Source organism: Duganella margarita (genome assembly GCF_009857535.1).
GTDB lineage: Bacteria > Pseudomonadota > Gammaproteobacteria > Burkholderiales > Burkholderiaceae_D > Rugamonas > Rugamonas margarita.
Genome location: NZ_WWCS01000018.1, coordinates 1 through 112595, shown reverse-complemented (window position 1 = coordinate 112595; position 112595 = coordinate 1). Strand labels below are relative to the sequence as shown.

Annotated in this window: 109 protein-coding genes and 14 tRNA genes (1 of these 123 running past the window's edge); 48 read left to right on the top strand and 75 right to left on the bottom strand. The window is 62.9% G+C overall.

The window, feature by feature from the left end; genetic code table 11:
* Positions 1 to 52 carry the beginning of a hypothetical protein gene (locus GTP55_RS23205; RefSeq protein ID WP_161047179.1) on the bottom strand. 299 nt of this gene lie to the left of the window's left edge, so only the first 52 of its 351 coding nucleotides appear in the window; it begins with the start codon at positions 50 to 52; its stop codon lies beyond the left edge, outside the window.
* Positions 53 to 233: 181 nt separating this feature from the next.
* Between GTP55_RS23205 and GTP55_RS23200 the strand changes: the two genes are divergently transcribed.
* Positions 234 to 581, top strand: a complete 348-nt coding sequence (locus tag GTP55_RS23200; protein ID WP_161047178.1) for a DUF5335 domain-containing protein — start codon at positions 234 to 236, stop codon at positions 579 to 581.
* Positions 582 to 606: 25 nt separating this feature from the next.
* On the opposite strand, the gene GTP55_RS23195 is transcribed toward GTP55_RS23200, so the two are convergent.
* Positions 607 to 3597 carry a sensor histidine kinase gene (locus tag GTP55_RS23195; RefSeq protein ID WP_161047177.1) on the bottom strand — a complete coding sequence of 997 codons (2991 nt, stop codon included), beginning with the start codon at positions 3595 to 3597 and terminating at the stop codon, positions 607 to 609.
* A gap of 205 nt (positions 3598 to 3802) precedes the next feature.
* On the opposite strand from GTP55_RS23195, the gene GTP55_RS23190 reads away from it, so the two are divergent.
* The 9 genes from GTP55_RS23190 to GTP55_RS23150 all read left to right on the top strand — a co-directional run bounded on the left by GTP55_RS23190 (position 3803) and on the right by GTP55_RS23150 (position 10714).
* Positions 3803 to 4783 carry an alpha/beta fold hydrolase gene (locus GTP55_RS23190; protein WP_161047176.1) on the top strand — a complete coding sequence of 327 codons (981 nt, stop codon included), beginning with the start codon at positions 3803 to 3805 and terminating at the stop codon, positions 4781 to 4783.
* 33 nt (positions 4784 to 4816) lie between these two features.
* Complete coding sequence (locus GTP55_RS23185) at positions 4817 to 5296, top strand: nuclear transport factor 2 family protein (RefSeq protein ID WP_161047175.1); 480 nt, start codon at positions 4817 to 4819, stop codon at positions 5294 to 5296.
* A gap of 109 nt (positions 5297 to 5405) precedes the next feature.
* Positions 5406 to 6056, top strand: coding sequence for a response regulator (locus GTP55_RS23180; protein ID WP_229258126.1), 651 nt, complete (start codon positions 5406 to 5408; stop codon positions 6054 to 6056).
* Positions 6057 to 6218: 162 nt separating this feature from the next.
* On the top strand, positions 6219 to 7109 hold the full coding sequence (locus GTP55_RS23175; RefSeq protein ID WP_308494746.1) for a LysR family transcriptional regulator: 891 nt from the start codon (positions 6219 to 6221) through the stop codon (positions 7107 to 7109).
* Positions 7110 to 7131: 22 nt separating this feature from the next.
* A complete protein-coding gene (locus tag GTP55_RS23170; protein ID WP_161047173.1) occupies positions 7132 to 7839 on the top strand; it encodes an alpha/beta fold hydrolase in 708 nt (235 codons plus the stop codon).
* A 1-nt stretch (position 7840) separates the two neighbouring features.
* Entirely contained in the window at positions 7841 to 8728 is an 888-nt protein-coding gene (locus GTP55_RS23165; protein ID WP_161047172.1) for an alpha/beta fold hydrolase, read from the top strand.
* 12 nt (positions 8729 to 8740) lie between these two features.
* On the top strand, positions 8741 to 9421 hold the full coding sequence (locus GTP55_RS23160) for an isochorismatase family protein (protein WP_161047171.1): 681 nt from the start codon (positions 8741 to 8743) through the stop codon (positions 9419 to 9421).
* A 19-nt stretch (positions 9422 to 9440) separates the two neighbouring features.
* Positions 9441 to 10058, top strand: a complete 618-nt coding sequence (locus GTP55_RS23155; RefSeq protein WP_161047170.1) for a pyridoxamine 5'-phosphate oxidase family protein — start codon at positions 9441 to 9443, stop codon at positions 10056 to 10058.
* A 47-nt stretch (positions 10059 to 10105) separates the two neighbouring features.
* Positions 10106 to 10714 (top strand): response regulator transcription factor, encoded by a 609-nt coding sequence (locus GTP55_RS23150; RefSeq protein ID WP_161047169.1) that lies wholly within the window; start codon positions 10106 to 10108, stop codon positions 10712 to 10714.
* Between the two features lie 73 nt (positions 10715 to 10787).
* Here GTP55_RS23150 and GTP55_RS23145 read toward each other — a convergent pair whose 3' ends face one another.
* From GTP55_RS23145 to GTP55_RS23005, 29 genes are all read right to left on the bottom strand, one after another.
* Positions 10788 to 11702 (bottom strand): CE1 family esterase, encoded by a 915-nt coding sequence (locus GTP55_RS23145; RefSeq protein WP_161047168.1) that lies wholly within the window; start codon positions 11700 to 11702, stop codon positions 10788 to 10790.
* A gap of 207 nt (positions 11703 to 11909) precedes the next feature.
* Positions 11910 to 11985: transfer RNA gene (locus tag GTP55_RS23140), tRNA-Gly, on the bottom strand.
* 9 nt (positions 11986 to 11994) lie between these two features.
* Positions 11995 to 12068 (bottom strand) — tRNA-Cys (locus GTP55_RS23135).
* A gap of 57 nt (positions 12069 to 12125) precedes the next feature.
* Positions 12126 to 12201: transfer RNA gene (locus tag GTP55_RS23130), tRNA-Gly, on the bottom strand.
* 46 nt (positions 12202 to 12247) lie between these two features.
* Positions 12248 to 12323, bottom strand: a tRNA-Gly gene (locus GTP55_RS23125).
* A 70-nt stretch (positions 12324 to 12393) separates the two neighbouring features.
* Positions 12394 to 12469 (bottom strand) — tRNA-Gly (locus GTP55_RS23120).
* A gap of 98 nt (positions 12470 to 12567) precedes the next feature.
* The gene (pgsA, locus tag GTP55_RS23115; RefSeq protein ID WP_161047167.1) at positions 12568 to 13149 is read right to left on the bottom strand and encodes a CDP-diacylglycerol--glycerol-3-phosphate 3-phosphatidyltransferase; all 582 of its coding nucleotides are present in this window, start codon (positions 13147 to 13149) and stop codon (positions 12568 to 12570) included.
* 98 nt (positions 13150 to 13247) lie between these two features.
* Positions 13248 to 15110 carry an excinuclease ABC subunit UvrC gene (gene uvrC / locus GTP55_RS23110; RefSeq protein WP_161047166.1) on the bottom strand — a complete coding sequence of 621 codons (1863 nt, stop codon included), beginning with the start codon at positions 15108 to 15110 and terminating at the stop codon, positions 13248 to 13250.
* A gap of 99 nt (positions 15111 to 15209) precedes the next feature.
* The gene (gene acpS, locus GTP55_RS23105) at positions 15210 to 15605 is read right to left on the bottom strand and encodes a holo-ACP synthase (RefSeq protein ID WP_161047165.1); all 396 of its coding nucleotides are present in this window, start codon (positions 15603 to 15605) and stop codon (positions 15210 to 15212) included.
* Positions 15602 to 16363: a pyridoxine 5'-phosphate synthase gene (gene pdxJ, locus GTP55_RS23100; RefSeq protein WP_161047164.1), complete on the bottom strand. Its 762-nt coding sequence runs from the start codon at positions 16361 to 16363 to the stop codon at positions 15602 to 15604. Before pdxJ ends, acpS begins: the two co-directional genes overlap by 4 nt.
* A 23-nt stretch (positions 16364 to 16386) precedes the next feature.
* Positions 16387 to 17232, bottom strand: a complete 846-nt coding sequence (gene recO / locus GTP55_RS23095; protein WP_161047163.1) for a DNA repair protein RecO — start codon at positions 17230 to 17232, stop codon at positions 16387 to 16389.
* Between the two features lie 12 nt (positions 17233 to 17244).
* A complete protein-coding gene (gene era / locus GTP55_RS23090) occupies positions 17245 to 18150 on the bottom strand; it encodes a GTPase Era (protein WP_110848724.1) in 906 nt (301 codons plus the stop codon).
* 12 nt (positions 18151 to 18162) lie between these two features.
* Positions 18163 to 18957 carry a ribonuclease III gene (gene rnc, locus GTP55_RS23085; protein WP_161047162.1) on the bottom strand — a complete coding sequence of 265 codons (795 nt, stop codon included), beginning with the start codon at positions 18955 to 18957 and terminating at the stop codon, positions 18163 to 18165.
* 15 nt (positions 18958 to 18972) lie between these two features.
* Positions 18973 to 19347, bottom strand: a complete 375-nt coding sequence (locus GTP55_RS23080) for a DUF4845 domain-containing protein (protein ID WP_161047161.1) — start codon at positions 19345 to 19347, stop codon at positions 18973 to 18975.
* Positions 19348 to 19358: 11 nt separating this feature from the next.
* Positions 19359 to 20276 (bottom strand): signal peptidase I, encoded by a 918-nt coding sequence (lepB, locus tag GTP55_RS23075; RefSeq protein ID WP_161047160.1) that lies wholly within the window; start codon positions 20274 to 20276, stop codon positions 19359 to 19361.
* The gene (gene lepA, locus GTP55_RS23070; RefSeq protein ID WP_161047159.1) at positions 20273 to 22066 is read right to left on the bottom strand and encodes a translation elongation factor 4; all 1794 of its coding nucleotides are present in this window, start codon (positions 22064 to 22066) and stop codon (positions 20273 to 20275) included. Before lepA ends, lepB begins: the two co-directional genes overlap by 4 nt.
* Positions 22067 to 22233: 167 nt before the next feature.
* A complete protein-coding gene (locus GTP55_RS23065) occupies positions 22234 to 22482 on the bottom strand; it encodes a glutaredoxin family protein (RefSeq protein ID WP_161047158.1) in 249 nt (82 codons plus the stop codon).
* Between the two features lie 84 nt (positions 22483 to 22566).
* Positions 22567 to 24057, bottom strand: a complete 1491-nt coding sequence (locus GTP55_RS23060; RefSeq protein ID WP_371868418.1) for a Do family serine endopeptidase — start codon at positions 24055 to 24057, stop codon at positions 22567 to 22569.
* 113 nt (positions 24058 to 24170) lie between these two features.
* Positions 24171 to 24452 (bottom strand): sigma-E factor negative regulatory protein, encoded by a 282-nt coding sequence (locus GTP55_RS23055; protein ID WP_161047157.1) that lies wholly within the window; start codon positions 24450 to 24452, stop codon positions 24171 to 24173.
* Between the two features lie 47 nt (positions 24453 to 24499).
* Positions 24500 to 25102: an RNA polymerase sigma factor RpoE gene (gene rpoE / locus GTP55_RS23050; protein ID WP_161047156.1), complete on the bottom strand. Its 603-nt coding sequence runs from the start codon at positions 25100 to 25102 to the stop codon at positions 24500 to 24502.
* Positions 25103 to 25179: 77 nt separating this feature from the next.
* Positions 25180 to 25605 (bottom strand): protein YgfX, encoded by a 426-nt coding sequence (locus tag GTP55_RS23045; RefSeq protein WP_161047155.1) that lies wholly within the window; start codon positions 25603 to 25605, stop codon positions 25180 to 25182.
* Positions 25606 to 25761: 156 nt separating this feature from the next.
* Positions 25762 to 27009: a beta-ketoacyl-ACP synthase II gene (fabF, locus tag GTP55_RS23040; protein WP_161047154.1), complete on the bottom strand. Its 1248-nt coding sequence runs from the start codon at positions 27007 to 27009 to the stop codon at positions 25762 to 25764.
* Between the two features lie 30 nt (positions 27010 to 27039).
* On the bottom strand, positions 27040 to 27279 hold the full coding sequence (gene acpP, locus GTP55_RS23035; protein ID WP_055936274.1) for an acyl carrier protein: 240 nt from the start codon (positions 27277 to 27279) through the stop codon (positions 27040 to 27042).
* A gap of 142 nt (positions 27280 to 27421) precedes the next feature.
* A complete protein-coding gene (gene fabG / locus GTP55_RS23030; RefSeq protein WP_161047153.1) occupies positions 27422 to 28168 on the bottom strand; it encodes a 3-oxoacyl-ACP reductase FabG in 747 nt (248 codons plus the stop codon).
* Positions 28169 to 28216: 48 nt separating this feature from the next.
* Positions 28217 to 29152 carry an ACP S-malonyltransferase gene (gene fabD, locus GTP55_RS23025; RefSeq protein ID WP_161047152.1) on the bottom strand — a complete coding sequence of 312 codons (936 nt, stop codon included), beginning with the start codon at positions 29150 to 29152 and terminating at the stop codon, positions 28217 to 28219.
* A 101-nt stretch (positions 29153 to 29253) separates the two neighbouring features.
* Positions 29254 to 30237: a beta-ketoacyl-ACP synthase III gene (locus GTP55_RS23020; RefSeq protein WP_161047151.1), complete on the bottom strand. Its 984-nt coding sequence runs from the start codon at positions 30235 to 30237 to the stop codon at positions 29254 to 29256.
* A 16-nt stretch (positions 30238 to 30253) separates the two neighbouring features.
* A complete protein-coding gene (gene plsX / locus GTP55_RS23015) occupies positions 30254 to 31315 on the bottom strand; it encodes a phosphate acyltransferase PlsX (protein WP_161047150.1) in 1062 nt (353 codons plus the stop codon).
* 146 nt (positions 31316 to 31461) lie between these two features.
* Positions 31462 to 31644 carry a 50S ribosomal protein L32 gene (gene rpmF, locus GTP55_RS23010; RefSeq protein ID WP_072783806.1) on the bottom strand — a complete coding sequence of 61 codons (183 nt, stop codon included), beginning with the start codon at positions 31642 to 31644 and terminating at the stop codon, positions 31462 to 31464.
* A 141-nt stretch (positions 31645 to 31785) separates the two neighbouring features.
* Positions 31786 to 32283: a YceD family protein gene (locus tag GTP55_RS23005; RefSeq protein WP_161047149.1), complete on the bottom strand. Its 498-nt coding sequence runs from the start codon at positions 32281 to 32283 to the stop codon at positions 31786 to 31788.
* A 125-nt stretch (positions 32284 to 32408) separates the two neighbouring features.
* Between GTP55_RS23005 and GTP55_RS23000 the strand changes: the two genes are divergently transcribed.
* The 3 genes from GTP55_RS23000 to GTP55_RS22990 are packed head-to-tail and all read left to right on the top strand — an operon-like array spanning position 32409 to position 34981.
* Complete coding sequence (locus GTP55_RS23000) at positions 32409 to 32999, top strand: Maf family nucleotide pyrophosphatase (RefSeq protein WP_161047148.1); 591 nt, start codon at positions 32409 to 32411, stop codon at positions 32997 to 32999.
* Between the two features lies 1 nt (position 33000).
* A complete protein-coding gene (locus tag GTP55_RS22995) occupies positions 33001 to 33726 on the top strand; it encodes an SAM-dependent methyltransferase (RefSeq protein WP_161047147.1) in 726 nt (241 codons plus the stop codon).
* Between the two features lies 1 nt (position 33727).
* Positions 33728 to 34981 carry a lipoprotein-releasing ABC transporter permease subunit gene (locus GTP55_RS22990; RefSeq protein ID WP_161047146.1) on the top strand — a complete coding sequence of 418 codons (1254 nt, stop codon included), beginning with the start codon at positions 33728 to 33730 and terminating at the stop codon, positions 34979 to 34981.
* Between the two features lie 3 nt (positions 34982 to 34984).
* Here GTP55_RS22990 and GTP55_RS22985 read toward each other — a convergent pair whose 3' ends face one another.
* Together GTP55_RS22985 and GTP55_RS22980 are read right to left on the bottom strand one after the other, a co-directional pair.
* Positions 34985 to 36250, bottom strand: a complete 1266-nt coding sequence (locus tag GTP55_RS22985) for an EAL and HDOD domain-containing protein (RefSeq protein ID WP_161047145.1) — start codon at positions 36248 to 36250, stop codon at positions 34985 to 34987.
* 45 nt (positions 36251 to 36295) lie between these two features.
* Positions 36296 to 37255 carry a 23S rRNA (adenine(2030)-N(6))-methyltransferase RlmJ gene (locus GTP55_RS22980; RefSeq protein ID WP_110848742.1) on the bottom strand — a complete coding sequence of 320 codons (960 nt, stop codon included), beginning with the start codon at positions 37253 to 37255 and terminating at the stop codon, positions 36296 to 36298.
* Positions 37256 to 37420: 165 nt separating this feature from the next.
* Between GTP55_RS22980 and GTP55_RS22975 the strand changes: the two genes are divergently transcribed.
* Positions 37421 to 37678, top strand: coding sequence for a hypothetical protein (locus GTP55_RS22975; protein ID WP_161047144.1), 258 nt, complete (start codon positions 37421 to 37423; stop codon positions 37676 to 37678).
* Positions 37679 to 37680: 2 nt separating this feature from the next.
* On the top strand, positions 37681 to 37896 hold the full coding sequence (locus GTP55_RS22970; protein WP_229258124.1) for a hypothetical protein: 216 nt from the start codon (positions 37681 to 37683) through the stop codon (positions 37894 to 37896).
* A gap of 43 nt (positions 37897 to 37939) precedes the next feature.
* Here GTP55_RS22970 and rraA read toward each other — a convergent pair whose 3' ends face one another.
* Positions 37940 to 38434, bottom strand: a complete 495-nt coding sequence (gene rraA, locus GTP55_RS22965) for a ribonuclease E activity regulator RraA (RefSeq protein WP_161047142.1) — start codon at positions 38432 to 38434, stop codon at positions 37940 to 37942.
* A 33-nt stretch (positions 38435 to 38467) separates the two neighbouring features.
* A complete protein-coding gene (locus tag GTP55_RS22960; RefSeq protein ID WP_161047141.1) occupies positions 38468 to 39700 on the bottom strand; it encodes an MFS transporter in 1233 nt (410 codons plus the stop codon).
* 90 nt (positions 39701 to 39790) lie between these two features.
* On the opposite strand from GTP55_RS22960, the gene GTP55_RS22955 reads away from it, so the two are divergent.
* On the top strand, positions 39791 to 40576 hold the full coding sequence (locus tag GTP55_RS22955; RefSeq protein ID WP_161047140.1) for a helix-turn-helix transcriptional regulator: 786 nt from the start codon (positions 39791 to 39793) through the stop codon (positions 40574 to 40576).
* Positions 40577 to 40606: 30 nt separating this feature from the next.
* Here the strand turns inward: GTP55_RS22955 and clpB are convergent, their stop codons facing one another.
* From clpB to GTP55_RS22925, 6 genes are all read right to left on the bottom strand, one after another.
* Positions 40607 to 43204, bottom strand: a complete 2598-nt coding sequence (gene clpB / locus GTP55_RS22950) for an ATP-dependent chaperone ClpB (protein ID WP_161047139.1) — start codon at positions 43202 to 43204, stop codon at positions 40607 to 40609.
* Between the two features lie 65 nt (positions 43205 to 43269).
* Positions 43270 to 43728 carry a molybdopterin synthase catalytic subunit MoaE gene (gene moaE / locus GTP55_RS22945; RefSeq protein WP_161047138.1) on the bottom strand — a complete coding sequence of 153 codons (459 nt, stop codon included), beginning with the start codon at positions 43726 to 43728 and terminating at the stop codon, positions 43270 to 43272.
* Positions 43725 to 46241, bottom strand: coding sequence for a DUF349 domain-containing protein (locus GTP55_RS22940; RefSeq protein WP_161047137.1), 2517 nt, complete (start codon positions 46239 to 46241; stop codon positions 43725 to 43727). The genes moaE and GTP55_RS22940 overlap by 4 nt, the downstream gene beginning before the upstream one ends.
* A gap of 78 nt (positions 46242 to 46319) precedes the next feature.
* A complete protein-coding gene (locus GTP55_RS22935) occupies positions 46320 to 46943 on the bottom strand; it encodes a hypothetical protein (protein ID WP_371868416.1) in 624 nt (207 codons plus the stop codon).
* 212 nt (positions 46944 to 47155) lie between these two features.
* A complete protein-coding gene (locus GTP55_RS22930) occupies positions 47156 to 49561 on the bottom strand; it encodes a bifunctional acetate--CoA ligase family protein/GNAT family N-acetyltransferase (protein ID WP_161047135.1) in 2406 nt (801 codons plus the stop codon).
* A gap of 16 nt (positions 49562 to 49577) precedes the next feature.
* The gene (locus GTP55_RS22925) at positions 49578 to 50567 is read right to left on the bottom strand and encodes a DUF2804 domain-containing protein (RefSeq protein WP_161047134.1); all 990 of its coding nucleotides are present in this window, start codon (positions 50565 to 50567) and stop codon (positions 49578 to 49580) included.
* Between the two features lie 165 nt (positions 50568 to 50732).
* Between GTP55_RS22925 and GTP55_RS22920 the strand changes: the two genes are divergently transcribed.
* The 11 genes from GTP55_RS22920 to GTP55_RS22870 all read left to right on the top strand — a co-directional run bounded on the left by GTP55_RS22920 (position 50733) and on the right by GTP55_RS22870 (position 63808).
* Positions 50733 to 53369 (top strand): sensor domain-containing diguanylate cyclase, encoded by a 2637-nt coding sequence (locus tag GTP55_RS22920; protein WP_161047133.1) that lies wholly within the window; start codon positions 50733 to 50735, stop codon positions 53367 to 53369.
* A 77-nt stretch (positions 53370 to 53446) separates the two neighbouring features.
* A complete protein-coding gene (locus GTP55_RS22915) occupies positions 53447 to 54673 on the top strand; it encodes an exonuclease SbcCD subunit D C-terminal domain-containing protein (protein ID WP_161047132.1) in 1227 nt (408 codons plus the stop codon).
* Positions 54670 to 58656 (top strand): AAA family ATPase, encoded by a 3987-nt coding sequence (locus GTP55_RS22910; RefSeq protein WP_161047131.1) that lies wholly within the window; start codon positions 54670 to 54672, stop codon positions 58654 to 58656. The genes GTP55_RS22915 and GTP55_RS22910 overlap by 4 nt, the downstream gene beginning before the upstream one ends.
* Before the next feature lie 8 nt (positions 58657 to 58664).
* The gene (locus tag GTP55_RS22905) at positions 58665 to 59804 is read left to right on the top strand and encodes a serine hydrolase domain-containing protein (RefSeq protein WP_161047130.1); all 1140 of its coding nucleotides are present in this window, start codon (positions 58665 to 58667) and stop codon (positions 59802 to 59804) included.
* 53 nt (positions 59805 to 59857) lie between these two features.
* Entirely contained in the window at positions 59858 to 60370 is a 513-nt protein-coding gene (locus GTP55_RS22900; RefSeq protein ID WP_161047129.1) for a putative metalloprotease CJM1_0395 family protein, read from the top strand.
* A gap of 43 nt (positions 60371 to 60413) precedes the next feature.
* On the top strand, positions 60414 to 60623 hold the full coding sequence (locus tag GTP55_RS22895; RefSeq protein WP_110848759.1) for a hypothetical protein: 210 nt from the start codon (positions 60414 to 60416) through the stop codon (positions 60621 to 60623).
* 78 nt (positions 60624 to 60701) lie between these two features.
* Positions 60702 to 61595 (top strand): hypothetical protein, encoded by an 894-nt coding sequence (locus GTP55_RS22890; RefSeq protein WP_161047128.1) that lies wholly within the window; start codon positions 60702 to 60704, stop codon positions 61593 to 61595.
* An 87-nt stretch (positions 61596 to 61682) separates the two neighbouring features.
* A complete protein-coding gene (locus GTP55_RS22885) occupies positions 61683 to 62852 on the top strand; it encodes a methyltransferase (RefSeq protein WP_161047127.1) in 1170 nt (389 codons plus the stop codon).
* An 87-nt stretch (positions 62853 to 62939) separates the two neighbouring features.
* Positions 62940 to 63329: a hypothetical protein gene (locus tag GTP55_RS22880; protein WP_161047126.1), complete on the top strand. Its 390-nt coding sequence runs from the start codon at positions 62940 to 62942 to the stop codon at positions 63327 to 63329.
* Entirely contained in the window at positions 63326 to 63658 is a 333-nt protein-coding gene (locus GTP55_RS22875; RefSeq protein ID WP_161047125.1) for a hypothetical protein, read from the top strand. The genes GTP55_RS22880 and GTP55_RS22875 overlap by 4 nt, the downstream gene beginning before the upstream one ends.
* Positions 63659 to 63731: 73 nt before the next feature.
* A tRNA-Met gene (locus GTP55_RS22870) sits at positions 63732 to 63808 on the top strand.
* A gap of 51 nt (positions 63809 to 63859) precedes the next feature.
* Here the strand turns inward: GTP55_RS22870 and GTP55_RS22865 are convergent.
* Entirely contained in the window at positions 63860 to 64300 is a 441-nt protein-coding gene (locus GTP55_RS22865; RefSeq protein ID WP_161047124.1) for a cupin domain-containing protein, read from the bottom strand.
* A 222-nt stretch (positions 64301 to 64522) separates the two neighbouring features.
* Here GTP55_RS22865 and GTP55_RS22860 point away from each other — a divergent pair, with 222 nt between their 5' ends.
* The 4 genes from GTP55_RS22860 (at position 64523) to dbpA (ending at position 69219) form a co-directional block, all read left to right on the top strand.
* Complete coding sequence (locus GTP55_RS22860) at positions 64523 to 65647, top strand: sensor histidine kinase (RefSeq protein ID WP_161047123.1); 1125 nt, start codon at positions 64523 to 64525, stop codon at positions 65645 to 65647.
* Between the two features lie 70 nt (positions 65648 to 65717).
* Positions 65718 to 67379: an acid phosphatase gene (locus GTP55_RS22855; protein ID WP_161047122.1), complete on the top strand. Its 1662-nt coding sequence runs from the start codon at positions 65718 to 65720 to the stop codon at positions 67377 to 67379.
* A gap of 87 nt (positions 67380 to 67466) precedes the next feature.
* Complete coding sequence (locus GTP55_RS22850) at positions 67467 to 67691, top strand: hypothetical protein (protein ID WP_161047121.1); 225 nt, start codon at positions 67467 to 67469, stop codon at positions 67689 to 67691.
* 118 nt (positions 67692 to 67809) lie between these two features.
* Positions 67810 to 69219, top strand: coding sequence for an ATP-dependent RNA helicase DbpA (gene dbpA, locus GTP55_RS22845; RefSeq protein WP_161047120.1), 1410 nt, complete (start codon positions 67810 to 67812; stop codon positions 69217 to 69219).
* 6 nt (positions 69220 to 69225) lie between these two features.
* Here the strand turns inward: dbpA and GTP55_RS22840 are convergent, their stop codons facing one another.
* Complete coding sequence (locus GTP55_RS22840) at positions 69226 to 70437, bottom strand: MFS transporter (protein ID WP_161047119.1); 1212 nt, start codon at positions 70435 to 70437, stop codon at positions 69226 to 69228.
* Positions 70438 to 70520: 83 nt separating this feature from the next.
* On the opposite strand from GTP55_RS22840, the gene GTP55_RS22835 reads away from it, so the two are divergent.
* The gene (locus tag GTP55_RS22835) at positions 70521 to 71330 is read left to right on the top strand and encodes an AraC family transcriptional regulator (protein WP_161047118.1); all 810 of its coding nucleotides are present in this window, start codon (positions 70521 to 70523) and stop codon (positions 71328 to 71330) included.
* Here GTP55_RS22835 and GTP55_RS22830 read toward each other — a convergent pair.
* Both GTP55_RS22830 and GTP55_RS22825 read right to left on the bottom strand, forming a co-directional pair.
* Positions 71311 to 72792 carry a sensor histidine kinase gene (locus GTP55_RS22830; protein ID WP_161047117.1) on the bottom strand — a complete coding sequence of 494 codons (1482 nt, stop codon included), beginning with the start codon at positions 72790 to 72792 and terminating at the stop codon, positions 71311 to 71313. The genes GTP55_RS22835 and GTP55_RS22830 overlap by 20 nt on opposite strands.
* Positions 72789 to 73505 (bottom strand): response regulator transcription factor, encoded by a 717-nt coding sequence (locus tag GTP55_RS22825; protein WP_161047116.1) that lies wholly within the window; start codon positions 73503 to 73505, stop codon positions 72789 to 72791. The genes GTP55_RS22830 and GTP55_RS22825 overlap by 4 nt, the downstream gene beginning before the upstream one ends.
* 123 nt (positions 73506 to 73628) lie before the next feature.
* Between GTP55_RS22825 and msrB the strand changes: the two genes are divergently transcribed.
* From msrB to GTP55_RS22805, 4 genes are all read left to right on the top strand, one after another.
* Positions 73629 to 74114, top strand: coding sequence for a peptide-methionine (R)-S-oxide reductase MsrB (gene msrB, locus GTP55_RS22820; protein WP_161047115.1), 486 nt, complete (start codon positions 73629 to 73631; stop codon positions 74112 to 74114).
* A gap of 15 nt (positions 74115 to 74129) precedes the next feature.
* On the top strand, positions 74130 to 76028 hold the full coding sequence (locus tag GTP55_RS22815) for a cytochrome c biogenesis protein DipZ (RefSeq protein ID WP_161047114.1): 1899 nt from the start codon (positions 74130 to 74132) through the stop codon (positions 76026 to 76028).
* Between the two features lie 14 nt (positions 76029 to 76042).
* Positions 76043 to 76744, top strand: a complete 702-nt coding sequence (msrA, locus tag GTP55_RS22810) for a peptide-methionine (S)-S-oxide reductase MsrA (protein WP_161047113.1) — start codon at positions 76043 to 76045, stop codon at positions 76742 to 76744.
* 346 nt (positions 76745 to 77090) lie between these two features.
* Complete coding sequence (locus GTP55_RS22805) at positions 77091 to 77813, top strand: TOTE conflict system archaeo-eukaryotic primase domain-containing protein (RefSeq protein WP_161047112.1); 723 nt, start codon at positions 77091 to 77093, stop codon at positions 77811 to 77813.
* Here the strand turns inward: GTP55_RS22805 and GTP55_RS22800 are convergent.
* The 3 genes from GTP55_RS22800 to earP form a co-directional block, all read right to left on the bottom strand.
* Entirely contained in the window at positions 77810 to 79393 is a 1584-nt protein-coding gene (locus tag GTP55_RS22800) for an amidase (protein WP_161047184.1), read from the bottom strand. The genes GTP55_RS22805 and GTP55_RS22800 overlap by 4 nt on opposite strands.
* Positions 79394 to 79526: 133 nt before the next feature.
* Complete coding sequence (locus tag GTP55_RS22795) at positions 79527 to 80102, bottom strand: elongation factor P (RefSeq protein WP_110848779.1); 576 nt, start codon at positions 80100 to 80102, stop codon at positions 79527 to 79529.
* A 122-nt stretch (positions 80103 to 80224) separates the two neighbouring features.
* Positions 80225 to 81343 (bottom strand): elongation factor P maturation arginine rhamnosyltransferase EarP, encoded by a 1119-nt coding sequence (gene earP / locus GTP55_RS22790; RefSeq protein ID WP_161047111.1) that lies wholly within the window; start codon positions 81341 to 81343, stop codon positions 80225 to 80227.
* Positions 81344 to 81527: 184 nt separating this feature from the next.
* Between earP and GTP55_RS22785 the strand changes: the two genes are divergently transcribed.
* From GTP55_RS22785 to GTP55_RS22775, 3 genes are all read left to right on the top strand, one after another.
* Entirely contained in the window at positions 81528 to 82658 is a 1131-nt protein-coding gene (locus GTP55_RS22785) for a hypothetical protein (RefSeq protein WP_229258123.1), read from the top strand.
* Positions 82659 to 82747: 89 nt separating this feature from the next.
* The gene (locus GTP55_RS22780; RefSeq protein ID WP_161047109.1) at positions 82748 to 83050 is read left to right on the top strand and encodes a hypothetical protein; all 303 of its coding nucleotides are present in this window, start codon (positions 82748 to 82750) and stop codon (positions 83048 to 83050) included.
* Positions 83051 to 83060: 10 nt separating this feature from the next.
* Complete coding sequence (locus tag GTP55_RS22775) at positions 83061 to 85106, top strand: S8 family serine peptidase (protein WP_161047108.1); 2046 nt, start codon at positions 83061 to 83063, stop codon at positions 85104 to 85106.
* A 45-nt stretch (positions 85107 to 85151) separates the two neighbouring features.
* Here the strand turns inward: GTP55_RS22775 and GTP55_RS22770 are convergent.
* The 17 genes from GTP55_RS22770 to apbC form a co-directional block, all read right to left on the bottom strand.
* Positions 85152 to 85227 (bottom strand) — tRNA-Glu (locus tag GTP55_RS22770).
* Positions 85228 to 85264: 37 nt separating this feature from the next.
* Positions 85265 to 85340: transfer RNA gene (locus GTP55_RS22765), tRNA-Glu, on the bottom strand.
* A gap of 102 nt (positions 85341 to 85442) precedes the next feature.
* Positions 85443 to 86159, bottom strand: a complete 717-nt coding sequence (locus GTP55_RS22760) for an MgtC/SapB family protein (RefSeq protein ID WP_161047107.1) — start codon at positions 86157 to 86159, stop codon at positions 85443 to 85445.
* 313 nt (positions 86160 to 86472) lie between these two features.
* The gene (locus GTP55_RS22755) at positions 86473 to 87615 is read right to left on the bottom strand and encodes a RelA/SpoT domain-containing protein (RefSeq protein ID WP_161047106.1); all 1143 of its coding nucleotides are present in this window, start codon (positions 87613 to 87615) and stop codon (positions 86473 to 86475) included.
* 743 nt (positions 87616 to 88358) lie between these two features.
* A complete protein-coding gene (locus tag GTP55_RS30455) occupies positions 88359 to 88637 on the bottom strand; it encodes a YunG family protein (RefSeq protein ID WP_443093223.1) in 279 nt (92 codons plus the stop codon).
* Between the two features lie 120 nt (positions 88638 to 88757).
* Positions 88758 to 89117 carry a hypothetical protein gene (locus GTP55_RS22750; RefSeq protein WP_161047105.1) on the bottom strand — a complete coding sequence of 120 codons (360 nt, stop codon included), beginning with the start codon at positions 89115 to 89117 and terminating at the stop codon, positions 88758 to 88760.
* Between the two features lie 131 nt (positions 89118 to 89248).
* Positions 89249 to 89324 (bottom strand) — tRNA-Glu (locus tag GTP55_RS22745).
* A gap of 35 nt (positions 89325 to 89359) precedes the next feature.
* A tRNA-Ala gene (locus GTP55_RS22740) sits at positions 89360 to 89435 on the bottom strand.
* A gap of 45 nt (positions 89436 to 89480) precedes the next feature.
* Positions 89481 to 89556 (bottom strand) — tRNA-Glu (locus tag GTP55_RS22735).
* 36 nt (positions 89557 to 89592) lie between these two features.
* A tRNA-Ala gene (locus tag GTP55_RS22730) sits at positions 89593 to 89668 on the bottom strand.
* Between the two features lie 40 nt (positions 89669 to 89708).
* Positions 89709 to 89784: transfer RNA gene (locus tag GTP55_RS22725), tRNA-Glu, on the bottom strand.
* 35 nt (positions 89785 to 89819) lie between these two features.
* Positions 89820 to 89895: transfer RNA gene (locus GTP55_RS22720), tRNA-Ala, on the bottom strand.
* Between the two features lie 85 nt (positions 89896 to 89980).
* Positions 89981 to 91402 (bottom strand): glutamate--tRNA ligase, encoded by a 1422-nt coding sequence (gene gltX / locus GTP55_RS22715; protein ID WP_161047104.1) that lies wholly within the window; start codon positions 91400 to 91402, stop codon positions 89981 to 89983.
* A 30-nt stretch (positions 91403 to 91432) separates the two neighbouring features.
* Positions 91433 to 91840 (bottom strand): VOC family protein, encoded by a 408-nt coding sequence (locus GTP55_RS22710; RefSeq protein WP_161047103.1) that lies wholly within the window; start codon positions 91838 to 91840, stop codon positions 91433 to 91435.
* A 126-nt stretch (positions 91841 to 91966) separates the two neighbouring features.
* Entirely contained in the window at positions 91967 to 93082 is a 1116-nt protein-coding gene (locus GTP55_RS22705; protein WP_161047102.1) for an alanine racemase, read from the bottom strand.
* A gap of 58 nt (positions 93083 to 93140) precedes the next feature.
* Positions 93141 to 93752 (bottom strand): TetR/AcrR family transcriptional regulator, encoded by a 612-nt coding sequence (locus GTP55_RS22700; RefSeq protein WP_161047101.1) that lies wholly within the window; start codon positions 93750 to 93752, stop codon positions 93141 to 93143.
* A gap of 138 nt (positions 93753 to 93890) precedes the next feature.
* Positions 93891 to 94979, bottom strand: a complete 1089-nt coding sequence (gene apbC / locus GTP55_RS22695) for an iron-sulfur cluster carrier protein ApbC (RefSeq protein ID WP_161047100.1) — start codon at positions 94977 to 94979, stop codon at positions 93891 to 93893.
* A gap of 100 nt (positions 94980 to 95079) precedes the next feature.
* Here apbC and metG point away from each other — a divergent pair, with 100 nt between their 5' ends.
* The 5 genes from metG to GTP55_RS22670 all read left to right on the top strand — a co-directional run bounded on the left by metG (position 95080) and on the right by GTP55_RS22670 (position 99015).
* Positions 95080 to 97245, top strand: coding sequence for a methionine--tRNA ligase (gene metG, locus GTP55_RS22690; RefSeq protein ID WP_161047099.1), 2166 nt, complete (start codon positions 95080 to 95082; stop codon positions 97243 to 97245).
* Positions 97246 to 97254: 9 nt separating this feature from the next.
* On the top strand, positions 97255 to 97734 hold the full coding sequence (locus tag GTP55_RS22685) for a GNAT family N-acetyltransferase (protein ID WP_161047098.1): 480 nt from the start codon (positions 97255 to 97257) through the stop codon (positions 97732 to 97734).
* Positions 97735 to 97819: 85 nt separating this feature from the next.
* Positions 97820 to 98305 (top strand): hypothetical protein, encoded by a 486-nt coding sequence (locus GTP55_RS22680; RefSeq protein WP_161047097.1) that lies wholly within the window; start codon positions 97820 to 97822, stop codon positions 98303 to 98305.
* Positions 98302 to 98607, top strand: coding sequence for a hypothetical protein (locus GTP55_RS22675; RefSeq protein ID WP_161047096.1), 306 nt, complete (start codon positions 98302 to 98304; stop codon positions 98605 to 98607). Before GTP55_RS22680 ends, GTP55_RS22675 begins: the two co-directional genes overlap by 4 nt.
* A gap of 90 nt (positions 98608 to 98697) precedes the next feature.
* Positions 98698 to 99015, top strand: a complete 318-nt coding sequence (locus GTP55_RS22670) for a hypothetical protein (RefSeq protein ID WP_161047095.1) — start codon at positions 98698 to 98700, stop codon at positions 99013 to 99015.
* 1 nt (position 99016) lies between these two features.
* On the opposite strand, the gene GTP55_RS22665 is transcribed toward GTP55_RS22670, so the two are convergent.
* Together GTP55_RS22665 and GTP55_RS22660 are read right to left on the bottom strand one after the other, a co-directional pair.
* Positions 99017 to 101026 carry a 2Fe-2S iron-sulfur cluster-binding protein gene (locus GTP55_RS22665; RefSeq protein ID WP_161047094.1) on the bottom strand — a complete coding sequence of 670 codons (2010 nt, stop codon included), beginning with the start codon at positions 101024 to 101026 and terminating at the stop codon, positions 99017 to 99019.
* 2 nt (positions 101027 to 101028) lie between these two features.
* Entirely contained in the window at positions 101029 to 101652 is a 624-nt protein-coding gene (locus GTP55_RS22660) for a glutathione S-transferase family protein (RefSeq protein ID WP_161047093.1), read from the bottom strand.
* A gap of 108 nt (positions 101653 to 101760) precedes the next feature.
* On the opposite strand from GTP55_RS22660, the gene GTP55_RS22655 reads away from it, so the two are divergent.
* Positions 101761 to 102666, top strand: coding sequence for a LysR family transcriptional regulator (locus GTP55_RS22655; RefSeq protein WP_161047092.1), 906 nt, complete (start codon positions 101761 to 101763; stop codon positions 102664 to 102666).
* Here the strand turns inward: GTP55_RS22655 and GTP55_RS22650 are convergent.
* Both GTP55_RS22650 and GTP55_RS22645 read right to left on the bottom strand, forming a co-directional pair.
* Positions 102632 to 104305, bottom strand: coding sequence for a hypothetical protein (locus GTP55_RS22650; RefSeq protein WP_202423830.1), 1674 nt, complete (start codon positions 104303 to 104305; stop codon positions 102632 to 102634). The two genes, GTP55_RS22655 and GTP55_RS22650, sit on opposite strands and share 35 nt — an antisense overlap.
* 76 nt (positions 104306 to 104381) lie before the next feature.
* Positions 104382 to 105284, bottom strand: a complete 903-nt coding sequence (locus GTP55_RS22645; protein ID WP_161047091.1) for a DMT family transporter — start codon at positions 105282 to 105284, stop codon at positions 104382 to 104384.
* A 126-nt stretch (positions 105285 to 105410) separates the two neighbouring features.
* Between GTP55_RS22645 and GTP55_RS22640 the strand changes: the two genes are divergently transcribed.
* The 3 genes from GTP55_RS22640 to panC all read left to right on the top strand — a co-directional run bounded on the left by GTP55_RS22640 (position 105411) and on the right by panC (position 107447).
* On the top strand, positions 105411 to 105620 hold the full coding sequence (locus tag GTP55_RS22640; protein ID WP_110848807.1) for a DUF3460 family protein: 210 nt from the start codon (positions 105411 to 105413) through the stop codon (positions 105618 to 105620).
* A gap of 137 nt (positions 105621 to 105757) precedes the next feature.
* Positions 105758 to 106582, top strand: coding sequence for a segregation and condensation protein A (locus GTP55_RS22635; RefSeq protein ID WP_371868419.1), 825 nt, complete (start codon positions 105758 to 105760; stop codon positions 106580 to 106582).
* Positions 106583 to 106607: 25 nt separating this feature from the next.
* On the top strand, positions 106608 to 107447 hold the full coding sequence (gene panC / locus GTP55_RS22630) for a pantoate--beta-alanine ligase (protein ID WP_161047089.1): 840 nt from the start codon (positions 106608 to 106610) through the stop codon (positions 107445 to 107447).
* Here panC and GTP55_RS22625 read toward each other — a convergent pair.
* The 6 genes from GTP55_RS22625 to GTP55_RS22600 form a co-directional block, all read right to left on the bottom strand.
* Positions 107444 to 107857, bottom strand: a complete 414-nt coding sequence (locus GTP55_RS22625; RefSeq protein WP_161047088.1) for a hypothetical protein — start codon at positions 107855 to 107857, stop codon at positions 107444 to 107446. The genes panC and GTP55_RS22625 overlap by 4 nt on opposite strands.
* Positions 107858 to 107923: 66 nt before the next feature.
* On the bottom strand, positions 107924 to 109135 hold the full coding sequence (locus GTP55_RS22620) for an EAL and HDOD domain-containing protein (RefSeq protein ID WP_161047087.1): 1212 nt from the start codon (positions 109133 to 109135) through the stop codon (positions 107924 to 107926).
* A 113-nt stretch (positions 109136 to 109248) separates the two neighbouring features.
* On the bottom strand, positions 109249 to 109638 hold the full coding sequence (gene cheY / locus GTP55_RS22615) for a chemotaxis response regulator CheY (protein WP_008450066.1): 390 nt from the start codon (positions 109636 to 109638) through the stop codon (positions 109249 to 109251).
* A gap of 136 nt (positions 109639 to 109774) precedes the next feature.
* Positions 109775 to 110851: a protein-glutamate methylesterase/protein-glutamine glutaminase gene (locus GTP55_RS22610; RefSeq protein ID WP_161047086.1), complete on the bottom strand. Its 1077-nt coding sequence runs from the start codon at positions 110849 to 110851 to the stop codon at positions 109775 to 109777.
* A 19-nt stretch (positions 110852 to 110870) separates the two neighbouring features.
* Positions 110871 to 111470, bottom strand: a complete 600-nt coding sequence (cheD, locus tag GTP55_RS22605) for a chemoreceptor glutamine deamidase CheD (RefSeq protein ID WP_161047085.1) — start codon at positions 111468 to 111470, stop codon at positions 110871 to 110873.
* A gap of 9 nt (positions 111471 to 111479) precedes the next feature.
* Positions 111480 to 112343, bottom strand: coding sequence for a CheR family methyltransferase (locus GTP55_RS22600; RefSeq protein WP_154357326.1), 864 nt, complete (start codon positions 112341 to 112343; stop codon positions 111480 to 111482).
* Positions 112344 to 112595 lie beyond the last annotated feature (252 nt).

The following is a 112595-nucleotide window of genomic DNA, read 5'->3' as shown; positions in this document are numbered from 1 at the left end:
CGCCCGCCTTGGCGCGGCCGGATGTTGCCGCAGGCGCTGTATCGGAATTCATCACGTCCTCCAGATCGGAACACCCAGCATAATCGCGGCATCGCCGCGCACTCCAGCGCATTCCTAGATCCAGATCAAAGCCAGGGCATTCCGCAGCGCGCCGGCATGTGGCGGGAACTGCGCGCCGCGCGCCCGGTCCAATCCTCCATTCGCCACCGCCAAACCGACACCGGAGAGCCACCATGAGCAAGACCTTCGAACTGGCCAGAGACGCCTGGGGCGCCTATTTCGACACTGTCTCCAGGGGGCTGGCAGGCAAACAGGTCGACATCGAAATCGCCGCGCTCAGCCTGGGCAGCCAGGTGGCCGCCGCATGGCTGCCGGTGTTCGGCGTCACCTACGATCCGAAAAACGACCTGCTGGCCGTCATGGCCGACGGCCTGGACCACATGATCCGGCATCCGCGACAAATCTTCGTCGACAGCGACGGCGCCGAGCTGCACTCCATCCATGCGATCGACGGCGACGGCAACAGCCAGATCATCCGCTTTCGCTCGCCGCTCGGCTTGCCGGGCGCGGCGCCGGCCTGAGCGGCTGGCGTCACCGTCGCTCGCCCTACCGATAGGCCACTCTGGCGCGCAGTGCCACCTCGACCACAGTCCCGGCACCGGGTTTGCTGTCGATCGTCAGTGTGGCGCCGATGCGGGTGGCGCGCTCGCGCATGCCGGTCAGTCCCCAATGGCGCGCCCGCTGCGCGACCGGGAGCACGTGATCGTCAAAGCCCTTGCCCTGGTCGCGCACTTGCAGCGTGACGCCGGCGCTGTCGTGGACCAGCTGGACCCGCACCTGGTCACTGCCGGAATGGCGCACCGCGTTTGCCACCGCCTCGCGGGCGATGGCAAACAGCTCGTCCTTGACCTCGGCCTTCAGGGCGCGCCGCGGCCCCTGCTCGTCCAGCGCGAACGCCACGCCCTGCTGCTGGCAGGCCGCGCCGCAGGCGGCCTCCAGCGCCGGCGCCAGCTCGCCCTGGCAGACGGCGTGGACGCGCAGCTCCAGCAACTGGTCGCGGCCCTCCTCGACCACGGCGTCGGCGGCATCGAGCGCGGCGTCAATATGCTGCCGAACCGCGTCGTTCGGCGGCAGCGCCGCTTTGATACTGTTGAAGCGCAGGATCAGCGACTGCACGCCTTGCAGATAGGTGTCGTGCAGCGTACGGGCGATACGCTCGCGCTCGGCGGCGCGTACGTCGAAGCTGCGCTGCATGCGGCGCAACGCCTGGCGCAGCCGCAAGCGGTGGACGCCCCATGCCAGCAGCGCCACCAGCGCCACGCACAGCAGCTTGAACCACGCCGTTTGCACCAGCGTTGGCGGCACCACCAGCAGCACGCTGGCGCCCTCGGTGTTCCACACGCCGTCTTCGTTGGCGGCCAGCACGCGGAAGCGGTAACTGCCCGGCGCCAGCGTGGTGTAATACGCCGAACGGCGGTTGCCGGCCTCCTGCCATTGGGTGTCCACGCCTTCGAGCAGATAGCGGAACTGCACCCGCTGCGGCAGCGTCAGGCTCAGCGCGGTGTAATCGATGCGCACGCTTTCCGGCGATGGCGGCAGGTACACTTGCGGCTGCGCTGGCCGCAATGGCTGGGCCGCCTTGTCCGACCAGATCCCGGTGATATGCACCGGTGGTGGCGACGGATTGGTCGGGTAGCGCTGCGGGTCGAGCCGGTAAACACCGCTGCTGGTCGCAAACAGCAGTTCACCGGTGCTGAGCCGTGTCAGGCGCGGCGTGGATGACTCGTTGGCCGAGATCCCGCGCACGCCGTCGTTGAAATTGAACTGGACGACGCGCACCGCATAGTCCGGCTCCTGCATCGCCCGATCCATTTCTTTGGCGTCAATCGCCTGCAGGCCTTGCGAAGAATTGATCCATACCCGGCCATCGGGCGCCACCAGCACGCCCTTGACACCGGAAAAGCGCGCCTCGTTGGCGCCCTTCAGCGATCGGAACACCTTGCCGTCAAACCACATCAGACCCGGTAGACCGCCCACCAGCACGCCATTGCGATACGGCGTGATGGCATCGATCTCCCCCAGCTTCAGCCCTTCTTTCGCGCCCAGTTTGGTTACCTTGCTGCCCTCCAGCTTGAACACCACATTGTCAACCGTGGCGAACCAGAGGCGGCCAGCCGTGTCGGCCGCCATGCTCACCACCACCGCTTTGTCCAGCTCAGACAAGCCGCCCAACGCGGCCCAGGCGCCATCCTTGAGCCGGAACACGCCGCTGCCGGCAAACGACACCCACAGGCCGCCGTCGGCATCCATCACCATATCGAGAATGGCTATGAAGCGACGTTTGCCGAGATCGGCTGGTGGTGGAATGTGCACACGCTGCTTGCCGTTGACCTGCCACAGGCCGTCGCGTGCCCCGCTCCATACCTGGCCGCGCGGATCGCGATAAAGCGTCATCACCAGCGTGGCGTCGCCGGCGCCCGGGCCATAATGCAGCGGCGCGGCGCCCAGCGCGGAATAGTAATACTGGTCGATCCAGACATCGCCATGACTGCCGGCCAGCAAGGGGGGGCCAAAGGTCAGCATCGGCGCCAACTGCAGCTCCTGCACGCGGCGGGAACGGAACTGATCCAGGCCTTCGGGGGTCGCAATCCAGATATTGCCTTCATGGTCCTGGTGTAGCGCCGAGACCGACGTACCGGTCAGCCCCTGCTGCGCGGTAAATTCGCGCACAACGGGCTTGCCGCCCTCAAACGTCACCTGACGCACGCCCTCATGCGCCGCAGACCATAGATTGCCCGCATGGTCGAACATGAACTTGATGGTGTCGGCCATCGACATATCCGGCACTGCGGCCTTGAGGTCTGGCGGTGCGTACACCAGCTGCATGCCGTGACCGCCGGGCTGGGATGCCCACACCCGGCCATCCGGTGTTTCCGCCAGCCGGCCGGCAACGTGCTGTTCCGCCACCTTGGCAAACACCCGTGCGCCGGGCGGGCGCGAGAACAGGCCGGCAGGACTCAGCAGCCAGAAAGTGCCACGCCGGTCCTGCATCAAATCGAGGGCCAGGAATTTGGCCGGCAGGCCAAGCGCCGCATTGGCGTCGGTCCAGCGCCTGGCGCCCGGTTCCAACTGGGCGATGCCGCTAGACGTGGCAACCCATAAGCGCCCGTTGGCTTCCTGCACCACTTTGTACACCGCAGCACGCGGCAGGCCGTCTGCCTTGTCGTAGGTTGTCGACACATCACCCTGCAAGAGCGCCAGTCCACCACCGGTAAACGACATCCACAAGCGGCCGTCGGCAAGGCGTCCCATGGCCAGAATCCCGCTGCTGAACAGGCTGCCGGAGCGCGGCTGGTACAGCTCGAATTGGGCGCCGTCAAAACGATAGAGTCCATCCCCGGTGCCGAGCCACAGCCAGCCGTCGTCGGTCTGTTCAATGTCCTGGATGTTGGGCGGCGCGCCATCGCGGGCAGTCCATGCCGTGTGCTGCATGTCGATCAGCCCTGGCGGCCGGCCCGGGACGGGCGCAGCGCCGGCGGGCCGCAGACCACCCAGCGCCAGCCAGGCCGTGACTGCCACTGCCAGGATTGTTTTCATGGTTATCGTCAAGGTGTGTGGGGTGGGAAAGCTCCTTTTCATTATGCCAATCTAATTCCCCGGACGGCGAGGCCTACCCACATTGGGGGAACATCGTTGCGTTAGCTAAAATTTACAATTGCACCGGGAGTCGTTCACGCGCCGCGTTCCAGTTTCTACAATTCAAGAACCTTAAACCCGGTCTTATTTTATCGAGGACGTCACCATGAACCCTTCCCGCACACTTGGCCACAGCCTGGCCGCCTTCAGCTTGGTGGTACTGGCCCACACCGCGCAGGCCGCGACCGCCGCCGCACCAGCAGCCAATGTCGCCAGCACCGCCAGCGTCAGCTACCGCACCGTCAAGGTCGATGGCGTGAATATCTTCTACCGCGAGGCGGGACCGAAGAACGCGCCGACGCTGCTGCTGCTGCACGGCTTCCCGACCTCGTCGCAAATGTTCCGCAACCTGATCCCGATGCTGGCCGACCGCTACCACATCATCGCGCCGGACTATCCAGGCTACGGCCAGTCCGACATGCCGCCGATGGACAAGTTCGAATACAGCTTCGACCACCTGGCCAGCATCATCGACAAGTTCACCACCGCCGTCGGCGTCTCGCGCTACGCGCTGTATGTACAGGACTATGGCGCGCCGATCGGCTACCGCATCGCCGCCGCCCACCCGGAGCGCGTCAGCGCCATCGTGGTCCAGAACGGCAACGCCTATGACGAGGGGCTCGACAACGACTTCTGGGTGCCGGCCAAGAAATACTGGGCCGCTAAAACGGAAGCCAATGGCAAGCCGCTGCGCCAATTGTTCGAAATGCCGGCCACCAAGTGGCAGTACTCGGAAGGCTACCGCGACCAGACCCACATCAGCCCCGACGCCGCGACCATCGACCAGGCCTTGATGGACCGTCCGGGCAACAAGGACATTCAACTGGAAATGTTCTACAGCTACGGCACCAATCCGGGCCACTATCCGGAATGGCAGGCCTACTTCCGCAAGCACCAACCGCCGATGCTGATCGTCTGGGGCAAGAACGACAAGATCTTCCCGGCCGCCGGCGCCCATCCCTACCTGCGCGACCTGCCGAAGGCGGAACTGCACCTGCTCGATACCGGCCATTTCGCGCTGGAAGAAGACAGCGCCGTCATCGCCGGCCTGATGCGCAAATTCCTGGCGCGCACGCTGAAGCCGTGATAGCCCGCACCGTCAACCAGCACAGGAGCAAGCATGACAGCAACCACTGAAACACGGCCGCCGCTGCCGCCGTTTAACCACGCGTCCGCGATCGAGAAAGTACGCCTCGCCGAGGATGGCTGGAATACGCGCAATGCCGAAAAAGTCAGCCTCGCGTACACCCCGGACAGCCGCTGGCGCAACCGCGCCGAGTTCGCCAACGGCCGGCCGGAGATCGTGCAACTGCTGACGCGCAAGTGGGCCAGGGAGCGCGAGTATCGCCTGATCAAGGAATTGTGGGCATTCGGCGAGAAGCGCATCGCGGTGCGCTATGCCTACGAGTGGCACGATGACTCGGGCAACTGGTTTCGCTCGTATGGCAACGAGAACTGGGAGTTCGATGAGCATGGTTTGATGCAGCGGCGCTTTGCCTGCATCAACGATTTGCCGATCACCGACGCCGAGCGAAAATTCCACTGGCCCCTGGGGCGTCGGCCGGATGACCATCCCGGCCTGACTGAACTGGGCCTGTAGGCTGCGCCGGCGCGCGGCGCGGCGATCGCCGTGGGTGGGGTACTCCATCGAGGTATTGAGCTTGTGTTGTGACTGCTGTAGGCTTGCCATTTAGTCACGACAGACCCCGATGTACCCCACCCGCATGAACGCTTACCAGCCGCTACCGATCACTATTCTCACAGTGGATGACCATCCCCTGTTTCAGCAGGGCATCGCCAGCGTCATCGCCAACGAAGCGGACCTGTACCTGGTCGGCCAGGCCGCCAACGGCGCGGAGGGCATCGCGTTGTTCCGCGAAAAACGCCCTGCCGTGACCCTGATCGATCTGCAAATGCCCGACATGAGCGGGATTGACGTCATCGTCGCCATCCGCGCCGAATTCCCCGCCGCCCGCATCGTGGTGCTGACCACGCTGGAAGGCGATGTCAACGCCGCGCGCGCCATCAAGGTCGGCGCGGTCGGCTATCTGTTCAAGAGTTCGGTGCGCAAGACGCTGCTGGAGACCGTGCGCCACGTCCACGCCGGCGGCCAGTGCATTCCACCCTCGCTGGCGCACGCCTTGCTAGCGACCCGCAACGGCAATGCGATCACCGGGCGCGAAGTCGATGTGCTCAAGCTGGTCGCCAACGGCAACTCCAATGTCTCCATCGCCGAGGCCTTGAGCCTCTCGCCCGAAACCGTCAAAGGCTACGTCAGCAGCATCCTGCTAAAGCTGCAGGCGCGCGACCGTGCCCATGCGGTGATGATCGCCCTGCAACGCGGCATCCTCAGTCTCTGATTTCCCCCTCTGTTGCAGCTCCCCCCATTACGGGGGGAAACGCGCCACCATCTTTCCACCGCACTGCGATAAAGCGATAAAAATCGGTCAAACTTGCTTTTATGGATTCGGTATCCCTGCCAATCAATCTACAGAAGCCAAGTTATGGATCAGATACATCTCATGCAAGTCTTTGTTGCGGTGGGCGAGCAAGAAAGCTTTGTCGGCGCTTCGCGGCGGCTGGACTTGTCGCCGGCGTCCGTGACGCGCGCCATCGGCGGGCTGGAGGCGTTGCTGGGCGTCCGCCTGCTGCGCCGTACCACGCGCAATGTCCGGCTCACGGAAGTGGGACGGCGCTACCTGAGCGATAGTCGCGAGATCCTGGCCAGCATTGCCGAAGCCAACGAGGTCGCCGCCGGCGGCAATGCCGCGCCCAAGGGCGAACTCTCGGTCACCGCGCCGGCCGGTTACGGACGCCTGTTCATCATGCCCTGCATCGTCGAGTTCCTGAAACGCTATCCCGAGGTTGAAGTCTCCGGCCACTTCCTGGACCGCGTCGTCAACCTGGTGGACGAAGGCATCGACGTGGCGGTGCGGATCGGCAACCTGCCGGACTCCAGCGCAAAGGGGCTGCGTGTCGGCCAGGTGCGGCGGGTGCTGTGCGCCTCGCCGGAATACCTGGCCCGGCACGGGGTGCCGCAGTGTCCCGCCGACTTGCAGCGGCATACGGTGGTCGCGACCGCAGGCGTGGCGCAGAGCGTGGAGTGGAAGTTCGGCGGCGCCGGCAACCGCACCTCGGTGCGGATCAAACCGCGCCTGACCGTCACCAGCAACGATGAAGCGATCGAGGCGGTGCTGGCCGGACTGGGGATCTGCCGCCTGATGTGCTATACGGTCGGCGCCGCGCTGGCGGAGGGCCGTCTGAAAATCATTCTCGCCGAGCACGAGGAAGCGCCGCTACCCGTCCACATTTTGCACCGGGAAAGCCAGTTCGGATCGCCCAAGGTGCGCCACTTCATCGACTTGCTGGCCGCGTCCCTGCGCACGCACCCGTACATGAATCACGCTGGTTAATACTAACGAAAAAGGAAACGATATGAACACTGGTAGCTTAGCTAAAAAAGTATCGGTAGTGCTGGTGCATGGCGCGTTTGTCGACGGCTCCGGCTGGCAGACGGTGCATGCGATCCTGACGGCCCGCGGGTACGAAGTGCTGGTGGTGCAGAACCCGACGCTCACGCTGGAAGGCGACGTCGCCGCCACCGAACGCGTGATCGCCCAGGCCCGCCATCCGGTGGTACTGGTGGGCCACAGTTATGGTGGCGCGGTCGTCACCGAGGCCGGCGACCATCCCAAGGTCATCGCGGTAGTGTACCTGGCGGCCTTCGTTCCCGACGTCGGGGAGTCGGTGGCCTCGCTCAGCGCGCAGCCGGCGGAACCGGGCGAAGCCACAGCGCCGGTGCTGCCGCCGCAGGATGGCTTCCTGATGGTCGATCCCGAGCGCTTTCCCGACGCGTTCGGCGCGGATGTCGGCCTGGAGCGGACGCGCTTCATGGCGGCGTCGCAAGTGCCGTGGGGACTGGGCGCGGTGACGGCCACGGTGACGCGCGCCGCGTGGAAAAGCAAGCCGGCCCATTACCTGGTTGCGGTGGACGATTTGATGATACCGCCCCGGGCGCAGCGCCACATGGCCAGCCGGGCCGGCGCCCGTACGGCCGAGATTGCAAGCAGCCATGCGGTGATGCTGGCGCGGCCGTACGAGACAGCCACGTTTATCGAAGACGCAGCCCGGCAGGCGGACTGACATGCGCACCGCTTACACCACCCCGCCGGCCACCCGCCATCGCTTGGCCAGCATCGCCGGCCTGAACATCTTTTACCGTGAAGCCGGGCCTGCCGACGCGCCGGTCGTGGTGCTGCTGCATGGCTTCCCCAGCTCGTCGCACATGTTCCGCAACCTGATCCCGGCGCTGGCCGACCGTTACCGGGTGATTGCGCCGGATCTGCCCGGCTTCGGCCTGTCGGACATGCCGTCGCCGGCGGCATTCCCGTATGGCTTTGCGGGCTTCGCGGACATCGTCGATCACCTGCTGGTCCAGCTGGGCGCCGAACGCTACGCGCTCTACGTGATGGATTACGGCGCGCCGGTCGGCTTCCGCCTGGCGCTGCTGCACCCCGAGCGGGTAGCGGCGCTGGTCATCCAGAACGGCAACGCCTACGAGGACGGCATGGGCGACTTCTGGGCCACCACGCGCGCGCTGTGGGCCGATAACAGCGAAGCCAACCGCGACGCCATGCGGCCCTTCCTGCAGCTCGACGCGACCCGTTTCCAATATGTGGCCGGGGTGAAGGACGAGTCCCGGATCGATCCGGCCGCCTGGATCCACGACCAGTTTTTCCTCGATCGTCCCGGCAACGACGCGATTCAGCTCGCCATCATGTACGACTACCGGACCAACGTCGCGCTGTATCCGGCATTCCATGATTATTTCCGCGCCGCGCAGCCGCCGGCGTTGATTCTATGGGGCGCCAACGATCCGATCTTCCTGCCAGAAGGCGCGACCGCCTTCCTGCGCGACCTGCCGCAGGCAGAACTGCATCACCTCGATACCGGCCATTTCGCACTGGAGGACAAGCTGGACGAGATGGTCCCACCGATCCGGGAATTCCTCGGACGCCATTTACTCAAATAAAGGAGAATCACCATGCAAACCACCTCAACCACCAAAGCCAGCGTGCTGCCAACCGGCGGCGGCGCCCGGCTGCTGGACCCGGCCGACACCCTGGTGCTGCTGCTCGATCACCAGTCCGGCCTGTTCCAGACCGTCAAGGATATCGCGGTCGCCGACCTGCGCCGCAACGTGTCGATGATCGCCCGCCTGTGCACCTTGCTGAACATTCCGGTGATCACCACCGCGTCGGAACCGGCCGGCAGCAACGGCCCGCTGATGCCGGAAATCCACGAGCTGGCGCCGCACGCCGTCTACGTGCCGCGCAAAGGCGAAGTGAACGCCTGGGACAATGAAGACTTTGTCGCGCAAGTGCGTGCCACCGGCCGCAAAACGCTGGTGATGGCAGGCGTCTGGACCAGTGTGTGCGTGATGTTCCCGGCGCTGGACGCCGTTGCGGCCGGCTACGATGTGTATGCCGTCATCGACGCCTCCGGCGACCCCAGCGACATGGCGTCCCGCGTCTCGCTGGCGCGCTTCGTGCAGGGCGGCGTCAAGCCGACCTCCACCAACGCGTTGCTATCGGAACTTCACCGTACCTGGGCGCGTCCGGAAGCGGCCGACCTGGCGCAGCTGTATGCGCTGGTCACGCCGAATTATGCGGCCGTGATGGAGAGCTACGCCCGCGCGCAGCAGGCCGCCAGGGACGCACGTTAGAACAGCGAAGGAGCTTGCTATGGCATATGGATTCATGGATATTGCACGCACCCCGAGCGTGCAGGCCGCACAGGCGGAGATGGGTGCAGATCACCTGTGGGCCGATTTCAGCGGACATCGCGACTTCGATCGCTTCAGCGACCAGGAGGCTGAGTTCATTGCCCAGCAAGATACCTTGTACCTGGCGTCGGTGTCGGAAACCGGCTGGCCTTACGTCCAGCATCGCGGCGGGCCGCCGGGTTTTCTGAAAATGCTGGACCACCAGACGCTGGCCTTTGCCGACTATCGCGGCAACCGGCAGTACATCAGCACCGGCAACTTCAAGGCCAGTGACCGCGCCTGCATGATCCTGGTCGACTATCCCCGCCGCGCGCGCCTGAAGATTTACGCGCACGTCGAAACCCTGGCGCTGGATGCCGATCCGCTGCTGACGGAGCGCGTATTGGACAAGGGATACGGGGCGAAGCCGGAACGGATCTTCAAGTTGCGGCTACAGGCGTTCGACTGGAACTGCCCGCAACACATTACCCGGCGCTTCACTGAAGCGCAGATTGCCACCGTGGCGCAACCGTTACGCGAGCGCATCGAGCAGCTGGAGCGTGAGAATGCTGCGCTGCGGGCAAAACTCAACCTTTGAAGGCGAGGAAGATCATGGGGTCAGAGGCAGCGATCAAGGTAATGGTCTTGCATAGAGAGCCATTTGTCGCAGCGGGTCTGGTGGACATGCTGGGCAGGCAGGACGACTTTACATTGGCGCCCTCGCCTGCCCCGGCCGGCCGGCAGGATGGGCTGGCGCCATCCGGGACGGACGTCGTGGTGGCGGATTATGAGGCCGCGCTGGCGTTGCTGGCTATCGCCCAAGGCCAGCGCGGCCGGCACGCCGGCTCGGCCAGGGTGCTCATTCTGAGCGGGCGCGAGACCGAATCGGAAATCCGCCATGCGTTTGCATGCGGCGCGCACGGCTATCACATTCTCGGCGGCACGTCCGACCAGCTGTTCGAAGGCGTCCGCTCAGTACACCGGGGCGTCCGCTATGTCTGCCCGGTCGCCGCGTGCCGCCTGGCCGACAGCATGACCGGGCGCGGCCTGACCGGACGCGAGAGCGATGTGCTGCGGCTGGTCACCGAAGGATGCTGCAACAAAACGGTCGCCCGCCGGCTGGCGATTGCGCCCGACACCGTCAAGACCCACATGAAAGCAATTTTTCAGAAACTGGAAGCGAACAACCGCACCGAGGCGGCCGCTGTCGCGGAACGTCGTGGCCTGTTCAAGCAGCCTGGCGCCAGACTTTAACGCAGCTGAGCGGCGCGCGGTCCTGACGGGAGAGAGCGAAGCCGGGGCGACCAACTGTGCGCCCCATGCCTCTTTAGTCAGCCATCTTCACTAGCCTGCCATCCCCGGCCCGCGCGTAGTTTTTAAAGAAAGCCCACATCACGTCATTGTCGGCGAGCCAGCTGTGTCCTCCTCCCTCGGTAATGTAGGCGGTGACCACGGCATTATCCCGGCAGCCTTCATAGCGTTCCTGATAGAGGGCTGGCGAGATTGTTTTCGTGACCGGGGAAGTCTGGCAGTGATTCAGCATGGCCCATCGGATCTCGGCGGAACGCATCGAGTACTGCCAATATGGCGCGCCGCCGCCTTCCATTGGATTGACGGTATCTTTGTTTCCAGCGAAGGCGATGATCGGCAGGGGTGAGTCTGGCTGGCAGCTCGCGGGGTCGGGACGGGCCGGATCTGACTTGAGCGGTGTTCCAGCGCGCAGACCCACCACCGGCGCGATGGCCGCAAAGCGCGTCGAGGCAACGCAGCCCAGCCAGCTGGTCATGCGTCCGCCGCCGGAGATGCCGGTGGCGTAGACCCGGCTGCGGTCAACGCTGCCTTGCTTGACCAGTGCGTCCAGGATGGACAGCATGTATTTGACGTCATCCCTGTCGCCTGCGCCGGGAGGCTTGCCACTGACTGTCGCGACGCCCGGCACATTCCACGCAAATCCTTTGCCGAGATGAATTGCGCCGGTCGGCGCCGCGATGATAAAGCCATGTTTGTCAGCGGCTGCTTTCAAACCGGAGTTGCTTAATATGGAGAGCCCATCTCCCGAGCTTCCGTGGAGCAGGAATACCAGCGGCGCTTTCACGCCCGGCTTGACCGACGCGGGACTATACAGCGCGACTGGCAACTCGCCGGGCACCTCGAATTGCTGTACCGTCTGTGCCATTGCTTGCGCTGCCAATCCAAGGGATAAGGCTGCGAATGGCGTGGCGAAGCGCTGGTATGCTGTCATGTGCTGTTCTCCGGGTTCAGTGCGCGCAAGCCTAGCATATTGCGGCGCCTAGATGGCGGCCCCGCCGGTCCCGCAGCGTCCCTCCCACTGATTACTTGGTCCAGAGTCTTGCTTGCTTACCAGCCAGCGCAGGCCGAAGCGTCCAATAGCGCGGCATGCGCGTGGAGAATGCAAAAAGGGCAGCCACATGGCTGCCCTTCTTCATTTTGGAGCGGGAGAAGAGTCTCGAACTCTCGACCTCAACCTTGGCAAGGTTGCGCTCTACCAACTGAGCTACTCCCGCATGGAGCTTTGGAGGCGAGGATCGGAGTCGAACCGACCTAGACGGCTTTGCAGGCCGCTGCATAACCGCTTTGCTACCTCGCCAGAGGAAACTTTTTACTGCAAGACCACAGCGGGGTTACGCGCTGCAATCCAGAATTCTGGAGCGGGAGAAGAGTCTCGAACTCTCGACCTCAACCTTGGCAAGGTTGCGCTCTACCAACTGAGCTACTCCCGCATGGAGTGTTGCTATTTTTACTGCGCCAGCCGGTTTCCGGGGAAACTGGAGCGGGAGAAGAGTCTCGAACTCTCGACCTCAACCTTGGCAAGGTTGCGCTCTACCAACTGAGCTACTCCCGCATTTGGAGTCCAGCATCTTAGCAGGTGACTGCTGTTTTTGCTAGTACTACTTGTTTTCGATGACTTCGTTTGGAGCGGGAGAAGAGTCTCGAACTCTCGACCTCAACCTTGGCAAGGTTGCGCTCTACCAACTGAGCTACTCCCGCTTTGCTGCGTTGTCATCAACAACAGGCCAGCATTATAGAGGATCTATGCCGCCTGTCAATGCCCAAATCTTTGCTCAATAAAAATATTGTTTATACGGTTACAGCTGGCCCGACTTTTCCTTGATCAGCGGCCACGCCAGACGCAGGTAGTAGAACATCGACCACACGGTCAGCACCGCCGCCACTTCCAGCAGGCGCGAACCCCAGAACTGGGTGTCGAGCGCGCCCCACAGCACGTCATGGAACAGCAGCAGCGGGATGGCCATCATCTGCGCCGTGGTCTTGATCTTGCCCAGCGAGCTGACCGCCACCGACTTGGAGGCGCCGATCTGCGCCATCCATTCGCGCAGCGCCGAAATGGCAATCTCGCGGCCGATGATGATGAACGACAGCACGGCATTGGCGCGGTCCAGCTGCACCAGCACCAGCAAGGCGCCGGCCACCATCAGCTTGTCGGCCACCGGGTCGAGGAAGGCGCCGAAAGCCGAGGTCTGGTTCCAGCGCCGGGCCAGGAAGCCGTCGAACCAGTCGGTGATGGCGGCCACGATGAACACCAGCGTGGCCGCCAGATTCTGATCTGCTACCGGCAGCATCGTGGTGGGAAGGTAGTAGACGCCCACCACCAGCGGAATCAGCGCAACGCGCAACCAGGTCAACAGGATCGGAATATTGAAGGGCATAAGCTAAAAGTGATGTGCGGCGATGAAATTTTGTAATGCGCCGCTAGTCTACCTTGACCCCGCGCATTAAACCAGCACCGTTGCACGCGCCGCCGCCATCAATGCAGCTGCTTGTAGATTTCCTCGGCCAGCGCGCTGGAAATGCCTTCAACTGTTTTCAGATCTTCCACGCTGGCGTTGACTACGCCGCGCAGGCCGCCGAAGCGCGCCAGCAGGCGCTGACGGCGTTTGGCGCCAATGCCTTCGATTTCCTCCAGGCGCGAGGTCTGCCGCGTTTTGGCGCGCTTGGCGCGCATGCCGGTGATGGCGAAGCGGTGCGCCTCGTCGCGGATCAGCGCCACCAGCATCAGCGCCGCCGATTCCTTGCCCAGCTCCTGCGACGGCCGGCCGTCGACGAACATCAGCGTCTCCAGGCCGACGCGCCGCCCTTCCCCTTTGGCGACGCCGACGATCAGGCTGATGTCCAGCCCCAGTTCGGCGAACACCTGGCGCGCCATTTCGATCTGGCCCTTGCCGCCGTCGATCAGCACCACGTCCGGCATCACGCCGTCGCCGTTGGCCACCTTTTCGTAGCGGCGGAACAGCACCTGGCGCATGGCGGCGTAATCGTCGCCCGGCGTAATGTCGTTGATGTTGTAGCGGCGGTATTCGCCATTTTGCATCTGGTGGTGATGGAACACCACGCATGACGCCTGCGTGGCCTCGCCCTGCGTATGCGAGATGTCGAAGCACTCGATGCGCAGCGCGTCGATGTCTTCCGGCTCCAGCTGCAAGGCCTCGACCAGCGCGCGCGTGCGCGATTGCTGCGAGCCCTGCTCCGACAGCAGCCGCGCCAGCGAGATCTCGGCGCCCTTCTGCGCCAGTTCCAGCCATTTGCGGCGCTGGTCCTGCGGCTGGAAGATCAGGTTGATGCGGTGGCCGCACTGTTCCTGCAAGGCCTGGATCAGCGCCGGGTGGTTGAATTCGATATTCAGGATCAGCGTGCCGGGAATGAACTTGTCGGCATAGTGCTGCGCCAGGAAGGCGGCCAGCACCTCGACTTCGATCGGATCTTCGGCAATCGCCTCGGCGTCGCTGACGTGGGTCGGGAAGTAGGCGCGGTCGCCCAGGTGACGGCCGCCGCGCACCATCGCCAGGTTGACGCAGGCGCGCCCGCCCTGCACCAGCACCGCGATGATGTCGACGTCGGCGTCGCCGGTGGTCTCCATGCTTTGCTGGTGCAGCACGCGCGACAGCGACTGGATCTGGTTGCGCACCGATGCCGCCTGCTCGAATTTGAGGTCGGCCGCGTAGGCGTGCATTTTCTTCTCGAGGTCCTCCAGCACTTCGGACTGGCGGCCGCGCAGGAAGCGCGCGGCGTTGTCGACATCGAGCTTGTAGTCTTCCTTGCTGATCAAATCGACGCACGGCGCGCTGCAGCGGCCGATCTGGTGCAGCAGGCAGGGACGCGTGCGGTTGGCGTAGACGCTTTCCTCGCAGGTGCGGATCTGGAATACCTTCTGCAAAATCTGCATCGATTCCTTGACTGCCCACGAGCTGGGGAAAGGGCCGAAGTACTGGTTCTTCTTGTCGACCGCGCCGCGGTAGTAGACCATGCGCGGCGCATCGCCGCCGGTGATCTTCAGGTACGGGTAGGATTTATCGTCGCGGAACAGGATGTTGAAGCGCGGCGCCAGCGCCTTGATCAGGTTGTTCTCAAGGATCAGCGCTTCCGCCTCGCTGTGGGTGACGGTGGTCTCCAGCCGCGCAATGCGCTCGACCATCATGGCGATGCGCGGGCTGGCCAGGTTCTTCTGGAAGTAGCTCGATACGCGCTTCTTCAGGTCGCGCGCCTTGCCGACGTAGAGCACATTGTCCTCGGCGTCGAAATAGCGGTACACGCCCGGCAGGTTGGGCAGCTTGGCGACCGTGGCCAGCACCTGTTCGCGCGGGTCCGGCGTGATGTTTACTTCGTTAGTCAATTCTCACCTCAAGCCGCTACGCCGTCATTCCCGCGTAGGCGGGAATCCATGCTGAGCAGGCGTTCTATGGGTTCCCGCCTGCGCGGTAACGACGCAACTCTAGTTTGCTTGTTCAACGATGACGAAGGCGACGGCGTAGTCCTCTTCGTCGCTGACGGTCACCTGGGCCGACAGCTTATGCTTGTCCATGAATTCTTTCAGCACGCCGCTGCAGACGATCATCGGCTTGCCGCTCGGATGATTCAGCATCTGCGCGGCCGGCCAGGTCATCGGCATGCGGATGCCCAGGCCGATGGCCTTGGCGAAGGCTTCCTTGGCGGCGAAACGGGTCGCCACGAAGCGGATGCCGCGCACCGGATGCTTGGCCTTGCGCGCCAGGTACTTCTCCATCTCCTGCGGCCCGAGGATCTTTTTCGCAAAGCGGTCGCCGTGGCGTTCCAGCGCCGCTTCAATGCGCGGAATCTTGCAGATGTCGGTGCCGATGCCGTAAATCACAGCGTGCGTCCGATGCGGGTCGAGACCATGATGGCCTTCATTTCGCGCACGGCGTTTTCCCAGCCGACGAACACCGAGTGCGCGACGATGGCGTGGCCGATGTTCAGTTCGGCGATTTCCGGAATCGCGGCAATCGCCTGCACATTGGTGTAGTGCAGGCCGTGGCCGGCGTTGACCTTCAGGCCTTTGCCGACGCCATACAGCACGCCGCGGTGGATGCGTTCCAGTTCGGCCGCCTGCTCGGCGCCTTCGGTGTCGGCATAGCGGCCGGTGTGCAGTTCGATCACCGGGGCGCCGAGAGCGGCGGTGGCGTCCATCTGCGCCTCGTCAGCGTCGATGAACAGGCTGACGCGGATGCCTTCGGCTTGCAGCTGCTTGACCGCGCGCTCGACGGCGTTGAAGTTGCCGGCCACATCGAGGCCGCCTTCGGTGGTGACTTCGGTGCGTTTTTCCGGCACCAGGCAGACGTCGGCCGGCTTGATCCGGCAGGCGAAGTCGATCATCTCCTGCGTGACGGCGGCTTCCAGGTTCATGCGGGTGATCAGCTGTGGCGCCAGCGCGATGACGTCGGCGTCCTTGATGTGGCGGCGGTCTTCGCGCAGGTGCAGCGTGATGCAGTCGGCGCCGGCCTGCTCGGCCAGCAGCGCGGCGCGGATCGGGTCCGGGTATTTGGTGCCGCGCGCGTTGCGCAGGGTCGCCACGTGGTCGATGTTCACGCCAAGGTCGATGATGGTGCCGGACGGTTGCAGGAAGCTCATTGTTTTTTCTCTTATAACTGGATTTATAGCTGACTAAGATCGATCAGGATCTGGCGGGTGTTCAACGGCGCGCCATTCAGGTGGTGCGCCACCAGGAAGCGCATCAGCTGCTTGCTTTGGGCTTGCGTGGCGATGTCTTCGTAATTTTCACATTCCATGTCGAGCAGCGTCTTGCCGGCCACGCGCGGCCACGGGTCGGCGGCGCGTTCGGGACGCGGGCCGCGCTCGGGATCGACCACGTAGGTGACGCCGGCCTGCACCGCGCGGCGCGTTTCCACGCAGCGCGCCAGGTCGGCGGCCACGCCTGTCTCTTTAAGTAAGGCCCGTTCGAATTTTCTCAAGACGATGGACGCCGGCTCGTTGTGCGCCAGCTGGTTGAGCGTGGAGACGTAATGGTCGAACAAGGCCGGATGGGCGTCGTCGCGCGCCAGCAGCTTGACCAGCAGTTCGTTCAGGTAGAAGCCGCACAGCAGCGCGGTTTTCTCCAGCGGCAGCATGCCGCCCACCCATTCGGCGTCGGTTAGCGTGCGCAGTTCGGATTTGCCGACCCAGCTGCTGGACAGCGGCTGGAAGGTTTGCAGCACACCGCGCAGTTGCGAATGCGGCCGCTTGGCGCCCTTGGCGATCAAGGCCACGCGGCCGAAGTCCCGCGTGAACAGGTCGATAATCAGGCTGGTTTCTTTGTAGGGATAGCTGTGCAGGACGAAGGCCGGCTGGCCGGCGACCTTGGTGCCGATGGTGCGCTCGCGCGACAGCGCGCGCGGTCGCCTGGCCGGCGCCGGCGTGACGACCGGTGCGGCAGGCACGTCCGCCTCCGCCGTCACCGCCGCTGGCGGTGCGTCCAAGGTGGCGTCTGGCGTGGTGGACATGCTGGCGATGGGTTACTCGTAGCCGTAAGCGCGCAGGCCCGCTTCGTTATCAGCCCAGCCGGATTTGACCTTGACCCAGATTTCCAGGTACACCGGACCGCCGAACAGCTTTTCCATGTCGAGACGCGCCTGCGTCGACACTTCCTTCAGGCGCGCGCCCTTGTTACCGATGATCATGGACTTGTGGGTGTCGCGTTCCACCAGGATGGCGGCAAACACGCGGCGCAAGTCGCCCTCCTGCTCGAATTGTTCGATCAGCACGGTGCTGGTGTACGGCAGTTCGTCGCCGACAAAGCGGAACAGCTTCTCGCGCACGATTTCCGACGCCATGAACTTCTCGCTGCGGTCGGTGATGTCGTCCGGGCCGAAGATCGCTTCGTTTTCCGGCAGCAGGCGTTTCAGTTCTTTTTCCAGGCCGTCCAGCTGGAAGCGCAACTTGGCCGATACCGGCACGATGGCGGCGAAGTTGAACTTGGCGGCAACCTGCTGCGCAAACGGCATCAGCGCGGCCTTGTCCTTCACGCGGTCGGCCTTGTTGATCACCAGGACCACCGGCACTTCGGTCGGCAGCAGGTCCAGCACTTGCTGGTCGGCCGGGCCGAAGGTGCCCGCTTCGATAACGAACAGGATCAGGTCCGACGAAATCAGCGTGTTGGTGACGGTCTTGTTCAGCGTCTTGTTCAGCGCATTGGCGTGACGGGTCTGGAAGCCCGGCGTATCGACGTAGATGAACTGCGCGTCGTCATAGGTCTGGATGCCGGTGATGCGGTGGCGCGTGGTCTGCGCCTTGCGCGAGGTGATGCTGACCTTGGCGCCAATCAGCGTATTCATCAGCGTGGACTTGCCGACGTTGGGGCGGCCCACAATGGCGATATAGCCGCAACGGTAGTTGCTGGCGGAGGTCGTTTCGGTTGTCATGGTAATTCTCTTTTATTTGTTGGCGGCCTTGGCAGTCGGCGACGGTGCGTCGCTGCTCTGCACGGTGGCAATGCCGGCCAGCTTCAGCTGGGCGGCGCGCGGCTTGGACTTGCGGGCGGCGGCCGGCGCTTTCTGCACCGCCACCTCGGCGGCGGCCAGGGCCAGCTTGGCGGCCGCCTGCTCGCCGGCGCGGCGGCTGCCGCCACGACCGTAAACCTGGATGCCGAGCTTGGGCACCAGGCATTCAATCTCGAACTCCTGGCTGTGCGCGGCGCCATGGGTGGCGATCACGTTGTACAGCGGCAGCGAGATTTTCTTCGCCTGCAGGAATTCCTGCAGCAGCGTCTTGGCGTCCTTGCCCAGCGTTTGCGGATCGACCGAATCGAGGATCGGGATGTAGAACGAGCGGATCGCGGTGCGCGCCGGCTCGAAGCCGCCATCGAGGAAAATGGCGCCGAGCAGCGCTTCCAGCGTATCGGCCAGGATCGAAGGCCGGCGGAAGCCGCCCGATTTCAATTCGCCCTCGCCCAGGCGCAGGAACTGCGACAGTTCCAGCTTCTGGGCGATTTCAAACAGCGACTGCTGCTTGACCAGGTTGGCGCGCAGGCGCGACAGGTCGCCCTCGTCGATGTCCAGATACCGGTCGTACAGGATGGACGCCACCACGCAGTTGAGGATGGAGTCGCCCAGGAATTCCAGCCGCTCATTATGCACACTGCTGTGGCTACGGTGCGTCAAGGCCTGCTGCAAAAGACCAGCATCCTGGAACGTGTAGCCTAAACGAGTTTGCAATAACTGGAGATTCATTATGTGATCGGTTCTTTATTCGGTTTTCGCGGGGGTGGCGCCACTTTTGGCGGTGGTGCCTTCATACTCAAGCAGCAAGCTGGCCGGTCCGACCAGCGGGATTTTCTTCTCGTAGGCGAAACTGATATCGGTCTCGCCGTTGTTTTTTTCAATAATCAGGTCACGGCTACTGATCGAACTGATATAGCCGGCGGTGGCGCTGGCGTCAAACGACTTCTGGATCTCGATCACGCCGCCGCCGGTGGCCTTGGCGGTGACGATGGCGTTCTTGATCGCGCGGTATTCCATGTAGGTCGGCACGATCTTCAGGCCCAGCATCAGGACGAAGCCCAGCGCCGCCAGCACCACGATCAAGCCTACCAGCGAAATCCCCTGCTGTCGTTTGTGCATCTTAGTCCTTTTTAATGGATGCTACCGATACGGCGCAGATTACCCAGGTTCATCCAGACAAAGAATGCCTTACCGACAATATTCTTGTCCGGTACGAAGCCCCAGTAGCGGCTGTCCGCGCTGTTGTCGCGGTTGTCGCCCATCATGAAGTAGTTGCCCGCTGGAACTGTGCAGGTAAAGCCTTCATAACGGTAGGTGCAGGCATCATTATGCGGGAACGGCAGCACATTATCGCGATTGTAGGTCGGCGCGGCGGCGTTGTTCAGGATACGATGGCTGACGCCGCTCAGGTTTTCCTCGAACTGCTTGTTATACACAAGCTTTTCGTCTTCCAGGTAATCGTCCAGCGCGGTGTACTTCACTTCCACGCCATTGACGGTTAAGCGCTTGTTTTCATACGTGATTTTATCACCCGGCACGCCGATCACGCGTTTGATGTAATCCTGGCTCATGTCCATCGGATATTTGAACACCATCACGTCGCCGCGCTGCGGGTCGTTGATCTGAACGATCTTCTTGTTGAGCACCGGCAGACGAATGCCGTAGGTGAACTTGTTCACCAGGATCAGATCGCCCACCAGCAGGGTCGGCACCATCGACGACGATGGAATCTTGAACGGCTCATACAGGAACGACCGCAGGCAGAACACCAGCGCGATCACCGGGAAGAAGCTGCCCGAGTATTCGATCCAGGTCGGCTGGCGGAGAATGCTGGCTTCCATCTCGGCGCGCTTGCCCTGGTTGTCCAGCTTGATACCATCGGCAGTGGCCTTGGCGTTGCGGGCATCGTACTCGGCCAGCGCGCGGTCGGCGGCGGCACGGCGCTGCTTGGCCAGGTAGAACACGTCCAGACACCAGATCACGCCGGTGATGACCATCAGCACGAACAGGATTAATGCAAAGTTCCCTAAAATGACTTGCAGGCTCATTTCTCGTCCACTTGTAAGATTGCCAGGAATGCTTCTTGTGGAATCTCCACCGAGCCCACTTGCTTCATGCGTTTTTTACCGGCCTTCTGCTTCTCCAGCAGTTTCTTCTTGCGGCTGACGTCGCCGCCATAGCACTTGGCCAGCACGTTCTTGCGCAATGCCTTGACGTTTTCACGCGAGATGACGTTGACGCCGATGGCGGCCTGAATCGCCACGTCGAACATCTGGCGCGGGATCAGTTCGCGCATTTTCGCCGCGACCTGGCGGCCACGGTAAGCCGAATTCGAGCGGTGCACGATGATCGCCAGCGCATCGACCTTCTCGCCGTTGATCAGCATGTCGACCTTGACCACGTCGGCCGGGCGGTATTCCTTGAACTCGTAGTCCATCGACGCATAGCCGCGCGAGGTCGACTTCAGCTTGTCGAAGAAGTCCAGCACGATCTCGCCCATCGGCATTTCGTAGACCAGCTTGACCTGGCGGCCGTGGTAGCTCATGTCCATCTGCACGCCACGCTTGCCGATACACAGCGTAATCACCGAGCCGACGTACTCTTGCGGCATGTACAGGTTGACGGTCACGATCGGTTCGCGGATCTCGTTGATCTTGGTGGTGTCCGGCATGCGCGACGGATTGTCGACCTTGATGACGGAACCATCGCGCAGCTCAACCTCGTAGACCACGGTGGGCGCGGTGGTGATCAGGTCCATGTCGAACTCGCGTTCGAGACGTTCCTGCACGATCTCCATGTGCAGCAGGCCGAGGAAGCCGCAGCGGAAGCCGAAGCCCAGCGCCTGCGACACTTCCGGCTCGTACATCAGCGCGGCGTCGTTCAGCTTGAGTTTTTCCAGCGAGTCGCGCAGTGCGTCGTACTGGTTGGCTTCGACCGGGAACAGCCCGGCGAACACCTGTGGCTGCACTTCCTTGAAGCCTGGCAGCGGCGCGGCGGCGCCGTTCACCGCGTGGGTGATGGTGTCGCCCACCTTGGCGGCCTTCAATTCCTTGATGCCGGCGATGACGAAGCCGACCTGGCCGGCCGACAGCTGCGGCAGCGAGAACGAGCGCGGCGAGAACACGCCGACGTCTTCCACCAGTTGCAGCGAGTCGGTCGCCATCAGCTTGATTTTTTCTTTCGGTTTCAGCGTGCCGTTGACCACGCGCACCAGCATCACCACGCCCACATAGGCGTCGTACCAGGAGTCGACGATCAGCGCCTGCAGCGGCGCGGCCGGGTCGCCCTTCGGCGGCGGCACTTTGGCAATGATCGATTCCAGCACGTCTTCCACGCCCAGACCGGTCTTGGCCGAGCACTGGACGGCGTCGCCGGCTTCGATGCCGATCACGTCTTCGATTTCCTGGATGGCGTTCGGCGGATCGGCGTTCGGCAAGTCGATCTTGTTAAGCACCGGCACCACTTCCACGCCCAGGTCGAGCGCGGTGTAGCAGTTGGCCACGGTCTGGGCTTCCACGCCTTGCGAGGCGTCGACCACCAGCAGCGCGCCTTCGCACGCCGACAGCGACCGCGACACTTCGTACGAGAAGTCGACGTGGCCGGGCGTATCGATCAGGTTCAGGTTGTAGATGATGCCGTCACGGGCCTTGTATTGCAGGGCGGCGGTTTGCGCCTTGATGGTAATGCCGCGCTCGCGTTCCAGATCCATCGAATCGAGCACTTGCGCCTCCATCTCGCGGTCGGACAGGCCGCCGCACAGCTGAATAATGCGGTCAGCCAGCGTCGATTTGCCGTGGTCGATGTGGGCGATGATGGAGAAGTTGCGTATGTTGTTCATTAACAAATATTCAAAAACGGGTTTGACACGACGAGCCCACAATACAAAAAAGCGCTCCGAACGGGGCGAAGCCCTGGCGAGCGCCTTGTGGAAATATACTTTACCCCGGCATTTTACCGGATTTCAGAGTGGAAAGCCCGATTTATGCCATGGGGCATGCACTTGGCTTAGGTTTTTAGCACTTTCTGGACCTGGGCCTCGTCCAGGAAGTAGTGGCACAGCTCTGGCTGGGACAGATCGGCGAACAGCACGGGCACCAGTTCGTCGTATTTGGCCAGCAAGGACGGATCATCGGACTGGTCGATGTCGATGACGTCGACGGTAAAGGTCTGGCCCGGCGGCTGGAGACGCATCAGCGCGTCCAGCATGTCCTGGCATAAATGGCAATAACTGCGCGAATACAGGGTAAATTTCATGATCCCCGTCGTTCCCGCGCAGGCGGGAACCCATACTGAGCGTGTTCAGCATGGATTCCCGCCTGCGCGGGAACGACGCCGTAGTTACTTCGCGCTTGGGCGCAGCGAGATGAAGCGGGTCGAATCGTCGCGGCGCACCAGCACCACCGACGCCTTCTTCGGATCCAGCTTGGCCACCATCTCGTTGAACTGCCTGGCGCTCTTGATTTCGGTGTTATTCAGCTGCAGCAGCACATCGCCCTCTTCCAGCTGGGCGCTGGCCGCCACGCCTTCCACTGAATCGACCAGCACGCCGCCGTCCACGCCCAGCTCTTTCTTCTGGTCGGCGTTCAGGTCGATCACCTTCAGGCCCAGCGCGTTGGCCTTGGCCACTTCCGGCGCCGGCTTGGCGCCCTTGCCCTTGGCCGTTTTGGCGCCCTTGTCGGCGTCCAGCTCAGCCACCGTCACCGGCAGCGTCAGTTCGGCGCCCTTGCGCCACACGGTCACCGATCCCTTGGTGTTGAGCGGACTGTCGCCCACCAGGCGCGGCAGGTCCGACGACTTGTTCACCATCGTGCCGTTGAATTTCAGGATGATATCGCCCGCCTTGACGCCAGCCTTGTCGGCGGGACCGCCCGGCTCCACCAGCGCCACCTCGGCGCCCTGCGCGTTCTTGAGGCCCAGCGACTCCGCCACTTCCTTGCTGACTTCACCGATCTGCACGCCGATGCGGCCGCGCGTGACCTTGCCGTTTTTCTTCAGCTGCTCGGAGACGCGGATCGCTTCATTGATCGGCACCGCGAACGAAATACCGTTATACCCTCCGGACAGGGTGGCGATCTGCGAGTTAATGCCGATTACCTCGCCGCGCATATTGATCAGCGGACCACCCGAATTGCCCGGATTGACCGCCACATCGCTCTGGATCAGCGCCAGGTACTCGCCGGTGTCGCGCGACTTGGCCGAGATGATGCCGGCGGTCACGGTATTTTCCAGGTTGAACGGCGAGCCAATCGCGATCACCCACTCGCCGGCGCGGATCTTGTTGGAGTCGCCCATGCGCAGGAACGGCAGCTTGTCGCCCTCGATTTTCAATACCGCGACGTCGGTGCTGGCGTCGGCGCCCAGCACCTTGGCCTTGAACTCGCGCTTGTCGGTCAGCGTGACGAACACTTCGTCGGCGCCATCGACCACGTGGGCATTGGTCATCACATAGCCGTCGGCCGACAGGATGAAGCCGGAACCGACGCCGCGCTGGACCGGCTCGTCGGACGGCGCCTGGCGGCGCGGCGAGCGGCCGTTGGGCACCGCGCCCGGCGGAATCGCGCCGCCAAAGAAACGGCGCAGCAACTCCTGCATCTCGTCGTCGCCGAGGCCGGCGGCGCCCTTGCCCTGTTTCAGACGTTCGGTGGTACGGATATTCACCACGGCCGGGCCGACGCTGTCGACCAGATCGGCAAAGTCCGGCAGGCCGATGACGGCGCCAGTGACCGGCGTGGCCGCCGTGGCGGGCGACAGGCCCAGGGACATCCACAAGCTTGCGCCAAGCACCAGCGCGGACAGCGTTTTACCACCAGCAGAGAAGTTATTTTTCATGGAGTATCGGTCTCTTCTTCAAAAGTCAGTATGCAAGCGCGACATGAGGCTAGCACATGGTAAGCGAAAACGCGCGCTACCGTATGCGCCAGCAGATTATACGGGGATGCAGCTTAAGGCAAAATGATGGCGGCGGGCAGATCTTCAAGAGCGGCCGGCGCAGTCTGATACGGCGCCTCGGCCGCCAGCCGCGCCGCCAGGCGGGCGCTGAAGCCGTCGCTGAGCTCGGCGCCGGGTGTGCTGCGCAGCACATCGCCGGTCAGGTGATAGGCGCGCCAGGCGGCCTGCCCGGCGCTGGTGTCGAGCGCGGCCAGGGCCAGCTCGCGTTCGCTGTCCGGCAGGGCGCCGTCAGCCAGTGCCGAGATATGTTCACGCAGTTTTTTGTCGGTGTCCATAGCTATCCCGCCATCTTAAGTTGCCGAATAACATCATCATTCCCGCCTTACCAGCGCTTGTCAACTGGCAGGTCCAGCAGGGGCCGCAATTTTTCGGCGATGACTTCGCGGGCGCGGAAGATGCGGCTGCGCACGGTGCCGATGGGACAGGCCATGATGTCGGAAATTTCCTCATAGCTCAGCCCTTCGATCTCGCGCAGGGCGATCGCGGTACGCAAGTCCACCGGCAAGGCGTCCATGGCCGCGTTGACGGTCTGGGCGATCTGTTTGCTGGCCAGCATGGACTCTGGCGTATTGATGTCGCGCAAATGCTCGCCATCGTTAAATCCTTCGGCTTGTTCATGATCGGCGTCGGCAGACGTGAGCGTGCGCCGCCCCTGCGTCGCCAGGTGGTTCTTGGCGGTATTGATGCCGATGCGGTACAGCCAGGTGTAGAAAGCCGAATCGCCGCGGAAATGCCGCAACGCCCGGTACGCCTTGATAAAGGTTTCCTGCACCACGTCCTCTGCCTCGGCCGGGTCGTGCACGATACGCGACAGCAAGCGCATCAGCCGGCGTTGGTATTTCGCCACCAGCATGTCAAACGCCTGCTTGTCGCCATCGCGGACCCGCTCGACCAGCAACTGGTCACACTCGCGTTCTGTCGTCACTCCTGCATTCCTCGATGGCCTGCAGCGCAGCCGATTCGTATAGTCATATGCTATAGAGTTAGCCCGCTGCAAGAAGTTCACACTGCCGGCGTGTTTATTTCGGTGCGCGCCGCCGCGCGGCAGGCCAGTGACAGCGCGCGCCACTCGGCCGGCGCCACGCTGTCCGGCAGCACCGCCAGCACCTGCACCTTGCCGTCCGCATCGACCAGACGCAGCAACAGCAAGCGCGGCCATAACGTCGAGCCGCCCAGCAGGCGCAGCGCGCTGCCGTTGTGCTGGTATACCGCCAGCCGCACCTGGCCGACACCGGATATATCAAGCTGGCGTGCAATAGCCGGCGGGCGGCCGCCCAGCCAGGCCATGATGCCGACCAACAGGCACAACAGCTGCGCCACCACGCCGGGGCAGGCGGCGGCGGACGCCATCACGCAACAGCACAGGCCGGCATGCGCAATGCGCAAGCCACGCGAGGGGCGAACGATGACGGACACCGCGACCGACATGACGGCAGCACCATAAACACATGAATAAAAATTGGGGGGATACTGCGTGGAAGCGCCGGCCGCAAGGCCGGGCAATTCAGGCGCCGGCGAGTGCCGGCGCCGAATTCTCGCTCACCCTGATTGGACAGGACGAGACGAGAATTGGTTCAAACTTTTTTACACTTTACCGAAGACCAGCGAGCCGTTGGTGCCGCCGAAGCCGAACGAGTTTTTGACTGCATACTCGATCTGCATGTCGCGCGCCGTGTTGGCAACGAAGTCCAGGTCGCATGCCGGATCCTGGTTGAAGATGTTGATGGTCGGCGGCGACACCTGATGGTGTACTGCCAGCACCGTAAACACCGACTCCAGACCGCCCGCGCCGCCCAGCAAGTGGCCGGTCATCGACTTGGTCGAATTGACCACCAGCTTTTTGGCGTGGTCGCCGAAAGTGCGCTTGATGCCCTGCACTTCCGCCACGTCGCCTTGCGGCGTCGAGGTACCGTGCGCATTCACATACTGCACCTGGTCCGGATTGATGCCGGCGTCGCGCAGCGCGGCTTGCGCCGACTTGCTGCCACCGCTGCCATCTTCCAGAGGCGAGGTCATGTGATACGCATCGGCGCTCATGCCAAAGCCGAGCACTTCCGCATAGATCTTGGCGCCGCGCGCCTTGGCGTGTTCATACTCTTCGAGCACCATCACGCCCGCACCTTCGCCCAGCACGAAACCGTCGCGGTCCGCATCCCATGGACGGGAAGCGGTGGCCGGATCGTCGTTGCGGGACGACAGCGCCTTGGCCGAGGCGAAACCGCCCAGGCCCAGCGGCGACACGGTCGATTCAGCACCTCCGGCCACCATGACGTCGGCATCGCCGTACTCAATCATGCGCGCAGCGGCGCCGATGCAATGCAGGCCGGTGGTGCAAGCCGTCACGATCGACAGGTTAGGACCACGCATGCCGTACTTGATCGACAGGTTGCCCGAGATCATATTAATGATCGAGGCCGGCACAAAGAACGGCGAGATACGGCGCGGACCGCGCTTGTCGTAATCTTCCTTTTGTTCTTCGATCATCGGCAGACCGCCGATACCGGAACCGACGATCACGCCGATACGGTCGGCGTTTTCTTCGGTGACAACCACGCCCGAGTCTTGCACAGCCTGGATGCCGGCCGCCATGCCGTAATGGATGAAGGTATCCATGTGGCGGGCTTCTTTCGCGGAGATATAGTCCTCGATGTTGAAGCCTTTGACTTCACCGGCAAAGCGGGTGCTGAAAGCTGTTGCGTCAAACTTGGTGATGGTGGCAATACCGGATTTGCCCTCGACCGCTGCGGCCCACGTATCGGCAATGTTATTGCCAATCGGGGTCACGGCGCCCAGGCCGGTAATGACAACACGACGGTTTTTAGAACCTCTCAAGCGATTCTCCTAAAGTCGATCGGGCAGAAATTACGCCTTGACGTGCGCGGTAGCGTAGTCGATCGCTTGCTGCACGGTGGTGATTTTTTCTGCTTGTTCGTCAGGGATTTCCATTTCGAACTCGTCTTCCAGGGCCATCACCAGTTCCACGGTGTCCAGCGAGTCAGCGCCCAGATCGTCAACGAACGACGATTCGGTTTTGATGTCTGCTTCGGCGACGCCCAGTTGTTCAGCGACGATTTTCTTAACGCGTTGTTCGATATCCGACATGTTATGGCTCCATTTGTTTGTTACGGAAAGCGCGCATTTTATCAGGTTTGCGCACTGAAAAACTAATTTCGATGAGTGCTGCTAAATATACCGAAATTACTACTAAAAGATTTGAATGGGCTTTGATTTACGCCCATTCTCATCAGTTTACATACATACCGCCATTCACATGCAGGGTGGTGCCGGTAATATAAGCGGCTTGCGGCGACGCCAGGAAGGCGACGGCTGCGGCGATATCCTCCGGCTTGCCGAGGCGCGCCAGCGGAATCTGGGTCAGCAAGGCGGCGTGCTGCTCATCGCCCAGCGCCTTGGTCATGTCGGTATCGATGAAGCCCGGCGCCACACTGTTGACCGTGATGTTGCGGCTGCCGATTTCACGCGCCAGCGCGCGCGTCATGCCTTCCACGCCGGCCTTGGCGGCGGCGTAGTTGATCTGGCCCGGATTGCCGGTCGACGCCACCACCGAGGTGATGTTGATGATGCGGCCGTTCTTGGCCTTCATCATGCCGCGCAGCACGCCGCGCGACAGGCGGCCGACCGAAGTCAGGTTGGTGGCGATGACGCTATCCCACTCTTCATCCTTCATGCGCATGGCCAGCTGGTCCTGGGTGATGCCGGCGTTGTTGACCAGGATGCCGACTGCGCCAAAAGTCTTGCTGATGTCGTCCAGGATGGCCGAGCACGCTTCGGCGTTGGTGACGTTCAGCACCATGCCCTTGCCGGCTTCCGCGCCGATCTCGGCCAGGTAAGCGGAAATCGCTTCGGCGCCGGCTTCGGTGGTGGCGGTGCCGATCACTTTCGCGCCCTGGCGCGCCAGCTCCTGGGCAATCGCCTTGCCGATGCCACGCGATGCGCCCGTTACCAGGGCGACTTGATTTGCTAAAGTCATGGAAGTCCTTCTACAGTAAATACGGAGTGTGCCTGAAACCGCAAACGATTATTTGAGTTCGCTCAACACGCGGTCCAGCGTGGCCTGATCATAAATCGCGTCGCCCACCAGATTGGCGTCGATGCGCTTGGTCAGCCCCATCAGCACTTTGCCCGGGCCGCACTCGACCACCTTGGTGATGCCGTCGGCGGCGATCTTCTGCACGGTTTCCACCCAGCGCACCGGCGCGGCGGCCTGGCGCACCAGCGCGTCCTTGATCGCGGCCGGATCGTTCAGCACGGCCACGTCGACGTTGTTGATCAGCTCGATCTGCGGCGCGGCGAAGGTGATGTTGGCCAGGTAGTCGCGCAGGCGGTCCGACGCCGGCTTCAGCAGCGACGAGTGGAACGGCGCCGACACCGGCAGCTTCATGGCGCGCTTGGCGCCCTTGCCCTTGGCGATCTCGCAGGCGCGCTCGACGGCGGCGGTATCGCCGGCGATGACGACTTGCGCCGGCGCGTTGAAATTGACGGCCTCGACCACGCCACCGGCAGCGGCGGCTTCGGCGCAGGCGGCGCGGACGTCGTCATCCGACAGGCCCAGCACCACGGCCATGGTGCCCTGGCCGACCGGCACCGCTTCCTGCATGGCTTGCGCGCGGAAGCGCACCAGCGGCACCGCGTCCTTGAACGAAATCACGCCGGCAGCCACCAGCGCCGAGTATTCGCCCAGGCTGTGGCCGGCAACCACCGACGGCACGGCGCCGCCAGCGGCGATCCAGGCGCGGTAAGTGGCGACCGCGGCGGTCAGCATCACCGGCTGGGTGTTGGTGGTCAGGTCCAGTTCTTCTTTCGGGCCTTCGGCGATCAGCTTGCCGAGATCGAAGCCGAGCGCTTCCGACGCTTCGGCGACGGTTTGGGCAACCACCGGATTACCGGCAAAGCCGTCCAGCATCGCAATCGCTTGCGAACCCTGGCCTGGGAATACAAAAGCAAATTTAGTCATGACTTCCATCCATCTCTTTTATTATTGGCAGCAAAGCTATCATCGAAACATGACAGCGCCGCTACAGTTGAGTCCGTTAGAACTCTAATTCTAATTCAGGGTCAAAAACGAACCAGAACGGCGCCCCAGGTAAAGCCGCCACCGACGCCTTCCAGCATCAGGTTCTGGCCACGCTGGACGCGACCATCGCGCACCGCAGCGTCGAGCGCCAGCGGAATCGAAGCCGCCGAAGTATTGCCATGCTGATCCACCGTGACCACCATTTTGTCCATTGGCAGGCCCAGCTTTTTGGCGGTGCTGCTCATGATGCGCAGGTTGGCCTGGTGCGGGATCAGCCAGTCGATTTCTGCCGCTTGCATGTTGGCTTTTTCCAGCGCCTCGTCGGCCACCTTGGCCAGTACCGAGACCGCCAGCTTGAATACTGCCGGGCCATCCATGTACAGGTAGGCTTCGCCGGCGGTGGCGCCGCCGAAACTATGCGGCATGCACAGGATGTCGGCATGGCTGCCGTCCGCATGCAGCGCGGTCGACAGGATGCCCGGCTCGTCCGATGCGCTCAGCACAACGGCGCCGGCGCCGTCACCGAACAGCACGCAGGTGGTGCGGTCATTGAAATCGAGAATGCGGGAGAACACTTCCGAACCGATCACCAGCACGTTCTTGTGCACGCCGGCGCGGATGAACGCATCGGCGGTCGACAGCGCGTAGACGAAGCCGCTGCAGACAGCCTGCACGTCGACGGCGGCGCCGTGGTTGGTGATGCCCAGTTTCTGCTGCACGATGCAGGCGGTGCTGGGGAAGCTGCCGAAGAAATCCGGCGTCGAGCTGGCAACGATGATCAGGTCGATATCGTTGGGCTGCAAGCCAGCCATGTCCAGCGCGTTGGTGGCGGCCTTGACTGCCAGGTCGGACGATTTCTCATCCGCTGCGGCAAAGTGACGCGCCGCGATGCCGCTGCGGCTGACGATCCATTCGTTCGAGGTTTCGATGCCGTTGGCAGCGAGTTGATCAGCCAATTCCTGGTTGGTCACCCGTTTGGCCGGCAGGTAGCTGCCGGTGCCGAGAATTTTGCTATACAAAGTCATGCCGTTTTACCGTCCACTAAATGGTTGAGCTTGGTACTTCCGGTGTTTCGGTGTTACGCGGCATCAGCTCGGCGATCAGGGTCGAAATGTGCGGCAACACGTCATTTTTTGCAGCATCATACGCCCGCTTGATCGCCCACTCAAAGGAATATGCATCAGCGCCGCCATGGCTTTTGAAGACCAGGCCGCGCAGGCCCAGCAGGCTGGCGCCGTTGTAACGCGACGGCGACAGGCGTTTTTTAATATTGTTCAGCGCGCCGCGGCCGATCAGGGCGCTCAGCATGGTCAGCGGGTTGCGGGTGAATTCCGATTTGACGGTATCGGCAAAGAAGCGGGCCACGCCCTCGACGGCCTTCAGCGTGACGTTGCCAGTGAAGCCGTCGCACACCACCAGGTCGGTCGTGCCTTTGAAGATATCGTTGCCTTCAACGTTGCCGTGGAAGTTCAGCGCGCCACGCTCATGGTCGGCTTGCAGCAGCTTGCTGGTGGCCTTGACCACGTCGTTGCCCTTGATGTCTTCGGTGCCGACGTTGAGCAGGCCGATGGTCGGGCGGGCGATGTTTTCCATCGACGACACCAGCACCGACCCCATGATGGCGAACTGGTGCAGGTGATGCGGTTCGCAATCGACGTTGGCGCCCAGGTCCAGCATATAGGTCGGGCCGCCTTTTTGATTGGGCATGATGCTGCAGATGGCCGGGCGGTCGACGCCGCTCATGGTCTTGAGCACGTAGCGCGCGACCGCCATCAGCGCGCCGGTATTGCCGGCCGAGACGGAAGCCTGGGCTTTACCGTCTTTCACTTGCTCGATGGCGACGCGCATCGACGAATCCTTCTTGCGGCGCAGGGCCACTTCGAGCGGATCGTCCATGGTAACTTGTTCGGAGGCGTGTACCACGCTCAGACGCGGGTGGGCGTCGGCATGGTGCTTCTTCAGTTCGGCGCGGATGACGTCTTCGAGACCGACAAGGATCAGCTCGGCATCAGGCTCACGTTTAACGAAGGAAACAGCTGCGGGGATAGTGACTGAGGGGCCGTGATCGCCACCCATGCAGTCGATAGAAATTTTGATTGTCATTGTTATGGCAAGCAGCGGGACCGCGACTTCCGGACTCCGCGTTGGAACATGACGGTGTGCAAAACCAAATTGCAGCCGATTAAAAAAGAAAAAGCGATGCTACGCAAGTCAGCACCGCCTATTTCCAGGTCCAGCAAAAGCGTCGATTACTCGTCGTTTTTGGTTTTCAGGACTTTACGACCACGGTAGAAGCCGTTAGGGCTGATGTGGTGACGCAGGTGGGTTTCACCGGTGGTTGGCTCGATTGCCAGTTGTGGAGCAACCAGGAAATCGTGCGAACGGTGCATACCGCGCTTCGATGGGGATTTTTTGTTCTGTTGAACTGCCATGTTAATGACTCCTAATACATAAGTTCTAAAATTCTAACACAATCGATCAGCATACGACATGCGAATCGAGCCCTACTACATTGCACTGCTAACTTGCCAAGACTCGATTTGCACGCGTTCTGACACGTCTGGTACCACTACTTATTCGGGTTTGAGGCTCTTCAGAGCATCGAAGGGCGAGATCTTCTCGCTTTTCGCTTTGTCCAACAAGCTGGAATCCGGGCAGACATCGTGACGTGGCGATTGCGGCAAGGCCAGCAACGCTTCGTCTTCCACCAGGTACATCAGCTCCATGTTGCGACTTCCAACGATGACGTCGATCGATTCGTCGTCTATCGTCGCTTCAATTTCATCCGCCTGCTCATCGTCCTTACCCAGCATCAGCACGGTCGACGAATCGAGATGGTGAGCGTAAGGCTGCAGGCAGCGCTGGCAAATCAGTTGCACGATGCCGTTGACCGACAGCGTCATCTGCGGGAAGCCCAGTTTATGGGTGCTGCCGACTGCCTTCCAGGCGATCTCGCCGGACGCATCCGCACACTCCTTGGCCAGACGGGTCATTTCCGCAACGGGGGTCACGCCATCCCTGCTGCTGTTGGTCCGACAGAATTCAAAGGTGTCGATCACAAGAGCATTCATTACAGAGGTTCCCCGGAAAACCTGCGATAATAGCAGGGTTTTCGACATTAAGTCAAAGCCTTAGCGAATTTTGCGGCATTTTTGTCGCTTCCTTCGCCGGCGACAGAGCATATAACATTCCCCTCATGACATCAAGTTTACTCGTACTGGCTTCCAGTTCCGCCTACCGCAAAGAATTATTATCGCGCCTGCAACTGCCGTTCGAAGTGGCCGTGCCCAACATCGACGAATCCCCGCAGCCGGGCGAGACGCCGAGCGCCACCGCGCTGCGGCTGGCGCTGGAGAAAGCCGCCGCCGTCGCCGCCAAGATGCCGGGCGCCATCGTCATCGGCTCCGACCAGGTCGCCACGCTGGACGACGAACAGATCGGCAAGCCGGGCAACCACGCCAACGCGCTGGCGCAACTGCAGAAAATGCGCGGCCGCGAAGTCATCTTCCATACCGCGCTGTGCGTGTGGGACGGCCGCGACGGCAGCCACCAGCTGCAAGACATCCAGACCGTGGTCCAGTTCCGCGACCTGCCGGATGCCGAGCTGGACGCCTACCTGCGCATCGAGCAGCCCTACGACTGCGCCGGCAGCGCCAAGAACGAGGCGCTGGGCATCACCATCCTCGAACGCATCGACAGCAACGACCCGACCGCCCTCACCGGCTTGCCATTAATCGCGCTGACAGGCATGCTGCGCAATATTGGCATCTCCTTCTTCCAACCATAATATGACCGGCACCCTCTTTTTAATCCCGAATACCCTGGGCGAGACCGAAGCGCTCGCCAACGTGCTGCCTGAGCAGGTACAGCGCATCACCTCGCAGCTCGACTACTTCGTGGCGGAAAACGCCAAGACCGCGCGCGCCTTCCTGAAGCTGGTCGGCGCCCGGCACCCGCTGTGCAAGCCGATGCAGGAAATCACAATCGCCGAACTCAACGTCAACACCCCGGCCGCCGCGCTGGCCGACCTGCTGGCGCCGCTGCTGGCGGGCCAGGATGGCGGCCTGGTGTCGGAAGCCGGCGTGCCGGCGGTGGCCGATCCCGGCGCCGACCTGGTGCGCCTGGCGCATCAGCACAAGATTCCGGTGCGGCCGCTGGTCGGGCCGTCGTCGCTGCTGCTGGCCGTCATGGCGAGCGGCCTGAACGGCCAGAGCTTCGCCTTCAACGGCTACCTGCCGACCGACGCCGCCCAGCGCGACAAGCGCATCAAGGAACTGGAACTGCGCTCGCGCAAGGAAAAGCAAACCCAGCTCTTCATCGAAACGCCGTACCGCAACGCCGCCATGCTGGAAGCGCTGGTGGCCGCCTGCGCGCCGGGCACGCTGGTGTGCGTGGCGACCGATCTGAGCCTGCCATCCGAAACCATCCGCACCATGACGGCGGCGCAGTGGAAAACCGCGCCGGCGCCGGACTTCCACAAGAAGCCGACCGTGTTCCTGCTGCTGGGGCAATAAGATGACGACGCCTTATGAATGGCTGATCGGCCTACGCTACATCCGTGCCGGCCGCCGCAGTGGCCGCAACAGCTACATCTCCTTCATGTCGCTGGTATCGATTGCCGGCGTCGGCCTCGGCGTGGCGGCGCTGATCGTCGTGCTGTCGGTGATGAACGGCTTCCAGCGCGACGTCGGCGCGCGCATGATCTCGATCCTGTCGCACATCGAAGTGTTTGACGCGCGCGGCATCCTGACGGACTGGCAAGCCACCGCGCGCGACGCCGAACGCAATCCGGCGGTCAAGGGCGCCGCCCCCTTCGTCGAACTGCCGGGCATGCTGCTGCAGGAAGACAGCATGAAGCCGGCGCTGCTGCGCGGCATCCTGCCGGAACAGGAAGCCAAGGTCGCCGATTTCATGCAAGGCAAGAACGCCGCCGCGCTGGACATGCTGCAACCGGGCGCCAAGCAGATCGTTCTTGGATCGGAACTGGCCAAGGCGCTGCACGTCAAGGCCGGCGACCACGTGGTGCTGGCGATGCCGTCGCAGCAGTCCACCGTCAACAACCTGATGCCGCAGACCTACCGCTTCACGGTGGCTGGCACGTTTGAGGTCGGACACTTTGAATTCGACTCCGGCATGGCCCTCATCCACATGCAGGATGCGGAAGCTATCCTGCACCTGACCGCGCCGATGGGCCTGCGCCTGCGCATCGCCGACGCCAACCAGGCGCCGCAGATCGCGCACGAACTCAAGAACAGCCTCAACGGCAACTACCTGGTGCGTGACTGGACCCAGCGCAATTCAACGTGGTTCGCCGCCGTGCAGAGCCAGAAGCACATGATGTTCATCATCCTGACGCTGATCGTGGCCGTGGCCGCGTTCAACGTGGTGGCGATGCTGGTGATGTCGGTGACCGACAAGCGCGCCGACATCGCCATCCTGCGCACGCTGGGTGCGCGGCCGGCGTCGATCATGAAGATCTTCATGGTGCAGGGCTTGCTGTCGGGCCTGATGGGCGTGGCAGCCGGCGCCACGCTGGGGATATTGATCGCCTGGAACCTGCCGCAAATCGCCAGCGGCATCGAGCACCTGCTGGGCATCCAGCTGCTCGACAAGAACATCTACTTCATCACCTCGGTGCCGTCGCAGCTGTTGTGGAGCGACGTGAGCGGCGTGGTAGGCGTGGCGGTGGTGCTGTCCTTCCTGTCCACGCTGTATCCAAGCTGGTGGGCCACGCGCGCCAATCCGGCCGAGGCGCTGCGCTACGAGTGAGTTCTAAATGCCGCGGGTGTATTCGGTGACCCACTCGATGGCGGCCAGCTGAATGGCGTAGAGGTCGGACGGCCGCAGGCTGAGCTGATGCAGCATCTGCGCCAGCACACGGCCGTCACGGCCGCTTTCCAGGTGTTCGATCAGGCTCAGCATGTTGCCGTAGTCGCCGGCGCGGTGCAGCAAGGCGCCGCGCACGTCGTCCAGCACGTTGACGCTTTCCAGCACGTCGCGCATCTGGATCGAGAACAAGGTGTCCATCAGCGACATCACGCCCACTGTGAAGCCGATGTCGGCACTGACCCGCTGCCCCGGCTGCCGATGCTCCACCATCAATTCCATGGTCTTGCCGCGCGTGGTGGCCAGTTGCAGCAGCGGCGAGGTGAATTCCTGCGTGCCGCCATTCTTTACGTACAGCAGGATCTGCAACCAGCGCCGCAGCTGGCGCCGCCCCAGCACCATCAGCGCATGGCTGACCGAGTTAATGCGCTGCCGCGCGCCGACCGCCGGCGTGTTCACCAGCCGCAGCAGGTTCAGCGTGATCAGCGCGTCATGCTTGACGCTGCGTTCGATCTCGGCGCTGCTGGCGTCATTGTCCAGCAGTTCCAGCAGGTGCAGCACGCTCATCTGCGACGGCGAGATCTTCTTGCCGCTCAAAATCACCGGCCGCGCAAAGTAATAGCCCTGGAAGTATTCGAAGCCGAGGTCCATGCACTGCTGAAACTCTTCGACGGTCTCGACCTTCTCCGCCAGCAGCTTCTGTTTGGGATTTTTCAGCACCCGCGCCAATGCCGGCAAGGTGCCGGGCTGCATGTCCTTGATGTCGACCTTGATCACGTCGCACAGCGGCGTCAGCTTCTGCACGTCTTCCGTCTGGCCGATCACGTCGTCCAGTGCAAACCTGAAGCCGGCTTCTTTCAGCTCGCGCACGCGCGCCAGCACTGCCGGTGTGGCTTTGACGGTTTCCAGGAGTTCGAGAATGACTTTGTCGTTCGGCAGGAAGCGAATGAAATCGCTCATCAGCCCGACCGCGTCCACGTTCACAAACGCCATCTGGTCGCCCACCACCTGCCCCATGCCCAGCTCGGATGCGTGGGCGATGACGGTTGCGGTAGCCTGGATATCGTCGGTGACGTGCGCGCCGTTGTAGGAGCCGGCGTCGCGGAACAGCAGCTCATACGCCACCAGCCGCTGTCCCCGGTTGAGGATGGGCTGGCGCGCGAGGAAGAAATTATCCGCTAATTTCGGTGAGGCCGGCGAAGCTAACATCATGGGGAGCTCCCAGTGTCAATCTGCTTGTCCCCAGCCTATACCTAATTATGTACTCTTTACAATATTTTTCTGACGGATAGGTGGACGGCGTTCGCTAGTGTTGCGCGTACCCGTCGTCTGCGTGCCCGTCTCCAGCGTAAAGCGCGCGCCGGCGTCCTGCCCCAGCGCCTTCACCAGCCACGGCATGACTTCTTTCAGCATCGGTTCCAGCGTGTACGGCGGGTTCAGGATGAACATGCCGCTGCTGTGCAGGCCACCGATCCCGTCCGGCATCGGCGTCTTGATCGTCAACACCACGTTCAGCCATTGCGCAGCCGGCAGCTGCTTCAGCTTGTCGGCGAACTGGCGCGATTCCATGCGTTGCAGCAGCGGATACCAGACCGCATAGGTGCCGGTCGGGAAGCGGCCCAGCGCTTCGGCCAGCACGTCCTTGGTCTTTTTGTAGTCCTGCTTGTCTTCATACGGCGGGTCGATCAGCACCAGCGCGCGGCGCGACGGCGGCGGCAGCAGCGCTTTCAGCGCGGCAAAGCCGTCGCCACGCGTGACCAGCACGCGCTTGCCACGCACGGTCGAGCGAATGCCCTGCTGCGCAGCGTGCTCGTCCAGCTTGCGGAAGTTATCGGCCAGCAGCTTGGAGTCGGCCGGATGCAGCTCGAACAAACGCAGGCGATCCTGCTCGCGCGCCACTTTGTCGGCGACATACGGCGAGCCGGGGTAGTAGCGCATCTTGCCGCTCGGGTTCATGCCGCGCACCAGGTCGACGTATTCCTTGACCGGGGCCGGCATGTCCGTCAGGTTCCACAGCGGGCCGATGCCGGTGTCGTACTCGGCGTTCTTGGACGCGAATGCGCCGTCCAGCTCGTAGACGCCGGCGCCCGAATGGGTGTCGATGTAGCTGTAGGCCACATCTTTCTGATTCAGGTACTGCAGCAACTGGATGGTGATGAAGTGCTTGAGCACGTCGGCGTGGTTACCCGCGTGGAAGGCATGGCGGTAAGAGAACATAAGCTGGTGATCCTGATTGATTCAATCCGACATTATCCCTCAGATCGCGCCGGCAACCAAAAAAAGCCCGCATATCGTTTGCGTCAAAGCGCCGGCATGCGGGCTGAATAAGATGGAACTGTAGCGCCGGCATCCGTTGACGCTACTTATTTCATGGAGGAGATTATGGCTTTCAATAATGTAGGGCCGCTGACCTTCCTGGCCCCCGGCCAATCCGTCACCTGGAGTTATACCTACGGCGGCGACCGCGGCACCCAGTTTGCGTCGGCAGACGTCAAAACCCCCAACCAGGGCGCGGTCCACCTGGCCGACCAGCAGCGCAAGGCCAAGGACAACAACGGCAACGCCACTTACTTCGTCACCATCCACAACCAGGGCGTTGGCGGCTGCTTCCACAACTTGCAAGGCGGGGGGATGTCATGAAGATGACCATCGTAACTGACGTGCACGGCAACGTGCTGGGCGCCGTCCAGGGGCATAACCTGACGGAGAAGAAAGATGGTGTGGAGGCTACGGTGTCGTTTGCGCCGGGCCACGCTACCCATATGATCGAAGTCGATGATGACCTGACCACGGTCGATGATGTCGACGAATTCCAGCAACGCCTGCGCACTCACCTGCAGAAACACCAGCAGCCTTAACCAAGGCCAGGCCGCAGCGACGGTGCCGCTGCGGCTTCTTCCATCAAGCCAGCTTTTGCTGCGCAATCAGCACGCCGTCGGCATCGGCATAAATCCAGTCACCCGGATTGACCGCCACACCGGCGATCTGCACCCGCACATTGCGCTCGCCCACGCCCTTCTTGCTGCTCTTCTGCGGATGCGCCGCCAGCGCGCGCACGCCGATGTCGCAGGCATTGATTTCGTCGGTATCACGGATGCAACCGTCGACGATGATGCCGGACCAGCCGTTGTCCTGCGCCAGCAAGCCCAACTGGCCGCCGACCAGGGCCCGCCGCAGGCTGCCGCCGCCATCCACCACCAGCACATTGCCGTCACCCGGCGTTTCCAGCATGGCGCGCACCATGGCGTTGTCTTCATGCACCTTCAGCGTCACCACGCGGCCGGAGAAGCGCACGCGCTGACCGTAGTGTTTGAACACCGGCGGCAGCACGTTCAGGCGGCCGTCTTCCAGCAGGTTGGCGTGGTCGTCGCACAAATCGGTGGTGGCAAAACTCATGGCGGCTCCTTGCATCGTTAAAATGCCTTGATTCTATGCGGTTTTTGGCGTCGCCACCACGCGGCTGTTGCTGCCCACACCCACCGCCGTCAGGATTACCAGCGCCTGGAAGATGCCGATAAACACGAACACGCCGGCCGGATGGTGTGCATCCATTAGCGCACCGAACAGCAGCGGGCCCAGCGCCAGGCCGCTGTCCAGGCCCGAGTACACCACGCCGAACACGCGACCGGTGGCGTTGGCCGGCGCCGCGCCGCGTATCATCAGGTCGCGCGACGGGCCGGAGATGCCGGTCACCAGGCCGATCGCGCCCATCAGCACCACGGCCATCCACGCCGGCACCACGGCCGCCGCCATGATCAGCGCCAGCAGCGCCGCCGTGCCAAAGGCGATCATGATGATGCGGTCGTGGTTGCGGCTGCCGGCACCAAGAAAGCCGCCATACGCCATGCCGGCCGCCGACGCCAACATGAAGCAGGTGTAGGCCGAGGTGGCCGTGCCCAGCGACATGCCGTACAGGCTGACCAGGCTGGTGGCGGCAAAGGTCTGGATGCCGGCCAGCGCCACGGCGGAAATCAGGAAGAAGGCAAAGCACAGCCACACCACTTTCAGCTTGAGGAAGCCGAAGGCGCTGGCGTCGGCGTTGGCTGGCCCGGCCTTGGCGCCGGCCAGCGGAATCGCGGCCGGTTCGGGACGCAGCGCATGCCGGTTCCAGACCAGCAGCGCCAGCACCAGCAGCGGCAACAGCGAGGCGCTGAGCAGCGCGGTGCGCCAGTCGCTGCGGGCCGCCACAGACGTCAGGAACAGCGGCGACAGCGCCCAGCCGATATTGCCGCTGATGCCATGCACCGAGAAGCCATGCGCCAGTCGCGCCCTGGACACGCGCTGGTTCAGCAAGGTGTAGTCAGCCGGGTGAAACACGCTGTTGCCGCAACCGGCCAGCAAGGCGCCCAGCATCAGTTGCGGATAACTGTGTGCGCTCGACAGCATCACCGCCGACACGCCCAGCAGCGCGATGCCGCTGAACAGCACGGTGCGCGCGCCAAGGCGGTCGACCACGAAGCCGGCCATCGCCTGCCCCACGCCGGACACCACGAAGAATACCGTCATCAGCAGCCCCAGTTCCGAATAGCTGAGACCAAACTCCGGCTTCAGCCATGGTATCAGCGCCGCCAGAATCACGTGATAAAAATGCGAAGTGCCATGCGCCATCCCTACCAGCCCGATCACGCGGGCGTCCTGCCGCAGCAAGGTCTTGTCGTTCATACTGCTTTCCCCTTGGTTGTTTGCCAAAGTGTAAGCAATTTGCGCCAGTCTGATTTAAGATAGAACGACAACATTTATCGCTTTTCTGCCATGCCTATCCCTATCGTCAACCATACCCGCTTCGACTGGCACAGCGACACGCCCAGCGCGGAACGGCCGCTGACGATGTCCGGGCGCGACCTGCAAGCGGCCGCCGTGCTGCTGCCGCACCACCACGCCTGGGGCCAGTTCACCTACGCGCTGCAAGGCGTGATGCGGGTCGAGGCCAACCACAGCAGCTGGATCGTGCCGCAGCAGCGCGCCGTCTGGATTCCGCCCGGCGTGGTGCATGGCGTGACCGTGCTGGAAAATACCCACTTGCGGCCGATGTCCGTGTACGCCGGCCGCGCGCCGTTCGCCGGAAACGAATGCAAGGTGCTGGAGCTGTCCAGCCTGCTGAGGGAACTGCTGACGGCGCTCGAGCAGCACGACCGCAGCGAGCAATCGCCGCGCGAGCATCTGCTGATGGAAATGATTCTGGATGAAATTCCGCGCTGCGCGGTGCAGCCGGTGCGCGTGCCGCTGCCCACCGACAAGCGCCTGAAAACACTGTGCAACGCGCTGATCGCCGATCCCGGTGCGGAACGCACGCTGGCCGACTGGGCCGGCCAGGTCGGCGCCTCGGAGCGCACCCTCGCCCGCCTGTTCGAGCGCGAGCTGGGCATGGGCTTTGCCCAATGGCGCCAGCAGGCACGGCTGGCGCACGCGGCGCCGTTGATTGCCAACGGCAGGCCGCTGTCGCAGGTGGCCGCCGAGCTGGGCTATGCCAGCCAGTCGGCCTTCTCCGCCATGTTCCGCAAAACCTTCGGCTGCTCGCCGTCGGCGTTTTTTAAATAACTGCGGACATGGCGGCCGGCGGAGACAACCTTAGTGGAAGGTCAGCTCGCCATTCGCCACATCCACATGGATGGTGTCGGTCGGCCCGAAGCGCCCTTGCAGGATCAGCTTGGACAGCGGATTTTCGATCTCCTGCTGGATCGCCCGTTTCAGCGGCCGCGCGCCATACACCGGATCGTAGCCCGCCTCGGCAATCTTGTGCAGTGCGGCGTCGGTCACCAGCAAGGTCATCTCCATCTTGGCCAGACGACGCTCCAGGATAGCCAGCTGAATCCGCGCAATCGCGCCGATGTTCTTCTCATCCAGGCCGTGGAACACGACAATCTCATCAATCCGGTTGATGAACTCCGGACGGAAGTGCGAGCGCACCTCGGCCATCACCGCCAGCTTGATCACGCCAGGATCGGAATCCTCCATCGACTGGATCTTATGCGAACCCAGGTTCGAGGTCATGATGATCACCGTGTTCTTGAAGTCCACCGTGCGGCCCTGGCCGTCGGTCATGCGGCCGTCGTCCAGCGCCTGCAGCAGCACGTTGAACACGTCCGGGTGCGCCTTCTCCACCTCATCGAGCAGGATCACGCTGTAGGGCTTGCGGCGCACGGCTTCGGTCAGGTAGCCGCCCTCGTCGTAACCGACATAGCCCGGCGGCGCGCCGATCAGGCGGGCCACCGAATGCTTCTCCATGAACTCGCTCATGTCGATGCGGATCAGCGATTCTTCCGTATCGAACAGGAAGCCGGCCAGCGCCTTGGTCAGCTCGGTCTTGCCGACGCCGGTAGGGCCGAGGAACATGAACGAACCGTACGGACGATTCGGGTCCGACAAGCCGGCGCGCGACCGGCGGATGGCGTCGGCCACGGCATTGATCGCTTCGTCCTGCCCTACCACGCGCTCGTGCAGCTTCTCTTCGATGTGCAGCAGCTTGTCGCGCTCGCCCTGCATCATGCGCGATACCGGAATGCCGGTCGCGCGCGACACCACTTCGGCGATCTCTTCGGCGCCAACTTCGGTACGCAGCAGACGCTGTTTCGGCGGCGTGTTCTTTTCCAGCGACACGCCATTGGCCGAAGCCGCCTCGGCCTGCTTGAGTTCCGCTTCCAGCTGCGGCAGGCGGCCGTATTGCAGCTCCGAGACGCGCTGCCAGTTGCTCTCGCGCGTGGCCTGCTCCATCTGCAGCTTGATGCGTTCGATCTCTTCCTTGATGTGGGTACTGCCCTGCACCACGGCTTTTTCCGCCTTGAGGATTTCCTCGAAGTCGTTCAGCTCGCGCGTCAGGCGCACGATTTCCTCGTCGATCAGTTCCAGCCGCTTGCGCGAACCGTCATCCTTCTCTTTCTTGACGGCTTCCTTCTCGATCTTCAGCTGGATCAGGCGACGTTCCAGCTTGTCCATCACTTCCGGCTTGGAGTCGATCTCGATCTTGATCTTGGCCGCCGCCTCATCGATCAGGTCGATCGCCTTGTCCGGCAGGAAGCGGTCGGTGATGTAGCGGTGCGACAGTTCCGCCGCCGCAATGATGGCGGCGTCGGAAATCGCCACTTTATGGTGCAGCTCGTACTTGTCCTGCAGGCCGCGCAGGATGGCGATGGTGGCCTCGACGGTCGGCTCGTCCACCAGGATTTTCTGGAAGCGGCGCTCCAGCGCGGCATCCTTCTCGATGTACTTGCGGTATTCGTCCAGCGTGGTCGCGCCGACGCAATGCAGCTCGCCGCGCGCCAGCGCCGGCTTCAGCATATTGCCCGCGTCCATCGCACCATCGGCCTTGCCGGCGCCGACCATCGTGTGCATCTCGTCGATGAAGACGATGGTCTGGCCCTCGTCCATGGCCAGTTCCTTGAGCACGGATTTCAGGCGCTCCTCGAACTCGCCGCGATACTTGGCGCCGGCGATCAGGGCGGCCATATCCAGCGCCAGCACGCGCTTGCCCTTGAGCGAATCCGGCACCTCGTTATTGACGATACGCTGCGCCAGGCCTTCGACGATGGCGGTCTTGCCCACGCCCGGCTCGCCGATCAGCACCGGATTGTTCTTGGAGCGGCGTTGCAGCACCTGAATGGCCCGGCGGATTTCGTCGTCGCGGCCGATCACAGGATCGAGCTTGCCCAGGCGGGCGCGTTCGGTGAGGTCGAGGGTGTATTTTTTCAGCGCTTCGCGCTGGCCTTCGGCCTCTTGCGAATCCACTTTGGCGCCGCCGCGCAGGGTGTCGATGGCGGTTTCCAGCGATTTACGGCTCAAGCCGTTTTCGCGCGCCAGCGTGCCGGCGTCGGACTTGTCTTCGGTCAGCGCCAGCAACACCATTTCGCTGGTGATGAACTGGTCGGCGCGCTTCTGCGCCTCCTTGTCGGCGAGATTGAGCACCGCGCCCAGCTCGCGGCTGGCTTGCACATTGCCGCCGATGCCGGAGACTTTCGGCAGGCGCTCCAGCGCAGCCGTCAGCGCCTTGGTCAGGCCGCCGACGTTGACGCCGGCGCGCTGCAACAGCGAACGCGCGCCGCCGTCGTCCTGGTTCAGCAGGGCCGTCAGCAGGTGCAGCGGTTCGATGTACTGGTTGTCATTGCCCACGGCCAGACTCTGCGAGTCCGACAGGGCTTCCTGGAGTTTGGTGGTGAGTTTGTCTTGACGCATGGTGTTGCTCCGATATATTTAACTATCGCTAACATAGGGATCAGCGATAGCTTTTCAAGACGCAGCTACAACCATTTGTTGAGCGCCTGGTCGTCGCTGACGCGGGCATCCACCCAGCGCGCGCCCGCGGGCGTCTGCTCCTTCTTCCAAAACGGCGCTTCCGTCTTCAGATAGTCGATGATGAACTCGCTGGCGGCAAACGCCTCGCCCCGGTGCGCCGAGGTGACGGCCACCAGCACGATCTGGTCCTTCGGCTTGAGCGGGCCCACGCGATGAATCACCAGCGCGCTGAAAATCGGCCAGCGCAGCTTGGCCTTGTCAATAATGTCACTGATCGCCTGCTCGGTCATGCCTGGATAGTGCTCCAGCTCCATCTCCGACACAGTAGCGCCTTCATTCAGATCGCGCACCGTGCCGACGAAGGTAACTACGCCCCCTACTTTGGGATAGCCGGCGCGCAGCTGCGCCACCTCGGCCGATAAATCGAAATCCCCGGTCTGAATGCGGACTTCGTTCAGGCTCATGCGCGCTCCGAGGCGCCGATGCGGCGGAACAACTGCTCGATGCGGCTGGCGGTGCGGGCGTCGGCCAGGGCCGGCATCGCGCACAGTTGCAGATAGGCGGCGGTGGCCGATTGCGGCTTCTGGCCGGATTTCAACGACGATTGCAGCACTTCGACCTGCATCTTCAGCCGCTCGCGGGCAAACTCGGCGCCGCTGTCGACGCCGGCCAAGATTTCCAGCCGCAGCACTTCGTCCAGCAGCTGGGCGCGGTTGCGTTCCAGCTGCGCCGCGTAGTCGCCGCGCTTGCCGTTGAGCGCCTCCAGCGCGGCGTTGAAGCGGCCTTGCAGCGCCCGCTCATAATCATTGCCTAGCGACGGCAGCGCCGCCCATTTGGCTTGCCACTCGGCGGCGTCGATGGCGGCGCCATCCGAGGCGACTTCATTTTCCAGCGCCTGGTTCAGGCGCAGCTTGTCGCGCAACGCATTGGCCTGGGCCGCGCCAGCGCGGCGCTTGATCGCGTCCGCCTGCGCCTGCACCTTGCCGACCGCGTTGTGGTAGCGCTGGTTGATGCGTGCTTCGGACGCGCGCGGCACCACGCCAGCCGCATTCCAGGCGTTGGCGGCGTCCTTCAGCGCCTTGGCGATGGCAGCCAGCTGCGCCTTGTCATCGCCGCTGAAGGTAGCCTCTTCCAGTTCGTGGCAGATGGCTTCGCGGGCGTGCAGATGGGCCTTGCGCTCGTGATCGGCGGCGTGGGCGGTTTCCTTGCGCTTGGCAAAGATGGCGTCGCAAGCGGCGCGGAAACGCTGCCACAGCGCCTGCTCGACCTTGCGTTCCAGCGGCAGCGACTTGGCCTGTTCCTGCCAGCGTTCCTGCAGGCGGCGCAGCTTGTCCAGCGTGTGGCGGTCGGACGGTTCCAGTGCTTCCGCTTCGGTAATCAGTTCCTCGCGCTTGGCGGCTTCCACCTTGCGCTGCTCGGACAGCGGCGCCAGCATTTGCGCCAGCACCTTGTCGAAGGTGTGGTCCAGCTTGCGTTTTTCCTTGCGGTCGATGGTGCCCAGGCGGGTCCACATCTGCCGCAGGCGCTGGCCGGCGGCAGCCACGTTTTTCAGGTCGGCGCCATCGGCAGCCACTGATTCGGCCAGCGCGCGGGTTTCGGCGATCAGCGCTTCGGCCTTGGCGGCGTTGGCGTGACGCTCGTCCGCCAGTTGCTTGAAGTGGGCGGCGGCTGGGGCGTAGGCGCTGGTGCAGGCAGCGTCAAAGCGCTCCCACAGCGATTTCGGCGCATGGCCGGAGACCGCGTCCAGCGCTTTCCAGCGGTCGCGCATGCTGCCGACTTTCCTGGCCAGTTCACTCATCGGCATTTTCTGGCCGGCCAGGTCTTCCACGGCCTTGACCAGTTCTTCGCGGGAAACGTTGCCGCCCCAGCGGGCCCAGTCGCCCAGGCGCTTCAGTTCCGCGCGGACGTGGGTCAGGTGCTCGTTCTGGGCCGGCGTGAGGCGGGCCTTGTGCTCGCGCAGCCACTTGTCGTGCTCGGCGGCGGCGTGCAGCTGGCCTTGCTCCAGGGCGGCTTCCAGCGCCTCCATGGTTTCCAGGAATTTCTTGTCGACTTCCGTCGGCGGCTGCTTGGACTGCTTCGGCGCTTTCGGCGGTTTGGCCGGCTTGGCCGCCTCCGCGTCGGCAGCGGAGGCCGGCTCACCGTTGGCCGCCGCAGGGACCAGGTCACCCGTCGCCAGATCCTCCGCCACGCCAGCTGCCGCGTTGGCGGCGCCCGCCGGGGACGGGGTAGCGCCGGACGTGACGGCCGGCTTCGGGGGCACCGTCAACGCGGCGCGCGTCTGCTCGACGGCTTCAGCGAAGTCACGCAATAGATGGCGCGGCAAGGCGCCGTGTTCCGGCGCCTGCTGGTATTCCGCCTGGTCGGCGGCATGGCGTTCCAGCGCCTGCAGCGCCTCGCCGGCCGGCAGGCCGGCTTGCGGCAACTTGCGCACCGCCGCCAGCGCATCGATGATGCGGCGCTGCAATGCCACCTGCGCCTCGAGCCGCGCCGCCAGCGCCGCGCGGGCGGTCGCGTACGGTTCGGCCAGCGCCGGCACCGCCGCCACCACCTGCCACTGGCGATCCAGCTCCGCCACCTGGTTCGGCGTCAGTTTCTCATCTTGCAACATATGATGGGCCAGATCCAGGCACGCCTGGGCCTTTTGCTGCTCGGCCAGCTGGTAACGGATGGCGTCCAGCCGCCCCTGCATCAGCTTGGCGACGCGGCGGTCGGTATTGCGCACCGCCTGCAATACCTGCTCCAGGGCTGGCTGCGACTGCACATGCTCCGCCGCGCTCAGGCGTACGCTGGCAAACTCGCTCTCCAGGATCAAGGCAACGGCAGCCGCTTCGTTGCCATTCAGCGCGGCGGCGCGCTGCGTTTGCGCGTCCCGACGACCGGCGGTGGCGGCCGCAGCCGCATCCTGCTCGGGCGTGGCCGCAGGTGCTGTGGGAACGGCCGAGGTTTCGGTCGCACGCTTAAAGAGGAAATCGAACATGGTGCCCAGTGGTGATGGCTAAAACCACCATCATAGCAAAGCAGGGGAAATTTGCCCGGCTAGTGCTCTCCCGGGCGGTTATTTCATAATTGCATCGTCGCGCAAGGCTGGCCGCGCCGGCTTTTTCAGCGGTGGCGCCGATACTTCCTCCACGCTGACGATGGGCAGCACTTGCAGGCCAGGAATGGAAATCTGGCCGTCATCTACCGCCCCGCCCGGCAGCGCGCGACGGCGGGCCGACACCTGGGCCGCTTCTGCCGGCGGCAACCCGGAGCGTTTCATCTCATCCAGATGCTTGTCGTGCATCATCAGTTGATTGGCGATCGAGAACCAGGTTTCGCCGGCAATGGCGTTACGCGCCAGGCCGAACAGTTCCTGCTCTTCTTTTTCCAGCCGTTTCAGCAGCGAAGCGCAGAACAGGTCGATACTGTCGCACACTTCGCTGACCTGCTCGTCGCGCACATCGGCCAGCGAACCCAGCTTTTCCTGCAGCAGGCGGATCGAGGTCAGCGCGGCCTGGTTCAGGCGGTTGAGTTCGTCTAATAGCTGATCGGCCCGCTCGGTGGCGTCGCGCAGCGCCGGGATGAGATACATCTCGGTCTTGCGCCAGTGGCACGCCTGATACAGGGTGTTGAGGTTTTCGCAAGCGTATTCCAGCTGCGACAGCGTCATGCGGTTCTGCTGCATGAGCGTGGTGCGCACATACTTTTGAAACGATAGCAGACTCAAACGGACACTGGCTTGCTCGACCGAGAGGGCTACCAAAGTGTATGTGGCGGTTAACATTCTGACTGACTCCCAAGGCTGGATAGCGGAAGTAAAAGTGTAAAGTTTCCCGACAACGGCGCTTTGCGCTAGAACAAACCCGCAGGCGCGTTTGGTAGCACCAATATATCTCAAGCGTGGCGCGAATGCTATCGCAAAGGCAGTTGCAAGCGCACCATTCCGGCTTCCGGATGCGGCAATACCACGCCGCCGAAGTGGCGTATCAGTTTTTGCACGCCGGTATTTTCCGACAAGGCGTCGCCGACGATCTCGCGCGTGCCCCGGGCGCGGAAATAATCCACCAGTTTCTGGAACAAAATGTAGCCCAGCCCCTTCCCTTTCAAATCGGAACGCACAATGATGGCGAACTCGGCCGATTGGTTATCGGGATCCAGCACCGCCCGCACCACGCCCAGCGTTTCCGGCTGGCCTTGGGCGTTGGGCCGGGTGGCGATGAACGCCATGGCGCGGTCGTAATCGATTTGCGTCAGCCGCGCCAGCTGGGCCGGCGGCAGTTCGCGCATGGCGGAGAAAAAGCGCAGCCGCACATCGTCCGGCGCCAGCGCGCTGAAGAACTGCTGGTGCTGCGCGCCATCTTCCGGCTTGATCGGCCGCAGCAGGATCTGGCCGCCGTTCCAGTCCAGCCGCTCTTCCAGCTCCTGCGGATAGGGGCGAATCGCCAGCTCGGCGCGCCTTCCGCGCGCCTTGGCCAGATGCATACGCGCGCCGAGCGCCACTACGCTGCCGCCAATCGCCAGCAGCGGGTTCAGATCCAGCTCGGTCAACTCCGGCAGATCGGCCACCATGTCGGCCACCTGCACCAGCGTGCGGATCAGCGCCTCGGCGTCGGCCGGGGTCTGGCCCTGCGCCAGCAGGCGCGAGACGCGGGTGCGGTCGACCAGGTCGCGCGCCAGCGCCATATTTAATGGCGGCAGCCCGGCCGCGCGATCGGCCGCCACATCGGCCGCGATGCCGCCCTGGCCGAAAAACACCACCGGCCCGAACACCGGATCGTGACTGATCTGGATGCGCGCCGCCGCCAGCGTGGCGCCGGCCAGCGCGGCCTGCTGCGGGGTGGCCAGCGCGATGCCATAGGCCGCCATCAGTGCACGCGCATCGGCGTCGCTCAATTCACTGTGACCCGCGTGCAGCGCCGACTGCACCAGCGCGCGCGCTGCCGCCCGCTGTTTGGCGCCGGTGGTCGGCACGCCGACCGGCACTTCCATCAGCAGTTCCTGGTTGCGCCGGTACTGGGCGATCTGCAGGAAGCCGTTGACGGCCTTCTCCGGCGTGTCGTAGGTGGGCAGGCCGGCGTCGGCGAACACGCGGCGCGCCTGCGCCACCGAACTGCCGCCCAGCCAGCAGGACAGCACATTCTTGCCGGCCGCCTGCATCAGCGGGGCCACCGCACGGGCGATCAGCTCGCTGCCCACCATCGCGGTCGGCGCGTGCAGGAACAGCAGCGCGTCCGCCTGGGATTCGTTCAACAGCGTCTGCACCGCGCCGGTGTAGCGTTCGACCGGCGCATCGGCCAGGAAGTCGACCGGATTGGTTTGCGGCGCGCCGGCCTGCGCCAGCCGCTTCAGCGTCTCCGGCGAAAAGGCCGCCAGTTGCGCGCCGGTGCAGGACAGCGCATCGGCCGCGATCAGACCGAGGCCGCCGCCGTTGGTCAGCACCGCCAGCCGTTCGCCGCGCTGCGGCCGCTGGCGCGCCAGGGTTTCGACGGCGTCGAACAAATCCTCGGTGGAGTACACGCGCAGCATGCCGGCGCGGCGGATCGCCGCATCGAACACCAGGTCCGCGCCCGGCGCCGCATCGCGCCCGACTTTCAGCACGATGACCGGCTTGCCGCGCGCCGCCAGCCGTCCGGCCGACATGAACTTGCGCGCGCTGCTCACATGTTCAATACACAGCAGGATGGCTTCCGTTTCGCCGTCGGCCGCCAGATAATCCAGCAGGTCGCCGAAATCGACGTCGGCGCCATCGCCCATGGCGACAAAGCGCGAGAAGCCGATGCCGCGCTGGCCGGCCCAGTCCAGCACCGCCGTCGCCAGCGCCGCCGATTGCGAGACGAAGCCCAGCTTGCCCTTGCGCGCCGGCATCTGCGTGAAGCTGGCGTCCAGCCCCAGCGCCGGCGATTGCAATCCGGCGCTGCCGGCGCCGAGGATGCGCAGCAAATACGGCCGCGCCGCCTCCAGCATCGGCTGGCGCAGGCCGCGGCCGCCGCTGTGGCCCGGATCGGCCGTCATCACAATCGCCGCCTTGCAGCCGGCCGCGCCCAGGTCGTGGATCAGCCCTGGCACAGTGGCCGGCGGCGTGCAGATGATGGCCAGGTCGGGCGACACCGGCAATGCGCTCACCCGCGCATAACACTGCAAGCCTTGCAGCCGCTGGTACTTTGGATTGACCGGCCACACCGTGCCGCCGCCGCGCGTGAATTCCCCGTCCAGCAGATTGGCCAGCACCCGCGTGCCGATGCGCAGCGGCTTGTCCGACGCGCCTATGACGGCCACGGAACGCGGTTGGAACAGACGGTCGAGATTACGGATGCTCATGGTTGGCTTAGTTGGCTTACCAGCGGGAGGAATGGTCTTCGGTCACGCCCATCAGCTGCGTGACCATGCGTTTCGGCTGATCCGGCGCGGCGCGCACCCAGCCGCTGAAGGTGCCGACCGGCTGCAGATAGCGGCTGGCCGCCACCATCATCTTTTTATTGTCGCGGCGCGCGCCTTCCGGTGTGAAGTACAGGTCCAGCATATCGTCCTCGGTAAAGATGTGCCACTGCGACAGCGCATCCTTTTTATCGTACAGGAAGTGGGCCGGGCCCAGAGCAATCAGGTCGCCGTCGAGCCACAATGCGTTTTCATGGTCGCCGAAATAGCCGGCCTGCAGGTTGAAGCCCAGTTCCAGATTGTGCGCCGAGGCCCAGCGCCAGGCCGTGTTCCGCGCCAGCAGGCCGTTGGAATAATCGAAACTGGCGACGCCGCCGTCGAGCGTGAATTCGTCGCGCCAGGTGCGCACTTCGCCGCGCAGCGGCATCGCCGATGACTTTTGCGTGGCGTGTACCGAACCTTGCGCAATCGGCCCGGTGGCCAGCAGCAGCGGTGACGGCGACGGGCCGAAGCTGGCGTCAATTTCCAGGTAGTCGCTGCGCAGCGTCAGCGCGTAGCTGCCGTCGCCGCTGGTGTCGATCGCGATGTGGGTGCCGCGCCGCGAGAAGCTGCTCGATTCGCCTGCATGGTTGGCCAGCCTGGCCGACACCAGCGGCAAGCCGTCCTGCGACAAGTTGGCCAGCATGTCGCCATCCTTGCGGTCGAAGGTGTAGGCGAAGGCGGTGCTGGTCCAGCCCAGATCGACGACGGCGACCGCGCAGAATACTGCCTCGGTGCACAGCGCCACGTAGTGCCAGCGCTTGTGGTGAAAGCGCCGCCACAGCGGGCTGCGGGAAAACGGCGCGGCCAGCTGGCTCCAGTCGATGGTGCCGACCTGGCCGGCGTAGCGTCCAAACAGTGGCTGGCCGTCGGCGCCGAGCAGGCTGGCGGGGGCGGCGGGCAGCGTCATTCCAATACCTTCATGCGGCTTCCTTGTCATGAACGCTATTCTAATAAAGTTTTCAATATTGCCTGTGAACGGATTCCGGTTTTTTTCACCACTTTCACGCCAAAAGCGATATTTCCGTGCAGAATAACCCGAAAGATTTCCGATAACGATGAGGAACGCTCCCCGATGCGCGATTTCTTCCGCCGTTTATACCGTGCGATACTGCTGCCCGCCTTCGGCCTGGCGCTGCTGATTTTCACCTGGGCCGCCGTCACCTATCAGGTCCGGCAGGAACGGCACACTGCCCATTACGAAGCGGTGCTGCACAGCCAATCGCTGGCGCGCACGCTGGCCGAGCATAGCACTCACCTGCTGCGCCAGGTCGATCACGCTACCCAGCTGTTCAAGCTCAAATACGAGGAAACCGGCGGCGCGCTGCGGCTGGCCGACTTCACCCGCAAGAACGGCCTGCTCGACTCGCTGCTGCCGACCAAGCTCGATCTGCCGCTGGCCATTCTGGACCGGGACGGCCGCATCATCGACAGCATGAACGGCTACTTCGCCCCGGACCTGCGCCGCCAGCCGGTGTTCCGCAACCACGCCGGCAACCCGTCCGACGTGTCGCTGGTGGCCACGCCGGTGGTCGACAGCCGCACCAAGAAATGGCAGATCCAGATCTCGCGTCGCCTGAATCATCCCGACGGCAGCTTCGCCGGCATCATCATGGTGATGATCGATCCCGCCTATTTCGTCGAAGACCACGACCGCCTGAACGTCGATCCCGGCGGCGCGGTGATGCTGATCAGCCGCGAAAACGGCATGTCCGCCGCCCGCATCGACGACCAGGTGATCATCAGCGACAGCATCGACTTCAGCGTGCCGCAGCCCAGCGCCACCCAGCCGGCCGAAGAGTTTCTGCTCAAGCGCCGCTTCGACGCCGTCGACCGCGTGTACAGCTATGCCGAGATGCCGCGCTACCTGCTGACGGCGGTGGTCGGCGATCCGACCGCGTCGGCCATGGCCCGTTTTGAACGCCGCCGCAATATCTATTTCGGCGCCGCCGCCGTGGTGTCGGTTCTGGTCACGTTGTTCGTCTACCTGTTGATGCGCCAGGCGCACCGCCTGCGCCACACCGCGCGCATGGTGATCGAGGCGCAGCTGATGCTGCGCGCCGCCGCCGACGCCAGCCTGGATGCGGTGTACATGTTCAAGGCCTGCCGCATGCGCGGCGCGCGGCGCGAGATTCTCGACTTCACCATCGCCGACCTGAATGAACGCGGCGCGCAGCTGATGGGCTACCGCCGCGCCGACATCAAGGACAAGCGGCTGGTGGAGGTGATGCCGGACCTGCACTCCAAGGGCTTCGTCGAAAAATACCGCCACGTGCTGGAATCGCGCCAGCCGCTGGAGGAGGAGTTCGAGGTCGACTTCCTGCCTAACCGCGCGGTCCACTGGCTGCACCACCAGATCGTGCCGATCACCGACGGCGTGGCCGTCACCGTGCGCGACATCACCTCGCGCAAGGAAACCGAACTGGCCACGCGCCAGCAGCAGGCCGAACTCACCGCCGTCAACGACGCCTCGCCGCTTGGCCTGCTGCGCGCCGACGCCTCCGGCCACTGCACCTACGTCAACCGCACTTTTGAACTGATCACCGGGCTGACGCGCGAGGAGGCGCTGGGCGACGCCTGGATGCGCGCGGTCCACCCGCAGGACCGGGTGGTGCTCAAGACCGCGCTGCAGCACATGGCGCATACCCGCGCGCCCTACCAGGACACGCTGCGCTGCGTGCACCCGGACGGCATGATCGTCTGGGTCTCGTTCAAGATCGCCGCCATGGTGGTGGACGGCAAAGTCTACGGCTACGTCGGCACGGTGGATGACATCACCCACGTGCGCAAGTCGGTGATGGCGCTGCGCGAGAGCGAATCGCGGCTGCGTACCATCGCCGACACGCTGCCGGCGATGGTGGCCTACATCGACGCCGAACAGGTCTACCGCTTCCACAACGTGGCCTACGAGCGGGAATTCAACCGCACCGGCTCCACGGTGCTGGGCCGCAGCATCCGCGAAACGCTGGGCGCGCAGCGCTACGCCTTCCTGGAGCCGTACGTGCTGCGCGCGCTGGCAGGCGAAACCCTGACGTTTGAAGAAGACGACGACAGCGACACCACAGAACGCACCTACGAAGTGGTGTACATCCCGCAGATGGACGAAGACGGCGCCAATGTCATCGGCTTCCACGTCATGCGCCAGGACATCACCGTGCAAAAGCGCGAGAAACAGCGCTTGCTGCGGCTGTCGCAGGTCGATGCGCTGACCGGACTGACCAACCGCGCCGGCTTCCTGCAAAAGCTGCACGACGCAATGGCCGCCTCGCGCACCAACGCCAACCTGATGGCGGTGATGTACATGGACATCGACCGCTTCAAGCCGGTCAACGACACCTTCGGCCACGCCGTCGGCGACGCCCTGCTGAAGGCCTTCTCGGCGCGCCTGACCCACACCATGCGCGCCAGCGACACCATCGCCCGGCTGGGCGGCGACGAGTTCACCATCATCATGGAGCGCATCCACCGCACCGACGACGCGGCGGCGGCCGCCGCCAAGATCGTCACCGCGATGCAGGCCGATTTCGACCTGGGTGGCACGGTGGTGTCGATATCGACCAGCATCGGCCTGACCTACTACCGCGACGAGGATCTCAGCCCCGCCGAACTGCTGAACCGTGCCGACATCCTGCTGTACGAGGCCAAACAGGCCGGCCGCAACACCTTTCGCGCCGGTTTGCCTGCCCACCCTCCAGCCAGTAACGCAGCATAAGCGCGGCATAAATCAAACCGGGCGCCGCCGGCTTGCGCTATATTGAGCGCTTTCCGGCTGCTTCATCCTATTTTTTCATGCGTCTGCTGCACACCTCCGACTGGCATCTCGGCCAATCCCTGCATAATTTCGAGCGTCACTACGAACACCAGCGTTTTCTCGACTGGCTGCTGGACACCATCGTCGCCGAACAGGCCGACGTGCTGCTGATCGCCGGCGATATTTACGATAACGCCAACCCGTCATCCGCCTCGCAAAAGCAGCTGTACCGCTTTTTGCGGGTGGCCAAGGAGCGCGCGCCGCATCTGAACCTGATCATCATCGCCGGCAACCACGATTCGCCGGGCCGGCTGGATGCGCCCGGACCGCTGCTGGAAGCCCACGGCACGCGCGTGATCGGCGCCGTGCAGCGCAATGCCGATGGCGAAATTGACATCGAATCGCTGGTGCTGCCGCTGACGGGCCGCAGCGGTGCAGTCGAGGCCTGGTGCCTGGCCGTGCCGTTCTTGCGTCCCGGCGACGTGCCGCGCGTGGCCACGGACGATGGCGCCGATCCTTACCTGGCCGGTATCGCCACGCTGTATCAGCAGGCGTTTGCCCTGGCGCAGAGCAAGCGCCAGGACGGCCAGGCCATCGTCGCCATGGGCCACTGCCATATGGTGGATGGGCAGATGTCCAACGACTCGGAACGCCGCATCGTCATCGGCGGCACCGAGATGCTGCCGGCCGGGATCTTCGATCCGGCCATCGCCTACGCGGCGCTGGGTCACTTGCACCTGGCGCAGAACGTCGGCAAGCAGGAACATATCCGCTACTCCGGCAGCCCGCTGCCGCTGTCGTTCGCCGAGGTGAATTACGCGCACCAGATTTTGCGCATCGACCTCGATGGCCCGGCGCTGCGCGAGATTGTGCCAGTACCGGTGCCGCGCGCGGTGGAGCTGCTGCGCGTGCCGTCCAAGCCGGCGCCTTTGACGCAGGTGCTGGAGGAACTGGCCGCCCTGTCGCCGCCGGACGCGCCGGTGGAACAGCAACCGTATCTGGAAGTGCGCGTGCTGCTGGAGCAGCCGGAACCCGGCCTGCGCGCGCGCATCGAAGCGGCGCTGGACGGCAAGCCGGTGCGGCTGGCGAAGATTGAAACCTCGACCGCCGCCCGCACCTCCTCCATCGACAAGGAAGTGATGACGCTGGACCAGCTGGAAAAGCTCAAGCCCGACGACATTTTCAGGCAGCTGTACCAGCAGCGCTTCGGCAATGAAGCGCCGGCCGATCAACTGAGCGCCTTTGCGGAGTTGATGCTGCCATGAGGATCCTGAAAATCAGCGGCAAGAACCTGGCCTCGCTGGCCGAGGAATTCAGCGTCAATTTTGAAGCGGAGCCGTTGGCCTCCACCGGCCTGTTCGCCATCAGCGGCCCGACCGGCGCCGGCAAGAGCACCTTGCTGGATGCCCTGTGCCTGGCGCTGTACGACGCCACGCCACGCCTGCTGCGCGTGGCCGGCCGCAATTACCTGGCCGACGTCGGCAACGAGACCGTCTCCACCCAGGACCCGCGCACGCTGCTGCGTCGTGGCACGGCGGAGGGCTATGCGGAAGTGGACTTCGTCGGCAGCGACGGCGCCTCGTACCGCGCGCGCTGGAGCGTGCGCCGGTCCCGCACCAGGGCGGAAGGCGCTTTGCAGCCGACCATGATGTCGCTGAAACTGCTGCCATCGGAGCAGCAGATCGGCGCCACCAAGACCGAGGTCAAGGCGGAAATCGAAAAACGCATCGGCCTGTCGTTTGAGCAGTTCACGCGCGCGGTGCTGCTGGCGCAGAACGAGTTCTCGGCTTTCCTGAAGGCAGAGGACAACGAGCGCGGCGAACTGCTGGAAACCCTGACCGGCAGCACGGTCTATTCGGAAATTTCGATCCGCGCCTTCGAGCGCAACAAGCTGGAACAGGCTGCGCTGCAAAAACTGAATCTGCGCCTGGCCGACCAGAAGCCGCTCAACGCCGAGGAGCGCGCCGAGCTGCTGGCGAAAAGCGCTGACGCCGGCATCGCCCTGCAGGCGCTGGATCAGCAGAAGGCAGAGCTGGAGCAGGAACTGCGCTGGTACCAGCAGGCGGAGCGCCTCGAACAGGAAGAACAAGCCGCTCGCCAGGCCAGCGCCGATGCGCAAGCCTCGGTGGAAGCCGCCGCACCGCGCCGCGCCGCCTTGGTGCGCATCGACGCCGTGCAGTCGGCGCGCCCGCTGGCCGAGGATATTCTACGCATCGACAGCGACATCAAGGCCACGCAGGAATCCATCGTCGCCGGCACGCAAAACGTGCAGCACGCAGCGCTGGCACAGGAACAGGCCAATGCCGCACTGGCGCAAGCCGCCGCCAGCCAGCAGGAAGCGGAAGCCGCGCAGCGTGCCGCCGCACCGCAGCTGGATCAGGCCAAGGCGCTGGATGCCCGTATCGAGGCGATGCTGCCGGCGTGGCGGCAGGCCTCCGCCGCCTGCGAGAAAGCCGACCAATCCGATGCCGCCGCCAAGGCCGCGCTGCAATCGCGTCAGAGCGAGCATGCGCGACTCACGGCGCAGCAGCAGGCCGGCGCCACATGGCTGGAGCAGCACAAACACTGGAAGGCCCTGGCGCAGCAGTGGGAACGCTGGGACGTGCTGTTCGTGCAGGCCGGCCAGGCGGCCGCGCAGGCCGAGCGTCTGCATGCCGGCTTGTCGCGCGTGCAGCGCAACGCGCAGCTTCATCGCGATGAGGAAGCCGCCGCCAGCACCAAGCTGGCCGGCGCCGTCGAGGCGTTGCAAACGCTGGACCTCCAGCGCCAGCAGACCGCGCAGCACCTTGCCTCGTATTCGATCGAGCAGTTGCAGGCTTCGCGCACCAGCTGGGAGCAGTACCGCAGCCGCCTGACCAGCGCGGAAAAAATCTGGCTCGATCTGGAGTCGCGCCAGACCCGCAACGCGCAAATCGAAACGCAATCGGCACAACTGCGCCAAACCATGACAGCGGCCGAGACGCAACTGGCGGCGGCACAGCAGGAAAATATCGCCATTCTGGCGACCTGCGTGCAGGCGGAGCGTTCGCTCAAGCTGGCGGAAGCCGCCACCGCAGCCAGTGTGGAATCGCTGCGCCAGACGCTGGAAGACGACACGCCCTGCCCGGTGTGCGGCGCCATGGATCATCCATATCGCCACAACGACGACAGCCTGCAAACCATGCTGCGCGAATTACAGGGCGATGTGGCGCGCAGCCGTCAACAGCTGGAAGTCAACGTCAATCAACAGGCGGCGCAACGCGCCACCGCACAGGCCAGCGCCGATCATCTGAGCGTGCTGGCGGCTGAGCAGCGTTCGTTGCAGCAGCAGCTGGAGCGCGTGTCTGCCGCGTGGTCGGCGCACGCGCTGGTGGTCGCCAATGCAGTGCCGCCGGAAGCTGAACGCACTCAGTGGTTCATCGACAAGCTGTCCGAGGCGCAGCAGGGACTGGAAGCCGTCGAGCAGCAGGAGCGCGAAGTGCAGGCAGCGCGTGTAGCGCGCGACCAGGCGCAAACGGCTTACGAGCGCTTCGCAGCCGAACATACGCGCCTGCAAACCGTGGCCGCTGCCGCCAAGGCCGCGCTGGCGCAGGCCGATACCGAATACAAGGCACTGGAAGACCAGCGCATCGAGGTGGCGCTGGTGTTGAGCGGCCTGCTGGCCGATCTGGATTCGGCGTTCAGCGGCGGGGACATTCCGAGCGAGGAATGGAAGGAAGACTGGAAGTCCGGCCCGGCGCGGTTCTACGAGGCGCGCCAGGCCGAGAGCAAGCAATGGCTGGCGCAGCGCGCGGCATATGATGAGCGCGCTGGCGGCCTGGCCGCGATTGAGGTCGAGCTGAAAGGCCTGAACGAGGTGCTGGCAAGGGCCGGCCAGGACGCCCTCGCCGCGCGCGCTGCGTTTACCGCTGTGGATGCGGGCGTAAAAGCCAGCCAGGAACAGCGCATGGCCATGTGGGGCGGCAAGGAGATTCGCGACGTCGAAACCGCGCTGCAAGCTGCAGTCGATGCAGCCAAAGCGCGCCATGCGGCCAGCCAGGCCGCCGCTCAACAAGCAACGCAAGCCCGCACGCGCGCCGACGAAGCGTTGGTGCAGGCTGGCAATCGTCTCGCAACGCTGCAAGCATCCGCCGCCACCGCCGCCGCGCGCCTGGAAGACTGGCTGGGCGCATTCCAGCAGCGCCAGCCCGACGCCGGCCTGCACGATCTGACGCAACTGCGCGACCTTCTCGCCCTGTCCGCCGATGACATCAGCATAGAGCGCGAAGCCCTGCAAGCACTAGCCCGCGCGGCCGACCAGGCTACGACGGTGCTGCAAGAACGTCAACGCCAGCGCGAACAGCACCAACTCTCCGCCCCGCCGCCGCGCATTACCGCGCAGCCGCCGGCCGACGCGGACGGAGCCGACAAGGCTAGCGGTGACGCCGGTGCGGGCGTGACCGCCGGTTCAGCCGCAGGCAACGCTAACGCGAAGGCCGCCAACAAATCCGCGCCCGCCACCGCAGACCTGTGGGACGACGCCGCGACACAGGCCCTGGCACCAGCAGACGACGCGGCGCCGGAATCTACGCCAGCCGACGAAGCACCGGCCGAACCACCGGCCATGGTCATCGCTGCCCTGCTCAACGCCCTGCTGGCCGAACGCAAAACCGCCAACGACCACGCCACCGCGCTGCACCTCGCGCTGGCACAGGACGACGACAAACGCCACCGCTCCAGCGCCATGCTGGCCGAAATCGAACATCAGGAATCGATTGCCCAGCGCTGGGCGCGAATGGATGACCTGATCGGCTCCGCCGACGGCAAACGCTTCCGCAACTACGCCCAGCAATTTACGCTCGACGTCCTGCTGGGCTACGCCAATGCGCACCTCAACCACCTGTCGCGCCGCTACCAGCTGGAACGCATCCAGAACAGCGCCGCGCCATCGCTCGCCCTGCTGGTGCGCGACCAGGACATGGGCGGCGAAATGCGCTCCGTGCACTCGCTGTCCGGCGGCGAATCGTTCCTGGTCTCGCTGGCGCTGGCACTGGGACTGGCCTCGCTCTCTTCCAACCGCGTGCGCGTCGAATCACTATTCATCGACGAAGGCTTCGGCAGCCTGGATGCCGACACCCTGCGCGTCGCCATGGATGCGCTGGACGGCCTGCAAGCGATGGGCCGCAAGGTCGGCGTCATCTCCCACGTACAGGAAATGACCGAGCGGATCTCGGCCAGAATCCTGGTCCAGCCATCCGCCGGTGGCCGCAGCACCATCAGCGTTCAATAGGAGCTTGCATGCGCCGCGCCGCTCTCTGCTTGTTGTTTCCCTTGTCGGCAGGCGCAGCCACCTGCGCCGGCCCAACCATCCAAACCGACGGCTGGGAACTCAGCACGCCCGAAGCCAGCGGCTTCAATTCCACCACCCTGTGCCTGACGCTGACCGCCATCGCCCAGGGCAAGGACAACATCCACAGCATCGTCATCGAGCGCCACGGCAAACTGGTGGCGGAGATGTACCGCAGCGGCAAGGACAAATCCATCGCCCGTGGACTCGGCGTGTGGCCGCCGTTCGCGCCGACCGTCAGTTTCGGCCCGGAGACGCTGCACGACAACCGCTCCATCGGCAAAAGCGTCATCAGCCTGCTGATCGGCATCGAAAAACAGCAAGGCAAAATCGCCCGCCTCGCCACGCCGGTGCTGGACTACTACCCGGAATACAACGACCTGCGCTCCCCTGCGCTGGACGCCATCAACCTCGAACACCTGCTGACCATGAGCGGCGGCTGGAAGTGGGATGAAGGCGCGCAGCCCAACAACGAGATGCGCCTGTTCTGGAAAACCGATCCGGTACGCTACGTGCTGGAACGGCCGATCGAAGCGGCGCCGGGCACCAAATGGAATTACAACGGCGGCGGCACCCTGATCCTGGCCGACATCGTCAGCCGCGTCGCCGGCAAGCCGTGGCTGGACGTGGCCAACACTGAATTGTTCGCACCTCTCGGCATCACGCAGTGGCAGTGGGTGACCGATCTGCGAGGCCGCCCGGCGTCGTTCGCCGGCCTGCGCCTGCGTCCGCGCGACATGGCCAAGCTGGGACGCCTGATGTTGAACCATGGCCGCTGGAACGGCCGCCAACTAGTGGCGGAAGACTGGATCGACGCCTCGCTGAAGCCGCGCCTGAGCGTCGGCTTCCGCAGCCCCGGCGACCAGCCGGATGAAATCCACTACGGCTACCAGTGGTGGGCCGGCACGGCGGCGTGGAAGGATCACCGCGTCGCATGGAACGCCGGCTTTGGCAACGGCGGCCAGCGCATCTTCATCGTGCCGGAGCTGGACCTGACGCTGGTGGTCACCGCCGGCGACTACGGCTCCGACGACATGGGCGCCAAGGTCAATCGCCTGCTGCACACCGTGGTGGCCACCGTCACCGAATAGGAAGTAGCGCCGCGCTGTTTTTTTGCTATCATTCAGAGGGAGGTTCTCATCCCATGAATGTCGGCGCCATCCCATCCAGCTATGCCACCGTTCCGGCGACGCGCTTTGCGCCGGCGCCGCCAACGGCCAGCGCTGCGCCGCAGGCCACGCCGTCGGCCACCACCCAGCTGTCGGAAGAAGCGCTGGCCATACTGGACCAGCTCAAATCCCGCGACCTCGAAGTACGCCAGCACGAACAAGCCCACCTGGCCGCTGCCGGCGGACTGGCTACCTCCGGCGCCTCCTACACCTACCAGCGCGGCCCGAACGGCGTCGATTACGCCACCGGCGGCGAAGTCAATATCGACACCTCGCCCGGCGCCACGCCGCAGGAAACCATTGAACGCGCGCGCACCATCCAGGCGGCGGCGCTGGCCCCGGCCGAACCGTCCAGCGCCGATCGCGCGGTCGCCTCCCAGGCGCAGCAGATGGAAAACCAGGCCCGCGCCGAACTGGCGCAGCAAAAAACCCAGAACGCCTACGGCGCCGTGCCGGCCGCCGCGCCCTCGGTGGATATCTATGCGTGAGTGATAAAATCCCGCCTTTGCCTTTTCAAGCAGCGATACAACCATGTTAAAAGCACCACGCACCCTCACCTTCAAATGCGTTAAATGCGCCAAAGCCGTGCAAGTCCGCCTGCAAAAGGTCTCGGCCTGCTCGCACATCCAGCCTTACGTGGGCGTTTGCGCCTGCGGCGAGGTGAAACATCACGCCATCGGCCAGAAAGACGCCGTGCAATCCTACCTGGCCGCGCCAGAGGGTTGGACCCACCACCATTAATTTGCGCGCCGCGCCCTCAAGTAATCGACTACGCTACCGTTAATTATTGTAGAAGTTACATTGAAACCGGAATCCGCCATGTCTACCATCTCCAATCTGGGCGCGCGCCTGCCATCGCTGTTCACCGGCACCCAAGCCGACTCCAAAACGCCGGCCTTGCAGAAAACGCAAGGTGTCTCGGCTGCCAACTCGTCCAGCAAGGCGCTGGACCTGGACAGCCGCGTCGCCTCGCTCGGCAACGCCACGGTGGATTTCGCCCAGAGTTTCGTCAATAGCTTCACGCAAGCGCTGTTTGGCGACGACGCCAAAGGCGCGGTGATCGATTTTGACTCGGCCAGCCTGGAAGCCAGTTCCAGCGTCGCCGTCGGCTACCAGCACACCTCCGGCGCCAAGGGCACCACCGATGCCGCAGCCTTCAGCCTGACCGACAGTTCGCACTTCATCGGCAAAGGCACCATCACCACCGCCGACGGCCGCAAGTTCGATTTTGAAGTGGAAGTCCAGTACAACGCCGAACTGAGTGCGGCAGCCAGCCAATCCAGCAGCGCCGACGACGCCAGCAGCACGCAACCGGCCAAGCAGTCCGGCGACGGCAAGTCGATCAGCGACCTGCCAAGCGTGCAGTTGCCGAACATCGACTTCCCCGGCACGCTGGCGGACCTGTTCCAGCTGATCGGCCGCGACCTGCAAACCGCGCTGTCCACCTCCAACAACAGCAACGACAAATCCGACGGCATCGACCGCAACACCCTGCGTGGCCTGTCGCTGCGCTTGCTCAATCTGGTCGACAGCAAGGACACCAACATCTACGCAGCGCCAACCGCCGCCGACAAAGCCAAGGCCGCTGCCAGCGGCACCGAGACGCCGGCCAGTACAGAAGCCACGACGCCAACGACGGCGGCAAGCACGCCAGCCGCCGATGCTGCAGCCGCTGCCGGCGACGCCACGCCGGCCAACGCCGCATCAACCTGATCCCCACGCGGCTGACCGGTATAATAGCGACACTTTCCGCTACGCCGCCTGGCGTAGAGCGTCCTATATTCTGCCGATTGCCCCCACATGCCTGAACAAATTACCTCCTCCCCGACGCCACCACAGATCCATTGGGAGGAGAACGGCGAGCCACGCTCCGCGCGCTGGCGCTCCGAAGCCGGCATGCCGCCGCCAAAACGCGTGGTCATTGCCGACGACCGCACCAACGCCGACGTGGCCTACCGCCTGGCTTGCGAGGGCACGGCGCTGCTGTGGCGCGGCGACTTCCAGAATGCGCGCCAGCTGCTGCAAGCGCTGGCCCGCCGCGCCGACCACAAAGCCAAGCCGGCCAAGAAGAATAAGCCAGCCAAGATTCCCGCCACGCCGACCGAAGCCTTCCACCTGCATCGCCAGGCGCAGTCGCAACGCGCGCGCACGCTGGCCATGCTGCTGATTCCATTCGAAGACGGCTACACCATCCCGCTGCGCCGCGCGCCGGACGTCAGGCTGGCCTGCAACGAAGCCTACGGCCGCTATGAAGAACCGTTCATCGCCTCGCTGCGCGAACTGCTTGGCCTGATCGGCGCACACGAATGGCGCCGTACCGGCGTTGAGATTCCGGCGCTGGAAGCACGCATTCATCCGCACTATGGCGTGTTCTCGCCGGTGCGTGGCGAATACGTGCAGATGGTGGCAGACGCGCCGCTGCCGGCTGGCGTCAATCTGGCGTTCGACATCGGCGTCGGTACCGGCGTGCTGTCGGCAGTGCTGGCCAAGCGCGGCATAGCGCGCGTGATCGGCACCGACCAGGATCAGCGCGCGCTGAGCTGCGCCCGCGAAAACCTGGCGTTGCTGGGCTTCGACAGCAAAGTCGAATTGCGCGTGGCCGATTTGTTCCCCGAGGGCCGCGCGCCGCTGGTGGTGTGTAATCCGCCGTGGGTGCCGGCCCGTCCGAGTTCGCCGATTGAATACGCGGTCTACGATCCGGACAGCCGCATGCTGCGCGGCTTCCTGGCCGGTCTCTCCGAGCACCTGACGCCGGGTGGCGAAGGTTGGCTGATCCTGTCCGACCTGGCCGAGCACCTCGGCCTGCGTCCGCGCGAACAGCTGCTGGAATGGATCGCCGCCGCCGGCCTGAAAGTCACCGGCCGCCAGGACGTGCGTCCGACCCACCCGCGCGCCAGCGACGACACCGATCCCCTGCACACCGCCCGCGCCGCCGAAGTGACGTCGCTGTGGCGACTGGCAGCGGCTTAAGAGAATATTGATTCATCTCAACGTCATGGCGTGCGGCCTTTGACTCTGCCCAACCGGCAGTGCAAACTTCCAAATGGAGGCCACACCATGCAATCAGCTGAGCTATTAAAAAATGTAGAAGGACTTCTGCAGCTTGATCGCTCAGCGGATATAGCCGCTTGTCTCAATACGATGCGCGAGATCATCCACTCGCTGATCGCACGCATACAACGGGGTGAAGCGAAACAAGCGCTGGATCTCAATTTCCGTATCGATGACGAACTTGCCAAGCTTCGTGAGCTTATCCGCGCCACCTATTTCCAAAGCGTCAATGCCGCTGTAAAAGAAGCCGCTCGCGCAGCCTACGCTGATGTCGTAAGCCTGCAATGGGCCATCGCCGACCACGACATTCTCTTCTCTCTTCGAAAATCCGGCTACGGAGCCAGCAGCGTGGAAGAAGTAGAAAAGGTTTTGGACCGGATTGAATCCGAAGAATGAAACCTGATCGCGTCATCCGGAAGCTCAATCTTGATGAGCCAAGGTTTCAAAATAGTTTTAAGAGACTTAAACCGGACATCAAGAAGGAAGCGCGGCGCGCCCTTGGCGAGATGGTGTTATTGGATCTTGATCACCCACCGGCCAAACTGCATCTTCACACTTTGGCAAACAAACAAGTGCCATCCTTTTTAGATCCATCAAAAAAAGTGAACGTGTACACATTGCACATCACTAGCAATGACAGCTACAAAGCCAGCTTCACCTTCGAGGACGGCTGCGCCTACATGCGTAACTGCGGGCCACACGATGACGTGGATAAGACGCCGTAAAGCTTGCCAAGTCCGCAAACCAAAACCAGCACTTGCGGATTACGGCCGACTTCTATATAATCATGGCCTCAGACGCGGGGTGGAGCAGTCTGGCAGCTCGTCGGGCTCATAACCCGAAGGTCACAGGTTCAAATCCTGTCCCCGCAACCAAATTCAGGCAGAAGCCGTTGACTCTTAATCGATTCAACGGCTTTTTGCTTTCTAGTACGGACTGGATGCAGGCTGGCCGGCCAGGTCGGTCCAGATGTCGTCTGGCAGCGATCGGTCTCGCACGCAGATTCGATCATGCTCCGGGTAGGTAATGTGATCGACCGGCGCGCGGGTGCCGACGACCAGGCAGCGCGTTTCGGCAGAACTCCGATTCTCCAGATAGTGCCCGACCGCGACGCCGGCCCGGAACGTTGCGACACCACCGGCGCGTACCAGTGTCTCGGTCGCGCCCTCCACCACAGTTATTTCGCCGGCCAGCACATAGACCATTTCATCTTCTGCGCTATGCCAATGCTTGATTGACGACCTGCCGCCCGGCTGAAGCACCTCAATGAATGCACCAAACTGGGTAAGCTCCCCCGTCTCACTAATCCAAAGTGTTTGATTCGGTTCTGTCTCGGTGATGAGTTGATCTGGCGTGAAAACTGGCATGGCTGAATCTCCAAGGATAATGCCAATATTCTAAGACAAATGCCTCGCCCTGCAATGCTGTCAATAGTATTACTGATGCGACAGGCCCTCGTTAATCCCGTCCATCATGCAACAAACCTGTGTATCATCACTACCGGACATTTTGCTCGGTGGCCCTTATCCTCGCCCGCTCTGCCATATGCTCTTCAATTTTCAGGCATATATTGCGCGCAAGGATCAGGCATGTTGGCATCAGATCAAAAAATGAATCAGAACGGCCTGTCGGCCACCTCCAAACAAGTATTGGCCATGCGCGACGCCGTGTTCGCGGAATGGGAAAGCCAGGTGCGCCTGCTGATCAAGGGGGCGCAGCATATCCTGCACCCTACGCTGCTCAACACGCTGCCTGTCTTTTATGACAATATTGCCGAGGCGCTGACGCCGAACCATCCGCGCGACGAGGCCACCAGCAACAACGACATCGCCGCCGCCCATGGCGACGAGCGCGCCCGCATGACGTCCTACGAGCCGGAACAGATCGTCCAGGAATACCAGCTGTTCCGCGACGCCTTCTCGCGCGTGGCCGACGAACAGGGTGTGGTGCTGAGCCGCGCCGAATGGAGCATCGTCAACGGTTCGATCGACACCGCAGTGCGCGAGTCGATCCGCAAGTTCACGTCGATGCATGAATCGTTCCGTCACCAGATGGCGGCCGCGCTGTCGCACGATATGCGCAGTCCTTTGTCGGTGGTGATCACCGCCGCCCATCTGCTGACCATTGGCGCGACGCCGGAGCGCACCCCGGCCATCGCCCAGAAGATTCTCGACAACGGCCACCGCCTCGGCACCATGATCGAGGAACTGCTGGACGCGCTGAGCTTCAACCGCGGCGAACGGCTGGCGCTCGACCTGTCGCAGTTCAACGTGCTGGAACTGGCGCGCCAGGTATGCAGCGACGCCAGCATCGGCACGCCAGGCGCCTGCACCGTCGTCGGCAGCGCAGTCACCGGCTACTGGTGCGAAAATTCGCTGCGCCGGGCGCTGGAGAACCTGGTCATCAACGCCATCAAATATGGCGATGGCAAGGGCGTGCAGATCAAGATCGACGAGGCGCACGGGCGCATGTTGATCTCTGTGCACAACAGCGGCAACCCGATCGCTGACGGGCATCGCGGCCAGATCTTCGAATACCTGTGGCGCGACGGCAGCACCAAGAGCAAACCCGGTTGGGGCATCGGCCTGCCGTTCGTCAAGAGCGTGGCCGAGAGCCATGGCGGCAGCGTGGCGGTCGACAGTTCGGCGGCCAGCGGCACCACCTTCCTGATCGATATCCCGGTCGACTGCCGGCCCTTCGTGCCGGAAGCGTGAACCTGGATCCATACCCAAGCGGTCATAAAGCTGTCACAATTATTGTTTTAGCTTAGCCACGGAGGCCCGCGTGAAGGATCAAGCACCAGCAGCAGAACAATTAGAACAAGATGCTCCCGTCAGCCCTTCGCGCCGCCGCATCTTCCAGGCAGCCGGCGCCGCCGGCCTGGCGACCTCCCTGCCGGCGCTGAGCGAAGCCGCGCCGGCCAAAGCCGCCACCAAAGGTTCGCTCGACGACAAGATCAAGTCCAACATCAAGAACGTGGTGGTGATCTATCTGGAGAACCGCAGCTTCAACAACCTGTTCGCCAACTTCCCCGGCACCGCCAATCCACTGTCGGCCGCGCCGGCCGCCGCCTGCCAGCAACGCGACCGCGACGGCTCGGTGCTGCCAACGCTGCCGAAGATCTGGGGCGGCATGGTGCCGAACACGCAGGACATCGGCGGCAAGAAGTACGCCGTCAAGGAAGACGATATCAAGAACCTGCCGAACGGCCCGTTCAAACTGGTGGACAACGAAGGCAAGCCGCTGCCGGAAGCCGTAATCACGCGCGACCTGTGGCACCTGTTCTACCAGAACCAGATGCAGATCAACGGCGGCAAGAACGATGGCTTCGCCGCGTGGGGCAACACCGGCGGTATGGTGATGGGCTACTACGGCGAAACCAGCAAGAACCTCGGCCTGTGGAAGATCGCCGAGCAGTACACGCTGTGCGATAACTTCTTCATGGCGGCCTTCGGCGGCTCTTACCTGAACCACCAGTTCCTGATCGCCGGCCGCGTGCCCGAATACTTCAACGCCAAGGATACCGCGGCCAGGAAGAAGATCGCGGTGCTGGACGACGGCCCAACCGGCGTGCGCCTCTCGACCGCGCCAGACTCGCCCAAGTCGGCGCTGGACGGCCATCCGCACTTCGTCAACAACGGCGCCATCACGCCGGACGGCTACGCGGTCAACACCATGGCCCCGCCCTATCAGCCGAGCTACATCCGCCCGGCGTATGACGGCGATCCGCTGCACGCCGATCCGAAGGACGCCAGCACGCTGCCGCCGCAAACCTACGACACCATCGGCGATCTGCTGTCGCGCAAAAGCGTCAGCTGGGCATGGTACGGCGGCGCGTGGCAGGCGGCACTGGATGCGCGCGGCGGCGGCGAGAAGCCGAACTTCCAGTACCACCACCAGCCGTTCAACTACTTCCAGCAGTTCGCGCCCGGCACCAAGGCGCGCGACGAGCATCTGCGCGACGGCGGCCTGGGTGACAGCCCGATCTCCAACAAATTCATCGCCGACGTGGTGGCCGGCAAACTGCCGGCGGTGGCGTTCTACAAGCCGCAAGGTAACCTGAACCTGCACGCCGGTTATTCGGATGTGGAATCCGGCGACGCCCACATCACCAACGTGGTCGAACACTTGCGCAAGTCGCCACAGTTCAAGAACATGCTGGTGGTGATCACCTTCGACGAAAATGGCGGCTGGTGGGATCACGTCGCGCCGCCAAAGGGCGACCGCTGGGGTCCGGGCTCGCGCATTCCGGCCATCGTCATTTCGCCGTTTGCGAAAAAAGGCCATGTGGACCACAGCTTCTACGACACCACCTCGATCATGCGCTTCATCACCCGCCTGCATGACCTGCCGCTGCTGGAAGGGCTCAAGACGCGCAACGAGGCCTTCGCGGCGCGCCACGCTACGCCGCCGGGCGATCTGACGGGGGCCCTGAGCTTCCGCTAGGATTGCGCTTTGTGTTAAACTGCGCGCAATTGATCCAGTAAGCTACCGGAGCCCGACTACTACAGCCGGGCTTTTGTTTTTTCCCCGATGAGAGATAAAAAAGATAACGCTACGTTCGACCTGCCGGGCTTTGCTCCCGCCGCGCCGCTCGAACCGGAAGCCAAACGCCCGCCGCCGCCGCGCGGCAAGCGTTCCGCGCTCAAACAGGAGCAGCTGGAATTGCTGGAGCCAACCGATAACAGCGGCCTGCCGATCTGGGTCCGCGACGAGAATCTCGACCTTACCGGTTTGCCGGTATGGAAGCGTGACTGATACGGTACAGCGTCGTTACTGTAACGGTACGCCTCACAAACACCTTTCGCACAGTGGGCCAGGCTAGTGTTAGCCTGTTAGACTGTGCCCACATCCTTTTTGAACAGGGTCCGCCACCATGACTTCCACCTCCTTTGCCAGCCTGCCGCTGACTCCCGCCTTCCTGGACAACCTCGACTCGCTCGGCTACAAGGAGATGACCACGATCCAGGCCCAAAGCCTGCCGTCGGTGCTGGAAGGCCGCGACCTGATCGCCCAGGCCAAGACCGGCAGCGGCAAGACCGCCGCCTTCGGCATCGGCATCCTGGCCAAGCTGAATCCGGCGTGGTTTGCGGTGCAGGCGCTGGTGCTGTGCCCTACCCGCGAACTGGCCGACCAAGTGGCGAATGAACTGCGCCGCCTGGCCCGTTCGACCGGCAACGTCAAGGTGCTGGTGCTGACCGGCGGCTCGCCGATGCGTCCGCAAATCGCCTCGCTGGAACACGGCGCCCACATCATCGTCGGCACGCCGGGCCGCGTGCGCGATCACCTGGGCCGCGAGACGGTGGACCTGTCCAAGGTCGGCACGCTGGTGTTGGACGAAGCGGACCGCATGACCGACATGGGCTTCTACGACGAAATCGCCGGCATTGTCAGCGCCTGCCCCAAGCGCCGTCAAACGCTGCTGTTCTCGGCCACCTACCCGGACGACATCCGCCGCGCCACCGACGACTTCCTGGTCGATCCGGTCGAAGTCACGATCGAGGCGCAGCACGACAACGACAAGATCGAACAACTGTTCTTCGAGATCGGTTTCGACGGCCGCAACGACGCCGTGGCGCGCCTGCTGGGCCACTACAAGCCGGTATCGGCAATCGCCTTCTGCAACACCAAGGTGCAGTGCCGTGAACTGGTCGAGTCCCTGCAGCAGAAAGGCTTCTCCGCCATGGCGCTGTATGGTGAGCTGGAACAGCGCGAGCGCGACGAGATCCTGATCCTGTTCGCCAACCGTAGCTGCTCCGTACTGGTGGCCACCGATGTCGCCGCGCGCGGTCTGGATATTCCGAATCTGGAAGCGGTAATCAACGTCGACGTCTCCAAAGACACCGAAGTGCACATCCACCGCGTCGGCCGTACCGGCCGTGGCGACGAACAAGGCCTGGCGCTGTCGCTGTGCGCGCCGAACGAGAAGAAGTGGGTCAAGCTGATCGAAGAATATCAGGGCCAGCCGGTCGAGTGGTTCGACCTGAAAAGCCTGGACGACAATGAATACGGCGTCGATCCAGCGCCGATGATGACGCTGGTGATTTCTGGCGGCAAAAAAGACAAGCTGCGTCCGGGCGATGTGCTGGGCGCACTGACCGGCGACGCAGGCCTGAGCAAGGAACAAGTCGGCAAGATCAACGTCACCGAGTTCCAGACCTACGTCGCCATCGACCGCCGTGTGGCATATGACGCTTTCGCAAACCTCAGCAAGGGTAATCCGCTGGGCGGCGACTTCGGCGCCTTTAAAGGCCGCAACTTCAAGATGCGCTTTATCGACGCCTGATCAGGCTTAGTGCTTGTGCTGCTCGACGTTGGGCAGCAGCACCGTCAGAATCCCCAGCAGCGGCAGGTACGAACACAGTTGGTAGACGTAAGCGATGCCGCTGATGTCTGCGATGTGGCCCATGGCCGCTGCGCCAATGCCGCTGATGCCGAACATCAGACCAAAGAAGATTCCCGCCACCATGCCGACCTTGCCCGGCATGAGTTCCTGCGCAAATACCACGATGGCCGAGAAGGCCGACGAGATCACGAAGCCGATGATCACCGTCAGCGCCGCAGTCCAGAACAGGTTCACATACGGCAGCGCCAGCGTGAACGGCGCCGCACCCAGGATCGACATCCAGATCACGCGCTTGCGGCCAATGCGGTCGCCGATCGGGCCGCCCATGAAAGTGCCCGCAGCGACAGCCGCCAGGAACAGGAACAGGTACATCTGCGCATTCGACACCGACACGCCGAATTTATCGATCAGGTAGAAGGTGTAGTAGCTGGTCAGGCTGGACATGTAGATGTACTTCGAGAAGACCAGCAGCGCCAGCACCGTCATGGCGCCATACACTTTTGCTTTCGGCAGCGGCGACACCGCCGCAGCGACAGCCTTCTTCGGCTGCGCCAGATGGTGACTGTGCCAGCGGCTCACATACACCAGCGCCGCAATCGCGGCCACTACCAGCACCGCAAACCAGGCGATATTGGCCTGGCCCCGGCCGATGATCACCGCCGCCGCCAGCACTGGACCCAGCGCCGAACCGGCATTGCCGCCCACCTGGAACAGCGACTGCGCAAAGCCGAAACGTCCGCCCGATGCGGCACGCGCCACGCGCGAGGCTTCAGGGTGGAAGGTCGACGAACCGACGCCGATCAGCGCGGCCGAAATCAGCAGCGCGTGGAACGACGAGGCGAAGGACATCATCAACACGCCCACCAGCGTGGCCACCATCCCCATCGGCAGCAGGAACGGCATTGGGCGCTTGTCGGTGTACGCGCCGATCCACGGCTGGAGCAGCGACGCGGTGCACTGGAAGGTCAGCGTGATCAGGCCGACCTGGGTGAAGGTCAGACCAAATTCGGCCTTCAGCATCGGGTAGATCGACGGCAGCATGGCCTGCGTCAGGTCATTCAGCAGGTGGACCAGCGCCACCACGCCGAGGATGCGCATGACGGTGTCGCCGTGGGGCCGCCCAATGGCTGTGGCGGCGGGTGCGGTTGCAGTATTCATAGTAAAGACCTTGTTTTAGGATGATGACAGTGTAATATGGTCGGCAAAGCTTGATATTCCAACTATCGTCGAATAGGTGACAAATGCCCGATGCCAGCCGCAGCACCGACCACCGCGATTACCAGCGCGTGCCGCGTGTCGTCACGGCGCTGGCGCGCGATACGGAGCATGGCGTCACCGCGCCGGCGCACAGCCATGAACGCGCCCAGCTGCTGTACGCCACCCAGGGCCTGATGCGGGTGCAGACCGACGGCGGCGTGTGGATCCTGCCGCCGCGCCGCGCGCTGTGGATACCGTCCGGCGTCACACATCACTGGACCTCGGTCAGCAAGGTCACCATGCACACAATTTACGTGGAACCCGGCGCCGCCAGACAATTTGGCGACAGCTGCCGTGTGATCGAAGTCAGTCCGCTGCTGCGCGAGCTGATACTGGCGCTGCTGGACGAGCCGATTGAATATCCGATTCCGGGACGCGGCGAACATCTGGCGATGCTGATCCTGTCCGAATTGAAGGCGGCGGAAACGGTGCCGATTGCGATTCCATGGCCGCGCGACCGCCGGCTGGTGGCGGTGTGCAGCGCCATCATGGCCGATCCGGGCAGCAGCCGGAATATCGAACAGTGGGCTGATGAAGTGGGTGCCAGCGCGCGCACGCTGATCCGCCTGTTCCCCAAGGAGACCGGCCTGCATTACCGCCAGTGGGTGCAGCAGGTGCATCTGGCGGAGGCCTTCAACCGCCTGGCGCAAGGCCAGAGCGTGGGCGAGATTGCGGCGACGCTGGGCTATGCCAGTCCAAGCGCGTTCAGCGCCATGTTCCGCCGCATTCTCGGCAAAACGCCGCAGCACTACCTGACCGAGTGGCGCCAGCCGCTTACGCAGCATCCAGCGTAAAACGGAACACCGCGCCCAGATCGGGTTCGCTCACCAGTTCTATGCTGCTGTGATGGAGTTGCAGGATGCGGTTGACCGTCAGCAGGCCAAGGCCGCCGACACGGTATTCGCCTTGCAGCGCCACCGGGCGGCGGAACAGGTTGTCGCGCATGGCGGCTGGCACGCCGGGGCCGGTATCGGCTACCGTGACAACGATCTTGCCGCCGGCGCCCGGCTGCACCGTGATTTCGACTTCGCCGCCGGCCGGCGTGTGGCGCAGCGCGTTATCGAATAGATTGGTCAGCACGCGCTCGATCATGCCCAGGTCCGCGCGCACCATCGGCGCCGGATGCGGCAGCGTCGCCATCAGGCGCACCTGGCGTTCGGCCGCTTGCAGTTCGAATTTCTGGAACACGTCCTGGATCAGGTCCGACAGCGAGAACGCCTCCAGCTCCGGCTGCACCGAGCCATGCTCCAGGCGCGCCAGCTCGAACAGGGCTTGCGCAAGCCGTCCCACCTTCTGGCTCTGCGCCAGCGCGATGCCGAGGTAGCGCTGGCGCTCCGCCGCGTCCAGCGTTTCGTCTTTCAGCGACAGCGTCTCCAGATAGCCGTGCAAGGAGCCCAGCGGCGTGCGCAAGTCGTGCGAGATATTCGCCACCACTTCGCGCCGGTCGTGATCCAACTGGCGCATGGTTTTCCACTGATCGTTGATGCGCGAGGCCATGTCGCCAAAGGCGTGTTCCAGCACCGCGATTTCGTCGCGCTGGCTGGCGGCCTCCGGCACCGCCACTGGCAGCGTCAGTTGATCGGCCTTGGTGTCGAGCTGCCGCATGGTGGTGGTCAGCCGGCGCAGCGGACGGGTAATCAGGCGGAAGGCAATCAGGCCGGCGATCAGCACCAGCGCGGCTACCACCACCATCGACCACAACGTGGTGCGCAGCACCGAGCTGGCGGTGGCGCGCGCGGCCAGGCGGTCGTGCTCTTCGCTTTGCAAAATCACGTAGATGTAGCCGACCTTGCGTTCACCGGCGCGCAGCACGGCCACGCTGAATACTTTGCGGCCGGTCTCGCTGCGCGGATCGTCGCCCTGTATCGGCAAGGGCTCGTTGGCCAGCAGGCGACGGATCGGCTCCAGGCCCACATGATCGCGCTTCAGGCTTCCGTTCGGCGCGGCGTGGCCGACGATGCGGCCGTCCATGTCCAGCAGATAGACTTCCACGCTGGGATTCACGTCCATCAAACGGCTGAACAGGCGGCGCACGGCCTCGGGGCTGATACCTTGCGTAGCGGTGGTATCGTCTTCCGCGTGCATCAGCTGCGCATCCAGCGCGATGCTGCGCGCCAGCCCGCGTGACAGGCCCTGCACCACTTCCTTCTCATGCATGATGTTGGCGCGGATCTGCAGCCATGCGGACGCGCCGCAGCAGGCCAGCAGCAGGATCGAGAACACCAGCGACAGGCGCTGCGACAGCGTCAGGTTCATGCTGACTCGCCGGCGCTGGCGTATCTGTAGCCTTTGCCCCAGACGGTCAGGATGCGCGTAGGGTCGGCCGGATCGGCCTCGATCTTGGCGCGCAGGCGGTTGATGTGGGTGTTGACGGTGTGTTCGTAGCCGTCATGCTGATAACCCCACACCTGGTTCAGCAAATCCAGCCGCGAGAACACTTTTTCAGGATGCTTGATGAAGAAGTACAGCAGGTCGAATTCGCGCGGCGTAAGGTCCAGCGCACTGCCGTTGACGCTAGCCTGGCGCGTCAAGGGATCGACGCGCACGCCGTTCAGTTCCAGCGCCCCGCCCTCATTGCGCTGGTTGCGCGACATGGCGTCGGCCCGGCGCAGCAGCGCTTTAACGCGCGCCACCAGTTCCAAGACCGAGAACGGCTTGGGCAGGTAATCGTCCGCGCCCAGCTCCAGACCGAGGATGCGGTGCACCTCGCTGGCACGCGCGCTGGTGATGATAATCGGCGTATAAGTCGTCATGGCGCGTGCCTGGCGGCAGATTTCCAGTCCATCCACGCCGGGCAGCATGATGTCGAGGATGAGCGCATCCCAGCCGCCGGTGCGCACCTGGGCCAGGCCTTGCGCACCATCGGCGCAATGCGTCACCTGATACCCCTCATCCTGGAGGTGCATGCGCAGCAGGTCTGCGATATGTATGTCGTCTTCGACAATTAAGACACGTTTAGCGGGTTCCATGGTCCGTATTGTGCAGGATTCCTGCGATGAAAAGTATCACAAATCGTTTACGTTTACGTGAGGATTTTGTCAGCACCGGGAGCGCAGAATGGCTCCATCGTCATTCCACCTACGGAGACCAGCATGACAACCAGACGTTCTTTCCTGCTCACCAGCGGCGCCGCCCTGCTGGCCAGCGTCGCCTACCGCACCACCATCGCCGGCCCGGCCGCCGCATGGGAAGTGACTCACACCGACGCCGAATGGCGCGCCCTGCTTTCGCCTGCCCAGTACGAGGTGCTGCGCAAGCATGGCACCGAACGGCCGTTCAGCAGCCCATTGTACAAAGAGCACCGCGCCGGCAAATTCGTGTGCGCCGGCTGCCAGAATCCGCTGTTCTCGTCGAAGAACAAGTTCGATAGCGGCACCGGCTGGCCAAGCTTCTGGAAGCCGCTGGACCGTGGCGTCATCACCAGCCGCACCAATGCGCTCGGCCTGTACGGCGTGGAAGTTGTGTGCCGCCGCTGCGGCAGCCATCTGGGCGACGTGTTCGACGACGGCCCGGAACCGACCGGCCTGCGTTACTGCATCGACGGCGTCGCGCTCAATTTCGCCGCCGGCGAAGCCTGATACGGAGATCACATCATGTTACTGATACTGCTTGCTTATCTCGGCGGCGCGCTGACCATCGTCAGCCCATGCATTCTGCCGGTGCTGCCGTTTGTATTTGCCCGCACCGGCCAACCATTCGCCCGTAGCGGCCTGCCGCTGCTGGCCGGCATGGCGCTGACCTTTGCGCTGGTCGCCACGCTGGCTGCCGTCGGCGGCGGCTGGGTGGTGCAAGCCAACCAGTACGGCCGCTGGCTGGCACTGGCGCTGATGGCCTTCTTCGGCCTGACCTTGCTGCTGCCGCACCTGGCGGATCGCCTGACCAAGCCACTGGTGGCGCTGGGCGACCGGCTGTCCAACAAGGTGCAGCAGGCTGACGCCTCGGGCGAAGGTGCAACAGGTGCTCGCTCGTCGTTCCTGCTCGGCGTGGCGACCGGCTTGCTGTGGGCGCCGTGCGCCGGCCCGGTGCTGGGCCTCGTGCTGACCGGCGCCGCGCTGAATGGCGCCAGCGTCGGCACCACGCTGCTGCTGTTGGCCTATGCCGCCGGCGCCGCCACTTCGCTGGCACTGGCGCTGCTGGTCGGCGGTAAAGTCTTCAGCGCGATGAAGCGCTCGCTGGGCGCCGGCGAGTGGGTCCGCCGTGGCCTGGGCGCTGCGATGCTGGCCGGCGTAGTGGCCATCGCCACCGGCCTCGATACCGGCCTGCTGACGCAAGTGTCGACCGTCGCCACCTCCGGCGTCGAGCAAAAGCTGATCGATACGCTGGCCCCGCGCAGCAATTCGGAGAACGATAACGTGCCTGCCCAAGGCGGCGCCATGATGCGCAGCGCAGCAGCGGCCCACAGCGACGAAGCCGCAGCGGGTGGCGCGATGATGTCGCGTGCCGCTATGGTTGGCGACGCCGCCGGTCCGGCCATGCGGGCAATGCGCGTCGCAGCACACGGCAACGACAAGCTGCCAATCGAAGGCAAGCTGCCGCAGTTGGACGGTGCAGTCGAATGGCTGAACTCCAAGCCGCTGACCGCAGCACAGCTGAAAGGCAAAGTGGTGCTGGTCGACTTCTGGACTTACTCGTGCATCAACTGCCTGCGCAGCCTGCCCTACACCAAAGCCTGGGCCGAGAAGTACCGTGACCAGGGCCTGGTGGTGATCGGCGTGCACGCACCGGAATTCGCCTTCGAGCGCAACGTCGGCAACGTGCGCAAGGCGGTCAAGGACCAAGGCATCACTTTCCCGGTGGCGATCGATAACGATTACGCGATCTGGCGCGCCTTCGGCAACCAATACTGGCCGGCGCATTATTTCATTGACGCTCAGGGCCGCATCCGCCACCATCATTTCGGCGAAGGCGAGTACGCGCAGTCGGAGCAGGTCATCCAGAAACTGCTGGAAGAAGCGGGCCGCGAGAACGTGACCAACACCGTGGTCAGCACCGAGGATGCACACGGCGTGCAGCAGCAGTCGGATATGGACTCGGTCGCATCGCCGGAGACCTATCTCGGCTTCGAGCGCACCCAGAATTTCGCCTCGCCGGAAAAGCAGGCAGCCAACGCCGCCCGCCAATACACGGCGCCTGCCAAGCCGGCACTGAACCAGTGGGGCCTGGGCGGCAACTGGCTGTCGCAGGCGGACCAGATCACGCTGAACAAGGGCAGCGGCAGCATCGTCTACCGGTTCCATGCGCGCGACTTGCACCTGGTGCTGGGGCCGACCAAAGACGGCAAGCCGGTGCGCTTCCGCGTGACCATCGACGGCGTTGCGCCGGGCCAGAACCACGGCACCGACGTGGCGTCCGACGGCAGCGGCATCGTCGACAGCCAGCGCCTGTATCAGCTGGTGCGGCAAACAGGCAATGCCGGCGATGTCGGCGACCACACCTTCAGCATTCAATTCCTCGATCCCGGCGTACAAGCCTACGCCTTCACCTTCGGTTAAACAGGAGCATCGCCATGAAAAACCTTGTACTCAAAATCGGCGCACCAATCGCCCTCCTCGTCGGCGTCATCTTCCAGCAGCACGCCGCATCGGCGGCGGAAGCCGCCGTCATCATCGCGCCGCCGGCGGTGGATGAACCGGCCGGCAGCGAACACTCGGCCACCGCCATCTTTGCCGGCGGCTGCTTCTGGGGCGTGCAAGGCGTGTTCCAGCACGTGAAAGGCGTCAGCAATGCCGTCTCGGGCTACACCGGCGGCGACGCGCGCACCGCCACCTACGAGATGATCGAAAACGGCGACACCGGCCATGCGGAATCGGTGAAGATCACTTACGATCCAACCCAAGTCAGCTATGGCAAGCTGCTGCAGATCTTCTTCTCGGTGACGCACGATCCGACCACCTTGAATCGCCAGGGCGGCGACGTCGGCACGCAGTACCGCTCCGCCATCTTCCCGCAAACGCCGGTGCAACGCGCGGTGGCCGAGAAATATATCGCCCAGCTGGACGCCTCGCACGTGTTCAAAAAGCCGCTGACGACCAGGATCGAAACGGACAAGAAGTTCTACGTGGCCGAGTCCTATCACCAGAACTATCTGACGCTGCATCCGACAGATCCCTACATCGCTTATAACGACTTGCCAAAAGTGTCAAATCTAAAGCGCGTGCTACCAGACCAGTATCGCGCGGATGCGGTACTCGTGCGCAATGCTATGTAGCGCGCCGCCTCCTGCGTGAGAATGCTAAGCTGCGCGGCATCATTCACGCAGGAGAAGTCATATCTAACCGCGTTTATTTCTGCTGTTCCGATTTGGCCTTGTCGCCGGCCATGCGCGCCGCGCTAGGCGCCAGGCGCCAGGCGCTTCGCTCTGTCCGAAGAGTGGATCGGCCGGATTGCAGCCGAGCCTTACCAGATCGAGGGCTTCCGTCTGGCCGGCGCTGCCAATACATCCGACGAATGGCCGCTACGCCTGGCGCCAACGCCACCACCGTCCCCATCGGACTCGCCGAAGAAGAAATCCAGATGGCTGTTCTGGCTGCGCTGACATCGGCGATAATGCAGGCATGGACAAATTAATTTCAGAACTGAGAAGGCTGTTCCTGCTCAACGCCGACAATCACCAGCGCCTGCAGCATCACCTGCGCGGCGAGGCGACGTTTGCCTTCGACCTGGCGCAGGACGGCATGACGCGCGCCATCGTCATCGATTTTCACAAAGCGTCTGGCGAGCAGCACTGGCTGCGGTTATGCGAAGTCGCCAACGCGCTGCAATCGGATCTGGATTTGCCCGCGCCGGCGGTCAGCGTGTCGGGTGGCGAGAGCTATCGTCTGTGGCTGTCGCTGGCCTCGCCGATCTCCACCGAACGCGCACGCCAGTTCCTGGCTTTGCTGCACAAGGCTTACTTTGAAGACGAAGCGATTGATCTGGGCCGCACGGTAGTGGAACTGCCGCCCTGCCTGCACGTCGCCACCGGCTTGTGGGCGTCGTTCATCAATCCCGGCATGGGCAGCGCGCTGGCCGAAGACCTGGGCCTGGAAATGCCGCCGAATGAATTATCGCAGGCGGCATTCCTGGAAAAACTGCATTGCATCAGCGACGAAGCATTCGCGCACGCGATGGACACGCTGCAACGCCGCCACACCGCAGTCAAGGCCCCGCCGGCGCCTATGCCATCCGCCGCCACGCCGCAAGGCCTGCTGCTGAAAGACGCTACGCTGGAAGACATCGTCAAGCACCTGCACGCGCTCGGCATCGAGCCCACCTTCCGCCACGTACTAAAAAACTAGCGCACCGCCAGCGACACGCTCGGCGGGAACTGCGGCGCGCGCCGGTGCAGCGTCGACTGTTCATAGGCATACGCCATGCGGATCAACGCCGCCTCGCTGTAGGCCGCGCCGACAAACGACAGGCCCACCGGCAGTCCATGTACATGCCCTGCCGGCACCGTAATGTGCGGATAACCTGCCACCGCTGCCGGCGAAGAGAAACCGCCGACAAAGTGATCGCCGTTGATAAAGTCCGTCAGCCACGCCGGGCCGCCGGTCGGCGCCACCAGTGCGTCGAGCTGGTGCTGCTTCATCACCTGGTCGATGCCTTCCGCGCGCGCGTAGCGGCGGTTGTTGGCCAGCGCTTCTTTGTAGGCCGGCGACTCCAGATTGCCCTTGGCCTGCGCCTGCTCCAGGTACTCCTGCCCGAAGTAAGGCATCTCCTGCTGCTGATGCTTTTGATTGAACGCGATCACGTCGGCCATATTGGACACCGGCGCGTTCGGCGCATACTCTTTCAGGTACGCTTCCAGATCGGTCTTGAATTCGTACAGCAGCACCTCGGTTTCGCTGTCGCCATACTTGCCGACGTTGGGCACTTCGGTGTCCACCAGCACCGCGCCTTGCGCCTTCAGGTCCAACAGCGCCTTTTCGATCACCGCATCCAGCTCCGGCAGATGGCCGAAGAAATTACGGGCCACGCCAATGCGCACGCCTTTCAAGCCGCCCTTGTCCAAAGCCGCGCGGTAGTCGCCAACCTTGCCGACGCTTTCCGACGTTACCGGATCTTTCGGGTCCACGCCCGTCATCGCCGACAGCATCAAAGCCGCATCGGCGACGCTGCGCGCCATCGGGCCGGCGGTGTCCTGCGAATGCGCGATCGGGATAATGCCGCTGCGGCTGACCAGGCCCAGTGTCGGCTTGATGCCAACCAGCCCGCAAATCGAGGCCGGCGACACGATCGACCCATCGGTCTCGGTGCCCACCGCCAGCGTCGCCAGACCGGCGGCAATCGCCGCGCCGGAGCCGGAACTGGAACCGCTGCAATTGCGGTCCAGTGAATACGGATTCAAGGTCAAGCCACCGCGCCCGCTCCAGCCGCTGACGGAATTGGTGGAGCGCATATTTGCCCACTCGCTCAAATTGGTCTTGCCGATGATGACCGCGCCGGCCGCCCGCAGTTGCGCCGTCACATGGGCATCGCGCGCGGCGCGCACGCCGGCCAGCGCCAGCGAACCCGCCGTAGTGCTCATGCGGTCGCCGGTGGCGATGTTATCTTTCAGTAGAACGGGGATGCCGTGCAGCGGGCCGCGCACGCGCTTGAGGTTGCGCTCGCGGTCCATCTCCAGCGCGATCTTCAGCGCTTCCGGATTGATTTCGATGATGGAGTTCAGGCGTGGGCCAGACTTGTCGATGGTCTTGATGCGCGCCAGGTACTGCGACGTCAGCGAATGCGAGGTCAGCTTGCCGGCCTCCATCATCTGCTGCTGCTCCCAGACGCCGGCGTCGAGGATGCCGCCGGTGCCCAGCGTCTTGGCCGATACGCCACCCGCGACAGCCCCTGCCGCCAACCCAATTTTTACGAAATCCCTGCGGTCCATGCCATCCTCGTGGTTGAATTGCATTTGTTGCGTTGCATTAATATATCAGCAGGTTGTAACTTCCACCACAAAAATTGACGAAAAAAAAGCACACCGGCTTGCGCGGGTGTGCCTTTTTTGCAAAAACGTCGTATTAGTTGCGTACGACTTTCTTGAATTCGTTGGTGCGGGTGTCGATTTCGATCAGGTCGTCTTGCGAAACGAACAGTGGCACCTGGATCGAGAACTGCTTCGATTCGATGGCGTTTTCGATTTTCGCTTCTTTGGTCACGTTGCCCGAAGTGTTGCCTTTAACTGCAGGCTCCGAGTACACGATCTGACGCTGGATGGTGGTTGGCAGTTCTACCGAGATGGCTTTGCCATCGTAGAACACGGCTTCGCATTCCATGCCGTCTTTCAGGTAGTTCAGCGATTCGCCCAGGTTTTCTTCTTCGATTTCGTACTGTTCGTAGTCAGCGTCCATGAACACGTACAGTGGATCGGCGAAGTACGAATAGGTCACTGGCTTTTTGTCCAGAACCACGACGTCGAACTTGTCGTCACCGCGGAAGACGTTTTCCAGCGGTGCGTTGGTCAGCAGGTTCTTCATCTTCCACTTGTAGGTGAAGCCCGTGCGGCTGGAACCATTGACATCGGAGCGCAGCACGATGAATGGCTTAGCGTCAACCATAATGATATTGCCAACACGAATTTCTTTTGCAGGTTTCATAGTAATTCTACTTAATAAGGTGGTTGCGTAAAGATCATCGTCGCCACGCAGGCTTACGTTTGATCGGGTAAAAAATGCGTCAGAGATTAACCCGGCATTGTACCTTGTTTTTCCGGCAGCGCCTATCTCAGCGTGGCTGCAAACGACAGCATATTGGTGGCCAGATCGCCGTGCGCCAGCATTTGCTGCTGCCATTCGGCGGCGCGGACGGTGGCAGCGGCGCTCTCTCCCGCCAGCGCGCCCCATAAGGCGGACCAGTCAACCCGATTCGTCGATGCGCCGTTCCATGCCAGCGAAAACGATGCCAAGCCAGGCAGCTCGCCGGCGTAGCGTTGCAGGAAGGCGCGCAGCTTCTTGTGGTGCAGGTTCTCGTCCTGCGGGTAAATGTGCCAGATGAACGGCTTGCCGGCCCACTGCGCGCGCACGAAGGAATCCTCGCCGCGCACGAAATTCAAATCGCAGGCCCACAGCAGCTTGTCGTAATCCGGCTGCGGCACGAACGGCAGCACGCGCACCGTCAATGCGCCGTGCGTGGCAACCTCGCCCGCCTTGCCCTCGCCGCCCGTGAAAGCGCGCACGGCGTCGGCCGCCACGCCTTCCGGCACCAGGCAGGCGACTGGCGCAGCGCCCTGCCGCCAGACTTCGAACAGCGCCGCCACCGGCGCATGCGGATAGCAGAACAGCGACACCTTGGTGGCCGCGATTTCGTGCGGCGTCACGCCCAGTTGCTGGAGGAACGGCGCCGGCGCGAATTGCAGGCGTTGCTGTTCCAGCGCCGCCTCGCGCAGCAGGCCGCCGGTTTTCTCGGTAAAGCCAGGGAAGAAAAAATGCTTGACCAGCGACTGCGGCTGCGACGACGGCAGGCGGTGACAGCCCTCCACCCACTCCTCGGCCGTCAAGCCTTCCAGGTTGAACCACACGGGACGCGGCTGGCGCTGCGCCATCGCGTTGATGTAACCGGGCGGCAGATCGACTGCGAAAAATTCCACCACGATGTCGGCCACCTCGTCCGGCGTGTAGACCTCGTCCTGACTGCGCCAGTGACGCACCGTCACGCCCTCCACCTGCTGGCGTTCGGCAGCCACGTCCACCAGGGGGCAGATGCGCTGGAAGCTGGCCAGGTCATCGACATACAGCGTGACCGCCAGCCCATGCTCGCGCACCAGCTGTTTGGCAAGACGCCAGCAGATGCCGATGTCGCCGTAGTTGTCGACCACGCGGCAGAACAGGTCCAGTTTCATATGTGTACAGGCAGAAAAAATCGAGGCTGGATGATACCTGATTACCGCGCAGCGGCCACCAAGAATACCAAAACTTCATACATCGCCCCCAGTCCAATCCTTCCAGCGCGGCCCCCTGGCCCGCTGCAATCACCAACAACAAGGAGATGTCATGAACGAGTTTCAACAATACTATGGACAACAAATGGTACCCCAACAATACGGCGAGCTGGCCCCGCAAGGCTTCCTCGGCGGCCTGATCGGTGCACCGCTGGGCGGCCTGATTGGTCGCGGCATCGGCGGCCTGTTCGGCAATGCCAACCTGGGCCGCCAGATCGGCTCGGCCGCCGGCGGCATTGGCGGCGGGCTGCTGCCATTTGGCGTTGATCCGGTCGCTGCCGCCTATGCGCAGCAAGCACAACAACAGCAACTGCTACAACAAGCCCAGCTGGCGCAACAAGGGCTGGCCCCGCAAGGCTGGTTCGGCAACATCATCAAGAGCGTGGCGCAGCCGCTGGGTGGTGCGATTGGCGGCGCGTTTGGCAACGCCGGCCTGGGTAACACCATCGGTGGCATCGCCGGCCAGCTGGGCGGCATGCTGCCGTTTGCCGTCGACCCGGTGACGCAAGCCTACGCGCAGCAAGCGCAGCTGCAACAGCTACAGCAGCTACAACAACAGGGCCTGGCCCCGCAAGGCTGGTTCGGCAATATCATCAAGAGCGTCGGCCGTCCGCTGGGTGGCATGATCGGCGGCGCGCTGGGCAATGCGGGCCTGGGCAATACCATCGGCGGCATCGCCGGCCATCTGGGCGGCATGCTGCCCTTCGCCGCCGATCCGGTCGCACAGGCCTACGCGCAGCAGGAAGCGCTGATGCAGCAGCAAGGCATCGCCCCGCAAGGCTGGCTGGGCGACCTGATGCGCAAATACCGTCCGTACACCGGCATCATCAGCCCCACCGTGCCGGTGCCGCCCAATCCCAACATCCTGCCATTCGGCGCCGACCCGGTCACCCAGGCCTACGCCCAGGGCCAGCAGGACGTGCTGGCACAACAAGGTCTGGCGCCGCAAGGCTGGTTCGGCAACATCATCAAGAGCGTGGCGCAGCCGCTGGGCGGCGCGATTGGCGGCGCTTTCGGTAACGCCGGCCTGGGCAACACCATCGGCGGCATCGCCGGTCAGCTGGGCGGCATGCTGCCGTTCGGCGCCGATCCGGTGACGGCCGCCTATGCGCAACAAGCACAACAGGCACAGCTGGCGCAACAGGCACAACTGGCGCAACTGGCGGCGGCCCAGCAAGCCAATAGCGCGCTGTACGGCCAGCAAACCCTGCATTGATCGCGGCAGCGCCCGGATGCGGGCGCGCGCCAATTTGCCCTCCGGCGGCCCCGCTGCCGGAGGGCGCTGTGCTTTAAGGAGAATTCCTCATGCCCGAAACCTCAAGCGCCACGCAAGCCATACCGGACAAGGCCCGCTTCCTCGTCCATGCCGCGCGCGGCGCGCCGCTCAACGACTTCCTGGCGGTGGCGTCCACCGATCCCGAGATCGCCGTGGTCGACGTCATCGGCCCGCGCGACCGGCCGCACACGGCGGTGGTGGAAATCAGCCCGGACAAGGCGCGCCTGCTGGACCAGCATTTCCGCCTTACCGGCACGCCCTCGCACCAATTGACCATAGAACCGGACCGCCCGCTCTCCATGTTCGACAGCGACGCAGCCGACCCATTTTGAAAGGACCATCATGCCTAAAAATCCCAATGGCGGCAGCACCACGCCGCCGGACCTTCCAGCTTCCGCGGTTGACGGCGACACCGCCGCGCCGGCGGAAAGCGGCAACCCTGGCGGCCGCCGCTCCGGCTCCACCTCAAGCAGTGCCAGCAGCAGCGGCGACACGCGCGCCGCCGACACCGTAGCCAGCAGCGCCGACGGCGAGTCCGCACCGCACAGCAACGGCCACGCCGGCGGCACCGGCCACGCCATCGGCGCGCGCAAAAAACAATTCGTCATCGCCCCGCGCCATCAGACCGAAGCCCTACAGACACTGGGCTTCCAGCCCCTGCAGTTCGACGCGCTGGAGCAGGCGCTGCGCAATAGCAACGATATCGAGGTGGTCGACAAGGTCGGCCCGCGCTCGGTGCTGAGCGCGCTGTCGGACGGCAGCGGCTCGTCGCAAGGCGTGCTGGTGGCGCGCATGACGGAGCAGAAAGCCGCAGCGCTGCATCAGCAAGGCCAGGGCCGCCTGCTGGTGGAGCGCGACCAGCACCTGGCGCTGATGGACCCGTCGCTGCGCCTGCCCGCCATGGTCACCGGCGTGACGCCGACCAATGGCGGCGGACCGGTGCTCAACGCCGTCATCAGCGTGGTCGGCAAGGACGGCGCGCCGCAGGCGAATGCCGAAGTGTCGCTGTTCGGCAGCATGCTGCCCGCCAGCGGCGTGACCGACGCCAACGGCCGCGTGACCTTGTCGCTGTTCGGCGAAACGCCCGACACCGTGCGCGGCCTGTACGTCAAGCCCAAGGCCGACTACTGGAGCTTCTACCAGAGCGACCCCGACATCAGCAGCGACGAGCCGAACGTGGTGGCGCTGCGCGCGCTGTCCGACTGGCCGGCACTGGCCGGTTTTCCGCGCCAGCGCTGCTACAACTGGGGCCAGAAAGCGATGCGGCTCGACCAGCTGCCCGGCAACTATCGCGGCCAGGGCGTGAAGATCGCCATCATCGATTCCGGCGCCGCCACCTCGCACGACAATCTGCACGGCATCCGCGCCGGCTTCGATGTCCTCAATAAGAAAACCAATCCGGACGGCTGGAACCAGGACACGCTGGGCCACGGCACCCACTGCGCCGGCGTGATCGCGGCGGCCGACATCGCCTCCGGCATTCGCGGCTTCGCGCCGGATGCGGAAGTGCACGCCTGCAAACTGTTCCCCGGCGGCCAGGTCAGCCAGCTGATCGACGCGCTGGAATACTGCATCGACAAGCAGATCGACGTGGTCAACCTGTCGCTGGGCGGCGCTGAAGTCTCGGAAGCGCTGGAGCAGCAGATCATCCGCGCCAAGCGCGCCGGCGTGGCGTGCATCGTTGCGGCCGGCAACTCGGGCGGACCGGTGCAGTACCCTGCTTCGTCGCCCAACGTGCTGGCAGTGTCGGCTATCGGCAAGCTGGACGAATTCCCGGCCGACAGCTACCACGCGCAGACGCTGGATGCCAATGTCGACGCCAACGGCTACTTCACGGCCAAGTTCAGCTGCTTCGGGCCGCAGGTGGGCGTGTGCGCGCCGGGCGTGGCGATCACCTCGTGCGTGCCGCCGAATAACTTCGCCGCCTGGGACGGCACCTCGATGGCCACGCCGCATGTGACCGGACTGGCGGCGCTGACGGTGGCGCATCATCCGGACTTCCAGACCGCGCAATACCAGGCGCGCGGACCGGAGCGGGTCGAGCGGCTGTTCCAGATCATCCGCGCCAGCGCGCACCGCGTCAGCCTGGGCGACCAGAGCCACACCGGGTTCGGCTTGCCGGATGTGTTGTTGGCGGTGGGCTTGCAATCGCAGGCCGCGCGGCCGGCGATGCAGCCGCAGCAGATGATGGGGCCGATGGTTGCGCCGCTCGTCGCACCGATGATCGCGCCGCTGATGGCGACGCCGATGATGGCGCAGGCGCCGGTGTACGATCCGTTCGCGTTCGACGTTGCGCGCACGCACCTGGGCAACTTCGGCATGCAGTGGCCGCAGCTGCACGTGGGCCAGTTCCCGATCCCGAAACCATACAACCCGATCATGTGGTGAGCCCGGAAATGCAAAAAGCCGCACAAGGCGGCTTTTTGCATGATTTGGCGTCCCCAGGGGGATTCGAACCCCCGTACTCACCGTGAAAGGGTGATGTCCTAGGCCTCTAGACGATGGGGACAGAAACTGTCCGTACTGGCCGTTTGGAAATGTCGCGTTGGCGTCCCCAGGGGGATTCGAACCCCCGTACTCACCGTGAAAGGGTGATGTCCTAGGCCTCTAGACGATGGGGACATTTCCAAGGCGCGAATCATAGCAGCAGCCTACCGCGAACGCAATAGCCAACCCGGTTTTTGCTGAAAAAACACAGCAAGATTGGCAGTGCCGCAACGTTGCTTATTCGGCAGTGCTGGGACTCCAGAAGGCCTGCCGCACGAAGGGCAGCGCTTGCAGTTGCGCGACCAGCAGATCGAGGTCGTCGCCATCCACCGAAGTGCTGGCCAGCGTGGCCTCGATCTCTACCTCGTCGTTGCCGAAGGGATGCAAGTTGAGCGCGCGGGTCGGATAATTGCCGCGCTCCAGCGCCTCCTCCAGCTGCGCCATCACCGTTTTCTGGTGCGGCCGTTCCGCGATGACGTAAACGATGTTGGTTACTTCAACCGATTCGACATCGATCGGCTTGCGGTTGATCTGATTGACGATGGGTCGCAGCAGCGTATTGGCGGCCAGCACAAACAGCGCGGCCAGCACCGCTTCCAGGATCAGATCGGCGCCAGCCGCAGCACCGACGCAGGCCGAACCCCACAGCGTCGCCGCCGTATTCAGCCCGCGCACATTGCCGTCTTCCCGCATGATCGCGCCGGCGCCGAGAAAACCGATGCCGGACACCACGTAGGCAATCACATGCACCGCGCCCTCATGTCCCTGCAAGCGATTGGCCATATCCACAAACATCGCCGCGCCGACCGCCACCAGCACATTGGTTCGCAATCCAGCAGTGCGCTGCCGATACTGTCGCTCCAGCCCAATCACGCCACCCAGCACAAACGCAGCGCCCAGCGACACCAGCGTATCCAGCAAGGAATCCAGATTGATATTGGCGAGCATCTGCATAGTAAAGACTTTACCTCGAGCGAGAGGCGACAGCGAAAAGAGAGCACAATACTTTGCCAGGATTACCAGCACATGACATTGCTGAATTGGCTCCTCTGCCGAGCCCTCAGTATGATCGAAGCCTCCCCCCCTATTCCGCCGCTGCAGCAACACGACAAAGTGCCACAGGTGGCCAACTTCGAGGAAATATTCTGTACCCCATGCTCACGACCGGCCGCTTACGCCCCAAGTGGAGGTTGAATATTATTAGACGCCTCTGTTGGCTGCCAAAATATCACGAAAATTAATTAACAATTCGGAAAATATAATTAAATCACCGAATATTGAAAATTCTCTTAACCAAGTTATCCCAACTGCTTCCTTTTCGCGGCGGAAGTGCAACTTTATTTACCATATATAAATAATTTACAAAACTAGTTGAATCGCCGAAATAATTCGGATAAGCCTCTTTCAGACCGCCAATTGCGGTAGTGGAAACTAACGCAACAACTGAATTTTTTGATTCTGCAACAGCTTTTTCTGCTTTAATATACGCTTCTTCAGCTAGAGAAACCAGATCGTCGCTATAGTGTGAAAATTTAACACTTCTAATCTTTGTATCCACCTCGATCAGAGCATAACCATCAAATGGCGATTCGCTAAGATGTTGATCGAAAATCTTTAACGACTGGGCAAATGCCTCAAATCTTGAAATTACCGCTAGCGCATTGCTTGCGGATTGTGTTGCACGGCATTGCTCAATATTGTTATCATTAGAAATAACGGCCTCACTAAAGGATTCAAATTTTTTCCGCCCGTTAAATGTGTCAAAAAGATGAATTGATTCCATTATCGAAAACTGGCCGCTAATTAAGGCGAAGAATTCTTTCCACTTAGGATCACCCGAGCTAGATTTCAGCGCTTGACCAGTGAAAAGATCAACAATTTCCAAAGCCGTCGCCCAACTATGTTGCAGAGCGGTTCTGACCTGTATTTCTATACTCTTCAAATCATCTGCCGAATCACCAGGAAAATTTCCTATTAAATGATATCCACGATATCCATCATCTTTTGGCTCAGAAATATAGTCTTTGGCCCGAATCTTGCCGCTAGGTGTTCGAAACTCGGGACGTTTTCGGAGTTCACGAACCAATTGACGTAGCCGCTTTTCATTCGAAACAATCGCTCTACATCCCCCAATATCTTGCATGTTCTTCAGCTTCATTTGGTTAAATCTGCGAAGTTTTGCGACAATTGAGACGTAGCGCTTTAAGCGTTTAGCAAAAATTGCAGACTTATCCTTCTGCTTTGCGACCCCTTCCAACATAGTAAACGCAATATCAAGTGGCTTTTCATGGCTAAATCGCCAATATGAAAGAACATCCATTGCGGAAAAATACGTATCGGGATCTGATGTTTTTAGATCCTCAATTAAAAGTTGCTCACCGGCCTTGATAACTTGTTTTCCAGAATACATTTTATATTTATTTTTCGCTAATTGGATTAATGTGAATTACTTTTCAATACGCAACCAATGGTGAATAGCCTAATGCAACTTCAGTGCTCGACATTGTTTCTAAATTCATTCAGTACGTCTTTCCAAATGAAGTGCTATTATTGGCCGAATTCCTTACCCCTACTTAGGCGGTGCTCCATACGACACGAGTGCCTCGAGAGGGGGAAGAATGTATGCTGTGGCGCTTCCATCAATCGACCAAACGTCGAGCCTGACCGATAAATTATCCTGCTCAAATACTATCGCACCAAAAAGCTACCCTTGCTCGTCTTTCCACTGAAAATCTGAAAGTGCACGCATCCCCAAGTCCTAGGACGCTCCCCCCCCTATCAATGTAAAACTATGCTAGCAGAGCCACATTTGCAGTGAGCTATCACCTTCATGTGCTCGAGCTGTGTAAGAAAATCGACGCCTTAGCAACTCCATAAGAGAAAGACGCCAATCTGTAAGTTAGCGCGCTTCTGGACTATTTTCTCGAGGTTCAGAAAGTTCATTATGCGGCATGTTGAATCCAAACCTTAATAGAATAGTCCCATTTTGGGCCGATTTCGGTCGGTGCTTAGCAGCCTTAAGTATTGCCTTGGAAGTGAGCCACTGACTTGGAAATAGAGATGTCAGACTCGTTGCCTTTGGTCGTACAACCAGAAATCACCAGCGATAAAAGTAACACGAGATTTTTCATCCTGTACTTTGCCGATTGAGGCCTAAGCTTTCAGGCAGTCATCAACCCGGTTTAACAGCAATGCACAGCGCAACCGTATCGCTTCACTATCATTCAATTCTTGACGCTCGAGGACTGCGAACTCCTGAACGATTGAACCAGCTGGAAACTGCTGCCAGCTTAAATCAATGTGATACCAATCCTCTCCGACGCGAAGCCCATTCCAGAAATGGACCTCTAGCGATTTTCCAGTCCACACCTTACCCTTGATGATTTCTGTCTCGGGATAGTAATGCTGCACGGTCCACGATGTTGGATGCATTGGCCGAGGGCCGGATTTCCTATTTCTGCCACTCCCAGATAAGCGGTTTGCCTATCCCAGGAAGCAGCGAGTGCATCCCGAAGGCGAAGCATGAAATCCTGGGGGCGACGCTCCATTGTCCTACGCGATGAAGGCGGCAATCACGCCACCAATAACGCATGCAACAAAGAGGAGGCAGAAATATCCAAGCGCCCGCCCCACTGCCCTCAAGCGGAGTCCACGTTCTGTACTTTGCACTACATACAACGGAATAGCTACCGGAGCGATGGCGATCACGCCGACGCTTAACCAAAATGTGCGCTTGAATCCTTTTTGAATACTGTCTACGCGGTACCAGCAGAATATAACGATGCTGGCAATCAGCCCTGAAATCAAAGGCCACCAAGAGGGCTCCGGCACATGACGAGCAACAAAACTTCCACTCACCGCACCTAAAAGAACGAACCACACAAGCAGGGAAATTTCGAGTTTTCTTTTCATGCCAACAGCCTACCATGTTGCAATCAAGAAAAATGCACGAATTGTCACGCAAATGGCGACAAGAAAGCGGAAGGAAGAATGTTGATGGGCCCAGAAAACAAAAAATCCGCTCTAAGCGGCTTCATCATTTTTGGCGTCCCCAGGGGGATTCGAACCCCCGTACTCACCGTGAAAGGGTGATGTCCTAGGCCTCTAGACGATGGGGACCTTGGAACTACGGCATTACGATCATCCCTGTGCGTTGGTGGAGGTAAGCGGGATCGAACCGCTGACCTCTTGCATGCCATGCAAGCGCTCTCCCAGCTGAGCTATACCCCCCTGGCACAGAAACTATTGACTACTACCGACCAGCCTTGGCGAAGCTGGCGTCCCCAGGGGGATTCGAACCCCCGTACTCACCGTGAAAGGGTGATGTCCTAGGCCTCTAGACGATGGGGACCTTGGAACTACGGCACTACGATCATCCTCTGTGCGTTGGTGGAGGTAAGCGGGATCGAACCGCTGACCTCTTGCATGCCATGCAAGCGCTCTCCCAGCTGAGCTATACCCCCCTGGCACAGATTATTTACTACTTACCAGCTTTGGCGAAGCTGGCGTCCCCAGGGGGATTCGAACCCCCGTACTCACCGTGAAAGGGTGATGTCCTAGGCCTCTAGACGATGGGGACCTTGGAACTGCTACGGTACTACAATCTCTGCAAACTGGTGGAGGTAAGCGGGATCGAACCGCTGACCTCTTGCATGCCATGCAAGCGCTCTCCCAGCTGAGCTATACCCCCGTTTGCGCGAGAGACAAGAGTATAGCAGAGGCGCCGTATTATGCAAATACCCTTTTGCAACTTTGCCCCTGCTTCAATGAATTAATTAAATGAACTTTGCCAGGCGCGCGACAACCGTCTCGCGGCCAAAGATTTCCAGCACCGCGTCAATCGCCGGCGTCTGCAACTGGCCAGTAATAAACAGGCGCAACGGCATGGCGATCTGCGGCATCTTCAAACCGTGGGCGGCCAGTACTTCCTTGATCATGGCGGCGATCGCGGCCTTGTTCCACTCCACCGTTTTGCAACGCTCGGCGAAATCGGCCAGCGCCGGCTTGACGGCGTCGGTGACGTGCTGGGTCAGCAGCGCGGCATCCGGCTGCGGCTCGCGGTAGAACAGCATGGCGGCGTCGGCTAGTTCGTTGACGGTGTTGGTGCGCTCTTTCAGCAGACCCAGCACCACGGCCAGCGACGGCGCGCCTTCGAATACGGCGCCGTTGGCCAGCATGCGCGGCTTAGCCAGTTCGGCCAGGCGCTCGTTGTCAGCCTGCTTAATATAGTGGTTGTTCAACCAGTTCAGTTTTTCGATGTTGAACTGTGCCGCCGAATTGGACAGGTGCGAGCCGTCAAACCAGGCGCACACCTGTTCCATCGAGAACACTTCCTCGTCGCCGTGGCTCCAGCCCAGGCGCGCCAGGTAGTTCAGGATCGCTTCCGGCAGATAGCCTTCGGCCGGGTATTGCATGACGTTGACCGCGTCCTTGCGCTTGGACATCTTGGCGCCGTCCGACCCCAGGATCATCGGCAGGTGGCCGTATTCCGGCAGCGGTGCGCCGATGGCGCGCAGGATGTTGATCTGGCGCGGCGTGTTGTTGACGTGATCGTCGCCGCGCAGCACGTGGCTGATTTCCATGTCCAGATCGTCGATGGCCACGCAGAAGTTATAGGTCGGCGTGCCGTCGGTGCGGGCGATGACCAGATCGTCCAGCTCTTTATTACCGATGGTGATGGTGCCTTTGACGAAATCGTTCCAGGTCACTTCGCCGTCCAGCGGATTCTTGAAGCGAACCACCGGCTTGCGGCCTTCCGGAATCGCCGGCAGGGTCTTGCCCGGCTCTGGACGCCAGGTGCCGTCGTAGCGTGGCTTCTGGCCGGCGGCGGTGGCGCGGTCGCGCATCGCCTGCACTTCTTCCGGCGACGAGTAGCAGTGGTAGGCGGTGCCGGCTTCCAGCATCTGGCCCACCACTTCGCGGTAGCGGTCCATGCGCTGCATCTGGTAGAACGGGCCTTCGTCGTGATTCAGACCCAGCCACGCCATGCCTTCGATAATCGCCTGCACGGCTTCCGGGGTCGAGCGTTCCAGATCGGTGTCTTCGATACGCAGCACGAAGGTGCCGCCGAAGTGGCGGGCGAAGGCCCACGAATACAGCGCCGTGCGGGCGCCGCCGAGGTGGAGGTAGCCGGTCGGGCTAGGTGCGAAACGGGTACGGACTGGCTTGGCTGGGGCCGGGGTTGGGACATTCGTCATCGGAGTGAAAGCTGAGATATATAAAGAATGCTATTTTACCGCGTCGGCGAGGGCTTGGCGCTCAAAGCTGGCGCGGTACTTCTCGTGGGCGTCGGCACGGGTGTTCATTTCAAACAGCAGGCCGCCGGGCGCCTCGCAGAAGAAGCGCGAGCCGCGTTCGTGCTGGAACATGCCGGTCTTCATCGTGACGCCCTGCGCCAGCAGGTGCTGAAACAGGTCGCTGACCGCGTCCACCGATGGCAACTCGAAGCCGAGGTGGAAGTTGTGCGGCCACACCACCGTATGGTCCTTGGCTTCGATGACGATGTCGAAACCGGCGCGCTTGAGCATCGCTGCCGCCGGGCTGATGAATTCCAGCGAGCAGCCGAGGTGCTGCACGAAGAAGTTGGCGGTGGCTTTAACGTCGCTGGATGGAAAGCTGAGGTGATTGAATTTCATGGTCTGACTCCTGTTGGTGAAGCCATCAGAATACGACCCGGACGCCCTGCCCTCAACTCGCTTTCCGTGCGCAGAAAATCCTTTTCCATCAATGACTTAATCCCGCCGCAGCTGGATTACTCGCTTTTACCAGCCGCTGAAGCGCGGCCACACCGGCCAATCGCCGCCGTTTTGCGGAATGACGTGGTATTGCCCATGCTGCGCGCCGGTCGCGCACGCGTGGTTGGGCAGCACGCGCAGGCTGCTGCCGACCGGGAAGCGCTGGACGATGTCCACGCCCGCGTCGCCGCGCCATTGCAGCACGCCGTGCTCCTGGTTGGCCTTGCCGAAGCCGAGGTCGGCAATCGGCTGGCCGTCGGCATCGCATACCACGCCGTAGCCGTGCTCCTGATGACCGAGGTCGCGGCTCATCGCCATCCAGCCGCCGTCGGTGATCACCCAGCCTTGCGCCGGCTGGTGGCCGATCACGGTGCACAGCACGCTGATGGCGATCTCGTCCTGCGTGCACACGCCCACGTCGGCCATCACCATATCGAAGAAGACATAGACGCCGGCGCGCACTTCCGTCACGCCTTCCAGATGATGCGCGCTCAGGGCGGTGGGCGTGGAGCCGACGCTGACCACTTCGCACGCATGGCCTGCGCCGCGCAGCAGCATGGCAGCCGCCACGCAGCGCGAGCGTTCCTGCTCCGCCATCGCTTCCAGCGCTTCCGGCGTGTTCAGGTCGTAGGAGGCGCCGGCATGCGTCATCACGCCCTTGAGGCGGGCGCCGTCATGCAATGCGGCGGCGATGTCCAGCAGCACCGGGTCGGCAGGCTTGACGCCGGAGCGGTGGCCGTCCGTATCGATTTCAATCAGCACCTCGTAGCTCAGGCCGTGTTCGGCGCCGTGGCGAGCCACCTGCTCCGCCATCGCCACCGACTCCACCAGCAGCGTCAGGCGCAGCCCGGCGCGGATCAGCTTCAGCGCATGATCAAGCTTGTTCGGCACGATGGCGACGGCGTACAGAATATCCTCGACGCCCGCGCGGAAGAACTCTTCCGCCTCCTTCAGAGTCGAAACGGTAATGCCGCGCGCGCCGGCGGCGATCTGCCGGCGCACCACTTCCAGGCATTTGCTCGTCTTCACATGCGGGCGGAACGACACGCCCAGCCGGTCCATGCGATTCTGCATGCGCTCGATGTTGTGCTGCATGCGGCGCTCGTCCAACAACAGGACCGGGGTTTCCAGGGTGTTTTGCATGACCAGCTCCTCATTTTAGATAGAATACATTCTATCCAATTTTAGACGAATTGACCAATCAGCAGTTCAGCACGCCAAACGCTGCGGCACGGACGCGGCGCGCCAGATCCTCCACATCCCGTTCGCCACGCTGGCCGGCGGCGTCCACCAACCCACGGATGATCACGAACAAATCGGCAGCGGCAATCGCGCGGCGCGCGGCGTCCTGCAAATGCGGCGGAGCGTCCGCCTTGTCCAGCACGATGAGAAGCAAGTCATGGAAGCTGTGCTGCCCTTCCATCGCCGCGCGGATCTCGGGACGTCCCTCTTCCTGATCCAGCAGCCGCGCCAAGTTCGGCCGCGTCAGCTGCTGCGCCACGCCGACGTCGATAAAGGCCGTCAACGCCTCGCGCCACGATGGCAGCGCGGCGGCCGCAGCGGCAGCGGCGTGCGCCTTGGCTTCCTCGCGCATCAGCAGCGCGAGGGTCAAGGCATCTTTACTGGGGAAATATTGGTACAGCGTGCCGATGCTGGCGCCGGCGCGACGCGCCACGGCATTGGTATTGAATCCTGCCAGCCCCGCCTCTTCCAGCACCAGCGCTGCCGCTTCCAGTATCGCATCCACCGTGTAGGCGGCGCGGCGCTGGCGTGGGGCTTTGCGCAGGCTCAGTGCGGCGGGCTGCGAGGACATTCGTTGACGGCGACTTTGATTTCCCTGTTCAGCCATTGGCCCGCTCGACAAGCGATACCGGCAGCTGCGCAAGCGCTGCGGCACTGACGGCCAGCAAGCCTGCCGTCAATACCGATTTCATCATGCTGACGCCCCGGTTTAGTCGTTTTTTACAACAATGGTCGGAAACTTGCTGGTCATGTCCTTGGCTTTGTCCGACACCTGGATCGCGACCTTGCGGGCAATCGCCTTATAAATAGCAGCGACCTGGCCGTCCGGATCGGCCACCACGGTCGGCTTGCCGGCGTCAGCCTGCTCGCGGATCGCCATGGTCAACGGCAGCGCGCCGAGGAAGTCGACGTGGAAGTCCTGGCACATCTTCTCGCCGCCGCCGTGGCCGAAGATTTCTTCCGCATGGCCGCAGTTGGTGCAGATGTGCACGCTCATATTTTCCACGATGCCCAGGATCGGGATGCCGACCTTTTCGAACATCTTCAGGCCCTTGCGCGCGTCCAGCAGCGCGATGTCCTGCGGCGTGGTGACGATGATCGCACCGGTGACCGGCACTTTTTGCGACAGGGTCAGCTGGATGTCGCCAGTGCCTGGCGGCATGTCGACGATCAGGTAATCCAGGTCGCGCCAGTTGGTTTGTTCCAGCAGCTGTTGCAGCGCCTGGGTGACCATCGGGCCGCGCCAGACCATCGGCTCGTCCGGGTCGATGAGGAAGCCAATGGAAGAAACCTGCACGCCGTAGTTTTCCAGCGGCTCCATCGATTTGCCATCCTTGGTTTCCGGACGGCCTTTCACGCCCAGCATCATCGGCTGCGATGGGCCGTAGATATCTGCATCCAGCAGGCCAACCGACGCGCCTTCGGCGGCCAGCGCCAGCGCCAGGTTGACGGCGGTGGTCGATTTGCCGACGCCGCCCTTGCCCGAGGCCACGGCAATGATGTTTTTGACATTGACCATCGGCTTCAGGCCGCGCTGCACAGTGTGCGCCAGGATTTTTGTGTACACGCTGACGCTGATGTTGCCCACGCCCGGCAGGGTCTTCAGGCCGGCGATGACGCTGGCGCGGATGCCGTCGATCTGGCTTTTGGCTGGGTAGCCCAGTTCGATATCGAGCGAAATATCGCTGCCATCGACCTTTAAATTCTTGACGGCTTTACCCGTTATGAAGTCCTTCGTTGTGTTTGGATCAACAATTTTGGACAGGGCGGCCTTGACGTCTTCTACTGCAATGCTCATGTAACTCTCCGTTAAATATGCCGCCATTCTAGCGCAACCTGCGCAAGTGCCGCATCCGCTGTTAAAATGATCCCTTTCCATCCACAAAGTGCAACAAACCATGACCCGCAAGCTGTTCGTCACCACTGCCCTGCCCTACGCTAACGCCGCCTTCCATATTGGCCACATGATGGAGTACATCCAGGCCGACATTTGGGTACGCTTCCAGCGAATGCAGCGCGACAACGGTGTGGCGCGCGAGGTGCATTTTGTGGGCGCCGATGACACCCACGGCACGCCGATCATGATCGCCGCCGAGAAGGAAGGCATCACGCCGCAGCAGTTCGTGGCCAAGATCGCCGCCGGCCGTGCCCAGTATCTTGACGGTTTCCACATCGCTTTCGATAACTGGTATTCGACCGATTCGCCGGAAAACGTCGAACTGTCGCAAGGCATCTACCGCAAGCTGCGCGATGCCGGCCTGATCCAGACCAAAATCGTGCCGCGCTTCTATGACCCGGTCAAAGGCATGTTCCTGGCCGACCGTAACATCAAGGGCGAATGCCCGGTGTGCCACGCCAAGGACCAGTACGGCGACAACTGCGAAGTGTGCGGCGCCGCCTACCAGCCAACCGAACTGATCAACCCGTTCTCGGTGTTTACCAACGCCACGCCGGTGCTCAAGGATTCGGAACAGTATTTCTTCAAGCTGTCCGACCCGCGCTGCTACGAGTTCCTCAAAGCCTGGCTGAACACGCCTGGCCGTTTGCAGCCGGAAATGGTCAACAAGGTCTCCGAATGGCTGGGCGAAGCCGGCGAAAAGCTGGCCGACTGGGATATCTCGCGTGACGCGCCGTACTTCGGCATCCCGATTCCGGACGCGCCGGGCAAGTACTTCTACGTCTGGCTGGACGCGCCCGTCGGCTACCTGGCGTCGCTGAAAAACTACTTCGACAAGAAAGGCCTGGATTACGAGGCTTTCCTGCGCGATTCGAATACCGAGCAGATCCACTTCATCGGCAAGGATATCGTCTCCTTCCACCTGCTGTTCTGGCCGGCGATGCTGAAGTTTTCGGGCCTGCCGACGGTCGAGCGCATGCGCGTAGCGGTGCACGGCCACCTGACCGTCAACAACGAAAAAATGTCCAAGTCGCGCGGCACCGGCATCTCGCCGCTGCGCTACCTGAACCTGGGCATGAATCCGGAATGGCTGCGCTACTACATCGCCTTCAAGCTGAACTCCAAGGTGGAAGACCTGGACTTCACCGGCGACGACTTCGTGGCCCGCGTCAACTCGGACCTGATCGGCAAGTACGTCAACATCGCCTCGCGCTGCGCCGGCTTCATCGCCAAGAAATTCGACGGCAAGCTGGCCGACAGCCTGTCCGCCAATGCGCAGGAATGGATCAAGCGCGCGCTGGTAACGCCGGAAGGCGTGGAGCGCCAGGCCAACATCGCCGCCAACTTCGAGGCACGCGAGTTTGGCAAGGCGCTGCGCGAAATCATGGAAATCGCCGACATCACCAACCAGTACGTGGACGAGAACAAGCCATGGATCCTGGCCAAGGATGAGACCAGGCTGGCCGAGCTGCACGACGTCTGCACCACCGCGCTGATCCTGTTCCGCCAGCTGACCTTGATGCTGTCGCCGGTGCTGCCGGGTGTCGCCGCCAACGTCGCCAAGTTCCTCAACGACGAGCAACTGGTGTGGGCCGATACCGACGTCACCAGCGGCGTGGTGTCCAGCGCGCTGCTGGGCCGCACCATCGGCGCCTACGCGCACCTGATGACCCGCGTTGACGCCAAGATGATCGAAGAGCTGTTCGACGCCCCCCAAGGCGCCGCCGCCCAAGCTGCCGCCCCTGCCGTCAAGGCCGAAAAGCCAGCCAAGGCCAAGGCCGCGCCGGCAGTCGCCGTGACCGAAACCGGCATCGAAGTGATCGCGCCGGAAATCTCGGTGGACGACTTCTTCAAGGTCGACCTGCGCATCGCCAGGATCGTCAACTGCGAACACGTGGAAGGGTCGGACAAGCTGCTGCGCCTGACGCTGGACGCCGGCGAAGGCCGCCTGCGCAACGTGTTCTCCGGCATCAAGTCGATGTACCAGCCGGAAGACCTGATCGGCAAGCTGACCGTGCTGGTGGCCAACCTGGCGCCGCGCAAGATGAAGTTTGGCGTGTCGGAAGGCATGGTCATGGCGGCTTCGGCGGTGGATGAGAAAACCAAGCCGGGCATCTACATCCTGAATCCATGGCCAGGCGCCGAGCCAGGCATGCGCATCAGCTAAGGACCGGGCATGAACCTGCGTGTGCGCGAAGCAACAACGGATGATGCCAGACTGATCGCCGAGCTCACGCGCGCTGCGTGGGCCGGCAAGGTCAGCGTCACCTCCAGCGGCCACCGCGAAACCGCCGTCATCGTTGCAGAACACCTGCGCGATGGCGGCGGTTTTGTTTTGGAGGTCGACAATCAGGCAATCGGCTCGGTGCGCTGGCTGCCGCTCGATTCGGAACAGGACGTGTGGGAAGTGTGCCGCATGGGCGTGCTGCCCACGCATCGCGGCACCAACCTGTCGCAGCACTTGCTGGAGGCGGTGATCCACCATGGATTGACGTCCGGCGTGCAGGAAGTGCGACTGGCGGTGCGCGCCGACCAGCCCAAGCTGATCGATTTCTACGCCGCCTACGAGTTTGAACTGGCGGAAGAGCTGGAATATTCCCATGCGAATCCGCTGGAACCGCCGCCGCTGGTCATGCGGCGTCTGCTACGACACTGACAGACGTGCGGGCGTGTGTCCTACGTGTGCACCCGGGCTCGCATGAAAGAATAACTGCTCACCGAATCATTTCGAGGAGCAGAACATGAACAGCAAATTTATCGCCCTGATCGTCGCCGCCGGCTTCAGCTTTGCAGCCACCGCCCAGACCACCCCAGCCGGCCAAACTGGCAACACCGGCACCACCGGCACAACGGCGGGGACGGCCGCGCGGCCGACCACCATGCAACCGGCCGGCACGCAAAATCCCAACACCATGCCGCTGAACCAAAGCCGCAGCACGCTCAGCAACCCGCCCAATACGCTGGCCAATCCGAACAGCAACCTCAATAGCAACAATCTGAATAACAACAATCCCAGCAGCAATCTGAATAGCAATAACCTCAACAATAACAATCTGAACAACACCAATAGCAACACCCTCAACCGCAACGGCAGCACTGTCAATTGCGTCAACGGAACAAGCAGCGCGACGACCGGCGCGCCACCACTGACCAATAGCAGCCGCGTGGACACCGCTCCCAACGTCGCCTGTAACAACGGCGCCCAGCCCGGCCAGGTGCGACCATGAAGCGCGCGCTTGCCTTCTACCTGATGGCAGGTTGCCTGGGTGCGCCAGTATGGGCGCATCAGGCCCAGCCCGATCCAGCCGTGAAAACCGGCGACGCCAAAGCAGCGCCAGCGAAGAAATCCAGCGCGTCCGCCTGTAGCAATATGGCAGGTGGTACCGAGGCCAGCGGCGGCGAAAACGTCGAAACGCAGGCCAAGGCCGGCAAGGGCAAAACCGCAGGCTGCGGCCAGCACAACGGCAAGGCTTCCGCGCCGCACGCCGCGCCAACCACACCGAATCCCGACGTTAAAAGCCGGTCCTAGTCTGACCGCCACACAAGGCCGGCTCCTACGAGCCAGCCAGCCTTAGCGTGAAACAATGAACACTCTCGAACCTCAGTACTGGAGACCATCATGAACAGCAAATTTATCGCCCTGATCGCAGCCGCATGCCTGAGCACGGCCGCCATGGCCCAAACTTCGGGTACCACCAATACCGGCACGCCAACCGCAGGCCAAAGCGCGGCCACCAGCGGCGAACAGCAGTCGACCACGATGCAAAACAATTCGAACATGCAGAACACCGCACCGGCCAAAACCGCCAAGGAGCGCAAGCAGATGCAGCGCGACAAGAACAAGGTCGATTGCAACACCGCAGCCACCGACGGCGGCGCAACCGCCCCGGCCCACGCGCCATGTGAAGACAAGAACGTCAAGTCGAAGCGCGGCTGACTTACAGCGCCAGCGTAAGCGCGCCGCTACCGGCGCGTGGCACGACGGAACACAGCAGCACCTGGCCGGCTTCCGGCTCGGTGCCGCAACTACGTGTGTAGCTGACGTCGCCCCCTGACAGACCGGTTGCGCACGAGCCGCACAGTCCCAAACGGCAGCCGGACGGCGCCTCCACACCGCTGGCCTCGGCCAATTCGAGCAAGCTGCCATGTGTGCCGTCCCAGGTCGCCTCCACACCAGAGCGCTCGAAGCGTATAGCTACCGGTCCGCTGGCCGGCTCCGGCACAACCTGTGTAGCCACCAGGCCAGCATCGCGCCGTAAGCTGGCCGTACCGAACGCCTCGAAGCGAATGCGCGCATCGGCCACGTTCAGCTTGCGCAAGCCGTCGTACATCGCTTGCATGAAGGCGGCCGGGCCGCACAGATAAAAGTCATAGTCATCGAATGGCAGTAAATCCTTCAGCATCGCCATGTCGATATGTCCGTCCTGGCTGCTATAGCGCGTGTACAGATGCAGATTGTTATGGCCCGCCGCCAGCGCTTCGAGATGCGAGGCAAACGCATGGTCGTTGCGGCTGCGGGCGCCGTGGATAAACCAGATCGGATGCTTGTGCCGGGTGCGGCTGCCGTTCACCAGCAAGCCGTTCAGCATCGCGATCATCGGCGTGATGCCGATGCCGGCCGACAGCATTACCACCGGCCGCTGCGTGCCCTCTTCAAACGTGAACTCGCCGCCCGGCCCCATCAGCTCGATCAACGCGCCCGGCGCCAGATGCGCATGCAGCCACGACGACACCACGCCGTCGCGCTTGACACTGATGCGGTACTGGCGGCCATTCGGCGCGTCGGAAATCGTATAGCTGCGGATCTGCGACGCCACACCCTCGTCCGCCCACGCCGGCACGCGCAGCGAGATGAACTGACCCGGCACATGCGGCGCGACGCCGGCGCCGTCCGCCGGCTCCAGATGGAACGAGCGCACGCCGTCACTCTCCGTCACCACGTCGGCCACGGCGAACGAGCGCCAGCCTTTGACCAGCGCGGCAGCGGACTGTACGCTGTCCGCCTCGGTCCAGTTGCCGGTGCGCGCTACTTGTGCGGCCGGCTGCGGCGCGGTCCAGCGGAACGGCAGCGCGCCGACGTTGCGCACCACTTCGCGCACATGGAAACGCAGCAATTTTTCAGCGCCGACAAAGGCCTGCAATTGCGGGCCATCCCAGATGATCTCCGCTTCCACCGCCAGGTGCAGCATGTCGCCGCGCTCAAAGTCGATGAACAGCAGGCCGGCGCGAGGTGACGTCAGCAAATTGCCCATGGTGTTGAAGAAATAGTTTCCGACGAACTCAGGCGACGTCAGCGTGTGATCGTCGTCCACCCGCACGAAGCCGGGCCGGCCGCCGCGATGCGACACATCCACACCACGGCCCCGCCCCGCATCGGACGCCATATTGGCGCTGGCGATGAAAAAGGTATCGGCACGGGCGATCAACGCCCGGTCGGCGTCGCTCAGCTTGCCGGCGCGCAGGGCTTGCACGGCGTGGCCATCGTCCGGCGCCGGGCTATGCTGGCGATGCTGGATGTACTGCGGGCAGTTGCCGAAGCTTTGCGTAATGGCGATGCGCAGCACACCATTATTGGCCGACACAATCTCGCCATTGACGCGGTTGCGGCGGCGCGTGGTCGGCTCCAGTCCCAGCCCGCCGACGTGCGCGCCGGCATGCAGCTGGCCTTGCAGCGGATCGCCCGGCAGCATGCCGCCGTTGACATCCAGCGTGCGCGCATCCGGTGACAAAATGAAGCCGGCATCCGCCGCCAGCATGGTCGCCCACGGCTGCCCGGCCGCGTCCAGCGCACCAAGGAAGAAGAACGGCAGCGACTGGAAGAACTCGCGATGCTGGGCCGGCATGTGGTCGCGGATGAATGCCGCTGCACCGGCCATTTGTTCGCGCACACCAACGCGTTCCTGGATTGCCAGTTCACCGGCGTGGAAGGGAGAGGCAGCGGCATTCATGATTACACCTCCTCGGGAGCGAGGCCGGCTTTGGTGGCGGGCATGGCCACGAAGCCCGGCAGTGCGCGCACATTGTCCAGCCAGGCGCGGATGTTGGGATACGGTTTGAGCGAGACGCCGCCTTCCGGCGCATGGGCGACGTAGCTGAAGGCGGCAATATCGGCAACGCTGGCGTGTTCACCCACCAGCCAGCGGCGGCCATGCAGCTCCTGCTCCATGACGTCGAACAGGCGCACGGCGATGTCCTTGGCAGCGTCGTGATCGCGCGGCGCGTTGAACACGGTGACCAGGCGGGCGGTGGCCGGACCGTAAGCGATCTTGCCGGCCGCGGCCGACAGCCAGCGCTGCACGTTGGCGGCGGCCAGCGGATCGCGCGGCAGCCAGCGGCCGGTGTCGTCGTATTTGGAGGCCAGGTAGACCAGGATGGCGTTGGAATCGGCCAGCGTCACATCGCCGTCCTGCAATACCGGAATTTCGCCGAACGCGTTGAGCGACAGGAACGGCTGCTGCTTGTGCTCGCCGGCGCCGAGGTTGACCGAGACGAACTCATGCGGCAGGTTCAGCACGCCGAGGAACAACTGCGCGCGGTGGGTGTGGCCAGAGAGGGGAATGCCGTACAGTTTCATGATGCGTCCTTGGTTGGTTGATGATGAAGCGAGTATAAGGAGCATCCATCGTGCTGATAAGACGGACAAAATCGGAATCAATGTCCACCCAAAGTGTACAATCAAGCCATGATCGATCTCAGCACTATTAACCTGAACCGCCTGACCACCTTTGTTGCCGTGGTGGAGGCTGGGTCACTGACGGCCGCCGCCGAGCGGCTGGGGCTGGCCAAATCCATGGTCAGCAAACACATGCAGCTGCTGGAGCAGGAAATCGGCGTCGGCCTGCTGCTGCGCTCGACGCGCAAGCTCAGCCTGACCGAGGCCGGACGCACGTTTTACGAAGCCAGCCGCCAGTTGCTGCAAGCGGCCGAACAAGCCATCGAACAGGCGCGCAGCGGCCGCGACCAGTTGCAAGGTACGCTGCGGGTGGCCTCGCCGATCGACTATGGGCTGATTGTGGTGTCGCCGCTGCTGGCGCAACTGCGTGCGCGCTATCCGGCGCTGAAGATCGACCTCACCTGCGGCGACCACATCATCGACCTGATCGCGGAGGGCATCGACGTCACGGTACGGCTGGGCAAGCTGGCCGACTCCGGCCACATGGCCACGCGCGTGGCCACGCTGGTGCGCTGGCTGGTGGCCAGTCCCGATTTCCTCGCCCGCCACGGCATGCCGGCCACGCCGGACGATCTGCCGGCGCTGCCGTATGTGTCGCTGTCGGTACTGGCGCAGCCGACGCAATTCACGCTAAGTGATGGCGCCGGCAAGCAGGCGCACGTGCGCATGCAGAACACCGTGTTCTCATCCAATACCGCCTACGCTACGCGCGCGGCTGCATTGAGCGGCGACGGCGTGCTGCGCGCCACCGTGTTTTCGGTCAAGGACGACGTGGCGGCGGGACGGCTGGTGCGCGTACTGCCGGATTGGTCGCTGCAGGAAAGCGATATCCACGCGGTCTACCCCGCCACCTCGCACGTGCCGCAGAAAGTGCGCGTGTTTATCGACGCGCTGAAGGCTGCAACCGCCGGCTAGCAGTCTTGCGGCGGCGGGTGACGATCCAGCCGCCGGCCGCGAGCGCCGTCACCGCAACGCCGCCCCAAACCCAGGTTGCCCTGGCCGATGCAGGCCGGCGCTCGCGCGGCGCAGCGGGATCCTTGAAGGTGGCAGGAAACGCACGCGGCGCCACCGGCACAATCTTCCAGTCCGCGCGGTTGGCCGGCGCGCGCTGCTGGTACTCGCGCAACGACAGCACCGGATCGCTGCCGAACGCGCGCGACGACGGATATTGCGGCAGCCGCACGAACAGCAGCGCTTCCAGATCGTCCGCCAGTTGCGCCTCCAGCCCGCTGCGGGCCGCACCGCTTGTCAGACGCCGCAGCAAATCCTCGCCGATCGTGTTGAACGCCACAAACGGCAATAGCTCAGTGCGCTCGGTTTTCAAGTAATCATAGGCGCTCTGCCCGCTTGCCAGACTGACGTCCTTGAGCGCCATGTAAGGCAATGCCATCGCAGCCTTCAGTGGCGCTTCGCCACCCAGGCGAGGAATCTGCCAGCCCAAGGTGCGCAAAGTCTCGACGTTGATGCCGGCGCAGTTGGTGCTGGCATGACGGTAATGAAAATCCTGCCGGTAGAAATGACTGAACACGCGGCTGATCGCTTCCTGATACAAGGCTGGCGCGCGGGCGTCCTTCAATACCGCTACCAGCATGTACGACGGGCGATACCAGGACTGGCCGCTGTTCAGGTCACCCATATACGCATCCATGGGCAGCGTGGCGGCGATGATGCCTTTCTCGCTGACCGAAGCCAGGCTGTAGAAATTATTCACCAGCCAGTCGTCCCACTCGCCGGCGCCGCCGAAGCGGCCGGTCGCCACGGCAAAATGGCCGCCGTAGGACTCATCGTCATCGCCTTGCGCACCGTTCAGGATAAAGCCCAGCACCGGCTTGCCGGCCAGGGCCATCGGCTGCGCGCCGCCATCGCGGCGCCACAGCGTGCGCACGGCAAAATTGGCTTGGGCGCCGCCATGTTCTGCGCGCACCAGACTTTCGATGGTTTCGCCGCGCGCCAGCGGCTGGCTGGCGGCAGCCGCATTGATGGCATAGCGTTTGGGCCACAGCGTGCGGATGACGAAGTGTTCGTCGCGCAGCGCGCCGCGTGCCTTGATCTCACCATCGGCGAAAAAGGCGACGCTGCTGTCGTCCATGTAAGCGCGGTTGCTCGACAGGCGCGGCGTCAGCGTCACGGCCAGCGGCGCCGCATTGCCGGCGCGTGACAGTTGTCCGCCCGCCTGCAAACGCCCTTCCGCCACATGCGGCGAGCCGATCCACAGCAAGGACGGCGGCTGGCCGCTCGGCCGGCCCTTGCCGTCGATTAGCCAGGCCTGCACATCCTCCTGCGCGCGCAGGCGCGGGGCGTAGCCGGCGGCGTCGGCCTTGGCCACGGCGATCATGTCATCGTTGAAGTACCACAGCGCTTGCTGCGGGGCCAGGCAGTCCTGGCAGCGGCCGGTGGACAGCTTGAAGCGATCGGTGGCATACAGTCCCAGCAAGCCGGGCGCGAGGGCGTCGCGGATGCTGGCCTCTGGTGGCGGGGCGGCGGGCGATGACATGGCGGCCGTGCAGTACAGGGCTGCCGCTGCCAGCACAGCAAGAACGGGACGTGGCGGCATGCTGTCACTCCTGAAATTGGCGGAGTTGCAGTTTAGAACGGCGTTGGCCCGAGCTTGTTACGCTCCATCAAGCTTTCTAGCCGCGCCGGGCGGAGACCATGATGCCGCCGACGATCAGCGCAAATGCAGCGGCATGGTAGCCGTGCGGCGCTTCGCCGAGGAAGGCCGACGACAGCACGGCCGTGAACAAGGGCGTCAGGTTGACGAAGAAGCTGCCGACCGATGGTCCCGCCTCGCGCACGCCCGCGCCCCAGCAGCCGAAGGCGACGATGGCAGGGCCGGTCGAGACGTACAGCAGCGCCGCCGCCAAGCCCCAGCTCCACTGCACTGGAATCGCCCCCAGCGCCTGCTCGCCCAGCGCAAACCCGCCCGACCACAGCACGCCAAACGCCACCTGCGCCAGCAGGAAGCTGGCCCAGTCGGCGCGCATGCCGGCCGGTTCGGTGGTGCGCGTCAGCAGCCAGCTGTAGAACGACCAGGCGATGGTGGCCAGGATCATGAACAGGTCACCCGGCACCAGCCGCAGTTCCAGCACATGTCGCCATTCGCCGCGCGCCAGCACCAGCAGCACGCCGGCGATCGACAGTACGGCCCCTGCCACTTGCCGCCGGTTGACCGGCACGCCGAAGAACAGCCAGCCGCTCAGCATCATCCACACCGGCATGCCGGACGCCACCAGCGTGACGTTGATCGGCGTCGAGCTTTGCAGCGCCATATACTGCAGCGCGTTGTACATGCCGATGCCGAGCAAGCCCAGCATGGCGTAGCGTTTCCAATGTTGCCACAGGCCGGCCTCGCGGCGGAACACCGGGCGGGCCAGCGGCAGCAGCAGGAAGAAGGCGATGCCCCAGCGCAGGAAATTCAGCAGCACCGGCGGCAATTGGTCGTGCACCAGGCGGCCGACGATGGCATTGCCGGCCCACAGCAATGGCGGCAAGGTCAGCAGGAAAATGGTTCTGGACGTGAGGCGCGTGGTCATTTTTTATGTTTACACAACATTATCAGCAGGAGCATACCCGATCCGGGTGACCACAAGCGATAGAAATAGCCTTGCAACGCCGGGGCGCGGTAAAATAGCCGTTGCTGATCCACCCACTTAGATAATATGAAACTTTCTAAACAACATTCGATGTACGAATCCGAGCACACCCTGTTCATCAAGGCGTTGAAGGAGAAGAACCCAGGCATTGAGGCTGGCCAGCAACTGGGCCGCGCGCTGCTGTGGGATCGTCCACCGGTTTCGCTGGATGAGCAACAGCGCCAGCTGGAATCGGCCGTCAAGCAACAGGCTTACGTCTACCAGAACAAACTCTAAGCACACGCGGGGCGGCAAGGATGTTGCCAGACGATACGGCTGACGTACAGCCGCCAGCACCGGATGCCGCCGATGGCGAGTCCGGCGCCGGTATCGTCGCATCCGACGCCGGCGTGGATGGCGCAGCCGACGATGCCGTGAACGCTGAGGCGGTGGCCGAAGCGGCGGCCGTCACCACCGAAGTCTCCGCCCTCGCCCGCCTGTATGGCGAGCCGCTGCTCAAGCTGCCCACCGACCTGTACATCCCGCCGGACGCGCTGGAGATTTTCCTCGACGCGTTTGAAGGTCCGCTGGACCTGCTGCTCTACCTGATCCGCAAGCAGAACTTCAACATCCTCGACATCCCGATGGCGCAGCTGACGCTGCAATACCTGAAGTACGTCGACCAGATCCGCCTGTCGAACCTGGAGCTGGCGGCCGAGTACCTGCTGATGGCGGCCATGCTAATCGAGATTAAATCGCGCATGCTGCTGCCGCAGCGCCAGGTCGATCTGGACGTGGAAGCAGACGACCCGCGTGCCGAACTGGTGCGCCGGCTGCTGGAATACGAACAGATCAAGCTGGCCGCGTACGACCTCAACGCCATACCGCAGCTCGACCGCGATTTCGTCCGCACCGAAATCTTCATCGAGCAGAGCCTGGTGCCGACCTGGCCGGAAGTGGTGGCCAGCGACCTGCAACAAGCGTGGCTGGATGTGATGAAGCGGGCCAAGCTGACCCAGCATCACAAGATCAGCCGCGAGGAACTGTCGGTGCGCGAGCACATGACCGGCATCCTGCGGCGGCTGCAATCGGCGCGCTTTGTCGAGTTTGCCGATCTGTTTGACGTGGCCGGCGGCGTGCCGGTGGTGGTGGTCAACTTTGTCGCGCTGCTGGAGCTGGCCAAGGAAACTTTGATTGAAATTACCCAGGCCGAACCGTTCGCACCGATCTACGTGCGGCTGGCCTACTCGCCGGCGTGAGCCGGTATACGAATGAGCTTACACCATGAAAATCATCACCTCGATTGAAGAACTGCGCGACCAACTCAGCGGTCAGCTGCGCACCGCCTTTGTCCCGACCATGGGCAATCTGCATGAAGGCCACCTGTCGCTGATGCGCCTGGCGCGCAAGCATGGCGACCCGGTGGTGGCGTCGATCTTCGTCAACCGCCTGCAATTCGGCCCGAACGAGGACTTCGACAAGTATCCGCGCACCTTCCAGGCCGACGTTGAGAAGCTGGAGAAGGAAGGCGTGTACGTGTTGTTTGCGCCGACCGAGAAGGATCTGTATCCGGAGCCGCAGGAATACCGCGTGCAGCCGCCGGATGGCCTCGGCAATACGCTGGAGGGCGAGTTCCGTCCGGGCTTCTTCAACGGCGTGTGCACCGTGGTGACCAAGCTGTTCTCGTGCGTGCAGCCGCGCGTGGCGGTGTTCGGCAAGAAGGATTATCAGCAGTTGATGATCATCCGGAATATGTCGCGTCAGTTTGCCATGCCGACCGAGATCATCGCCGCCGAGACGTATCGCGCGGAAGATGGCCTGGCGCTGTCGTCGCGCAATATGTATCTGTCGGCGACTGAGCGTGCTGAGGCGCCGGCGTTGTACCAGACGCTGAATGCCGTGGCGGACGAGGTGCGCTCCGGCCATCTGGATGTGTTCCAGCTGGAGCACAAGGCGATGGACGATCTGGCCCAGCGCGGCTGGAAGCCGGACTACATCTCGATCCGCAAGCGCGGCGACCTGCAACCGCCAAACGCCGGCGATCTGGCGCAAGGCACGCCGCTGGTGGTGCTGGCCGCTGCCAAACTGGGCACGACCCGCCTGATCGACAATCTGGAAATTTAAGGTTTGGCCCCCGCAGGCGCGGCCGGCAACACGGTAGCGCCTTGCGGCGTCAGCTGGATAATCACCGCCGGCGTGCTTATTGCCGGCACTGGAGCGGGTAGTGGGGCCGCCGCCGGTGGCTGCCTGAGCACAAGATTCATTACCACGCTCGACAGGCCAACAACCAGCACGATCAGCGTGATAAACAATCCTACGACCCATTTAATCATTTCTGACACGCCTTTCGCGACGGCAGCATCTATCTTCGCGTCAGTGGCGTTAAACCGTGCATCCATCGTGGAGCGTAGCGCATCAAAACGCTCGTTAATCGACACGCGCAAATCTTCCAAAGAGGTCCGTACGTCGTCCACAGCGGTGCGGACGTCGCCCACTTTGTTGTCGATGTACTCTCTGTCGGAATTGGCATTCATGATGGTGTCATCATGCGCCGAGCAATCGGGGGCGTCAACGACTGCGCGTGCGGCGTTTGAGGCAGATCAGGCGGCGACGTTCTGGGCCCAGGCCAAGGCTGAGAGATGCGCCTTGTTGACGTCCAGCGGGCTCAGCTTGAGGGTCGCGGCCAGCGAGGCCACCAGGTCGGAATTCAGCTCGCACGCCTCGGCCAGCGCCAGGTAAGGCCCGTACTTGCCGCTGCGCGTCAGCAGCGCTGCCACCACGTCGTCGGACAGCTGGATGTTGGCCAGCACGTCCTGCATCGGAATGCCCAGCAGCCGGTCCAGCAGCGAGAACATGCCCGCCACGAACACATTTTCCGCCTCGCTCTTGCCCAGCGCCGATTGCGCCAGCAGCTCGGCCAGACGACCGCGCACCACCGCCGTTTCCAGCAGCACCGGCGAGTAGCCGGAGGTGCTGGCGGTTGCCAGCAGCAGGGTCAGCCAGCGGTACAGCGGCTGGTAGCCCAGCAAGGTCAGCGCCTGGCGCAGCGACTGCACTTCCCTGCCTGCGCCAAAGCCGGCCGAGTTGATGAAGCGCAGCAGCTTGTACGACAGCGTGACGTCGCGCTTCAGCACCGCCTCCAGCTGCGCGATATCGGCGTTTTGCCGCACCATCTGCATCAGCTGCATGATGATGGTCTGAGCCGGGTTCAAGCCCTTGCTGTCGGTCGAGGGACGCGGTGTCAGGTGGAGTTTGCCAACGAAGGCGTTCAGGCCCAGCGCGGCGCAGGCGTCGAAGTCGGCCCAGTTGCTGACCGGGCGGGCGATCATGCCCACGCTGGTTTGCTTCAGGCCGGCATAGGTGCGCGCCTGGGTCGCCACATCGGCGCCGGAGAAGCGCACTTCCACATAGGAGGCAATGCTCGGCAGACGATTGCCGATGCGCGTCAGGTCGGCTTCCCGCAGCAGCACGCCAACGTTGCCGGCGCGCAGTCCCTGCACCGCCGCCAGGGTATCCGGATTGGCCAGCTCAGCCGCCTTGATCGACAACACCGTGCGCTCAGGCGGCAGCGCGTACAAGGCGTCGGTCGACAGCATGGCCGGCACGGCTTCCAGGAACAGGGTCTTGTCGCGCAGCAGCCAGCCGTCATCCTGGTCGACCACCTGGCCGGCGACGAAGCCGACCAGCGACTCCAGCGCCTCCAGCGTCGACGCTGCGCCGCTGCTGGACTGTTGCCAGCACAGCTCGTACCCGACCACGCGCTGCTTGGGGTCGAGCAAAGGTTCACGGACGATGAAGTTAGTCTGGTGCATGATTCACAATACCCCAAAACGAAAGGGTCCGACCCCGTACGGGGTCAGACCCTGGCCGCAGCGGTGTGCGGGGTGCACGGGTGCCGCTCACCGCCGTAACTCGCAGGCCTGAATCAAGCGCCGAGTTTCTCGAAGATCTTGTTCAGTTTTTCGTCCAGCGTAGCGGCGGTGAATGGCTTCACCACGTAGCCATTGGCGCCGGCCTGGGCTGCGGCAATGATGTTTTCTTTTTTGGCCTCGGCGGTCACCATCAGCACCGGCAGTTTGGCCAGCGCCGGGTCGGCACGGATGTTTTGCAACATCGTCAGGCCGTCCATGTTCGGCATGTTCCAGTCGGACACGACGAAGTCGAACGATTCGGCGCGCAGTTTGGCCAGCGCCATCACGCCATCTTCTGCCTCGTCGACATTGGCATAACCCAGTTCTTTTAACAGATTCCGGACGATGCGGCGCATCGTCGAAAAATCGTCAACAACTAAAAATTTCATCTTTGGATCAGCCATGAATTGCTCCGTTGTTTCTCTACGCGGTTGTTAATATTGCCTACTAATCGTGCCCACATTCGGCATTAAGTTGTAGGATAGCATTTTCGTTGCCTGAAGGCGAACAAAGTAGCAGTAAAACGTCACAGTTGCACGATTAAACACGCAAGGCACGCATCCCATGCTGCGCCAGGTGTCCCAGAACCATGCCCGGCAGTGCCTGCAGTGCCCCCACTTCGTGCGCCGCGCCGACCGCAATCGCCTCGCGCGGCATCCCGAACACCACGCAACTCGCCTCGTCCTGGGCAAAATTATACGCGCCGGCGGTCCGCATCTCCAGCATCCCCGCCGCGCCATCCTTGCCCATGCCAGTCAGGATAACACCGACCGCGTTCTTACCGGCGGCTTGTGCAGCAGAACGGAACAAAACATCGACCGACGGCCGGTGACGGTTGACCGGCTCAGCCTGGTCGATACGGGTCATGTAGTTGGCGCCGCTACGGGTCAGGTACAGGTGCGAGTGGCCGGGCGCGATGTAGGCATGGCCCGGCAGCACGCGCTCATTGCCCTGCGCCTCCTGCACCGATATCTTGCACAGCGAGTCGAGCCGCTTGGCGAACGAGCGGGTGAAGCCTTCCGGCATGTGCTGGGTGATCAGGATGCCGGGGCAGTCGGACGGCATCTGCATCAGGAATTCGCGGATCGCCTCGGTGCCGCCGGTGGAGGCGCCGATGATGATCAGTTTTTCCGACGACAGCAGCGGGTTGCGCAAGGCCGACAACGGCGTGGCCGCATGGCCGTCGGCGCCCGGCTGCGGCAGGCGGCGCGCCTGCACGCGCGCCTTGGAAGCAGCGCGGATCTTGTCGGTGATCAGTTCGGTGTACTCGCGCATGCCGGCCTGAATCGAGATCTTCGGCTTGGTGACGAAGTCGACGGCGCCCAGCTCCAGCGCGCGCATGGTGATTTCCGAGCCGCGCTCGGTCAGTGACGACACCATCAAGACCGGCATCGGCCGCAGGCGCATCAGCTTTTCGAGGAAATCGAGGCCGTCCATCTTCGGCATCTCGACGTCCAGCGTCAGCACGTCGGGGTTGGTTTGCTTGATCAGTTCGCGCGCCACCAGCGGATCGGGCGCCACGCCCACCACTTCCATGTCGGGCTGAGAGTTGATGATCTCGCTCATCACGCTACGGATCAGTGCGGAGTCGTCGCACACCAGGACTTTGATCTTCATAAAAAGGCTTTCTTGTTATTTAAAACAGATCGATTTCACCACCCACCGGCGCCACTTTGAGGCGGCTGGCATATTCGATTTCCCGTTTGACCAGCGTGTCGTTATGGCTTTGCATCAGTTTCTTGACCAGCACCTTGCCTGTGCGCGGGAAGAAATACACCTTGCGCGGGTAGATGTCGTTCAGGTCCTCCGCCACCACGCGGATTTTCTCCACCTTGAGGAAGTTCAGCACGAAGGCGGCGTTGCGTTCGCCGACGTTGATGGCGGTAAAACCCTTCAGCACGGCGCCGCCGCCGAACACCTTGGCCTCCAGGTTTTCGCGCCGCGCGCCGGCCTTGAGCAGGTCATTGATCAGGATTTCCATGGCGTAGGTGCCGTAGCGCGCGGAGGCCGAGACCGGGCTGCCGTTGTCGCCGCCGCCGTCCGGCAGCATGAAGTGGTTCATGCCGCCCAGGCCGGTGACGCGGTCGCGGATGCAGGCCGACACGCAGGAACCGAGCACGGTCACGATCAGCATATCCTTGCTGGTAAAGTAATACTCACCGGGCAGGATCTTGGCGGCCTGGCAGTCGAACGTACGGTCAAAGTAGACGTTCGTGGCAAATTGTTCGAGGTCCATGTTTTATTCTCATGTGCGTTGCGGTGCTTTACGGGCCGCAGCGGTATCGTCCAATTCGTAGACGGTTTTGCCGCGCAGTTTCAACGACTCCGAGACATACAGGAAATTCTCCGAGTGCCCCGCAAACAGCAGCGCATCCGGTTTCATCAGCGGCACGAAGCGCGACAGAATCTTGCGCTGGGTGGCTTTGTCAAAGTAGATCATCACGTTGCGGCAGAAAATGGCGTCGAACTGGCCGCTGATCGGCCAGCTGTCCGCCAACAAGTTCAACTGCTTGAACGTTATCATATTACGCAATTCCGGCCGCACGCGCGCCATGCCTTCGCGATCGCCCTTGCCCTTGAGGAAAAAGCGGCGCTGGCGTTCGGGCGACATCTTGTCCAGCCGGTCCATGCCATAGACGCCGTTGGCGGCGGTGGCCAGCACATTGGTGTCGATGTCGGTGGCGACGATGGTGACGTTGGGCGTGAGCGTGTTGAACGCTTCGCACACCGTCATGGCGATCGAATACGGCTCCTCGCCGGTGGAGCTGGCGGAGCACCAGATGGTCAGCGGCTCGCGCTTGCCCTTGACGTGCTCGGCCAGCAGCGGGAAGTGGTGCGCTTCGCGGAAGAACGACGTCAGGTTGGTGGTCAGGGCGTTGGTAAACGACTCCCACTCCTCGCCCAGCTTGCCCGACTCCAGGTCGTCCAGGTACTTGGCGAAGGAGTCGATGCCGGTGGCGCGCAGCCGCCGGGCCAGCCGGCTGTAGACCATCTCCTGCTTGCTGTCGGCCAGCGAAATGCCGGCGCGTTTGTAGATCAGCCCGCGGACCCGTTCGAAGTCCCGGGCGTTGAAGTCAAATTCCTTGACCGTGTCTTTTGATTGCGGCATATGCTTACATCCTCTCAGGTCATGCTAACTATGCCAACCGTCACTCCCGCGTACGCGGGAGCCTATGCTCAGCATGGGTACCCGCGTGCGCGGGTACGACGGGTACAGCTTAAAACTCTTCCCACTCGTCGGCGCCCGAAGACGCCGCTGCAGGTTTCTTCGGTGCGGCCGGGCGCGCGAACTGATCAAGCAAACCAACCCCGACGTGCTGACGCTGGACGTCGAGATGCCGAAGATGGACGGCCTCGATTT

Excerpts from the sequence above, each read along its gene's own strand:
- GTP55_RS22850 (WP_161047121.1), top strand. The coding sequence starts at position 67,467 with ATGAGAGATAAAAAAGATAACGCTACGTTCGACCTGCCGGGCTTTGCT.
- GTP55_RS22940 (WP_161047137.1), bottom strand. The coding sequence starts at position 46,241 with ATGTTCGATTTCCTCTTTAAGCGTGCGACCGAAACCTCGGCCGTTCCC.
- GTP55_RS22835 (WP_161047118.1), top strand. The coding sequence starts at position 70,521 with ATGCCCGATGCCAGCCGCAGCACCGACCACCGCGATTACCAGCGCGTG.
- GTP55_RS22785 (WP_229258123.1), top strand. The coding sequence starts at position 81,528 with ATGGTACCCCAACAATACGGCGAGCTGGCCCCGCAAGGCTTCCTCGGC.
- GTP55_RS23165 (WP_161047172.1), top strand. The coding sequence starts at position 7,841 with ATGCGCACCGCTTACACCACCCCGCCGGCCACCCGCCATCGCTTGGCC.
- GTP55_RS23065 (WP_161047158.1), bottom strand. The coding sequence starts at position 22,482 with ATGAAATTTACCCTGTATTCGCGCAGTTATTGCCATTTATGCCAGGAC.
- plsX (WP_161047150.1), bottom strand. The coding sequence starts at position 31,315 with ATGACAATCAAAATTTCTATCGACTGCATGGGTGGCGATCACGGCCCC.
- GTP55_RS22675 (WP_161047096.1), top strand. The coding sequence starts at position 98,302 with ATGAAGCGCGCGCTTGCCTTCTACCTGATGGCAGGTTGCCTGGGTGCG.
- GTP55_RS22925 (WP_161047134.1), bottom strand. The coding sequence starts at position 50,567 with ATGACGCTGCCCGCCGCCCCCGCCAGCCTGCTCGGCGCCGACGGCCAG.
- GTP55_RS22650 (WP_202423830.1), bottom strand. The coding sequence starts at position 104,305 with ATGCCGCCACGTCCCGTTCTTGCTGTGCTGGCAGCGGCAGCCCTGTAC.
- GTP55_RS23005 (WP_161047149.1), bottom strand. The coding sequence starts at position 32,283 with ATGAATGCTCTTGTGATCGACACCTTTGAATTCTGTCGGACCAACAGC.
- GTP55_RS23180 (WP_229258126.1), top strand. The coding sequence starts at position 5,406 with ATGTACCCCACCCGCATGAACGCTTACCAGCCGCTACCGATCACTATT.
- GTP55_RS23185 (WP_161047175.1), top strand. The coding sequence starts at position 4,817 with ATGACAGCAACCACTGAAACACGGCCGCCGCTGCCGCCGTTTAACCAC.
- GTP55_RS22670 (WP_161047095.1), top strand. The coding sequence starts at position 98,698 with ATGAACAGCAAATTTATCGCCCTGATCGCAGCCGCATGCCTGAGCACG.
- GTP55_RS22620 (WP_161047087.1), bottom strand. The coding sequence starts at position 109,135 with ATGCACCAGACTAACTTCATCGTCCGTGAACCTTTGCTCGACCCCAAG.
- earP (WP_161047111.1), bottom strand. The coding sequence starts at position 81,343 with ATGAAACTGGACCTGTTCTGCCGCGTGGTCGACAACTACGGCGACATC.
- fabG (WP_161047153.1), bottom strand. The coding sequence starts at position 28,168 with ATGACTTTAGCAAATCAAGTCGCCCTGGTAACGGGCGCATCGCGTGGC.
- GTP55_RS22780 (WP_161047109.1), top strand. The coding sequence starts at position 82,748 with ATGCCCGAAACCTCAAGCGCCACGCAAGCCATACCGGACAAGGCCCGC.
- lepB (WP_161047160.1), bottom strand. The coding sequence starts at position 20,276 with ATGAGCCTGCAAGTCATTTTAGGGAACTTTGCATTAATCCTGTTCGTG.
- GTP55_RS22645 (WP_161047091.1), bottom strand. The coding sequence starts at position 105,284 with ATGACCACGCGCCTCACGTCCAGAACCATTTTCCTGCTGACCTTGCCG.
- GTP55_RS22685 (WP_161047098.1), top strand. The coding sequence starts at position 97,255 with ATGAACCTGCGTGTGCGCGAAGCAACAACGGATGATGCCAGACTGATC.
- GTP55_RS22700 (WP_161047101.1), bottom strand. The coding sequence starts at position 93,752 with ATGTCCTCGCAGCCCGCCGCACTGAGCCTGCGCAAAGCCCCACGCCAG.
- GTP55_RS22980 (WP_110848742.1), bottom strand. The coding sequence starts at position 37,255 with ATGTTCTCTTACCGCCATGCCTTCCACGCGGGTAACCACGCCGACGTG.
- msrB (WP_161047115.1), top strand. The coding sequence starts at position 73,629 with ATGACAACCAGACGTTCTTTCCTGCTCACCAGCGGCGCCGCCCTGCTG.
- GTP55_RS22990 (WP_161047146.1), top strand. The coding sequence starts at position 33,728 with ATGACGACGCCTTATGAATGGCTGATCGGCCTACGCTACATCCGTGCC.
- GTP55_RS22905 (WP_161047130.1), top strand. The coding sequence starts at position 58,665 with ATGCGCCGCGCCGCTCTCTGCTTGTTGTTTCCCTTGTCGGCAGGCGCA.
- GTP55_RS22875 (WP_161047125.1), top strand. The coding sequence starts at position 63,326 with ATGAAACCTGATCGCGTCATCCGGAAGCTCAATCTTGATGAGCCAAGG.
- GTP55_RS22680 (WP_161047097.1), top strand. The coding sequence starts at position 97,820 with ATGAACAGCAAATTTATCGCCCTGATCGTCGCCGCCGGCTTCAGCTTT.
- GTP55_RS22800 (WP_161047184.1), bottom strand. The coding sequence starts at position 79,393 with ATGGACCGCAGGGATTTCGTAAAAATTGGGTTGGCGGCAGGGGCTGTC.
- GTP55_RS22665 (WP_161047094.1), bottom strand. The coding sequence starts at position 101,026 with ATGAATGCCGCTGCCTCTCCCTTCCACGCCGGTGAACTGGCAATCCAG.
- GTP55_RS22885 (WP_161047127.1), top strand. The coding sequence starts at position 61,683 with ATGCCTGAACAAATTACCTCCTCCCCGACGCCACCACAGATCCATTGG.
- GTP55_RS23145 (WP_161047168.1), bottom strand. The coding sequence starts at position 11,702 with ATGACAGCATACCAGCGCTTCGCCACGCCATTCGCAGCCTTATCCCTT.
- msrA (WP_161047113.1), top strand. The coding sequence starts at position 76,043 with ATGAAAAACCTTGTACTCAAAATCGGCGCACCAATCGCCCTCCTCGTC.
- GTP55_RS30455 (WP_443093223.1), bottom strand. The coding sequence starts at position 88,637 with ATGCATCCAACATCGTGGACCGTGCAGCATTACTATCCCGAGACAGAA.
- GTP55_RS22600 (WP_154357326.1), bottom strand. The coding sequence starts at position 112,343 with ATGCCGCAATCAAAAGACACGGTCAAGGAATTTGACTTCAACGCCCGG.
- GTP55_RS22890 (WP_161047128.1), top strand. The coding sequence starts at position 60,702 with ATGTCTACCATCTCCAATCTGGGCGCGCGCCTGCCATCGCTGTTCACC.
- GTP55_RS22895 (WP_110848759.1), top strand. The coding sequence starts at position 60,414 with ATGTTAAAAGCACCACGCACCCTCACCTTCAAATGCGTTAAATGCGCC.
- GTP55_RS23160 (WP_161047171.1), top strand. The coding sequence starts at position 8,741 with ATGCAAACCACCTCAACCACCAAAGCCAGCGTGCTGCCAACCGGCGGC.
- GTP55_RS22760 (WP_161047107.1), bottom strand. The coding sequence starts at position 86,159 with ATGCAGATGCTCGCCAATATCAATCTGGATTCCTTGCTGGATACGCTG.
- metG (WP_161047099.1), top strand. The coding sequence starts at position 95,080 with ATGACCCGCAAGCTGTTCGTCACCACTGCCCTGCCCTACGCTAACGCC.
- fabD (WP_161047152.1), bottom strand. The coding sequence starts at position 29,152 with ATGACTAAATTTGCTTTTGTATTCCCAGGCCAGGGTTCGCAAGCGATT.
- panC (WP_161047089.1), top strand. The coding sequence starts at position 106,608 with ATGAAAATCATCACCTCGATTGAAGAACTGCGCGACCAACTCAGCGGT.
- pdxJ (WP_161047164.1), bottom strand. The coding sequence starts at position 16,363 with ATGAGCTTCCTGCAACCGTCCGGCACCATCATCGACCTTGGCGTGAAC.
- acpP (WP_055936274.1), bottom strand. The coding sequence starts at position 27,279 with ATGTCGGATATCGAACAACGCGTTAAGAAAATCGTCGCTGAACAACTG.
- pgsA (WP_161047167.1), bottom strand. The coding sequence starts at position 13,149 with ATGCCCTTCAATATTCCGATCCTGTTGACCTGGTTGCGCGTTGCGCTG.
- GTP55_RS22975 (WP_161047144.1), top strand. The coding sequence starts at position 37,421 with ATGGCTTTCAATAATGTAGGGCCGCTGACCTTCCTGGCCCCCGGCCAA.
- GTP55_RS22705 (WP_161047102.1), bottom strand. The coding sequence starts at position 93,082 with ATGCAAAACACCCTGGAAACCCCGGTCCTGTTGTTGGACGAGCGCCGC.
- GTP55_RS22915 (WP_161047132.1), top strand. The coding sequence starts at position 53,447 with ATGCGTCTGCTGCACACCTCCGACTGGCATCTCGGCCAATCCCTGCAT.
- dbpA (WP_161047120.1), top strand. The coding sequence starts at position 67,810 with ATGACTTCCACCTCCTTTGCCAGCCTGCCGCTGACTCCCGCCTTCCTG.
- GTP55_RS23195 (WP_161047177.1), bottom strand. The coding sequence starts at position 3,597 with ATGAAAACAATCCTGGCAGTGGCAGTCACGGCCTGGCTGGCGCTGGGT.
- GTP55_RS22750 (WP_161047105.1), bottom strand. The coding sequence starts at position 89,117 with ATGAAAAGAAAACTCGAAATTTCCCTGCTTGTGTGGTTCGTTCTTTTA.
- GTP55_RS22710 (WP_161047103.1), bottom strand. The coding sequence starts at position 91,840 with ATGAAATTCAATCACCTCAGCTTTCCATCCAGCGACGTTAAAGCCACC.
- gltX (WP_161047104.1), bottom strand. The coding sequence starts at position 91,402 with ATGACGAATGTCCCAACCCCGGCCCCAGCCAAGCCAGTCCGTACCCGT.
- cheD (WP_161047085.1), bottom strand. The coding sequence starts at position 111,470 with ATGGACCTCGAACAATTTGCCACGAACGTCTACTTTGACCGTACGTTC.
- GTP55_RS23170 (WP_161047173.1), top strand. The coding sequence starts at position 7,132 with ATGAACACTGGTAGCTTAGCTAAAAAAGTATCGGTAGTGCTGGTGCAT.
- rnc (WP_161047162.1), bottom strand. The coding sequence starts at position 18,957 with ATGAATCTCCAGTTATTGCAAACTCGTTTAGGCTACACGTTCCAGGAT.
- GTP55_RS22805 (WP_161047112.1), top strand. The coding sequence starts at position 77,091 with ATGGACAAATTAATTTCAGAACTGAGAAGGCTGTTCCTGCTCAACGCC.
- lepA (WP_161047159.1), bottom strand. The coding sequence starts at position 22,066 with ATGAACAACATACGCAACTTCTCCATCATCGCCCACATCGACCACGGC.
- rpmF (WP_072783806.1), bottom strand. The coding sequence starts at position 31,644 with ATGGCAGTTCAACAGAACAAAAAATCCCCATCGAAGCGCGGTATGCAC.
- GTP55_RS22970 (WP_229258124.1), top strand. The coding sequence starts at position 37,681 with ATGACCATCGTAACTGACGTGCACGGCAACGTGCTGGGCGCCGTCCAG.
- GTP55_RS23080 (WP_161047161.1), bottom strand. The coding sequence starts at position 19,347 with ATGCACAAACGACAGCAGGGGATTTCGCTGGTAGGCTTGATCGTGGTG.
- GTP55_RS22825 (WP_161047116.1), bottom strand. The coding sequence starts at position 73,505 with ATGGAACCCGCTAAACGTGTCTTAATTGTCGAAGACGACATACATATC.
- GTP55_RS22775 (WP_161047108.1), top strand. The coding sequence starts at position 83,061 with ATGCCTAAAAATCCCAATGGCGGCAGCACCACGCCGCCGGACCTTCCA.
- GTP55_RS22955 (WP_161047140.1), top strand. The coding sequence starts at position 39,791 with ATGCCTATCCCTATCGTCAACCATACCCGCTTCGACTGGCACAGCGAC.
- GTP55_RS22655 (WP_161047092.1), top strand. The coding sequence starts at position 101,761 with ATGATCGATCTCAGCACTATTAACCTGAACCGCCTGACCACCTTTGTT.
- GTP55_RS22640 (WP_110848807.1), top strand. The coding sequence starts at position 105,411 with ATGAAACTTTCTAAACAACATTCGATGTACGAATCCGAGCACACCCTG.
- GTP55_RS22860 (WP_161047123.1), top strand. The coding sequence starts at position 64,523 with ATGTTGGCATCAGATCAAAAAATGAATCAGAACGGCCTGTCGGCCACC.
- GTP55_RS22930 (WP_161047135.1), bottom strand. The coding sequence starts at position 49,561 with ATGAGCATCCGTAATCTCGACCGTCTGTTCCAACCGCGTTCCGTGGCC.
- GTP55_RS23190 (WP_161047176.1), top strand. The coding sequence starts at position 3,803 with ATGAACCCTTCCCGCACACTTGGCCACAGCCTGGCCGCCTTCAGCTTG.
- GTP55_RS22910 (WP_161047131.1), top strand. The coding sequence starts at position 54,670 with ATGAGGATCCTGAAAATCAGCGGCAAGAACCTGGCCTCGCTGGCCGAG.
- GTP55_RS22625 (WP_161047088.1), bottom strand. The coding sequence starts at position 107,857 with ATGAATGCCAATTCCGACAGAGAGTACATCGACAACAAAGTGGGCGAC.
- GTP55_RS22920 (WP_161047133.1), top strand. The coding sequence starts at position 50,733 with ATGCGCGATTTCTTCCGCCGTTTATACCGTGCGATACTGCTGCCCGCC.
- rraA (WP_161047142.1), bottom strand. The coding sequence starts at position 38,434 with ATGAGTTTTGCCACCACCGATTTGTGCGACGACCACGCCAACCTGCTG.
- GTP55_RS22900 (WP_161047129.1), top strand. The coding sequence starts at position 59,858 with ATGAATGTCGGCGCCATCCCATCCAGCTATGCCACCGTTCCGGCGACG.
- GTP55_RS23055 (WP_161047157.1), bottom strand. The coding sequence starts at position 24,452 with ATGGACACCGACAAAAAACTGCGTGAACATATCTCGGCACTGGCTGAC.
- moaE (WP_161047138.1), bottom strand. The coding sequence starts at position 43,728 with ATGAGCCTGAACGAAGTCCGCATTCAGACCGGGGATTTCGATTTATCG.
- GTP55_RS23000 (WP_161047148.1), top strand. The coding sequence starts at position 32,409 with ATGACATCAAGTTTACTCGTACTGGCTTCCAGTTCCGCCTACCGCAAA.
- GTP55_RS22960 (WP_161047141.1), bottom strand. The coding sequence starts at position 39,700 with ATGAACGACAAGACCTTGCTGCGGCAGGACGCCCGCGTGATCGGGCTG.
- apbC (WP_161047100.1), bottom strand. The coding sequence starts at position 94,979 with ATGAGCATTGCAGTAGAAGACGTCAAGGCCGCCCTGTCCAAAATTGTT.
- GTP55_RS22660 (WP_161047093.1), bottom strand. The coding sequence starts at position 101,652 with ATGAAACTGTACGGCATTCCCCTCTCTGGCCACACCCACCGCGCGCAG.
- GTP55_RS23175 (WP_308494746.1), top strand. The coding sequence starts at position 6,219 with ATGCAAGTCTTTGTTGCGGTGGGCGAGCAAGAAAGCTTTGTCGGCGCT.
- GTP55_RS23060 (WP_371868418.1), bottom strand. The coding sequence starts at position 24,057 with ATGAAAAATAACTTCTCTGCTGGTGGTAAAACGCTGTCCGCGCTGGTG.
- era (WP_110848724.1), bottom strand. The coding sequence starts at position 18,150 with ATGACAACCGAAACGACCTCCGCCAGCAACTACCGTTGCGGCTATATC.
- GTP55_RS22985 (WP_161047145.1), bottom strand. The coding sequence starts at position 36,250 with ATGATGTTAGCTTCGCCGGCCTCACCGAAATTAGCGGATAATTTCTTC.
- GTP55_RS23045 (WP_161047155.1), bottom strand. The coding sequence starts at position 25,605 with ATGTCGGTCGCGGTGTCCGTCATCGTTCGCCCCTCGCGTGGCTTGCGC.
- GTP55_RS23155 (WP_161047170.1), top strand. The coding sequence starts at position 9,441 with ATGGCATATGGATTCATGGATATTGCACGCACCCCGAGCGTGCAGGCC.
- GTP55_RS22610 (WP_161047086.1), bottom strand. The coding sequence starts at position 110,851 with ATGAAGATCAAAGTCCTGGTGTGCGACGACTCCGCACTGATCCGTAGC.
- GTP55_RS22830 (WP_161047117.1), bottom strand. The coding sequence starts at position 72,792 with ATGAACCTGACGCTGTCGCAGCGCCTGTCGCTGGTGTTCTCGATCCTG.
- GTP55_RS22880 (WP_161047126.1), top strand. The coding sequence starts at position 62,940 with ATGCAATCAGCTGAGCTATTAAAAAATGTAGAAGGACTTCTGCAGCTT.
- GTP55_RS22755 (WP_161047106.1), bottom strand. The coding sequence starts at position 87,615 with ATGTATTCTGGAAAACAAGTTATCAAGGCCGGTGAGCAACTTTTAATT.
- GTP55_RS22865 (WP_161047124.1), bottom strand. The coding sequence starts at position 64,300 with ATGCCAGTTTTCACGCCAGATCAACTCATCACCGAGACAGAACCGAAT.
- GTP55_RS23020 (WP_161047151.1), bottom strand. The coding sequence starts at position 30,237 with ATGACTTTGTATAGCAAAATTCTCGGCACCGGCAGCTACCTGCCGGCC.
- GTP55_RS22795 (WP_110848779.1), bottom strand. The coding sequence starts at position 80,102 with ATGAAACCTGCAAAAGAAATTCGTGTTGGCAATATCATTATGGTTGAC.
- GTP55_RS23200 (WP_161047178.1), top strand. The coding sequence starts at position 234 with ATGAGCAAGACCTTCGAACTGGCCAGAGACGCCTGGGGCGCCTATTTC.
- GTP55_RS22995 (WP_161047147.1), top strand. The coding sequence starts at position 33,001 with ATGACCGGCACCCTCTTTTTAATCCCGAATACCCTGGGCGAGACCGAA.
- recO (WP_161047163.1), bottom strand. The coding sequence starts at position 17,232 with ATGTCCACCACGCCAGACGCCACCTTGGACGCACCGCCAGCGGCGGTG.
- GTP55_RS22840 (WP_161047119.1), bottom strand. The coding sequence starts at position 70,437 with ATGAATACTGCAACCGCACCCGCCGCCACAGCCATTGGGCGGCCCCAC.
- cheY (WP_008450066.1), bottom strand. The coding sequence starts at position 109,638 with ATGGCTGATCCAAAGATGAAATTTTTAGTTGTTGACGATTTTTCGACG.
- GTP55_RS22815 (WP_161047114.1), top strand. The coding sequence starts at position 74,130 with ATGTTACTGATACTGCTTGCTTATCTCGGCGGCGCGCTGACCATCGTC.
- clpB (WP_161047139.1), bottom strand. The coding sequence starts at position 43,204 with ATGCGTCAAGACAAACTCACCACCAAACTCCAGGAAGCCCTGTCGGAC.